The sequence below is a fragment of the Roseibium sp. FZY0029 genome, assembly GCF_036350355.1.
Taxonomy (GTDB): domain Bacteria; phylum Pseudomonadota; class Alphaproteobacteria; order Rhizobiales; family Stappiaceae; genus Roseibium.
The window spans coordinates 284845-399460 of sequence record NZ_JAZDVZ010000001.1; the positions used below are offsets into that span (position 1 = coordinate 284845).

The 114616-nt window shown below is 60.3% G+C and carries 101 protein-coding genes, 1 tRNA gene and 1 riboswitch (2 of these 103 running past the window's edge); of the genes, 57 read left to right on the forward strand and 45 right to left on the reverse strand.

The features are described 5' to 3' along the window. Together V1T76_RS01325 and V1T76_RS01330 are read right to left on the reverse strand one after the other, a co-directional pair. A protein-coding gene (locus V1T76_RS01325) for a cisplatin damage response ATP-dependent DNA ligase (protein WP_330558819.1) crosses the window boundary here: on the reverse strand, positions 1-228 show its beginning. 1428 nt of this gene lie to the left of the window's left edge; the window shows 228 of its 1656 coding nt (coding positions 1-228); its start codon is at positions 226-228; the stop codon falls past the left edge of the window. 139 nt (positions 229-367) lie between these two features. After that, positions 368-2686, reverse strand: coding sequence for a methyl-accepting chemotaxis protein (locus V1T76_RS01330; RefSeq protein WP_330558820.1), 2319 nt, complete (start codon positions 2684-2686; stop codon positions 368-370). Between the two features lie 305 nt (positions 2687-2991). On the opposite strand from V1T76_RS01330, the gene V1T76_RS01335 reads away from it, so the two are divergent. Further along, entirely contained in the window at positions 2992-5085 is a 2094-nt protein-coding gene (locus tag V1T76_RS01335) for a DEAD/DEAH box helicase (protein ID WP_330558821.1), read from the forward strand. 47 nt (positions 5086-5132) lie between these two features. On the opposite strand, the gene V1T76_RS01340 is transcribed toward V1T76_RS01335, so the two are convergent. From V1T76_RS01340 to V1T76_RS01355, 4 genes are all read right to left on the reverse strand, one after another. Next, entirely contained in the window at positions 5133-6521 is a 1389-nt protein-coding gene (locus V1T76_RS01340) for a right-handed parallel beta-helix repeat-containing protein (RefSeq protein WP_330558822.1), read from the reverse strand. A 4-nt stretch (positions 6522-6525) separates the two neighbouring features. Then, positions 6526-6969 carry a DUF4440 domain-containing protein gene (locus V1T76_RS01345; protein WP_330558823.1) on the reverse strand — a complete coding sequence of 148 codons (444 nt, stop codon included), beginning with the start codon at positions 6967-6969 and terminating at the stop codon, positions 6526-6528. Positions 6970-7021: 52 nt separating this feature from the next. After that, positions 7022-8044 carry a ligase-associated DNA damage response exonuclease gene (locus V1T76_RS01350; RefSeq protein WP_330558824.1) on the reverse strand — a complete coding sequence of 341 codons (1023 nt, stop codon included), beginning with the start codon at positions 8042-8044 and terminating at the stop codon, positions 7022-7024. Positions 8045-8119: 75 nt separating this feature from the next. Then, positions 8120-9043, reverse strand: coding sequence for a DUF4189 domain-containing protein (locus V1T76_RS01355; RefSeq protein WP_330558825.1), 924 nt, complete (start codon positions 9041-9043; stop codon positions 8120-8122). A 118-nt stretch (positions 9044-9161) separates the two neighbouring features. Here V1T76_RS01355 and V1T76_RS01360 point away from each other — a divergent pair, with 118 nt between their 5' ends. Next, positions 9162-11666 (forward strand): ligase-associated DNA damage response DEXH box helicase, encoded by a 2505-nt coding sequence (locus tag V1T76_RS01360; RefSeq protein ID WP_330558826.1) that lies wholly within the window; start codon positions 9162-9164, stop codon positions 11664-11666. Then, complete coding sequence (pdeM, locus tag V1T76_RS01365; RefSeq protein ID WP_330558827.1) at positions 11663-12400, forward strand: ligase-associated DNA damage response endonuclease PdeM; 738 nt, start codon at positions 11663-11665, stop codon at positions 12398-12400. The genes V1T76_RS01360 and pdeM overlap by 4 nt, the downstream gene beginning before the upstream one ends. A gap of 47 nt (positions 12401-12447) precedes the next feature. Here pdeM and V1T76_RS01370 read toward each other — a convergent pair whose 3' ends face one another. The 4 genes from V1T76_RS01370 to V1T76_RS01385 form a co-directional block, all read right to left on the reverse strand. Further along, positions 12448-13554, reverse strand: a complete 1107-nt coding sequence (locus V1T76_RS01370; RefSeq protein ID WP_330558828.1) for an AI-2E family transporter — start codon at positions 13552-13554, stop codon at positions 12448-12450. A gap of 177 nt (positions 13555-13731) precedes the next feature. Then, a complete protein-coding gene (locus V1T76_RS01375; protein ID WP_330558830.1) occupies positions 13732-14514 on the reverse strand; it encodes a TIGR02186 family protein in 783 nt (260 codons plus the stop codon). After that, positions 14511-15440 carry a sulfite exporter TauE/SafE family protein gene (locus V1T76_RS01380; protein ID WP_330558831.1) on the reverse strand — a complete coding sequence of 310 codons (930 nt, stop codon included), beginning with the start codon at positions 15438-15440 and terminating at the stop codon, positions 14511-14513. Before V1T76_RS01380 ends, V1T76_RS01375 begins: the two co-directional genes overlap by 4 nt. A 430-nt stretch (positions 15441-15870) precedes the next feature. Continuing rightward, positions 15871-19962: a peptidoglycan-binding protein gene (locus tag V1T76_RS01385; protein WP_330558833.1), complete on the reverse strand. Its 4092-nt coding sequence runs from the start codon at positions 19960-19962 to the stop codon at positions 15871-15873. A 422-nt stretch (positions 19963-20384) separates the two neighbouring features. Between V1T76_RS01385 and V1T76_RS01390 the strand changes: the two genes are divergently transcribed. The 9 genes from V1T76_RS01390 to V1T76_RS01430 all read left to right on the forward strand — a co-directional run bounded on the left by V1T76_RS01390 (position 20385) and on the right by V1T76_RS01430 (position 30911). Next, complete coding sequence (locus V1T76_RS01390; protein WP_040439631.1) at positions 20385-20846, forward strand: MerR family transcriptional regulator; 462 nt, start codon at positions 20385-20387, stop codon at positions 20844-20846. A 332-nt stretch (positions 20847-21178) separates the two neighbouring features. Next, positions 21179-22975: an acyl-CoA dehydrogenase C-terminal domain-containing protein gene (locus V1T76_RS01395; protein ID WP_330558834.1), complete on the forward strand. Its 1797-nt coding sequence runs from the start codon at positions 21179-21181 to the stop codon at positions 22973-22975. 105 nt (positions 22976-23080) lie between these two features. Then, on the forward strand, positions 23081-23719 hold the full coding sequence (locus V1T76_RS01400) for a glutathione S-transferase family protein (RefSeq protein WP_330558835.1): 639 nt from the start codon (positions 23081-23083) through the stop codon (positions 23717-23719). Between the two features lie 27 nt (positions 23720-23746). Further along, positions 23747-24955 (forward strand): acetyl-CoA C-acetyltransferase, encoded by a 1209-nt coding sequence (locus V1T76_RS01405; protein WP_330558836.1) that lies wholly within the window; start codon positions 23747-23749, stop codon positions 24953-24955. Positions 24956-24957: 2 nt separating this feature from the next. Continuing rightward, a complete protein-coding gene (locus V1T76_RS01410) occupies positions 24958-25341 on the forward strand; it encodes a cupin domain-containing protein (protein ID WP_330558837.1) in 384 nt (127 codons plus the stop codon). A gap of 18 nt (positions 25342-25359) precedes the next feature. Continuing rightward, on the forward strand, positions 25360-27570 hold the full coding sequence (locus V1T76_RS01415; RefSeq protein ID WP_330558838.1) for a 3-hydroxyacyl-CoA dehydrogenase NAD-binding domain-containing protein: 2211 nt from the start codon (positions 25360-25362) through the stop codon (positions 27568-27570). A gap of 148 nt (positions 27571-27718) precedes the next feature. After that, positions 27719-28840 carry an AraC family transcriptional regulator gene (locus V1T76_RS01420; RefSeq protein ID WP_330558839.1) on the forward strand — a complete coding sequence of 374 codons (1122 nt, stop codon included), beginning with the start codon at positions 27719-27721 and terminating at the stop codon, positions 28838-28840. Between the two features lie 557 nt (positions 28841-29397). After that, the gene (locus V1T76_RS01425) at positions 29398-29673 is read left to right on the forward strand and encodes a DUF6460 domain-containing protein (protein ID WP_330558840.1); all 276 of its coding nucleotides are present in this window, start codon (positions 29398-29400) and stop codon (positions 29671-29673) included. A gap of 122 nt (positions 29674-29795) precedes the next feature. Beyond that, positions 29796-30911 (forward strand): hypothetical protein, encoded by a 1116-nt coding sequence (locus tag V1T76_RS01430; protein ID WP_330558841.1) that lies wholly within the window; start codon positions 29796-29798, stop codon positions 30909-30911. Between the two features lie 25 nt (positions 30912-30936). On the opposite strand, the gene V1T76_RS01435 is transcribed toward V1T76_RS01430, so the two are convergent. Next, positions 30937-31866, reverse strand: a complete 930-nt coding sequence (locus V1T76_RS01435) for a histone deacetylase family protein (RefSeq protein ID WP_330558842.1) — start codon at positions 31864-31866, stop codon at positions 30937-30939. Positions 31867-32064: 198 nt separating this feature from the next. Here V1T76_RS01435 and V1T76_RS01440 point away from each other — a divergent pair, with 198 nt between their 5' ends. Further along, positions 32065-33417: an MATE family efflux transporter gene (locus V1T76_RS01440; protein ID WP_330558843.1), complete on the forward strand. Its 1353-nt coding sequence runs from the start codon at positions 32065-32067 to the stop codon at positions 33415-33417. 12 nt (positions 33418-33429) lie between these two features. Here V1T76_RS01440 and V1T76_RS01445 read toward each other — a convergent pair whose 3' ends face one another. Together V1T76_RS01445 and V1T76_RS01450 are read right to left on the reverse strand one after the other, a co-directional pair. Beyond that, the gene (locus tag V1T76_RS01445) at positions 33430-34524 is read right to left on the reverse strand and encodes a quinone-dependent dihydroorotate dehydrogenase (protein WP_330558844.1); all 1095 of its coding nucleotides are present in this window, start codon (positions 34522-34524) and stop codon (positions 33430-33432) included. After that, positions 34521-34865, reverse strand: coding sequence for a DUF952 domain-containing protein (locus V1T76_RS01450; RefSeq protein WP_330558845.1), 345 nt, complete (start codon positions 34863-34865; stop codon positions 34521-34523). Before V1T76_RS01450 ends, V1T76_RS01445 begins: the two co-directional genes overlap by 4 nt. Positions 34866-35016: 151 nt before the next feature. On the opposite strand from V1T76_RS01450, the gene V1T76_RS01455 reads away from it, so the two are divergent. The 3 genes from V1T76_RS01455 to V1T76_RS01465 all read left to right on the forward strand — a co-directional run bounded on the left by V1T76_RS01455 (position 35017) and on the right by V1T76_RS01465 (position 37609). Continuing rightward, positions 35017-35700, forward strand: coding sequence for a S24 family peptidase (locus V1T76_RS01455; RefSeq protein ID WP_330558846.1), 684 nt, complete (start codon positions 35017-35019; stop codon positions 35698-35700). A gap of 38 nt (positions 35701-35738) precedes the next feature. After that, a complete protein-coding gene (locus V1T76_RS01460; RefSeq protein WP_330558847.1) occupies positions 35739-36632 on the forward strand; it encodes a thermonuclease family protein in 894 nt (297 codons plus the stop codon). A 173-nt stretch (positions 36633-36805) separates the two neighbouring features. Next, positions 36806-37609, forward strand: coding sequence for a pyrroline-5-carboxylate reductase family protein (locus V1T76_RS01465; RefSeq protein ID WP_330558848.1), 804 nt, complete (start codon positions 36806-36808; stop codon positions 37607-37609). A gap of 79 nt (positions 37610-37688) precedes the next feature. Here V1T76_RS01465 and V1T76_RS01470 read toward each other — a convergent pair whose 3' ends face one another. Further along, the gene (locus V1T76_RS01470; protein ID WP_330558849.1) at positions 37689-39347 is read right to left on the reverse strand and encodes a lysine--tRNA ligase; all 1659 of its coding nucleotides are present in this window, start codon (positions 39345-39347) and stop codon (positions 37689-37691) included. A 320-nt stretch (positions 39348-39667) separates the two neighbouring features. Here V1T76_RS01470 and V1T76_RS01475 point away from each other — a divergent pair, with 320 nt between their 5' ends. The 3 genes from V1T76_RS01475 to V1T76_RS01485 all read left to right on the forward strand — a co-directional run bounded on the left by V1T76_RS01475 (position 39668) and on the right by V1T76_RS01485 (position 41714). Further along, positions 39668-40081 (forward strand): tellurite resistance TerB family protein, encoded by a 414-nt coding sequence (locus V1T76_RS01475; protein ID WP_330559401.1) that lies wholly within the window; start codon positions 39668-39670, stop codon positions 40079-40081. Positions 40082-40108: 27 nt separating this feature from the next. Beyond that, positions 40109-41200: an alpha/beta hydrolase family protein gene (locus tag V1T76_RS01480; protein ID WP_330559402.1), complete on the forward strand. Its 1092-nt coding sequence runs from the start codon at positions 40109-40111 to the stop codon at positions 41198-41200. 109 nt (positions 41201-41309) lie between these two features. Beyond that, entirely contained in the window at positions 41310-41714 is a 405-nt protein-coding gene (locus V1T76_RS01485; protein ID WP_330558850.1) for a hypothetical protein, read from the forward strand. Between the two features lie 12 nt (positions 41715-41726). Here V1T76_RS01485 and apaG read toward each other — a convergent pair whose 3' ends face one another. Continuing rightward, positions 41727-42128, reverse strand: a complete 402-nt coding sequence (gene apaG, locus V1T76_RS01490) for a Co2+/Mg2+ efflux protein ApaG (protein WP_330558851.1) — start codon at positions 42126-42128, stop codon at positions 41727-41729. 210 nt (positions 42129-42338) lie between these two features. Here apaG and V1T76_RS01495 point away from each other — a divergent pair, with 210 nt between their 5' ends. Continuing rightward, a complete protein-coding gene (locus V1T76_RS01495) occupies positions 42339-42956 on the forward strand; it encodes a CDP-alcohol phosphatidyltransferase family protein (RefSeq protein WP_330558852.1) in 618 nt (205 codons plus the stop codon). On the opposite strand, the gene V1T76_RS01500 is transcribed toward V1T76_RS01495, so the two are convergent. Next, positions 42953-44161: an O-succinylhomoserine sulfhydrylase gene (locus tag V1T76_RS01500; protein WP_442970065.1), complete on the reverse strand. Its 1209-nt coding sequence runs from the start codon at positions 44159-44161 to the stop codon at positions 42953-42955. The genes V1T76_RS01495 and V1T76_RS01500 overlap by 4 nt on opposite strands. Before the next feature lie 36 nt (positions 44162-44197). Next, positions 44198-44277, reverse strand: a riboswitch (SAM riboswitch). Positions 44278-44415: 138 nt separating this feature from the next. On the opposite strand from V1T76_RS01500, the gene V1T76_RS01505 reads away from it, so the two are divergent. After that, complete coding sequence (locus V1T76_RS01505; protein ID WP_006933591.1) at positions 44416-45552, forward strand: 2'-deoxycytidine 5'-triphosphate deaminase; 1137 nt, start codon at positions 44416-44418, stop codon at positions 45550-45552. A 6-nt stretch (positions 45553-45558) separates the two neighbouring features. Continuing rightward, positions 45559-46107, forward strand: coding sequence for an IMPACT family protein (locus V1T76_RS01510; RefSeq protein ID WP_330558854.1), 549 nt, complete (start codon positions 45559-45561; stop codon positions 46105-46107). A gap of 93 nt (positions 46108-46200) precedes the next feature. On the opposite strand, the gene V1T76_RS01515 is transcribed toward V1T76_RS01510, so the two are convergent. Next, positions 46201-47001, reverse strand: a complete 801-nt coding sequence (locus tag V1T76_RS01515; RefSeq protein WP_330558855.1) for an ion transporter — start codon at positions 46999-47001, stop codon at positions 46201-46203. A 169-nt stretch (positions 47002-47170) separates the two neighbouring features. Between V1T76_RS01515 and V1T76_RS01520 the strand changes: the two genes are divergently transcribed. After that, positions 47171-47244: transfer RNA gene (locus V1T76_RS01520), tRNA-Gly, on the forward strand. 47 nt (positions 47245-47291) lie between these two features. Here V1T76_RS01520 and V1T76_RS29035 read toward each other — a convergent pair. Next, positions 47292-47498, reverse strand: coding sequence for a DUF1127 domain-containing protein (locus V1T76_RS29035; protein ID WP_442970066.1), 207 nt, complete (start codon positions 47496-47498; stop codon positions 47292-47294). Positions 47499-47648: 150 nt separating this feature from the next. Here V1T76_RS29035 and V1T76_RS01525 point away from each other — a divergent pair, with 150 nt between their 5' ends. Further along, entirely contained in the window at positions 47649-48098 is a 450-nt protein-coding gene (locus V1T76_RS01525) for an Lrp/AsnC family transcriptional regulator (RefSeq protein WP_330558856.1), read from the forward strand. A 117-nt stretch (positions 48099-48215) separates the two neighbouring features. Next, a complete protein-coding gene (locus V1T76_RS01530; RefSeq protein ID WP_330558857.1) occupies positions 48216-49082 on the forward strand; it encodes a transporter substrate-binding domain-containing protein in 867 nt (288 codons plus the stop codon). A gap of 31 nt (positions 49083-49113) precedes the next feature. Here the strand turns inward: V1T76_RS01530 and V1T76_RS01535 are convergent, their stop codons facing one another. Continuing rightward, a complete protein-coding gene (locus V1T76_RS01535; protein WP_330558858.1) occupies positions 49114-49959 on the reverse strand; it encodes a sterol desaturase family protein in 846 nt (281 codons plus the stop codon). A gap of 115 nt (positions 49960-50074) precedes the next feature. Between V1T76_RS01535 and V1T76_RS01540 the strand changes: the two genes are divergently transcribed. After that, positions 50075-50722 carry an alpha/beta family hydrolase gene (locus V1T76_RS01540; protein WP_330558859.1) on the forward strand — a complete coding sequence of 216 codons (648 nt, stop codon included), beginning with the start codon at positions 50075-50077 and terminating at the stop codon, positions 50720-50722. A 401-nt stretch (positions 50723-51123) separates the two neighbouring features. Here the strand turns inward: V1T76_RS01540 and V1T76_RS01545 are convergent, their stop codons facing one another. From V1T76_RS01545 to V1T76_RS01555, 3 genes are read right to left on the reverse strand one after another with little or no spacing between them, the layout of a single operon-like run. Continuing rightward, positions 51124-52110: an Hsp33 family molecular chaperone gene (locus V1T76_RS01545; protein ID WP_330558860.1), complete on the reverse strand. Its 987-nt coding sequence runs from the start codon at positions 52108-52110 to the stop codon at positions 51124-51126. Between the two features lie 10 nt (positions 52111-52120). Further along, complete coding sequence (gene argF / locus V1T76_RS01550; protein ID WP_330558861.1) at positions 52121-53050, reverse strand: ornithine carbamoyltransferase; 930 nt, start codon at positions 53048-53050, stop codon at positions 52121-52123. After that, positions 53050-54246 (reverse strand): aspartate aminotransferase family protein, encoded by a 1197-nt coding sequence (locus V1T76_RS01555; RefSeq protein ID WP_330558862.1) that lies wholly within the window; start codon positions 54244-54246, stop codon positions 53050-53052. Before V1T76_RS01555 ends, argF begins: the two co-directional genes overlap by 1 nt. Before the next feature lie 440 nt (positions 54247-54686). On the opposite strand from V1T76_RS01555, the gene V1T76_RS01560 reads away from it, so the two are divergent. After that, entirely contained in the window at positions 54687-55223 is a 537-nt protein-coding gene (locus V1T76_RS01560) for a GcrA family cell cycle regulator (RefSeq protein ID WP_330558863.1), read from the forward strand. A gap of 239 nt (positions 55224-55462) precedes the next feature. Here the strand turns inward: V1T76_RS01560 and phoB are convergent, their stop codons facing one another. The 9 genes from phoB to V1T76_RS01605 form a co-directional block, all read right to left on the reverse strand. Beyond that, the gene (gene phoB / locus V1T76_RS01565; RefSeq protein ID WP_330558864.1) at positions 55463-56164 is read right to left on the reverse strand and encodes a phosphate regulon transcriptional regulator PhoB; all 702 of its coding nucleotides are present in this window, start codon (positions 56162-56164) and stop codon (positions 55463-55465) included. A 79-nt stretch (positions 56165-56243) separates the two neighbouring features. Next, positions 56244-56939 (reverse strand): phosphate signaling complex protein PhoU, encoded by a 696-nt coding sequence (gene phoU, locus V1T76_RS01570; protein WP_330558865.1) that lies wholly within the window; start codon positions 56937-56939, stop codon positions 56244-56246. Positions 56940-56970: 31 nt separating this feature from the next. After that, entirely contained in the window at positions 56971-57768 is a 798-nt protein-coding gene (pstB, locus tag V1T76_RS01575; RefSeq protein WP_006933578.1) for a phosphate ABC transporter ATP-binding protein PstB, read from the reverse strand. An 11-nt stretch (positions 57769-57779) separates the two neighbouring features. Next, on the reverse strand, positions 57780-59132 hold the full coding sequence (gene pstA / locus V1T76_RS01580) for a phosphate ABC transporter permease PstA (protein WP_330558866.1): 1353 nt from the start codon (positions 59130-59132) through the stop codon (positions 57780-57782). Then, positions 59132-60601, reverse strand: a complete 1470-nt coding sequence (gene pstC, locus V1T76_RS01585; RefSeq protein WP_330558867.1) for a phosphate ABC transporter permease subunit PstC — start codon at positions 60599-60601, stop codon at positions 59132-59134. Before pstC ends, pstA begins: the two co-directional genes overlap by 1 nt. A 65-nt stretch (positions 60602-60666) precedes the next feature. After that, complete coding sequence (locus V1T76_RS01590) at positions 60667-61707, reverse strand: substrate-binding domain-containing protein (protein ID WP_330558868.1); 1041 nt, start codon at positions 61705-61707, stop codon at positions 60667-60669. Positions 61708-62058: 351 nt separating this feature from the next. Then, a complete protein-coding gene (locus V1T76_RS01595; RefSeq protein ID WP_442970067.1) occupies positions 62059-63069 on the reverse strand; it encodes a substrate-binding domain-containing protein in 1011 nt (336 codons plus the stop codon). A gap of 156 nt (positions 63070-63225) precedes the next feature. After that, positions 63226-64581, reverse strand: coding sequence for an ATP-binding protein (locus tag V1T76_RS01600; RefSeq protein WP_330558869.1), 1356 nt, complete (start codon positions 64579-64581; stop codon positions 63226-63228). Between the two features lie 244 nt (positions 64582-64825). After that, positions 64826-65311, reverse strand: a complete 486-nt coding sequence (locus V1T76_RS01605; protein ID WP_330558870.1) for an SRPBCC family protein — start codon at positions 65309-65311, stop codon at positions 64826-64828. Positions 65312-65483: 172 nt separating this feature from the next. Between V1T76_RS01605 and V1T76_RS01610 the strand changes: the two genes are divergently transcribed. Then, on the forward strand, positions 65484-66386 hold the full coding sequence (locus V1T76_RS01610) for an MBL fold metallo-hydrolase (RefSeq protein WP_330558871.1): 903 nt from the start codon (positions 65484-65486) through the stop codon (positions 66384-66386). A gap of 12 nt (positions 66387-66398) precedes the next feature. Here V1T76_RS01610 and V1T76_RS01615 read toward each other — a convergent pair whose 3' ends face one another. Next, positions 66399-67397 (reverse strand): DUF1499 domain-containing protein, encoded by a 999-nt coding sequence (locus V1T76_RS01615; protein ID WP_330558872.1) that lies wholly within the window; start codon positions 67395-67397, stop codon positions 66399-66401. A gap of 189 nt (positions 67398-67586) precedes the next feature. On the opposite strand from V1T76_RS01615, the gene V1T76_RS01620 reads away from it, so the two are divergent. The 3 genes from V1T76_RS01620 (at position 67587) to V1T76_RS01630 (ending at position 69710) form a co-directional block, all read left to right on the forward strand. Then, positions 67587-68024, forward strand: a complete 438-nt coding sequence (locus tag V1T76_RS01620; RefSeq protein ID WP_330558873.1) for a hypothetical protein — start codon at positions 67587-67589, stop codon at positions 68022-68024. Positions 68025-68065: 41 nt separating this feature from the next. Beyond that, a complete protein-coding gene (locus V1T76_RS01625; RefSeq protein WP_330558874.1) occupies positions 68066-68455 on the forward strand; it encodes a hypothetical protein in 390 nt (129 codons plus the stop codon). 280 nt (positions 68456-68735) lie between these two features. Further along, on the forward strand, positions 68736-69710 hold the full coding sequence (locus V1T76_RS01630) for a magnesium transporter CorA family protein (protein WP_330558875.1): 975 nt from the start codon (positions 68736-68738) through the stop codon (positions 69708-69710). Positions 69711-69760: 50 nt separating this feature from the next. Here the strand turns inward: V1T76_RS01630 and pdxH are convergent, their stop codons facing one another. After that, entirely contained in the window at positions 69761-70396 is a 636-nt protein-coding gene (pdxH, locus tag V1T76_RS01635) for a pyridoxamine 5'-phosphate oxidase (RefSeq protein WP_330558876.1), read from the reverse strand. A gap of 134 nt (positions 70397-70530) precedes the next feature. Here pdxH and V1T76_RS01640 point away from each other — a divergent pair, with 134 nt between their 5' ends. From V1T76_RS01640 to V1T76_RS01660, 5 genes are all read left to right on the forward strand, one after another. Then, complete coding sequence (locus V1T76_RS01640) at positions 70531-70944, forward strand: RT0821/Lpp0805 family surface protein (RefSeq protein WP_330558877.1); 414 nt, start codon at positions 70531-70533, stop codon at positions 70942-70944. A 196-nt stretch (positions 70945-71140) separates the two neighbouring features. After that, positions 71141-72118, forward strand: coding sequence for a J domain-containing protein (locus tag V1T76_RS01645; RefSeq protein ID WP_330558878.1), 978 nt, complete (start codon positions 71141-71143; stop codon positions 72116-72118). A 171-nt stretch (positions 72119-72289) separates the two neighbouring features. Further along, positions 72290-72820, forward strand: coding sequence for a MarR family winged helix-turn-helix transcriptional regulator (locus tag V1T76_RS01650; protein ID WP_330558879.1), 531 nt, complete (start codon positions 72290-72292; stop codon positions 72818-72820). Continuing rightward, entirely contained in the window at positions 72817-73137 is a 321-nt protein-coding gene (locus tag V1T76_RS01655) for an antibiotic biosynthesis monooxygenase family protein (RefSeq protein ID WP_330558880.1), read from the forward strand. The genes V1T76_RS01650 and V1T76_RS01655 overlap by 4 nt, the downstream gene beginning before the upstream one ends. Continuing rightward, positions 73118-73846 carry a GNAT family N-acetyltransferase gene (locus V1T76_RS01660; RefSeq protein ID WP_330558881.1) on the forward strand — a complete coding sequence of 243 codons (729 nt, stop codon included), beginning with the start codon at positions 73118-73120 and terminating at the stop codon, positions 73844-73846. The genes V1T76_RS01655 and V1T76_RS01660 overlap by 20 nt, the downstream gene beginning before the upstream one ends. Here the strand turns inward: V1T76_RS01660 and V1T76_RS01665 are convergent. The 3 genes from V1T76_RS01665 to V1T76_RS01675 all read right to left on the reverse strand — a co-directional run bounded on the left by V1T76_RS01665 (position 73828) and on the right by V1T76_RS01675 (position 77088). Beyond that, positions 73828-74373 (reverse strand): ClbS/DfsB family four-helix bundle protein, encoded by a 546-nt coding sequence (locus V1T76_RS01665; protein WP_330558882.1) that lies wholly within the window; start codon positions 74371-74373, stop codon positions 73828-73830. The two genes, V1T76_RS01660 and V1T76_RS01665, sit on opposite strands and share 19 nt — an antisense overlap. Before the next feature lie 65 nt (positions 74374-74438). Continuing rightward, complete coding sequence (locus V1T76_RS01670) at positions 74439-75761, reverse strand: NAD(P)/FAD-dependent oxidoreductase (protein WP_330558883.1); 1323 nt, start codon at positions 75759-75761, stop codon at positions 74439-74441. A gap of 1 nt (position 75762) precedes the next feature. Further along, positions 75763-77088: an NAD(P)/FAD-dependent oxidoreductase gene (locus tag V1T76_RS01675; RefSeq protein WP_330558884.1), complete on the reverse strand. Its 1326-nt coding sequence runs from the start codon at positions 77086-77088 to the stop codon at positions 75763-75765. 176 nt (positions 77089-77264) lie between these two features. Between V1T76_RS01675 and V1T76_RS01680 the strand changes: the two genes are divergently transcribed. Beyond that, positions 77265-77519, forward strand: a complete 255-nt coding sequence (locus V1T76_RS01680) for a hypothetical protein (protein WP_330558885.1) — start codon at positions 77265-77267, stop codon at positions 77517-77519. Then, entirely contained in the window at positions 77509-79878 is a 2370-nt protein-coding gene (locus V1T76_RS01685) for a fatty acid cis/trans isomerase (RefSeq protein ID WP_330558886.1), read from the forward strand. Before V1T76_RS01680 ends, V1T76_RS01685 begins: the two co-directional genes overlap by 11 nt. A gap of 328 nt (positions 79879-80206) precedes the next feature. Here the strand turns inward: V1T76_RS01685 and V1T76_RS01690 are convergent, their stop codons facing one another. After that, positions 80207-81100, reverse strand: coding sequence for a LysR substrate-binding domain-containing protein (locus V1T76_RS01690; protein WP_330558887.1), 894 nt, complete (start codon positions 81098-81100; stop codon positions 80207-80209). A gap of 180 nt (positions 81101-81280) precedes the next feature. On the opposite strand from V1T76_RS01690, the gene V1T76_RS01695 reads away from it, so the two are divergent. From V1T76_RS01695 to V1T76_RS01705, 3 genes are read left to right on the forward strand one after another with little or no spacing between them, the layout of a single operon-like run. After that, on the forward strand, positions 81281-82897 hold the full coding sequence (locus V1T76_RS01695; protein WP_330558888.1) for a GMC family oxidoreductase: 1617 nt from the start codon (positions 81281-81283) through the stop codon (positions 82895-82897). Beyond that, entirely contained in the window at positions 82894-84381 is a 1488-nt protein-coding gene (locus V1T76_RS01700; RefSeq protein ID WP_330558889.1) for an aldehyde dehydrogenase family protein, read from the forward strand. Before V1T76_RS01695 ends, V1T76_RS01700 begins: the two co-directional genes overlap by 4 nt. Positions 84382-84391: 10 nt before the next feature. After that, positions 84392-85603, forward strand: a complete 1212-nt coding sequence (locus V1T76_RS01705) for a mandelate racemase/muconate lactonizing enzyme family protein (protein WP_330558890.1) — start codon at positions 84392-84394, stop codon at positions 85601-85603. Between the two features lie 62 nt (positions 85604-85665). On the opposite strand, the gene V1T76_RS01710 is transcribed toward V1T76_RS01705, so the two are convergent. After that, entirely contained in the window at positions 85666-87828 is a 2163-nt protein-coding gene (locus V1T76_RS01710; RefSeq protein ID WP_330558891.1) for a malate synthase G, read from the reverse strand. 192 nt (positions 87829-88020) lie between these two features. Between V1T76_RS01710 and V1T76_RS01715 the strand changes: the two genes are divergently transcribed. The 3 genes from V1T76_RS01715 to V1T76_RS01725 all read left to right on the forward strand — a co-directional run bounded on the left by V1T76_RS01715 (position 88021) and on the right by V1T76_RS01725 (position 93716). After that, complete coding sequence (locus V1T76_RS01715) at positions 88021-88968, forward strand: DMT family transporter (RefSeq protein WP_330558892.1); 948 nt, start codon at positions 88021-88023, stop codon at positions 88966-88968. A gap of 108 nt (positions 88969-89076) precedes the next feature. Then, the gene (locus V1T76_RS01720) at positions 89077-90615 is read left to right on the forward strand and encodes a hypothetical protein (RefSeq protein WP_330558893.1); all 1539 of its coding nucleotides are present in this window, start codon (positions 89077-89079) and stop codon (positions 90613-90615) included. A gap of 110 nt (positions 90616-90725) precedes the next feature. Beyond that, a complete protein-coding gene (locus tag V1T76_RS01725; RefSeq protein WP_330558894.1) occupies positions 90726-93716 on the forward strand; it encodes a cation:proton antiporter in 2991 nt (996 codons plus the stop codon). Between the two features lie 60 nt (positions 93717-93776). On the opposite strand, the gene V1T76_RS01730 is transcribed toward V1T76_RS01725, so the two are convergent. After that, complete coding sequence (locus V1T76_RS01730) at positions 93777-94583, reverse strand: mechanosensitive ion channel family protein (RefSeq protein WP_330558895.1); 807 nt, start codon at positions 94581-94583, stop codon at positions 93777-93779. Positions 94584-94701: 118 nt separating this feature from the next. Beyond that, positions 94702-95868 (reverse strand): amidohydrolase family protein, encoded by a 1167-nt coding sequence (locus V1T76_RS01735; RefSeq protein ID WP_330558896.1) that lies wholly within the window; start codon positions 95866-95868, stop codon positions 94702-94704. 116 nt (positions 95869-95984) lie between these two features. On the opposite strand from V1T76_RS01735, the gene V1T76_RS01740 reads away from it, so the two are divergent. Continuing rightward, on the forward strand, positions 95985-96752 hold the full coding sequence (locus tag V1T76_RS01740) for a DeoR/GlpR family DNA-binding transcription regulator (protein WP_330558897.1): 768 nt from the start codon (positions 95985-95987) through the stop codon (positions 96750-96752). Here the strand turns inward: V1T76_RS01740 and V1T76_RS01745 are convergent. Continuing rightward, positions 96720-98267, reverse strand: a complete 1548-nt coding sequence (locus tag V1T76_RS01745) for an ankyrin repeat domain-containing protein (RefSeq protein WP_330558898.1) — start codon at positions 98265-98267, stop codon at positions 96720-96722. The genes V1T76_RS01740 and V1T76_RS01745 overlap by 33 nt on opposite strands. Before the next feature lie 170 nt (positions 98268-98437). After that, the gene (locus V1T76_RS01750) at positions 98438-98848 is read right to left on the reverse strand and encodes a winged helix-turn-helix transcriptional regulator (RefSeq protein WP_330558899.1); all 411 of its coding nucleotides are present in this window, start codon (positions 98846-98848) and stop codon (positions 98438-98440) included. Between the two features lie 135 nt (positions 98849-98983). Here V1T76_RS01750 and V1T76_RS01755 point away from each other — a divergent pair, with 135 nt between their 5' ends. After that, entirely contained in the window at positions 98984-99550 is a 567-nt protein-coding gene (locus V1T76_RS01755) for an NADPH-dependent FMN reductase (RefSeq protein ID WP_330558900.1), read from the forward strand. 67 nt (positions 99551-99617) lie between these two features. Here V1T76_RS01755 and V1T76_RS01760 read toward each other — a convergent pair whose 3' ends face one another. From V1T76_RS01760 to V1T76_RS01770, 3 genes are all read right to left on the reverse strand, one after another. Further along, positions 99618-100481 carry an SDR family oxidoreductase gene (locus tag V1T76_RS01760; protein WP_330558901.1) on the reverse strand — a complete coding sequence of 288 codons (864 nt, stop codon included), beginning with the start codon at positions 100479-100481 and terminating at the stop codon, positions 99618-99620. Between the two features lie 74 nt (positions 100482-100555). Further along, complete coding sequence (locus V1T76_RS01765) at positions 100556-101299, reverse strand: crotonase/enoyl-CoA hydratase family protein (RefSeq protein ID WP_330558902.1); 744 nt, start codon at positions 101297-101299, stop codon at positions 100556-100558. 20 nt (positions 101300-101319) lie between these two features. Continuing rightward, positions 101320-103101: an acyl-CoA dehydrogenase gene (locus V1T76_RS01770; protein WP_330558903.1), complete on the reverse strand. Its 1782-nt coding sequence runs from the start codon at positions 103099-103101 to the stop codon at positions 101320-101322. Positions 103102-103416: 315 nt separating this feature from the next. Here V1T76_RS01770 and V1T76_RS01775 point away from each other — a divergent pair, with 315 nt between their 5' ends. The 11 genes from V1T76_RS01775 to V1T76_RS01825 all read left to right on the forward strand — a co-directional run. Then, entirely contained in the window at positions 103417-104412 is a 996-nt protein-coding gene (locus V1T76_RS01775; RefSeq protein ID WP_330558904.1) for an L-threonylcarbamoyladenylate synthase, read from the forward strand. 777 nt (positions 104413-105189) lie between these two features. After that, positions 105190-106119 (forward strand): histone deacetylase family protein, encoded by a 930-nt coding sequence (locus tag V1T76_RS01780; protein WP_330558905.1) that lies wholly within the window; start codon positions 105190-105192, stop codon positions 106117-106119. Between the two features lie 115 nt (positions 106120-106234). After that, complete coding sequence (locus tag V1T76_RS01785; protein WP_006933521.1) at positions 106235-106483, forward strand: exodeoxyribonuclease VII small subunit; 249 nt, start codon at positions 106235-106237, stop codon at positions 106481-106483. Positions 106484-106829: 346 nt separating this feature from the next. Beyond that, positions 106830-108791, forward strand: coding sequence for a 1-deoxy-D-xylulose-5-phosphate synthase (gene dxs, locus V1T76_RS01790; protein ID WP_330558906.1), 1962 nt, complete (start codon positions 106830-106832; stop codon positions 108789-108791). Between the two features lie 224 nt (positions 108792-109015). After that, positions 109016-110407 carry an MFS transporter gene (locus V1T76_RS01795; protein WP_330558907.1) on the forward strand — a complete coding sequence of 464 codons (1392 nt, stop codon included), beginning with the start codon at positions 109016-109018 and terminating at the stop codon, positions 110405-110407. Positions 110408-110555: 148 nt separating this feature from the next. After that, positions 110556-110894, forward strand: coding sequence for a hypothetical protein (locus V1T76_RS01800; protein ID WP_330558908.1), 339 nt, complete (start codon positions 110556-110558; stop codon positions 110892-110894). Between the two features lie 37 nt (positions 110895-110931). Beyond that, complete coding sequence (locus tag V1T76_RS01805; RefSeq protein WP_330558909.1) at positions 110932-111450, forward strand: copper chaperone PCu(A)C; 519 nt, start codon at positions 110932-110934, stop codon at positions 111448-111450. 121 nt (positions 111451-111571) lie between these two features. Then, positions 111572-112198, forward strand: coding sequence for an SCO family protein (locus V1T76_RS01810; RefSeq protein WP_330558910.1), 627 nt, complete (start codon positions 111572-111574; stop codon positions 112196-112198). 169 nt (positions 112199-112367) lie between these two features. Further along, a complete protein-coding gene (locus tag V1T76_RS01815) occupies positions 112368-113108 on the forward strand; it encodes a TlyA family RNA methyltransferase (protein WP_330558911.1) in 741 nt (246 codons plus the stop codon). Between the two features lie 130 nt (positions 113109-113238). Next, entirely contained in the window at positions 113239-114471 is a 1233-nt protein-coding gene (locus V1T76_RS01820) for a class I SAM-dependent RNA methyltransferase (protein WP_330558912.1), read from the forward strand. Positions 114472-114485: 14 nt separating this feature from the next. Then, positions 114486-114616 carry the beginning of a class I SAM-dependent methyltransferase gene (locus V1T76_RS01825; RefSeq protein WP_330558913.1) on the forward strand. Its footprint extends 979 nt past the window's final position, so only the first 131 of its 1110 coding nucleotides appear in the window; it begins with the start codon at positions 114486-114488; its stop codon lies off the right edge, out of view.

A 114616-nucleotide genomic window follows, 5' to 3' on the forward strand; every position in this document is an offset into this window, starting at 1 on the left:
GAAATCATAGGAAAGCGCAAACAGCTCCGGGTCTGTCCGCTCGCTGATCAAGGCCCTCAGCAGGGCCGGTTTGGCGTTCTTGAAACGCAATCCACCTGTGAGGGCGGCCAGTGCGTAGCCCCGGTCCGGGTCCGTCACGCCCTGGAAATACCGGATCAAGAGCGCTTCCTTGGCGAGGCGCCTGGGTTCCAGGGAGAGCCGATCGAGCAAATGGGAAAAGGCCTGCATGAGCGCTATACGAACCGCGAAAGGGTCCGGACTGCAAGCCCTGACGGATTTTCTTTCGAAGGTCTGACCGGGGCCCTTACTGCGTCCGGTCAGACCGACAGGTTTGAAAAGGTTGATGTTCGAGGCGGCTGAAAGCCAATCAGGCTGCAGCAGCGACGCTGCCGGTTTCCGCACGATGTTGGAGCCCGACCGTTTCGTCCTTCACCCATTTGATTTCCATCGCGAACTTCTGGCCGGAAAAGTCCTCATAGGTCACCAGCTGACCGACACGAGCGCCCTCAAAATACGTCACGCCGATGCCGCCTTCGGAACTGTTCATCAGGCGTGTCTCGAACACCTTGCCACCCTCTGTCACAAGCATGACCTGTTGACCCATTTCCTGCTTGCGGGTCGCACGGCGCCGCTCCTCGACGTCACGTGTCATTTCTTCGAGGAAGCCTTCAATGCCATGTGCCATCTCAGTCGCGACCTGCTTGACCTCGCCCGCGATGGTGTCGACCCTTTCCGCTTCACCCGCAGTCGTCTGAATGGCTTCATCGACCGTCTCGGCACTGCGCACGGCATTGCTGGTTTCGCTGGCTGCCAAGGTGATGCTTTGCGAGATTTCCTGGGTTGCGACGCTTTGTTCTCCGACCGCCACGGTGATGGCGCCAGTGACCTCGTGGATCAATTCGATAGACCCCGAAATCCGGCGGATAGAGTCGACAGCGTCATCGGTAAGACCCTGGACTGCGGAAATCTGGCTCGAGATCTCTTCCGTCGCCTTCGCTGTCTGGGTCGACAGTTCCTTGACCTCCGCAGCAACAACGGCAAAGCCCCTGCCCGCTTCACCTGCCCGGGCAGCTTCAATCGTTGCATTCAGGGCAAGTAGATTGGTTTGTTCGGCAATCGCCCGGATCATTTCAACAACCGTGCCGATTTTTTCGACTGCTTCGGCGAGGCTCGAAACGCTGGAATCGGTGCGCTGTGCCACGGTTGTCGCATCATCGATAACACCGCTTGCCCGCTCCGCCTGGCTCATGATTTCCTGGATCGCTGCCGACATTTCCTCTGCTGCTGCCGCCACTGTCTGAACGTTGTTCGATGAGGAGGTCGACGCGTTTTTCGCTTCGGTAGCGGCTGTCGAGGCTTCCTGTGAAATGCCACGGACGCGGGCAGCAATATCCGCCATGGCCGCCGTGCGGCCATCGACGTTGCCCGTAACGGTTTCCATCAGGCTCCGGAACTTTTCGATCAGGGCCTCGACATTGTTCTGGCGCATGCGTTCCCGGTCGCGCTCCTTCACGGCTTCATGTTCGAGGGCCTGCCGAACCCTTGCATTTTCCTGGAAGATGCCCCCTGCCCTGGCAAGGTCGCCGATCACGTCCTTCCGCTCGGAGAACGGCATCTCGAAATCAAGGTCACCCTTCGAAATCCGAACGAGTTCGGCGGTCAGCCGCGAGAGTATCCCGTTCACCCTTCCGATCTGCCAGACACAAAGCCCGACGGTGATCAACACCACGGAAACCTTCGCAATGATGGCATTGCGCAGTTGCGAGGCGGCTTCGTCGGAGAGCTCGGCCGCACGGGCCTGTGCTGCGCCCAGCATGCCCAGCGAAGCTACCCGAATGAGGTTCAACCGGTCAGTTGCCTTGGCAAACCAGACCGACCCTTCAATGCCCTGTCCGTCTTTGATTTCCGGCAGCGCGCGCAGCACATTGCGCCATTCGATGACCTGTTCGACGGACGGACCGGAGACCACGAGGTCATAAGCGGACAATTGTTCCGGTGTTGCGACCTGCTTGAAGTTGTTCAAGAACGCCTGTTCAACGGACAGCCTGTCAAAGTAGGCCAGAAACCGTTCTGTGGAGACCTCGCCGCTTTGCGCGACGATGGTGAACAATTGCCCGCCGATGGCGCGCTCAAGCCCACCGGCCTCGCCTGCTTCGGTCAGTTGGATGAATGGGTTCATCTGCTGGGTATAGATGCTGTCATCAGTCGCCTGAGCGGACGCCTGCAAGAGTGTAATCAGCTCCCTCACCTTGCCGGAATAAAAGGCCAGAACCTTCGGGGTTTCGATAGACTTTTTGTCGACGCTCGCGCGAAGCGTGGCTATTGCGTCCATTCCAGCAGCCGCTTCTCGTGCTGCGGTCAGCACTCGCGTGTTGTCGACGTGAAACCCGTCCGCAGCCTTGACCAACCGCTGAACTGCCTCATCCGTCGCGGTCCGCTGTTTCTGAAGCAGAGCTTGCGGCTCAGCAGCATATCCCGAGGCAATCATCACTGCTGTGCGACCGCGCTCCTTCTGCAATTCATGCAGGACCGCTTCCGATTTTCTGGCCATCTCCGCGATAGGCAGAATTTCAGAGGCATGGCGGCTTTCCCGATAAGCCTCTTCTATGGTCATTGCCCCAAGTATGACGAAAGCAAGCAATGGAACGATCGCCAGCAGCGCGATCTGGGCTCGAATTGATTTCAAAATGTCTTCCCCCAACCAGCAGGTGAACAAATTAACGCAAGGGCAAGTTAACAATTTGAATAACCTGAAGATGAAATTTTGATCACTCACCAACCTATGGTATAATTGCCAGTATCCTCCCGGGTAATCGGCGAAAAAACTCGATGTTTTTGGCAGGGTCATGCCTGACGTCCTGAAATGCGGGATGGACGGACGCGGAAAATGGCTGTATAAGCCGCGGCCATCCATGGGCCCATGACTGGATGGCCCTATCCGGTAGACTGCTGACTGGCATGCAGAAGATCCGGAGCAGTTGAAAGATTTCTATGACCGATTTGACTTCTCTCGCCCCGGCGCTGAAGGCCGCGCTGGCGAAACGTGGCTATGAAAACCTCACCTCCGTTCAGGAAAGCGTTCTAAGCGACGCCCCGCCGGAAGCCGACCTTCTGGTGTCTGCGCAGACCGGGTCCGGCAAGACCGTTGCCTTCGGCCTTGCGCTTGCCCCTACCCTGCTGGACGGCAAGGACACCCTCGGCCAGGCAGGCGCGCCAATTGCGCTGGCCATTGCCCCGACCCGCGAACTTGCTCTTCAGGTGAAGGAAGAACTGACCTGGCTCTACAATGAAGCCGGTGCCGTGACGGCCTCCTGTGTCGGCGGCATGGACCCCCGCATGGAGCGGCGGACACTGGAGCGCGGCGTGCACATCGTCGTCGGTACGCCGGGTCGTCTGCGCGATCATATCGAACGCGGCGCTCTGGACCTCTCCGAGATCAAGGCCGTGGTTCTCGATGAAGCCGATGAAATGCTCGACATGGGCTTCCGCGAAGACCTGGAGTTCATCCTGGACGCCGCGCCTCAGGACCGGCGCACGCTGATGTTCTCCGCCACGGTTCCCAAGCCGATCGCGGAACTGGCCAAGCGCTTCCAGAAAGACGCCGTGCGTCTGTCGACCATCAATGCCCGCGAACAGCACGGCGATATTGACTATGTCGCGCATCCGGTGGCCCCGAACGAGCGCGAAAACGCCATCATCAACGTGCTGCGTCAGCACGAGGCTGAAAAGGCAATCGTATTCTGCTCGACCCGTGAAGCGGTCAGCCGCCTGACCTCGCGTCTTGCGAACCGGGGTTTCTCCATCGTTTCCCTTTCAGGCGAACTCAGCCAGGAACAACGGTCCAGCGCATTGGCTGCCATGAAAGACGGTCGTGCCCGGGTCTGTGTGGCAACCGACGTTGCCGCACGCGGTATCGACCTGCCGAACCTCGACCTGGTCATCCACGCCGACCTGCCGACCGGCAAGGCGGCGCTGTTACACCGTTCCGGTCGTACGGGCCGAGCCGGCCGCAAGGGCACCTGTGTGCTGATGGTCCCCTTCCCGCGCCGCCGCCAGGCGGAACGCGTGTTGCAATTCGCCGGTATCACGGCAACCTGGAAGGGCGCTCCGACCGCGGACGACATTCGTGCGAAGGACAAGGAGCGGCTTCTTGCCGATCCGGCCCTGAAGGTGGAGCTTGAAGAAGAAGAACTGGCGATTGCGAACGAGTTGCTTGCGCTTCACAGCCCGGAACAGCTCGCCGCTGCCTTCGTCAAGTTGCGCCAGTCGCGTCTGCCCGCCCCGGAAGAGGTCTCGGATATCGATGAGACCTCACTCAGAGGCCGCGATGCCGGCTCGCGCGGTGGCCGCACTGCGGAAATCACCGGCAAGTTCGAAGACGGCATCTGGTTCTCGCTGTCGCTCGGCCACCGCCAGCGCGCCGAACCGCGGTGGATTCTTCCGATGATCTGCCGAGCCGGCCATGTCACCAAGAAGGAAGTCGGCGCGATCAAGATCTTCCAGAACGAGCTCTATTTCGAGATCGCCGGCAGCCATGGCCAGCGCTTTGCCGACGTGGTCAAGCGGGAGGGCACGGGCGAAGAAAATGCCACCATCAAACTGCTCGACGCGCGGGGCGGCAAGATCCCGGCTCCGCCGAAGGATGATGGTTTCCGCCGTGACCGCTCTGACCGCTCCGGTCCGCCGAAGCGCCGTCCGCGTGGCGGAGATGCGCCGGACTATGAAAATCTCGGTGCTGAAGACAGCCTGAAGTCGGGCCGTCCGAAGCGCGAAGGCCGAGGCAAATTCGACGGGCCGCGCGGTAAGTTTGATGGACCGCGTGGGAAACCCCGCCGCCGGTCTGGCGACGACGATTTCGTTCCGCATCACCCCGCCTACGAGCCACTGAACACCAAGGATCTGGCCCGCGACCTCGATGGCGATCAGGCTCCCAAACGCAAGAGCCGTTCCGCGGATGCGCCTGAAGGTGAACGGCGCAAGCCGCGCACCCGGCCAGCCGCCAACGCCACAGGGGCCAAGAAGAAAGCCGGGAAGAAAAACAAGCCCTCGCGCGCGGAGCGCAAGGCTTCGAAAACCAAGCCCTGACAAAAAGCCGGTGACCAACGTCACCGGCTTTTTTCTTTTGGACTGGTCTAGCTCTGCCCCGTTTTGCAGACGTCCGGCTTCGGCCCTGCTGACGCCTTGTCTGGCTGATCGATAAGGGTATCCGTGTTCTCCCCCTCCGCGAGAAAGCTGTTCTGCAGGAAGCTTCGCCCCGAGGGAGAGACGTTTTCGTTGCCTTCGATCACGGTTCGCTCGATTGGCTGGTTCAGCATCCGCGCCCGGAACGGGCTGCCGAGATAAAGATATTCGAAGTCCCCCAGGAACAGGTTGTCCCTCACCGTGTTGCCGTCGTCTTCGATCCGGATGCCGGTGACGAGGTTCTCGAAGCAATTGCCTTCGTAGGTATTGTCTTCCGCGAAATCCTCAAAAAGGTGCAATTCCATCGGAAACGGCCATCTGGGAGCAAGGGCGTTCTTGTCAACCAAACCGGCGATCAACTCCGGATTGAAGCGATAGCCCAGGAAATTGTCAGACTTGCCCCACGGGCGCTCACTCATCATCAGGTTCAGGGAAACCGGATTGTCGTAGGGGCTCTTGTCGCCGCAATCCCACATCACCAGATCCCGTGCCTGGCGCGAGGCGACCCAGATGCCGATGTCCATGTTCCGGAAGACATTGCCCCTGATGACGTTACCGTCCGATCCTTGCAGGCGCGGGCGGCTTTCCGGGTTGGTCGTGTGGAATTCCCAGCAGTTCTTGTAATGAAAGATGCCGCCGAAGGCGTTGCTGTCGAAGATGTTGTTTTCGATCAGATTGTAAGCGGACCCGTCCACGGACAGGCCTTCGCGGCGGGTCGGGCCGATGCGCCGGATACCCTTGTTGGTGAAGAGTCCGTTGTTGCGGATCAGATTGCCCGAAACGACGTTCTTCTGCGACCCATGTTCCAGATAGATGCCGACATGGTGACCATCGGCAACAATGGAATTTCGGATCGTCGCGCCGACGACATAATGATCGACAAAGACACCGGTCATATAGGACTGGGTGATTGTCAGATGCTCGAGCACGACCCCTTGCGACGATGTTGCCCGCGCTTCGTCCCGTGCCGGGGCATCATCCGTCGGCGTCTGACCTTCGATCAGGATGCCGCCGGTATCGTCCAGGCGGCAATCGCGGATGGTGACGTTCTTCAGACCGGGCCGGATGGTGATGCCGCGCCGGTGCATTCCCGTGATGGTGCCTCCCCGGCAATCCAGAATGACATTGCCGGTGGAGATCACGATCGGGTCCGTATAGCGGCAATCGGTCTCCAGCAGCACCTTTCCGGGTGCCATGTCCGGCAGCACGCAGTCTCTCAGGCTTTCCGGCGCCGGCGTCAACGCACCAAAGGTTTCCGGTGTCTCTGCCACAGCCTGCACCGACAGGGCAAAAAGCAGGCACAGGACCGGCAGGACAAGGCATCCTGACTTCCCGCTCATCGTTTTATTCATTGATGATGCAGGCAATAACCCAATCCGCTCCGTCCTGGATGAGCTGATAATGGCAGGTAAATTCGAAAACGGCCTCGCCGTCAGCCGTTTCCTGGCTCCAGTCGAGCGTCACCAGAGCGGCCGAGCCGCTGACGTGGCTGGAAACGACGTGGAAATCCGAATGGGACACGCCTTCCTTTTCCAATGCCTGCAGGAGCGCCTCGATATTTTCGATCAGCTCTTCGTCGTCGTTGAAGACATGGCCTTTCTCGTGCTGCCAGATGACGGTCGGCAGCGCGAAACAATCGCAGATCCTGTCGATATCGTAGTCGTTGAAACCGGCCTGATAGTCGTCAAAAAGCTGGGCGATCGCTTCTTCCGCGTCGCCATTGGCACTGGCACCGGCCCCGTTTGTCTGGCCGTTGCCGGCACCTGCAAATCCACCGTCGTCCGCCATGAATGCCTCTCCCCCCAAAAGCAAAATTTGCCGCAATTCCGTGCGGGCCTGATCAGCCTTGTGCGGCCCGCGCAACGTCGGCTTCCTCGCCGTCGTCATAGCCTATCATATTGAGCGGGCGGGCGTTTCGTCCATTCAATTCGCACCAGTGGACAAGTGCCTCTTCCGCGCCGTGGGTTACCCAGATCTGCTCGGCTCCCGTTTCCAGGATGGTGCGACAGAGGTCGTCCCAGTCGGCATGGTCGGACAGGATCAGCGGCAGTTCGGCCCCTCTTTGACGCGCGCGCGCCCTGACGCGCATCCAGCCCGAGGCCATAGCTGCAACCGGATCGCCGAACCGGCGGGACCATCTGTCCGAAAGCTGCCCGGGCGGGCACAGGACGATTTCCCCGGCAAGTTCCTTGCCGCGCTTGCCGACGGGGTCCACTTCGCCGAGATCGATCCCCTGACTCTGGTAGTAAGCCGTCAGCTTTTCCAGTGCGCCATGCATGTAGATGGTCTTTTCGTAACCGGCGGCCCGCAGTTCGGCGATCACGCGCTGCGCCTTGCCGAGCGCATAGGCCCCGACCAGATGGGTCTGCTCCGGAAACAGCTCCAGCGAGGAAAGCAGCTTGGCAATTTCCTGTTGCGCCGGCGGGTGCCGAAACACCGGCAGGCCAAAAGTCGCCTCGGTCACGAATGTATCGCAGGGCACCACTTCGAAAGGCACACAGGTCGGATCCGCCTGGCGTTTGTAGTCACCGGAGACGACAGTCCGCTGCCCGGCAGATGCCAACAACACCTGGGCAGAGCCAAGCACATGTCCTGCCGGATGCAGCGAGATCTCGACACCACGTAGCTTCAGCGTCTCGCCATAATCGATTGCCTGTGCCGACCCGCAGAAATTCTCGCCATAGCGGATTGCCATGATGTCGAGTGTCTGGCGGGTCGCCAGCACCGCCCCATGGCCCGACCGGGCGTGATCGGCGTGGCCATGCGTGATCACAGCCTTTTCGACGGGGCGGACCGGATCGATATGGACACCTGCTTCAGCGCAGAACAGGCCTTCAGGCGTGAGGGTCAGGAGATCGGACATCAGACGCTAGATAGGGCCGGTTTCGCGTTTATGCCACCGCCATGCGGCCAGAAGGCCGCATGGTGTTGTCCCGGATCACTGGCAGTAGCTGTATTCGATACGGCAGCCGGATGCGCCGCTGTTCGAGCACCAGCCCATGGCGAAATTCATCGCGGCCTGTTCGCTGTCGCCTGCCCCGATACCGTTGCTTGAAGGCGAAACGGCCAGCGCATGGCACCTTGCCTGCGTCGTATCTGCAATCCGGCACTGGTTATTGCCACAATATTGCATGGCGAACTGCTCCGCACCCGCCCGGGTCGGGGCAGCACCATGACCAAAGGCTCCACCGGGGGCCAGCGCGAAGGCCATCCAGCCGCCGCCTTGCTGCTGAGCCACGTTCACAGCCGGTTGTGAAGACGCCTGCGCACCGCAGGCCTGATAAACACCGGCAATCTGCGAGCCGTTGGAGCACATGATCCCGCCCCACTGGTAACCGCGCAAACCGCTGTCAGCCACCACTTCGAACCAGTCATAACCATCCATTCGCACGCCCGCGTTTTTCAGGATCGTGACCCAGGTTCCTTCCGAAAGGCTGCCGGTCTGCCGGAAGTTCAAACCGGGCCCGTCGCGAAGCTTGCCCCCCAGAGATTGTCCCTGGAGATTCAATTGCGTTTCGTTCCCGCCAACAGCGCCGTTCGCTTGAGTCTTGTTGCTGGAAGCCGGTGTCGCTATTTCGCAGCGATGCGACACGTCGCCGAGCCAGAGTTCGGGGACGGGCTTGTCCCGGTCAAAGGAAATCTCCTTGCCATCGTTGAAGTAACCGCCCCTCCCGTCCGGTACCAGGATGGTCTTGCCGTCAATGTCCTCAAGAATTGCGCGCCCCTCTTCCGGGATCGTTTCAATGAAGGCGAACTGATTTCCGAGATTGCAACGGTAATTGAGGCTTTCCGAAGCCTTTGCACCCGCGGTTGCAGACAGAACTGCAGCCGATAAAAGTCGTATAAATACCAGTGTTTTCAAAACAACCTCCCCCAAAGGTATATTTCCGCACAATTGACCATGGGGAAGCTGAACGCAAGCCGAACAATCTAGGAACATCCCCCTCGCCTTTCACCAAACCCTGGCCTAAAACCAAGCCATGGACGTGCAGTTGCTACCGAACAGATTCCAAAGCTGGTTCGCCTCGCGGGGATGGGCTCCGAGGCCGCATCAGCTGCAACTGATCGATCATCTTCAACAAGGCCATTCCACGCTGCTGATCGCGCCAACCGGTGCCGGCAAGACCCTGGCAGGCTTCCTGCCCAGCCTGGTGGAACTGGAAGCACGGGGAAAGCGCAAACCCGGTTCTGCAGGCAATGGCATCCACACGCTTTACATCTCGCCGCTGAAGGCGCTTGCGGTCGATATTGCCCGCAATCTGGAGGCTCCGGTTTCGGAAATGGATCTTGCCGTCCGGCTGGAGACCCGGACCGGCGACACGCCGTCTCACAAGCGGCAGCGGCAAAAGCTCAATCCGCCGGACATTTTGCTGACAACGCCGGAGCAGATTGCCCTGCTGCTGTCCGACCCGGCCTCGGCCCGCATGTTCGCCTCGCTTCGAACCGTCATTCTGGACGAGTTGCATGCGCTGGTGACGTCCAAACGCGGCGACCTCCTGGCGCTTGGTCTCGCCCGTCTGCGGCGGCTGGCACCGAACCTCAGAACGATCGGGCTTTCGGCAACCGTCGCCGAACCAGATGACCTGCGCGCCTATCTGGTCGATCAACCGGACCCGGATGGAAGGGCGCTGTCTCACATCGTGGAGGTCGCCGGTGGCGCCAAGCCCGACATCTCGATTCTGGAGAGCGAAGAACGCGTGCCGTGGTCCGGCCACTCGTCACGTTATGCCATTGCCGACATCTATGAGCTGATCAAGGCTCACAATGTGTCTTTGCTGTTCGTCAACACGCGTAGTCAGGCGGAAATGGTGTTTCAGGAACTCTGGCGCATCAACGACGATACGCTGCCGATTGCGCTACACCATGGCTCGCTTGATGTCGGCCAGCGGCGGAAAGTCGAAACGGCCATGGCCTCCGGCGCTCTGAAGGCAGTGGTGGCAACCTCTTCGCTGGACATGGGCATCGACTGGGGCGACATCGATCTGGTTATCAACATCGGCGCGCCAAAGGGTGCCAGCCGCCTTGCCCAGCGGATCGGCCGCGCCAATCACCGCATGGATGAGCCGTCAAAGGCGATCCTCATCCCCTCCAACAGGTTCGAAGTGCTCGAATGCCAGGCGGCTCTTGCCGCATCGATGCGTGGCGACCAGGACACGCCGCCGCTGCGCCAGGGCGCGCTGGACGTGCTTGCCCAGCATCTGCTCGGCCTTGCCTGTGCAGACCCGCTGGATGCAGTGGATGTCTTCAATGAGATACGGTCCTCGGAAACCTACAGGCACCTCGACTGGGAGACCTTCGAGCGAGTGCTCGATTTCGTCGCCACCGGCGGCTACGCACTGAAGAGCTACGACCAATATGCCAAGCTGCGGAAGGGCCAGGACGGGCTTTGGCGCATCTCCCACCCGAAAATCGCGCAGCAATACCGGCTGAACGTCGGCACCATTGTCGAAGCCCCGATGCTGAAGGTGCGGCTGGTGCGCTCCAAGGCTTCCGGACGAAGGGCGCCCGTTGGCCGGGGTGGCCGGGTGCTGGGCGAGATGGAAGAGTACTTCCTGGAGCAGATGGCCCCGGGCGACACGTTTCTTTTCGGCGGCGAGGTGGTGCGTTTCGAGGGCATCCGCGAAAACGAGGCCTATGTCTCGCGCACCACATCGGACAATCCGATGATTCCGTCCTACATGGGCGGCAAGTTTCCGCTCTCCACCTATCTCGCTGAAGGCGTCCGCACGATGCTGGCGACACCCGAGACCTGGAAGGCGCTGCCGGAACAGGTGCGCGACTGGCTGACCATCCAGCAGGAAAAATCCGTGCTGCCGGCGAAAGACGGCCTTTTGGTAGAAACGTTTCCGCGCGCAAACAAGCACTACATGGTCTGCTATCCGTTTGAAGGGCGCCTGGCGCACCAGACCCTGGGCATGCTGGTGACCAAGCGGCTGGAGCGGCTTGGCGCAAACCCGCTCGGCTTCGTCGCCAACGATTATGCGCTTGCCGTCTGGGGACTCGGCGACCTGTCTTTGCTGTTTTCCTCCGGCCGGATCCCGCTCGACAGATTGTTCGAGGAAGACATACTCGGGGACGATCTCGATGCATGGCTCGCCGAATCCAGCCTCATGAAACGTACGTTTCGTAATTGTGCTGTCATTGCCGGTCTGATCGAGCGCCGCCATCCGGGGCTGGAGAAATCGGGCCGGCAGGTAACCGTTTCCTCGGACCTGATCTATGACGTGCTACGTGCCCATGAACCAGACCACATACTCCTCAAGGCAACCTGGAACGATGCCGCGGAAGGACTTTTGGATATCTCGCGTTTGGGGGAACTTCTTGCCCGTATACGTGGACGAATCACGCATACTGAACTCCCGCATGTGTCTCCCCTTGCCGTGCCAATTCTTCTCGAAATAGGGAAAGAACCGGTCTACGGGGAAGCCATGGACACGCTGCTGGCCGAGGCAGCCGAAGAACTCGTACTGGAGGCCATGGAATGAGTGCCCTGACATCCCATCTGCGCAAATATGCAGCTGCGCCGGTATGTCATGACATTCAGATCAATGGCCAGTTGGTCGGTCTGCATGACAGCGGCATTCTGTGGTGGCCGGATGAATCCACCCTGGTGGTGGCAGATCTCCATCTCGAAAAAGGTTCCAGCTACGCCCGGCGCGGCGTGATGCTGCCGCCCTATGACACCGGGGCAACGCTGGAGAAGCTTGCCGGCGTGATCGATGCCTTCGATCCGGCTTGCGTCGTTTGCCTTGGCGACAGTTTTCACGATCCCGATGGGTCCGACCGCTTGCCAGCGCCTTACCGTGCCATGCTGACGACCTTGCAGCTGGGCCGTGAATGGATCTGGGTCACCGGAAACCACGATCCGATCGCACCGGTCCGCCTTTGCGGTGTCACGGTTGATGAGATCACCATCGGACCGCTGACCTTCCGTCATGAGCCGATTGAAAAGGTCGGGTCTTCTTCGACCGCAGGCGAAATCTGCGGCCATCTGCATCCGGCTGCCCGCGTGCGCCGTTTTGGCCGTTCGATCCGCCGGGCCTGCTTCGTCACCGACGGCACCCGTCTTGTCCTGCCCGCCTTCGGCGCGCTGACAGGTGGCCTCAATGTCACTGATGAAGCCTATGGCATGCTGTTCCGGCGGCGCCAGTTTTCGGTCTTCATGCTTGGCAACGACCGTCTGTTCCCCTTTACCGCCAGCCGGCTGGTCGGGGACTGACAGGTCTCGGTTTCTGATCCCGAAAGTGTCTCTCGTCAGGCTGTCTCTTAAGCCGGCCTCTTCTCGCCTGCCTTCACCCAAGCAATGACCAGTTCATAGAAGACCGCCAGGATGACGGGCCCGAGAAACAGGCCGATCAAGCCATAGGCTATGGTGCCGCCGAGCACACCGATCAGGATCACCAGCATCGGCACGTTGAGGCCCCGGGACATCAGGATCGGCCGCAAGACGTTGTCGATGAGCATGACAGGCACCATCAGCACGGTGAACAGAAGCGCCGGCATCAGGTCCCAGGAACTCCACGCCCAGATGATTGTCGGGATGATCACCAGTGCCGGGCCAATCTGGACGATACACAGGATCAGGGCCACAAAGGTGAGGACGCCGGCAAGAGGCACGGAAAAGGCGATCAGCACGATGCCTGTGAGCAGCCCCTGAACGACGGCGACACCGATGACGCCACGCGAGACATTGCGGATGGTGGCTCCGGCCAGATCGACGAATTCAGACCCACGCGGAGCAATGATGCGGTCGGCGAACAGCTTGGCGCCCTTGGCAAGAGCGGGAGCCGGCACAAACAGGCAGCCTGACAGAATGATGGACACAACGAAGAACAGAACGCTGCCGCTGAGAGACGCCAGAACGCCGAGAATGCGACTGCCGGCAGGCACCAAGGTCGGTCCGACCTTGGCATACACCTGTTCCAGCCCCTGGCCGGCAAGTTGCCAGATTTCGGAAAGCTTTGCGCCGACCACCGGAAAAGCGGCCAGCTTCTCCGGCAACGGCGGCAGCTTGAGCACCCCACTGGCAACGCCGTGGTACCACCCTTGCAGCGTATCGACGAGACTGACCACCAGCACCGCGACGGGCCCAATGACAATCGCCAGGCAGAAGAGGGTGATCAGCACAGCTGCCAGAACCTTGCGTCCGCCAAGCCTGGCTGTCAGCCAGCCAAAGACGGGATACAGCGCAACCGTCAGCACCACGGCCCAGACCAGAAACAGAAAGAATGGTGCAACGAGCTGAAGCGAGAAATAGGCGAATAACCCGAGAACACCGAGGCGGATGGCAATGTCGATGACCCTGGCATCAAGCGTCGGGTCCTGTTTCACGACTGTTTTCACCCGCGGTGTGGATGAGGGTTCTTCTGTCATATCCGCCTGCCCCAACAGTCTGAAAAATCGGTGGACTTGAGAATAGCCGCGGCAGCGGAGAGCGCCAGTGGAAAGTGCGCTTGCAAGCGGTTTTACGTTGCGCACCAAAGGTGTTGCGCAAGTGCAGGGCAATCCGAACCGAGAGCGTTGGATAGCTGCGGGAAGCCCCAAGGCGGACTAATCCTTGCGGAAGATCACACCGGCGAGCCAGCCGGTAAAAATGGCCAGAGAGACTGCGAGAAGGCCATAAAGCAACGGATAGGACTGGGCCATTTCGAAGGTGACCTGTTCAAAACCGCTTTTCGCGACGGCCAGTGTCTGCTCTGTCTGGGCCACCACATTGCCATGCAGGAACAGGAAACTTTTCACCTTGTAGTCGCCAACCGGAATATTGGCCGGCAGCGGAATATTGGTGCGGAACATCGTGTCGGTCAGAAAGGTGATCGAGGTTTCCTGCTCCGAATAGAGGCCCATCTGCTTGCGCAGACGAACGAAGGCGCGGCGAAAATCGTCCCGATCGGACAGCGCCACGTTGGAAACGCCGGACACCGCCAGATTGATGTGGTTGAGGCCGATGCCGAGATCATCAAGCACCGTGCGGTTTGCCATTCTGCCGATGTTGATCGTGCTCGCGACGGCATAATAGGACGGCACGTTTTGAAACCGCTCGGCCTCGCGGTTGACCCACACGCCCAGAAAGCGGCCCTTGCGGCGCGTGGTTATATCCTGGGGCGGACCTTCCACGACGATGGCAAGTTCGTAACCGCTCGGGTCGTTCGGCTGGCGCTCGATGTTGCTGGCCTGCCCGAAAATGACGATTTCCGTACCGGTGAAATTGGACTGGATCGAGATCAGGTCCGACGACAGGGACGTCACCAGTTCCTGAGCGGGCCGGTTCTGCGCGTTTGCGCCTGTCGCCAGACACAGGACGATCGACAGAAGCAGGATCAGCCGGCTCATGCCCCTGCTCCCTTCCGGATCGCGATGGAATAGAAATCGTCCGGCGTCAGCAGAAGGTCGACCGCAAAACGCAGGCCGACAGCCAGCACAAGCAGAGCCAGCAGCAGGCGGAGCTGGTCGCCGCGCAGGTTCTGGCCCATGCGGGCGCCGAACTGGGCTCCGATAACACCACCGATCATCAGCGTCATGGCCAGAACGATATCGACTGTCTTGGTACCCATGGAATGGAACACGGTTGCGGCCGCCATGGTGAACAGGATCTGGAACAGGGAGGTTCCAATGACGATGTTGGTCGGAACGCGCAGCAGATAGATCAGCGCAGGGACCATCATGAAGCCGCCGCCGATGCCCAGGATCGTGCCGAGAAAGCCGATGATCGCGCCAAGCCCGACAACCGGAATGACGCTGACATAGAGCTTGGAGCGGCGGAAGCGCACCTTCAGCGGCAGACCGTGGATCCAGTTATGCTGCCCGGGTTTGCGCGCCTTGGGCGCTACACCGGATTTGCGCCGCCGGATGGCACGGATGGATTCGAACAGCATCAAGCCGCCGATGGCGCCCAGGAACGTCACATAGGACAGCGAAATCACGACATCGAGCTGACCGACAGACTGCAACACCTGGAACAGGATGACGCCGATCAGCGAGCCCAGCACACCACCGCAGAGCAGGATCGTGCCGAGTTTCAGGTCGATGGCCTTTCGTCGCCAGTAGGTGACGACAGCCGACGACGAGGAGGCAACCACCTGGGTGGTGACGGTTGCGACGGCAACAGCCGGTGGGATGCCGGAGAAGATCAGCAGCGGCGTCAGCAGAAACCCGCCGCCGATACCGAACAGTCCCGACAGGAACCCCACGGCACCGCCCATGCCGAATATCACGAAGATATTCACCGGAATCTCGGCTATGGGCAGGTATAATTGCACGGGATCAACCGGAAAATTGCAGAAATGACTGCATATTGATTACGATGAAATGGTTAAAGACCTGTACTGTCCGGCCTGTCAACCGGCCTGCAGGCCGGTTCCGTTCCATTCGCCGATTTTAGACCAATGACCGGCGGAATTCGACCAATGCGTTGCGAATTTGTCCCGGCATCAGGCCCGTTTTCAAGACCGCATCCGATACCGCTTCTCCCGTCAAAAATCTGATGGCATTTTTGCCATGGGTTTATCCAATGCAAAGCTGACAGCGGCATCCGTTGTTGCCGGCACGTTCTTTCTTCCGGCACCAGGAGAGATCAAGAGCGCTGCCACACAGCCAGGACGCCCAGCCGGGCAGCAAGCCTGACTGGGCGTCATTCCGAGTTCGGATTTCCAGATCTTTCGCCGGTCAAGGTCGATCAGTGCTTCCGGGTCAGATCGCCTGGCTCTTCAATTCGTCCAGCAGACGACTGTCAACTTCTCCGGTTTCCGGCATTCCGAGACTGCGCTGGAAGGCGCGGATCGCGCTACGGGTGCGCGGCCCCATCTGACCGTCCGGCGTGCCGGTGTCGAAACCGAGATAGTTCAGCTTGTCCTGGGCTTCCTTGACCATGGCCGTGTTGTCGGGAGCCTGGATCGACACCTTTTCCGCCGGCAATGCAGCGGCATCCACCCAAGCCGGTTCCATCGTCACCTTGTTGGCAGCCGCATCGGGCGTCTTCAGCTTGAAGCTCTCGACGGCAAGCCGGGCGTTGGCGAGCATTTCCTGGTCCATCATGTTGGCGACGTCGTCACGGCGCTTGGCCGCTTCCGGATCGCCCTGATCAGCTGCGATGGCAAACCACTTGTAGCTGGCAACCAGGTCCTTATCGACACCGATGCCGCCGGCATAGAGGATGCCCAGATTGAACAGGCTGTCCTTGACGCCGAAGTTGGCGGCTTGCTCGAACCACTTTGCAGCGGCGGCATAGTCGGGCTGTTCGCCGCCCCCTTCCGCATAAAGAACGGCAAGGTTGTGCATGGCTTTCGCATTGCCTGCCTCGGCGGCCTTGGCGTACCAGGCTTTTGCCTTCGGCAGGTCCTTGTCGACGCCGCGACCCTTCTCGTAAAGGCTGGCGAGCCGGTACTGTGCGGGCGCAAGGCCCTTGTCGGCCGCTTTCTGATACCAGACCGCCGCCGTGGCCAGATCTGCCGGGACGCCGTTCCCCTCGGTGAATTTCACACCCACCAGGAACTCCGCGGCCGCATTGCCACTGGCTGCAGCACTGCGCAGCGCCATCGGACCAACGCCTTCCGGCGGCAGGTTGGCGAGGAGGTTTGCCGGCGCACCAGCGTCGCTTGCAGGCTGGAACCCTGACACTGTGCTTTCACCGGCAGCGCCAAAGGTGCTCGCAACGCCAGCAGGCGGGGCGAAGGCCAGTTCGGTTTCCGGGGCAAGCGGTCCGGTGGCAGACGCTGTCTGGACGGTGCCGCTCTCCGTGACCGGAGCTGAGGGAGACGGTTCGGGCTGCGCGGCGGCCACAGCCGGTGCCTGCTCCGTCATTGCATCGCCTGTGTCGTCCGGCAGAGGCTGACCTGCCCCGGATGCCACACCTTCAGAACCTGCGGGTTTTGGACCCGAAGCTTCGGCGCCGCGGCTTTCTGCAAGAGCAACTTCAGCTGCCTTGTCAGCGACCGGCTGGGCATCTGCCTGTGCCGGGGCCGCATCCGCCATGTCCTGCGCGGGCACGGCTTCAACGGTTTCGGGCGTATTGGCGGCAAGCTGGTCGCCCTCTTCCGGGACACCGGTTGCCATGCGGAACACCTGCAGCGTGCCGAGCAGCAGCACGACGGCAGCAGCGGTGTAGAGAATGGCGCGGCGGCGTCCATTGGAGGCCTGGGGCGTTTCCGGCGCCGGGCGGTCACCCGGGAGAACGGTCGCATCCTGAGAATCGAACGCCTGATCGGCAACTTCCTCGGCCTTCAGTTCCAGGTCTTCGACAGGCTCAACCTTGTCTGCCTTGGCGGCGGACTTGTCGCGCTTGAGGACGTTGCGCAGCCAACCGACGCGTGCCTTGCCGCGTTCCTCGTCGGCCACTTCCGGTTCTTCGACCGTCTGTTGGCGCTTTTCGAGTTGAGCGGCTTCGGCAGATGCAGCCTGTGCGGCCCGCCGGGCGGCGGCAATGAAGTCGGCTTTGCGGTCCCGGGTCCGGTCGTCGGAACGCGGTGCTTCAACCGGACGCTGCTCGCCTTCCGACTTCTTGCTCCTTGACCTCTTGGAAAAGAGCGGAGCAGGCTCGTCGACATTGATCGGTGAGAAGCTGGAAGCCGGCCCGTCGCCGATATGTTCGGCACGTTCCAGATTGTCCAGGCGTTCGGTCAGCGATCCAAGAACGGATTTGACGCCGTCAAAGGTGTTGCGTGTCCGCTCGTCGTTTCCTTCGGCGGCATCCAGCAATCGCTTCAGATCGGACTGAAGCTCCGTAATGGCCTGATCATACTGGCCGCTACGAGCTGTCGGAGCGTTTTCGATGGCTTCCAGGGCAGCTTCGCGGGCAATCCCGACGACGTCCGCCCGGGTTTTCTCCAGGCCCTTCTCGATCCGCTCCAGGAACGGCGAGAACTGCTCCATGCTGAAGGCGCGCGAAGACGTGCTTTCGATCTGTTCAGCGAGCGCGGCAACCTTCGCGCCAAGCTGTTCGAAGCGGCCGTCATCGGTCACTTCGGCGCCCTTCGACACAACCTGCGCCAGATCGGCGATCCGCTGTTCCAGTGCCTCGGTGGAGGCCGGGGCGGACACGCTGGCGCGCATGGACCCGATTTCCGCCCGAAGCTTGTCGAGATCGGATGTCGTAACGGTGTCTTTCGGTTGTTCCAGACGCTCGGTCAGATCGTTCAGGCGTTCCTGAAGCTGGACAAGGAACTTGGTGTCCGGCGCATTGCCGCCTGCCCGCATGGCTGCCGCATCCAGAACAGGAACGGGCCGAGCTGATTTCTTTTCGATTGCGTCTATCTTGCTGGAAATCGTTTCCAGGCGGTGTTCAAGAGCCGCGAAAGCTCCCGCATCGCCCGAAGGCAGCGGCCCGGCCTGTTCCATCCGCTCCAGGCGGTCAACGATCTCATCGAGACGACGGTCGACCTGGCCCAGATGCTGACTGTCGACCGGAGCGGCGCGGTCATCGGCCATCATGCCGACGATGTCCTCAAGACGCCCCTGCAGCCTGGAAATGGTTTCCGGTTCCGGCATGCGCTGTTCCATGGCGGACAGACGGCTGTCCAGACCACGCTGTTCACGCGCCAGCACTTCCAGATCGTCCAGCCGGCTGGAGACGAACTTCATCCGGTCGTCGATGCCCTCGACAAGACCCTTGATGTCGATCTGTTCGACGAAGCCGCGCACTTCCCGCAATTCAGCGCGGAGAGGTTCGATCTCGTCATGGCCCTTGCGCTGCAAGAGCTCTTCCATACGTTCGGCAATGCTGACGACCCGGTCTTCCAGCACCATCATGTGCTCGGACCGGGGCAGCGCGGCAAAGGCGTCCTCGATTTCGTTGAGGCGGGCGGTCACGCCCCTCAGAACACGCGGGTCCACCGAAGCACGTGACAATTCGTCGAGGCGTTGCAGAATGTGGGCATAGCCATGCTCAAGGGTCTGCAGAGCCCCTTCCACGTTGGTGCGGCCAACCATGTCCTTCAGATCCGCAACTTCCTTGCGGATATCGCGGGCAAGCTGATCGTTCTTCTTGTCGGCCCGCAGACGCTCGACCATGTCGGACAAGCGGCGCAATTCCGCGTTCTGCCGGCTCACGGTTTCGTTGGTGCCGCGCGACAGGCCGCCAAGCGCCTCGCGCAGGGAACCGAGTTCGTCACGAACCTGATTGAAAGCCTGTTCCTGCGGCGCTCTCAGCGCATCGATGCGGCGGCCAAGGTCCTTGTAAATATGCATGGATGCGTCGTTTCTGCCGCGCCCGTCCCGGTCCCGGTGGCGGGACGGCTGCCGCGCGTAGTGCGTTCCGTAAGCATCGTCTTCTTCATAGGAGGGGTCTTCGGCAGGCAAATTGTCGATGGCGTAGCTGCCGGGGCGCGGACGCGAACTTGGCGCTGAGCGAAGCGGCTCGTCCACGAAATCGGAACGATAGTCCTGCCCGTAATCGTGTCTCGGGTCAGGTCTTGCCAGCCCTTGTACCTGTTCGTCCAGACGATCGAGAGCCCCCATGACGTCATCGATGCCCGGCTCCCTGTGCTGCGCTCTGCGGCGCGGCGCAGGCTGACGCGGCTCGGGCCGGCGGGTTTCAGGCCTGTTTGTTGGCCGACGTGGTTCCGCCTGGTCCGCCAACAGGCGGTCCAACTCGTCTGCCACGGCATCGAGGTCCTCGTCGCGTTCTTCGGAGGGATAACGGTCCTGACCGCCGAGCGCCGTTGCAGTACGCGTCAACCTTTCGATACGGCTGCGCGCCGGCTCGCGGCGCGGTGCATCGTAAAAGTCATCGCCTTCATACGCATCACGGCCGCGGCGTCCTGCCTCGTTTTTCTTCCAAGCCGGCATCTCTTGACCCTGGGCTGACGGTCATTCAGACCGCTGATGGAGCAGGCTGCACCAAACTTCCGTCGAGGACGGGACAGGCGCAGCGTTTTGAAAGACTTTGTCGTTTTAGGGTAAACAGGCCGTTAATTGGCGTTGCTAAATGCGAAAACAGTCCGTTTTCGAATGAATAACCGCATTTCTGGGGAACAGGGTCGAGCGAATCGCCGAACGCTACGTTAACGAAATTTCCCCCCGGGCCCTTCCGTGACTGGACGTTAACGCAAACGTAAGCTAAATAGTACGCAAGAAACCGGCTGAGCCACTGTGCACACAAACGCGTCACCTGCCAACGCACCGCAGACCATGTCTTCGGAGCGGGTTTCGAAAACTGCATAACATCAACGATGAGCCGGGCAACGGCTGGAAAACGAGAACAAACTGCTATGAGCGAAGCTCTTTCGATCCTCAATGAAGATGATCTTGTGGACGTTGTGTCCGCGACCGACGACAGCACCAAGAAAACCCAGTTCACGATCGGTGATCTGGCAAAGGAATTCGACTGCACCCTGCGTACGCTACGCTTTTACGAAGACAAGGGGTTGCTCAACCCGAAGCGTGACGGCCTGAACCGGGTGTATAACCGCCGCGACCGCGCCCGCCTGAAGCTGGTGCTCATGGGCAAGCGCGTCGGCTTTTCGCTGTCCGAAATCCGCGACATGCTCGACCTTTACGACCTGCGCGACGGCCAGGTGACCCAGTTGCGCGTTGCGCTGTCCAAGTTCAACGAACAGATCGCCGTTCTTGAAGAACAGCGCAAGGACATCGAACAGGCCATTGAGGAACTGTCGCGCACTGTCGAGATCGTGTCCGGCATGCTGAAGCACAAGGAAGCGGAAGAGGCATAAGCCCCTTCCTTTCCGACCTGATAGAATTGAAACCGCTGGAGCCACCTCCGGCGGTTTTTGTTTGCAAAGCTGCCCTTGCGCAATTTTTACGAGAACCGACAGCCTTTTCCCAAATCGACAGAATTCTTCAAAAATACGCTCTCTCAACACGAATTCGTGTGCCGAACTCCCGGAAATCATTCCCATCAGCATGTTTTAGGCGTATTTTTTTTGTCACCCCTTCCGTCGGGACACCACTTGCCGGAAAAAAACAAGACGCGTATATAGAGCCCAAGGTGACGTTTACGGAAACGTAAGGTCAATACATAAACGGCAAATCTGGGAGGATTTCCATGCCGAGCTATACCGCTCCCGTCGATGACACGCTTTTCCTGTTGAAGGACGTGTTCGGCTACGACCGATACTCCAACCTTCCGGGCTTTGCCGATGCACCTCTCGACCTGGTGGAAGCGATCCTGCGCGAGGGCGGCAAGTTTGCAGAAGAAGTTCTTCAGCCTCTGAACCAGATCGGCGACAGTGAAGGCTGCACCCGAAATGACGATGGCAGCGTCACGACGCCAACAGGCTTTCTCAAAGCCTACAAGGCCTTTTGCGAAAACGGCTGGGGCACACTGTCGGCCGATCCGAACTATGGCGGCCAGGGCTTGCCGCATACGCTGACAACCATTTTCAACGAGTTCGCCTCGTCGGCCAACATGGCCTTTTCCATGTATCCAGGGCTGACAGCAGGTGCCGTTGCGGCCCTCACGATCCACGGCACGGACGAGCAGAAGCAGACATATCTTCCCAACATGATCGCCGGGACGTGGACCGGCACCATGAACCTGACTGAGCCGCATTGCGGAACGGATCTCGGCCTCATCCGCACCAAGGCGGTGCCGCAGGCCGACGGGTCCTACAAGATCACCGGCACCAAGATCTTCATCTCCGCCGGTCAGCACGACATGGCGGAAAACATCATCCATCTGGTGCTGGCCCGCATCGAAGGTGCACCGGAAGGCACCAAAGGCATTTCGCTGTTCGTCGTGCCGCGCAATGCGATCGGCGATGACGGCTCGGTGGGTGACAACAACGGCGTTTCCTGCGGCTCCATCGAGCACAAGATGGGCATTCACGGCAACGCGACCTGCGTGATGAACTATGACGATGCCACGGGCTGGCTGGTCGGTGAGGAGAACAAGGGCCTGCGCGCCATGTTCACCATGATGAACGAAGCCCGTCTCGGGGTCGCCGTTCAGGGTCTTTCCCAGTCGGAAGTCGCCTACCAGAATGCGGTCACCTATGCCAAGGACCGCATCCAGGGACGCGCTCTCACCGGCCCGAAAAATCCGGACAAGCCTGCCGATCCGATCATCGTGCATCCGGACGTGCGCCGCACCCTGATGCAAATCCGGTCCTTCAACGAAGCCGCCCGTGCGCTGATCATCTGGACTGCGCTGCACGGCGATGTCTCGCACCGCTCGGACGACGAAAAGTCCAAGCAGTTTTCCGACGACATGATGGGCCTGATGACGCCCGTGCTGAAGGGCGTTCTGACAGACACAGGCTTTGCGAACGCGGTCAATGCACAGCAGCTTTACGGCGGCCATGGATACATCAGCGAATGGGGCATGGAGCAATTCGTACGCGATGCCCGTATTGCCATGATCTATGAGGGTGCCAACGGCATTCAGGCGCTGGATCTCGTCGGCCGCAAGCTGCCGGCGAACGGCGGGCGCGCGGTCATGAGCTTCTTCAACGAGGTCAATACCTTCCTGAAGGAGAACAAGGACAATGAAGCCCTTGCCGCCTTCACCGGCCCCTTGAAGAAGGGCATGGACGATCTTCAGGCCGCGACCATGTGGTTCATGAACAACGCCATGAAGAACCCGGACAATGCCGGCGCCGGTTCGGTCGACTACATGCACCTCTTCGGTCTCGTCGCCATGGGCTACATGTGGGCAAAGATCGCCAAGACGATCCAGGAAAAGACCGCGGAAGGTGCAGGCGACAAGGCTGACTGGCTGGAAACCAAGCTGACCTTTGGCCGTTTCTTCATGGAGCGCACCCTGCCGGAAACAGCCGCTCACCTCGCCCGGATCTCGTCCGGCTCCGAAACCATGATGTCGGTTGCCGCGGACGCCTTTTGAGGGCGTCCGGGGACCGGCTGGCTGATGGCGGAAATTTGAGCCCGCAAATCGAAACCGGCCGCTATAGTCGCGTTCCAATTTGATTTGCGAGGGGATTTTCAAGTTATGGCTGAATACGTTCTTCACTGCATGGCCCAGTCGGGGCACTCCTACAAGGTGGCCCTGATGCTGGAACTGTGCGGTGCCGACTGGAAGCCGGAATGGGTCGACTTCTTCAACGGCGCCACCCGTACGGAAGAGTTCCGCGATACGCTGAACGAGATGGGTGAAGTGCCTGTGCTTGTGCATGGGGACGCCATCCTGACCCAGTCCGCCGTGATCATGGACGACCTGTCCGAGAAATTTGGCGCCTTTGGCTGGGAAAACGACGAGGAACGGCGGGAAATCCTGCGCTGGACGATCTTCGACAATCAGAAGGTTTCCGGCATGCTCGGCCCGCTGCGGTTTCTGCGTACGCTGATGAAGACCGGCGAAACCGACGTCGTCAAATGGCTGGATGGCCGTTCGAAAGCCGCGCTTGCGATCCTGGACAAGCATTTTGCGAAGAACGATTTCGCCATCGGCAAGAAGCCGACCAGCGCCGACTTCTCGCTGTGCAGCTATCTCTTTTACGAAGGTGAGCTCGGGATCGATCTCGAGGCTTATCCGAATGTCACAAAATGGCTGGGGCGGATCAAGGCTCTGCCCGGCTGGAAACATCCTTACGACCTCATGCCCGGTCATCCCTTGCCGGAAAAGACCTGAGGCCAATCCGCTCCAGAGGAGGATCTGATGCCCGAAGCCTATATTTACGACCACGTGCGCACCCCGCGCGGACGCGGCAAGAGGGACGGTTCGCTGCACGAAGTGCCCACCGTCCGTCTGGCTGCCACCGCGCTGGAAGCGATCCGCGACCGCAACGGTCTCGACACGACCCGGGTGGACGATGTTGTCCTGGGCTGTGTCGACCCGGTCGGGGAAGCCGGTGGCGACATTGCCCGTGCGGCGGTGTTTGCAGCCGGTTACGACAAATCGGTTCCGGGCATGCAGATCAACCGCTTCTGTGCATCCGGTCTCGATGCGGTCAACATGGCTTCGGCCCAGGTGATGGCAGGCCAGCACAAGCTGGTGATTGCCGGCGGTGTGGAAAGCATGAGCCGCGTCGGCCTTGGCGCCTCGGGTGGCTCCTGGCCGATCGAGCCGCAGGTCGCCATTCCCTCTTATTTCATGCCCCAGGGCGTGTCGGCGGATCTGATTGCCACCAAATACGGTTTTTCCCGCGATGACTGCGACGCCTACGCGGTGGAAAGCCAGAAGCGTGCCGCCAAGTCCTGGGACGAAGGCCGGTTCTCCAAGTCGGTCGTGCCGGTGAAGGACGTCAACGGCATCACCATTCTGGACCGGGACGAGCACATGCGGCCGGACACCGACATGCAGTCGCTCGCCTCGCTCAATCCCTCCTTCGAGATGATGGGCAACATGGGCGGTTTCGATGCGGTCGGCATTCAGGCCCATCCGGAAATCGAAAAGGTCAAGCACGTCCACCACGCCGGCAACTCTTCCGGCATTGTCGACGGCGCTGCCGCTGTGCTGATCGGCTCCAGCACTGCGGGCCGCTCCTGCGGCCTGAAACCGCGCGCCCGCATCAAGGCCTTCGCCAACATCGGCTCCGAACCGGCCCTGATGCTGACCGGCCCGGTGGATGTCACCGAAAAACTGCTGAAAAACGCCAAGATGGACATCAAGGACATCGATCTCATCGAGATCAACGAAGCCTTCGCCTCCGTCGTTCTGCGGTACCAGCAGGCCTTCGATCTCGATCCGGCTATCGTTAACGTCAATGGCGGCGCAATTGCCATGGGCCATCCGCTTGGCGCTACCGGTGCCATGATCCTCGGCACCGTGCTCGATGAACTGGAACGCCGCGATCTCAACACCGCCCTCGTCACGCTGTGCATCGGCGCAGGGATGGGCACGGCGACCATCATCGAGAGGGTCTGACCATGATCAGCAACATCGACAGGGAGTTCGCCCAGATCACCGACTATTGGTCTCCGCGCGTGGTAGCCGATGTCAACAATCAGAGCGTCAAGCTTGCGAAGCTGAAAGGCGAGTTCGTCTGGCATGACCACCAGGACGAGGACGAACTGTTCTTCATCGTCAAGGGCAGCCTCACCATCCGCTACCGCGACCGGGACGACGCCGTCCTGAAGGCGGGCGACATGCATGTCGTGCCCAAGGGCGTCGAGCACAATCCGCTCGCTGAGGACGAATGCTGGGTGATGCTGTTCGAACCCGCAGAGACCAAACACACCGGCGACGTTGTCGTCGACGGCACGAAGACGGCTGCGCAACAGCGCGCCCATCTGCAGTCGGCCGGCGCCTGACCCGAGGAGGACCATCACATGAGCTACAAGAATTTCACCGTTGAAACCGATGAGGACGGTTTCGCCCTGATCACCTGGGACATGCCGGAAAAATCGATGAACGTCATCGATCTGTCGGTCATGGACGAGCTGGATGCGATTGTCGACCAGGTGGCCGGGGACGAGGCCATCAAGGGTGCCGTGATCACCTCCGGCAAATCCGCTTTTTCCGGTGGGGCTGACCTGACCATGCTGGAAGGCCTGCTGAAGGACTTCCACGTCAAGCGCGGCAATGACGCTGAAGCGGCTGCCAAGGCGCTCTTCGACGGTTCGCGCAAGCTGTCTCAGGTCTACCGCAAGCTGGAAACCTGCGGCAAACCCTTCGTGGCGGCCGTCGCCGGCACCTGCATGGGCGGCGGCACGGAGCTGGCGCTGGCTTGCCATGGCCGGGTTGTCGATGAAGGCCTGAAAATGGGTCTGCCTGAAGTCAAGGTCGGCCTCTTCCCGGGTGCCGGTGGCACCCAGCGCGTGATGCGCATGACCGACGGCCAGCAGGGTATGCAATTCCTGCTGCAGGGCCGTACCTTGCGTGCCCCGCAGGCCAAGCAGATGAAACTGGTGGATGAGGTCGCGCCGACCAAGAAACTGATCGCCGCTGCCAAGAAGATGCTGAAGGCAGGCCTGGACCCGGTCAAGGACTGGGACAAGAAGGGCTACAAGCTGCCGAACGGCAATGTCTATTCTCCGGCAGGCTTCCAGTTCTGGCCGGCCGCCAACGCGATCTATCGCCGCGAGACCCATGACAATTATCCCGGTGCCCGCTACCTGCTGCGCTCGGTTGTCGAAGGCCTTCAGTTGCCGATGGACCTCGCGCTCCGGGTGGAAAGCCGCTACTTCGCCAAGGTGTTGCAGACGCCTGAAGCTGCCAACATGATCCGCTCGCTGTTCGTCTCCATGCAGGAGCTGAACAAGCTGGCCCGCCGTCCCGCCGATCAGCGACCGAACAAGATCCGCAAGATCGGTATTCTGGGCGCTGGCTTCATGGGCGCAGGCATTGCCTATGTCACGGCGCAGGCTGGCATCGACGTCGTACTGATCGACCGCGACCAGGAGGCCGCCGACAAGGGCAAGGCCCATTCCGACGAGCTGATCACCAAGGCGATCAAGCGTGGCCGGGCGACCGAGGAGCAGAAGGAAAAGCTGCTGTCGAAGATCACCGCCACCGTCGACTATGAAGCCCTCGCCGACTGCGATCTGGTGATCGAAGCGGTGTTCGAGGACCGCGACATCAAGAAGGCGGTGACGGAGAAGGCGGAAGCGGTGATGAAGTCCCGCGCCATTTACGCTTCCAACACCTCGACGCTGCCGATCACCTCGCTGGCCCAGGCATCCAAGCGGCCGAAGAACTTCATCGGCATTCACTTCTTCTCGCCCGTCGACAAGATGATGCTGGTGGAAGTGATCCTCGGGAAGCGCACCTCCGACCGTGCGCTCGCCATGGCGCTCGACTATATCAAGGCCATCAAGAAGACCCCGATCGTCGTCAACGACAGCCGTGGCTTCTACACCTCACGCGTTGTCATGACCTACATCCGTGAAGGCCTGATGATGCTTGCGGATGGTGTTCCGGCGGCCATGATCGAAAATGCCGGCAAGATGGGCGGTATGCCCGTTGGCCCGCTATCGCTTGGCGATGAAGTGGCGCTGGATCTTGCGTGGAAGATCGTGTCCGCAACCCGCAAGGACCTCGGCGTCAAATACGTCGAGGGCCCGCTCGACAACATCCTTGAGGAGATGGTCGTCAAGCAGGAGCGCTTCGGCCGCAAGAACGGCAAGGGCTTCTACGACTACAAGGGCAAGGACAAGAGCCTGTGGCCCGGCATTCCGGAAGTCACCGGCCAGCCGAAGCCTGCCGAGAGCTTCAACATCGAAGAGCTCAAGCAACGGCTTCTGGTGATGCAGGCGCTCGAGACCGCCCGCATCTTTGAAGAAAAGTGCCTGACGGATGTGCGTGAAGCCGATGTCGGCTCGATCCTTGGCTTCGGCTTTGCCCCCTATACCGGCGGCACGCTGAGCTACATCGACATGATGGGCACGCCCGCTTTTGTTGAGCTGTGCAAGAAGTTCACCCGCAAATGGGGCCCGCGCTTCAAGCCCAATAAGCTGCTGAAGGACATGGCCAAGGAAAACGAGACCTTCTACGGCAAGTTTCCGCCGAAAGCGGACGCCAAGGTCAAGGACGCCGCCTGATCACAAGCCGGTGCCGCTCTCCGATGGGAGCGGCACCGGACTGTCGCCCGCCCAACAATTGTTAGCATTTTACGACAAAACTTGATCCGGCGTGACTTGTCATGCACAGTTCCCCCTCGAATAAGGCATTGGCTTTCTGGAGAAACGTATGCCACTTGAGGGCGAATGGGCGCGCTCCGATGTCTTCCGCGTTCTGCGTGACATCTGTTCGGATGCCAAACTTGACTGGCCGCAGATGGCCAGGCTCTATGAGTTCGACCTCGCAAGCCTGGACGATCCTCAGGGAACCGTCCCAATAGCTGCCTGGCATGCCGTGTTTGAACATGTCGCCGTTGTTCTGGACGACGACGCTGTCTTATTCGACATCTTCAACACCATCGATATTGGCTGTTTTTCCATCTTCGACTACCTGTTCGCCTGCGCCCCTTCGCTTCGGGACGCTTGTCAGGCCTGGGCAAGGTTCAGCCCGATCAGAACCAATGCCTATCGCTTGAAGTATGATGAGGACGAGACCGGAGGCTACGTCGAGTGGCCCATTCTCGAGGGACGAGGGGAATGGCGGCAGAACGTGTTTGCTCGCGTGGGCTGGGCGACACAGCAGATTGAACATGCGCTCGACATGCAGGTGCCTCCAATCCTCATCGAGCTTGCGACACCGCCGCCCAGATGCACTTCCAATTTTCAGAAAAAGTATCTGGGCCGGATCAAATTCGGGGCGACACGGAACCGAATTTCGTTTCCGAAGTCTCTGCTCTCCCGCCCTCTGCGGCGCCACGACGCCCATTTGTACGAGATCATTCTGAAATCGGCGACCTCGGAACTGGAGCGCTTCGGCGAGCTTGAATCACCGCTTTCGCGCATTGCGAACGAAGTTGCGGCCAGCCTGTCGACCGGCGCCTGCACTTTGCCGCTCATCTCCTCCAAACTGGGCATGTCCCAGCGGGCGGTCCAGCGGCTTCTTGAAAGAGAAGGCACGAGCTTCCGCCAACTTAGCGAGGAAGTTCGGCGCTCCGCTGCCGAACGCTATCTGCTCGGGACGGATATGCCGATGAAAGAGATCGCGTATCTGCTCGGTTTTTCGGAATTGAGCACCTTTTCCCGTGCGGTGAAGACCTGGTTCGGGGTGTCCCCCAAAAAGGTGCGGGATGCACCGCGCTCCAGACCGCATGCAACGGACAGAACCGCATCGGCACGCAAACAGACGGTCAAGCGGTCGAAGACGGCGGCAACACTCCCCTCTGCCCTACGGCAGTCCGCCGCCGCAAAGTAAAATCCCCGCGGTCACGGCCACGGCCGTTACGCTGACACTTCGTTATTTTCCAAGAATTGCGGCACGGCGGCTTCGGGCTTGTCGCCACCGTGCCAGAGATCATTCGTACTGCCGGCGGTCTCACGGGTGTTTCTCCCTGAAACCACCTACCGCAACCGGCTGTTCATCCAGTTGGATGAAGAACAGGTGGGGTCGATGGCGGCTGGCCCATCCAGCGATGTGTGTGCCTTATCTGCCGGTTCGGGATAGTTCCCGCGCCGGCGGCTTTCTTTCACCGCAGGTAGAGGACGGCAGACCGCAGCGGATGTGGGTAGCCGCAAACGATCTAGATGCACATTCCTGAAAGTATTCATACGCCAAGCCTGCATCCATGTCTTTGGCATGATGCGTACAGAATTATACGATTTACGACATCAAGTTTAATTAATAAAAAATCTTACTATCTGCCATCTTCAGAACGTCCGGTCTCGCAGTGTTTGGGTGGCCTCATTGTAATCGGCAACGAATGTTCCTAACTTCTGGCCAGGATTGATACCAACATCATGCAGGAGACCCATATGTCCGACACCGGCCTGAGCCGTTTTCTGGGAGGCTCGCCAGCCCAGGTGCTTTTGCGGCTTGTGTTCCTGTCCTTCGTTGTCGGCATCATCCTCTCCGCGCTGAACCTCGACCCGCTCGACCTGATCACCATGTCAATCGAGTTTGTCGAACGCCTGTGGAACATGGGTTTCAACGCTCTCGGACGGCTGGGCAAATATCTGGTCATTGGTGCAATGGTGGTCGTGCCCATCTGGCTGGTCACCCGCCTTCTGGCCATGGGGCGCAACCGCTAGGAACTGGGATGGGCAACGTTCCGACCTGGGCCCCGCGCGCAACTTCCACGGGAAATTAACGCTTTCTTAAGCAAAATTAATGGAAACTGGCGCGGCCTTCCCAAGCCTGAAAGGGCCTTTCCATGTCCGCCGTTGCCACATCCAGATTTGCCGCCTCCTTTCAATCCTATTCGCGTATGGGCACTCAGGCGGGCAATCGGGCAGCTTCGCTGGGCGCAGCGCAGAAGCTCACCACCTTTCTCACGGCGACCGGCTCGGCGGAGGACGAGGACAAGGCAAAATCCCTGTTCGAGACGTACAAGGACTCCGTCGAACTCAACAACAGTCTTTCCCGGTCGGTGGAATCCAACAAGGATGCGTTGCTCAGCCAGAAGATCAACAAGGCCAAGGAGCGGATCGAGCGGCTCAAGGAAATGCTTCGGTTCGCAACGCCAGAGCAGGCCAAGCGGCTGCTCAAGGAGCTGAAACAGGTCGCCAAGGAGTTCAAATCCGCTTCCCAGGACCTGAAATCGGCAGGACAGAGCCTGAGCGGTGGGGCAACCGGCGCGGGCGCTCTTGCAGGTGCGTCAAGCCTCACCGGCGCAACCGGCTCGCCAGCGGTGACAGCGGACGCAAGCGCTCTGGGTACCGGAGCCCTGGGAGCTGGAGGTCAGGTGCCGGTCACGGACGCGGTCGCGACGGCAAGCATTTCCGAAGCAAGTGTTCCAACTTCCGCGCCTGAAGCAGGCCCAGCCTCGCCGTCCGGCGCAGACCAGGCCGAAGCCTCGGGCCAGGCAGATCAAAGCCAGGCAAGCCAGGGTCAAACGGATCAAGGTCAGAACGGTGAGGAACAGGATCGGTCCTCCCCGGAGGAGCAAAAGTCCGAGAGCTGGAAGGAAGACCTCGCGGCCGCCATCCTCACCTATACGGAACGACAACAGGAAACGGACAGGGCTCATACCGCAAGCCGCCGGTCAGGGCTTCAGCGAGACAAGGAAGCCCTTGCCAAGATGGCCGATGACATCAAGGCGCTGGCCGAACAGATCGAGCGCCTGCTCAAGCGGGATGACCGCGACTCCAAAAAGGACCTCAAGGATGTCCGCGAGAACCTGAAGGACGGCATCAAGGCACTGAGAGACACAGAGATCGCGGCAGAGCCGGAAGTACCTTCAACCATTGCCGCCGGCAGCACGGACGCTGTCTCCGCAGCAAACGTTGCGGCAAATGTTTCCGTGCAGATGTCGGATATCGTGGTTTGATCCGTTTTCCCCAGGTGTGGACGTCTCAGCCCGCCGCAGACAGCGCCCCCTCCATCAAAACCGCCCTTGCTGTCCGGTGCAGCGTGACATGGCGGTCGGCCAGTTCGTCGATGTCTGTTGAATAGCCTCCGCCCAGAACGCCGGCCAGAGGCACGCCTGCCTGTCGCACCGTTTCAATGACATAACGGTCGCGCCGGCAAAGCCCTTCGCGTGACAGCGCCAGCCTGCCGAGGCGGTCGCCCGAATAGGGGTCGACACCGGCATTGAAAAAGACGATGTCCCACGGACCCTGGCGCAGCAGGTCCGGCAGCACCTCCTCCAGAACAGCAAGATAGACTTCGTCTCCCGTGCCATCGGCAAGGCCTATGTCGAGATGCGAAAGGACCTTGCGGACCGGGTAGTTCTTCTCCGAATGGAGCGAGAACGTGAAGACATCCGGGTCTCCTTGAAAGATGTCCGCGGTACCGTCGCCCTGATGGACATCGAGGTCGATCACCAGCGCCCTTCGAATGGCCCCGTCCGCTTGCAGCACCTTGATGGCAACGGCGACGTCGTTGAAGACGCAGAACCCGGCGCCATGCGCCCGCCGGGCATGATGGCTGCCACCAGCGGTGTTGCAGGCAATGCCGTGTTCCAGTGCCAGATATCCCGTGAGCACGGTTCCACCGGTGGCGCAGCGGGCACGAAGGGCGATGTCTTCGCGCATCGGAAACCCGATTTCCCGCGCTATCTTCTCCGGCACACGGGCATTGAAGACCTGGTCGACATAGGCGGGATCATGTGCCAGTGCGACCCACTCGAAAGGAGCTGGACGGGGCCTGAAAAAGCCGCTGTCGCCCAAGAGGCCTTTTTCACGTATCAGCTCGGCGACGGCGCGGAACTTGTCCATCGGAAACCGGTGATTGGCGGGAAGATCGGCGCAATAGGCCGGATGGTGTACGATCGGCAGGGTCATCTGTGCGCAATATAAGGCGCTTGTGGCGTCACGGGCACCCCTTTGCGCAGAGCCAATGACGTTTGTGACGCCACCTTCAGGAGCAGCCCCCTTCCCTGCCCCGTGTCAAGGCGGCGACGTATACCCGGTATGTGCGGAAAAGAATTGACGTGCAGGGACATGGCGGACATGAAGGTCTTCCCTTTGAAGCGAGCCATCATGTCCCACCCTCTAGCTACCGGCGAGCGGCCAAGCCTGGCCTTTGCGGTTACGCACCGCTCCGTTCTGGCAATCGCCATTCCGATGACGCTCGCCTATCTGTCGACACCTCTGCTCGGCATTGTCGACATGGCCGTGATCGGGCGCCTCGGAGACCCGGCCCTTCTTGGCGGTATCGCCATCGGCGGCATCATCTTCGACCTGGTGTTCACGACGTTCAATTTCCTGCGGTCCGGGACAACAGGGCTGACGGCACAGGCCTATGGGGCCCAGAACGAGGAAGAAGTCAGGGCGACACTGCTGCGCGCCTTTCTGATCGCAGCTTTCGGCGGCCTTCTCGTCATCCTGTTACAGAGCCCCTTGCGGGAAACCGGCCTCTGGTTCCTGGGAGGCAGCGCCGATGTGCAGGCCGCCACGAGCCGCTATTTCGATATCCGCGTCTACAGCGCCCCGTTTCTGCTTGCCAACTATGCCATTCTCGGCTGGTTCATCGGCCTTGGGCGTGCTGGAACCGGGCTTGTTCTCCAGCTTGTCCTCAACGGGCTCAACATCGGGCTCAGTGTCTGGTTCGTCATCGGGTTCGGCTGGAGCGTGGAAGGCGTTGCCCTGGCAACGGTCCTGAGTGAAATCGCGGCAACATGCCTGGGTGTCGGGCTGATCGTCTTCACCTCCGGCAAGGCGCCATGGCCGGCTCCCAAGGTCATTTTCGACCGCCGCTTGCTGGTGCGCATGATGGCCGTCAACCGCGACATCATGATCCGCTCCTTCACCCTTCTGTTCGCCTTCGCGTTTTTCACCGCGCGTTCGGCAGACCAGGGCGACACCGTTCTTGCGGCCAACGCGCTGCTCGAAAAATTCATCATGCTGACGGCGTTCTTTCTGGATGGCCTTGCCACCGCGGCGGAACAGCTTGCCGGCAGGGCCGTCGGCGCGAGATACCGGCCCGCCTTCGACCGCACCTTGAAACTGACGGCCCTGTGGAGCTTTGCGCTGGCCGCGATCCTGTCAACGCTGTTCTGGTTGTTCGGCCAACATGTGATCGATTTCATGACGACAGCCGAAGATGTCCGCCAGGTGGCTGCAGCCTATTTGGGCTGGGCCATTGCGATGCCCCTGTTCGGGGTGCTGGCTTTCCAGATGGATGGCGTCTTTATTGGAGCCACCTGGTCGTCAACCATGCGGAACATGATGCTGCTGTCGCTGGTCGTCTATCTGGCAGCCTATTACCTGCTGTTTCCGGTCCTCGGCAATCACGGCCTCTGGCTGGCGTTCCTGCTGTTTTTCGGCACGCGCGGACTGACGTTGCTGGCGGCCTGCCCGAAGCGGGCGGCGGAAACCTTCGGAGCCGCCTGACGGCGGCTCTTACTAAGCCGTTTCCGAGGCCCAGGCGTCCACATTGGCATCGCGAGCCTCGCGCAGCGATGCGATCCCGTGCTGATCCAGTTTCGCAGACAGGCCGCTCAGGATCTCGTCGATCAGCCCCGCACCCTTGAACACGAGAGACGAATAGAGCTGCAGCAGATCGGCACCCGCGGTGATTTTCGTCCAGGCAGTTTCCGCGCTGTCGATACCGCCAACACCGATGATCGGCAGGTCGGGTCCGGCCAGTTTGCGGGCGCGCGCCAGCATGATGGTCGACCTACGGAACAGGGGCTTGCCGGACAGGCCGCCGGTCTCCTGCGACGGTCCCTTGCCGCTGAGGCCTTCGCGCCCGATGGTCGTGTTGGAGACGATCAGACCGTCGACAGTCTTGGCGAGCACTTCCTCGACAATGTCCCGCAGGTCTTCATCTGCCACGTCCGGCGCGATCTTCAAAAGGACTGGAACCTTGCGTCCGAGCTTTTGCGTGGACGCATCCCGCGCACGGATCACGGCGGTCAACAGATCGGCAAGCGCAGACCGCGCCTGCAGGTCGCGCAGCCCCGGTGTGTTCGGCGAGGAGATGTTGACCGTAAAATAGGACGCCAGGTCGGCGAAAGCGCTGATCCCGGCGACGTAATCGGCGATCCGGTCGGTCGCATCCTTGTTGGCCCCGACGTTGATGCCGACAATGCCAGCATGTTTTCGCCGGGCTTCGAGGCGCTGGCGCAGGGCCGCATGGCCTTCGTTGTTGAAACCGTAGCGGTTGATCACCCCTTCATCGTCTGGCAGACGAAACACGCGCGGGCGTGGGTTTCCGGGCTGTGGCCTCGGCGTCACCGATCCGGCTTCGGTATATCCGAAGCCGAGCTTCAGCAGGGCATCCGGCACTTCACCGTTCTTGTCGAAACCGGCTGCCATGCCCAGCGGATTGGGGAAGGTCAGATCCCAGAGCCTTACCGCAAGACGCGGATCGTCAGTCCTCCGGCGCGCAGGCATTAGTCCGGACTTCAAGGCCAGAATGGTCGCACGGTGCGCAGTTTCAGCGTCCAGGCACTGAAGGCCTTTCAGCGCGGCGTTTTCCATAAAGGGCGGTATCATCGCGCCAGCTCCGGAAAGTCATGCGACCCGTCCGCCGAAAGCGGCAAATCCTTTACCCAGAGTGCAGTCGTCGGGTCCAGCGGAGCGTAGAGATGTGGGAACAGGGCGCCCCCGCGCGAGGTCTCCCACTTCAGATCGTCGCCGAAACTGTCCGCATCGAAGGCGGCGATCAACAGCTCCCGCTGGCCCGCGAAGTGCTTTGCAGCGGTTTCCCGAACCTGATCTTCAGCGGAAAAATGAATGAAGCCGTCCTGAAGATCCACCGATGCGCCTTTGAAAACGCCGAGGCCGATAGCTTCCTGCCACAGGGATTTTGGAACGATCTTGAATATCAGTGTCATCTGTCTGCCTTGCCTTGTGCCAGCGACGGCATGGCAGGCAAAGGCCCGGCGCATGCTCAGCCGGTCGGGACACTACTCATCCGGGCCGCCCCGAACAAGCCGCACGCGCAGGCTTGCCTGTTTCTTTTGAAATTTGGCCGGGAAAACCCATATGCGTGAAAGGTATTTATTCCTGTCGCGCAATACGGAGAAACCGGTAACCGTGCTCTCACACGAAAAAGTCTGGGCTGCCATCGACGCCCTCGCCTCCCAGAACGGACTCTCCCCGTCCGGCCTGGCACGGCGGGCCGGTCTGGACCCGACCGCGTTCAATCCGTCGAAACGCGTTGCGGGCGACGGACGCCCGCGGTGGCCCTCTACCGAGTCGCTTGCCAAGGTGCTGGCGGCGACCGGCGAAGCCCTGAACACCTTTGCCGCACGCGTGGAGACCGTGGACGGGCCCAGTGACAGCCTGCCTGCCCTGGTGCCCCTTGCCGCACTGGAAGCTGCCTCAGACCGCGCTGCCTTCGACGGCGCGGGCCGCCCCTCGGGCGCGAGCTGGCAACGTTTCAGCTTTCCGCTGCCCGGAGCCTCCTTTGCGCTGCAGGTGAGCAACGAAGACTTCCAGCCTCTTTACAGAAACGGCGATATCTTAGTCGTTGCCCCCGATGCCCCGCTTCGAAACGGGGACCGGCTGGCACTCAAGCTCGCCAGCGGCCGTCTGTCAATTTATACGTTGCAGGAGGCAGGCAGCGAAGAACTGGCTGTCCGCACAATCGGGGACAATTCTCACTCCATGCGTTTTCGGCACTCGGCAATCGAGTGGACTGCCCGTATTATCTGGGCGAGCCAATAACCTGCGAGCCACCATTGATGAAGCTTCGGCCTCTCATAATGCCTGCAATCGTGCTGACCACCGCAGGTGGTCTGCTCGCATGGCTGTTGCTGAGCGACCCGCCTTCCGCGCAGAAGGAACAGGTAGCGGCAAGCCGTGTGGCTCCTTCCACCGCCGAAGCGCAAGAACCGGTACAGACGGACGAGACCACCTCGCAAGCTGCCCCGACGCAAAGCGAGCCGGTTGTCGTCGTCGCAGCCGCACCGCGGCCGGATGATATTCGCAACGTTTCGCCGGAAGGTGTTTCAGCGCCGAAAGTCAACGGCGATCTGAAACGTATCGAGCCTTCCAAACGCTATCTGGAACTGAAGGACCCGCCGGCCGAACCCATCCCGGACGGACCACTGGAGTTGATGCGCGTGCAGGTTCTGGATGGCGGGCGTATCAAGTCGGACAGATTGACGGTGACGCTTGCCCATATCGTTCCGCTGAAATCGGACGAAACCTGCGTTTCACGCCTGGGCGGCACCTGGCCCTGCGGTGCAAGGGCACGCACCTTCCTGCGAGGCCTGGTGCGGCAGTTGAAGGTGGTCTGCGACAAGATCGAGGACACCGGCCCGCAACAGATCCTGGCCACCTGCAGCCGCGGTTCCATGGACCTCAGCAGACGGCTTGTCCGCTACGGCTGGGCGGATCCGGCCCCGGATGCTCCTGAAGACCTGTTTGAACTTGCCGAAAAGGCCAAGGAACGAAAGGTCGGCAAGTGGCAGTCGGAATGGCTGAACGAGTTGCCGACGACCGAGCTGGAAACCGAAATACCGTCCGCATTGCCGGGGCTGGAGGAACTTGCACCGGAAACCGTCGAATGGAGCCTGAGGACAGAACCGGATCAGCCGGATGATGGTCAACTGACCATCGAGGACTACCCCCAGGCTGACCCGACCGTACGTTGACGGTGAACGGGCTTAGACTTCCTGGAAGCAAAGCGGCGGACAGGCGATAACGCCAGTGGTTCGAGGCCAAGGCCACAGGCAAAGACCTTTTGCGGGCGCCGGCAAGCCCGTTTCGTGTTTAACCGGATTGGTATTAGGCTTTCAGGTTCGGAGAAACCGGATCTGGAGTTATCATGACCGGAGACATCAAGGTCGGAATTATCGGTGGAACAGGCCAGCTCGGCAGTGCCATCGCAGGGGCGTGGCTGGACAGTGGCTGCGTCAAACCTGATCATCTCTGGATATCCAATCGCTCCGGAACCTCTGCAGGCTTCGAAAGCTGGCCGGAGATCACCTTCACCCCATCCAATCAGCTTCTGGCCGATGCCTGTGATGTCATCCTTCTGTCCGTCCCGCCGGCGCTTGTCGATACGGTTCGTATTTCAGCCACCGACAAACTGATCCTCTCAGTTATGGCGGGCGTTTCGCGCGACCGGCTCAAGGCCATCACAGGCTCGGACAGGGTCGTTCGCGCCATGTCGAGCCCGGCGGCTGGCAAGCGGCTGGCCTACTCACCCTGGTGTGCGGCTTCTTCGCTCACACCAGCGGACCGGAAGCGCGTCCAGACACTGCTATCGGCCTGCGGTCCAAGTGATGAAGTCGCTGACGAACAGCAGATCGAGGTGTTCACCGCCATAACCGGGCCAGTTCCCGGCTTTGCCGCCTTTTTCGCCGACTGTCTCGTTGAGTATGCCCGCGCCAACGGGGTGGAGAGGCACATTGCCGAACGCGCTGCCAAACAGCTGATCCTTTCGGCGGGACAGATCATGGCGGGAGACCCAAGATCTCCGGCAGAAAATGTTCAGGAAATGGTCGACTACGCTGGAACGACCGCCGCCGGTCTTCTCAAGCTGAAGGAACTGGGCGTTGCCGATTTGATCGGTGAAGGACTGGAGGCCAGTACCGCGCGTGTCAGAACCATAGCCGGTCCGGACTGATCCGCGCAGCGCCCGCCGGAAGGTAGACCGTAAAGACGAAAAGCGGTGCATCTGCACCGCTTTTGCTCTTGTCTTTCGATCAGGCCGTCAACTCGCCTGCCAGCGCCTTGCGGATCATCTCACGCGTTTCAGCAATGCCGTAGAGAGCGACGAAGGATCCGAAGCGAGGGCCTTTTTCCTGCCCGAGCAGAAGCTGGTAGAGCGCGGAGAACCAGGCGACGGATACACCGGGACCGCCATCCGGGCCCTTCTTGGACGGGTCCTGATAGCGCTCGATCGACCGGGCAACGTCCAGAACCGCGTCCTGGATGGCTGCGCCATCCGCATCGGCCGGCAGGGCTGCCAGGGTTTCATCCAGCTTTTCCAGAGCAGTGCGCTCGACATCGTCCGGAACCTTGAACGACTTGGTCGGTTTGACGAAATCGTCGAAGTAGCGGATCGCATAGCCGACCAGCGCATCCAGCTCCGGATGGGTCGATGCAGTGACGCCCGGAGCGTAGCGGGAGATGAACGCCCACAGCACGTCCTTGTTTTCCGCGTTGGAGGCGGACACGAGGTTGAGCAGCATTGCGAAGGGCACCGGCATGTCGATCTTCGGGATATTGCCCGAATGGATGTGCCAGGCCGGGTTCTGCAGCTTCTGCTCCACCGGCATCTGCTCATATTTCTGGACGAAGGTGTAATATTCGTCCACCGCCTTCGGGATGACGTCGAAATAGAGCTTCTTGGCCGTCTTCGGCTTCTGGAAATTGTAGAGCGCGAGGCTTTCCGGCGCGGCATAGGTCAGCCATTCGTCGATGGTCAGACCGTTGCCCTTGGACTTGGAGATCTTTTCGCCTTTCTCGTCCAGGAACAACTCGTAGACGAAGTGTTCCGGAGCCGTGCCGCCCAGGATGTTGCAGATCTTGTCGTAGATCGGCGCATTGGTCATGTGATCCTTGCCGAACATCTCGAAATCGACGTCAAGCGCGGCCCAGCGCATGCCGAAGTCGGGCTTCCACTGCAGCTTCACCTTGCCTCCGGTGACCGGCAGAGTGATGTCCTCGCCAGTCTCGTCGGCAAAGGTGATGGTGCCATCCTTCGGGTTGACGTCCTTCATCGGCACATAGAGCACCCGGCCCGATGTGGGCGAGATCGGCAGGAACGGCGAATAGGTCGCCTGGCGTTCCGCACCGAGCGTCGGCAACATCACGTCCATGATCTTCTGGTACTTCTCGGTTGCCCGGATCAGCACGTCATCGAACTTGCCGGCCTTGTAGTATTCGGTCGCGCTGGCAAACTCATAGTCGAAGCCGAACGTGTCCAGGAACCGGCGCAGCATGGCGTTGTTATGGGCTGCAAAGCTGTCAAAGTCGCCGCCGAACGGGTTCGGCACCGCAGTCAGCGGCATCTGCAGGTAAGGTTCGAGCGCTGCGCGATCCGGTACGTTTTCCGGGATCTTGCGCATGCCGTCCATATCGTCGGAGAAGCAAAGCAGCCGGGTTGGGATCTTGTCTTCGGTCAGCAGGCGGAAGGCGGTTCGCACCATGGTGGTCCGCAGAACTTCGCCAAAGGTGCCAATATGCGGCAACCCGGACGGGCCATAGCCCGTCTCGAACAGAACCGGCTTGTCCGATCCCTTTTTCTCGATCCGTTTGACCAGTTTTCGCGCTTCTTCGAACGGCCACGCTTTCGATTTCGTGGCCGCCTCGACAAACTCTTGCGAAAGGTCAAGCGGAGGCAGGGATTGTTCGGTCATTTTTCAAGTCGTTCTGTTCATGAGAATGGATGGAATGCAGCCGGCCGGATTTTGGTGTTTTCGGCCGGTTGCTGCGGCGCGACACTAGATCAACACGCTTCCATGTGCAATCGCATGAACACAGCTAAGTTGACCGGAACCGGGGCCTTTTGGCACTCTTTCCGCCCTCGGCGAATTCACGGGTCCAAAAGCTGGCAGCAGCTCTCACCTGATTGTCTCGCAGCGGTGACTTGAAGCTTGTCTCCCAACCCGCTACATCGGGCGCACGATCAAGAAGAAAATGTCCGACTTTTGGCGCCACGGGAGAATGACCAGTGTCCATGAATGAGCCGATCAGCGTACAGGAAGCCCTCATTTACGTGATGGTTATCGTCTCGGCGTCTGACAACCAGATGACCGACAACGAACTGGCCACCATCGGCGACATGATAAAGATGCTGCCCGTCTTCAATGGCTATGACGGCAACCGGATCATCCCGGCCGCCCAGCGCTGCGGCGATATCCTGCAGGAAGACAATGGCCTGCAACTGGTGCTGGAACTGGTTGGCGACGTGATTCCGACAAAGCTTTACGACACGGCCTATGCTCTTGCGGTTGAAGTGGCTGCTGCCGATCTCCACGTCGAGAAGGAAGAATTGCGCATTCTCCAGCTTCTGCGCGACCGCTTCAAACTCGACAAGCTGACCGTTGCCGCCATCGAACGTGGCGCGATTGCCCGCCACCGGACCATCTGATCCTCAGGGAGCAGCTATTTGAAATCAATGAAGGCCCTCGCCTGGGCCGGTGCGGTGCTGCTTGCCGTCCTGGCTGGTGTTTTCCTGATTTTCCAGGGCCTTCAGGATTTCGAGCTTTCTGAATACGAAAGCCGTTCGATTGTCTTTCCCTTCGAGGGATATTCCGTCGCCGGCACCCTTCATCTGCCGCGAGCCAAATCCCCGAAGCCGGAAACGCCAGCCCTTGTGCTGCTCGTTCATGGCGACGGACCAGCCGACCGCTATTCGGGTGGCGGCTACTTGCCGCTTATCAGCAGCTTGCTGGACAATGGCATGGCCGTCTTTTCCTGGGACAAGCCGGGCGTTGGTGCGAGCGAAGGCAACTGGCTCTCCTTCTCAATGGAAGACAGGGCGCGACTTGCAGCAACAGCCCTTGCCGCGGCAAGAGAGCAGCCGGAGTTGGCAGCGTCTGCCGCCGGATTTCTTGGGTTCTCACAAGCTGGATGGGTTCTGCCAATCCTGGCGGAAGACCCTGCTCAGGGCGATTTCTTCGTGATTGTTGGTGGTGCGGTCAACTGGTTGCACCAATCGGGTTATTATACCCGTCGCAGGCTGGAGCTTGCCGGTGCCGACAGCACGACACTCGACAAGGCTCTTGCGCAGGACACAGAGGACGGACAAAGCTTTCTCGACGGGACGTTTTCCTATCAGGACTATCTCGACAGCGGTATGGACACTACTCCGATGCCGGAAGACCGCTTCGAATTCGCACTCCGGAATGCAGCAGCCGACTCGACCGCAGCCCTTGCCCGCATTTCCGCCCCAGTCCTGACCGTGCACGGCGAAGAAGATCTGAACGTGGATCCCGATTTCAATTCCGGCGTCTATCGAAAGATCCTGAAGGATCGCAACCCGGCCAACCGTTTCGTGATCTTTCCAGGAGCAACGCATGCGCTGTTGAGGGCAGATGCGTTCAACTATCAGCTTGAAGGGCAAATGCCAGAGTGGTCAAAGGCCCTGTTCACGGTTCTGGGACGCCGTGCCTACGCACCTGGTGCGCTGGACACCATAACCGCCTGGATCAACGCGCAGGCGGCGTCGGCATATGCCCGGCCAACTTCGTCTGATCGTTCAAATTGAAGTCTTTTTGTTTCCGGTCCTTCAATCCGCCGCACCTTATCACCGATGCGGGGACAGCACGCTTGTGGGCTGCCGGGGCCTAAAGGTCCTTCAGTGCGGAGACGGGGACATGAGCAATCAGGCAATCGGAGAGCGGACGAGCGTGCGCTATCCGCTGAGGCGGCGGCGCCAGAGGCTTCGCTCGCAACGGCCCGCACCCTATGCTGTCCGCTACGTGCAGGTGCGCACCGCGCCGAAGCAGGCCAATTGGGGCACGCGGATGATGATCGCCTTCGCGGGTTTTGTCTGCGGTCTGGCAGCGGACGCGCTGGTGACGTTCGCCGAAGACCACTTTCATCTGGCCAAGAACCGCGACCCGGACCTTTTTGCCTGGGTGCTCGGCACCGGCTTTGCCGGACACATCATCTACCTTGTATTCGGAATTCTTGCTGTCGCGCTGCTGACGGCCTTCAACCGCCGCAAGTGGATCTTGTGGCTGCTGCTTGGCTTCGCCGGTGGCCTTGCCAGCATCTGACCGGCAAAGGCCTTAATTGAGGCTATGGATCGCGTCCGGCAGGTCCAGCGAGAACGCCGGAATGACAACATCGAACATGGAGCCGTCCGGGCGTTCCATCGAATAGGATCCGGCCATGATGCCGCTGTCGGTCGAAAGCGGGCAGTGAGACGAATACTCGTAGGTCTCTCCTGGCTCTATCACCGGCTGTTCGCCGACGACCCCCTCACCGCTAACTTCTTCCTGACGTCCCAGAGCGTCGGTGATCTGCCAGTACCGAGTCTTCAGTTGCACCGGTTCGCTGCCACCGTTGTGGATCTCCACCATATACGCCCAGATATACTCGCTCTCTTCCGGACGTGATTCATCGTCCAGATAAAACGGCTCGACGGAGACTTCGATCCCTTGGGTGATGGCGGTGTAACTGCCAGACACGACTTTTCCTTAATTCCAGACCTGCGAACCTTGAAATAGACCGGTTCGAAGTGAGTTCCACGGGAGGCACCCGCTCATTCAGGACGCGCTTATAGGGCGAATGACGCAAGCGTGAAAGAGGGTTGTGACATCTGAGGCTGGAATTGCTTGAGATTTGAGGCTGGATTTTGCAAGAACACGATCTGTCTGTCCAAACACAGTGACCTTTTGATGTTCGATGCCCGTCTGCGCCCGTTGATCGACCCGCCACTGAACCGGCTGGGCCAGTCCCTTGCCGGCACGGGTCTGAAGGCCAATAGCGTGACCCTTGCAGGTTTCGCCATAGGCATGGCGGCAGCCGTTGCCATCGCCACAGGCCATACGCTGATCGGTTTTTTCCTGATCGCGCTAAACCGCTTTGCCGACGGCCTCGATGGTGCCCTGGCCAGGGCGACCACCAAAACGGACCTTGGCGGCTATCTCGACATCACGCTCGATTTCTTCTTCTACAGCGCCATCCCCCTGGCCTTCGCCATACAGGACCCAGCCAGCAATGCACTGGCGGCTGCGGCTCTGCTCGCCAGCTTCTACGCGAACGGCTCAGCCTTTCTGGCCTTTGCCATCATGGCCGAGAAAAACAAGCTGACCACCAACGCCCAGGGGGCGAAATCGCTCTATTACGTCGGAGGCCTTGCCGAGGGGGCGGAAACCATCGCGCTGTTTCTGCTGATGGCACTGATGCCCGGCTGGTTTCCGCTGCTGGCCTCTGTATTTGCCGCGATATGCTTTGTGTCGGCAGCCGCCCGGGTGCTCATTGGCGTCCGGGCGCTGCGGCAGACAGGCCGTTAGATCGCCTGGAGCGCCTTTTCGATGTCTTCCAGCAGATCCTGAGGATCTTCCAGACCGATTGATAGCCGCAGGATACCGTCGGTGATACCGAGTTCCGCGCGGGCTTCCTCGCCGATCGACTGGTGTGTGGTCGTTGCCGGATGGGTGATCAGGCTCTTGGCGTCGCCCAGGTTGTTGGAGATCTTGATGATATCCAGCGCATTGGTGAAGCGGAACGCCGCTTCCTTGCCACCTTCGATTTCCAGCGCCAGCATCGTGGACCCACCGCGCATCTGGCGTTTGGCGACATCGGCCTGCGGATGATCGTCCCGGCCCGGGTAAATCAACCGCGTCACCTTGGACTGACCTGCCAGGTAGTCGGCAATCCTGCCCGCCGTTTCCGTCTGGCGCGCAACGCGCAGCGGCAGCGTTTCGAGGCCTTTCAGCAGCACCCAGGCACTGAAGGGGCTCATGTGCGGACCGGTGTGCTTGATGAAGGGCATGACTTCGTCGTTGATCCACTCTTCGTCCGACAGGATCACCCCGCCAAGGCAGCGGCCCTGACCGTCGATATGCTTGGTGGCCGAATAGACGACTACGTCGGCACCGAGTTGAAGTGGCGACTGGTAGAGCGGTGTTGCAAAGACGTTGTCAACGATCAGCCGGGCTCCGGCTTCCTTCGCGATCTGCGCCACGGCCTCGATGTCGATCACTTCCAGCGTCGGGTTGGTCGGGCTTTCCAGGAACAGTGCCTTGGTGTTCGGGCGAACCGCTGCCTTCCACTGCTCGATGTCGGTTCCGTCGACCAGCGTGCTTTCTACGCCAAATCGCGGCAGCAGGGTTTCACAGATATAACGGCAGGAGCCGAACAGCGCCTTGGCGGCGATCACATGATCGCCGGCCTTGACGGAGGCCATCAGCGCCAGATTGACAGCCGCCATGCCGCTGGCTGTTGCCCGGGCGGCCTCGGCCCCTTCCAGCGCCTTGATGCGGTCCTCGAACATCGTAACGGTGGGGTTGGCATAGCGGGAGTAGACATAACCCGGATCCTCGCCATTGAACCTGGCCTCGGCAGCTTCAGCACCGCTGTAGGTGAAGCCCTGGGTCAGGTAGATGGTCTCAGAGGTCTCACCAAACGGTGACCGCATGGTGCCGCCATGAACCAGAGTGGTTGCAGGGCGCCAGTTCTTGTTTCCGGTCTTGGTGGTCTCAGTCATGTCTTTCATTCGCTCCAAACGCAAAAAACCCCAGCCTCAAGACCGGGGTTCTCACCTCCGGCCTTTTTAGCAACTTGTTTAACGTGGCTGCAAGCCGGCCGGCCCAAATCACCACGAAGTGCGCTTGTCCTACGGGAAAAGCGGACACAGGTCAATTGTCTTGCGTCCTTTGCGCTCAAAAGCCCGCTTCTGCCAGAATGCCTGTTGGCGCGGGCGGCCCGATCCTTTAATGACCATAGACCAGCAAAACGCGGAATATCTTCATGAACGTCACAGCGGGTCAGGCCTTGAACGGAAGCGCAATTCTCACAGCAAACGGCATTCTGCCGGAACGGGTAATCCAGGCCATGTTCGCCGCCGGAGAGATTTCAGCGGACGCCCCGCCTGTCACCGGGCAGATCCAGCCTGCCAGCCTCGACCTGCGCTTGGGTCAGCAGGCCTACCGGGTGCGCGCTAGCTTCCTGCCGGGGCCGGAAATTCAGGTGGCCGCGCGCCTTGAGCAGATGAAACTGCACACCGTTGACCTGAGCGAAGGCGCGGTTCTCGAAACCGGCTGCGTCTACATCGTGCCGCTGCAGGAAAGCCTCGCGCTGGCACCCGATATTTCCGCGACCGCCAACCCGAAAAGCTCTACCGGGCGCCTCGACGTCTTCACCCGGGTCATCACCGACAACGGGTTGGCCTTCGACACCATTCCCGCCGGTTACACCGGTCCGCTTTATGCGGAAATCTCGCCGCTGACCTTCCCGATCCTCGTGCGCTCAGGCTCCCGCCTCAGCCAGATCCGCTTCCGGCGCGGCCAGTCGCTCATTCCCGATGCTGATCTGGAAGAAGTCCATAAGGCCCACACCTTGATGAGCGGCGGCAACGAGCGCATCGGCAATGGGGTGCAGCTCTCCATCGATCTGGAAGGCACCGGCCCGAACAGCCTGATCGGATATCGCGCCAAGCATCACTCCGGACTGATTGATGTGGATGTCGTGGGAGCGCAGGATGTGCTGGATTTCTGGGAGCCGATTTATCGCCGCCAGCGGGCGGAACTGATCCTCGATCCGGACGCCTTCTATATTCTGGTGAGCCAGGAAGCGGTGCATGTGCCGCCGGATTATGCCGCCGAAATGGTGCCGTTCGATCCGCTCGTCGGCGAATTCCGCGTCCATTATGCAGGCTTCTTCGACCCGGGTTTTGGCCATGCGGGAGCTGGCGGTGTCGGCTCGCGCGCGGTTCTGGAAGTCCGCTCGCACGATGTGCCCTTCATTGTGGAACATGGCCAGACCATCGGCCGCCTGGTCTATGAACATATGGCAGAGCGCCCGGCGACGCTTTACGGTGAAGGTATCGGCTCCAACTACCAGGGCCAGGCGCTCAAGCTGTCGAAACACTTCAAGGCAACCGCCTGATCGCCGATGGCCCTGAAAACCGTCACGCGTGAGTTCGAAGGCTTTCTGGAAGACCGGAAGTCCCGCTTCCTGGCGCATCTCGTTCCGGTAGAGCAGTTCGAGCAGCGGCTGGAAGAACTGCGCAAGGAACACAAGAAGGCCAACCATATCGTCACGGCGCACCGGCGACTGCTGGAAGACGACCGGATTGAGGAAAGCGGCAAGGACGACGGCGAGCCGGCAGGCACCTCCGGCATGCCGACGCTTCGCGTGCTGCAAGCGGCAGACCTGATCAATGTCGCCGTTCTGATCGTGCGCTATTTCGGTGGCACGAAGCTGGGCGGCGGCGGCCTTGCGCGGGCCTATTCCGGCGCTGCCCAGGATGCGATCAACAATGCTCACCTTGTACCGTTTCAGAAGATCCTCTCAAAAACAGTCCGCGCCGATTTTGCGACCGGATCGGAACTGGAACGGCGGATCGAGAGCCTCGGCCTGACGGTGATGACCCGTGACTATACCGAAGACGGTGTGACGCTGACAGTCGAGGGGCCGGAAGAGGTTCTGGCGGAGCTTTAAAAAACGACTGCGTCCCGCCGCTCTTTCGAAGCCACGAGACCACTCCCCCAGTCGTCATTGCCGGGCTTGCCTCGGCTTCAGGCCAACGCGCGCCTACGTGCGCGACTTGTCGACCTCAGCCTGCAGCTGCCGGACCTCGTTGCGGAGCGCCCTCACCTCTTCCAGAATGAGGCCAGTGTCGACATGGATGGCCTGCCGGTTGGCGTCGGCTTCGGCCTCGTGCTCCTCCTGCATTGCGGAGACGATGATACCGATGAAAAGGTTCAGCACCGTGAAGGCCGTGCACAGGATGAAGGGCACGAAGAACAGCCAGGAATATGGGTAGACGTCCATGACCGGACGCACGATGCCCATGGACCAGCTTTCCAGCGTCATGACCTGGAACAGCGTGTAGAGCGATGCGCCGAGCGTGCCAAACCATTCGGGAAACGCTTCCCCGTAAAGTTTGGTGGCCATGACGGCGAAGACATAGAAGACCAGCGCCATCAGCACCACGATCGAGCCCATACCCGGCAGAGCGGCCACCAGTCCGCCGATAACCCGGCGCAGGGACGGTACGACGGAAATGAGGCGCAAGGCTCTGAGGATACGCAGCGACCGCAGCACGGAGAGGTTGCCCGTTGCCGGCATTAGCGAGATCGCGACGATACTGAAATCGAACAGGCTCCAGGGATCCTTGAAGAATTTCAAGCCATGGGCATAGAGGCGCAACATCAGCTCGATGACGAAAATGCCCAGGATGACCTGATCGACGAGCCTCAGCAACCCGCCGACCTCCGCCATGACGGCAGGGCTCGTCTCCAGACCCAGCGTAACCGCATTCAGAACGATGACGCCGATGATACAGGCTTCCCAGTTGCGTGAGGTGACCAGCGCCCTGACCTGATTTCGCATTGATGTGCCCCGATTTGATGGCTTTTCGTGCGTGCCGCAATGCACGGGCCGGAACATGGCGATTTCAGTGCCGCAGCGCAAGATCGCAGCTCTTTGGAAAAGCATCTCTCCCGCAAAGAAGCCTGCTTGACAGGTGGGGCAAGTCGGCGCAGAAAGCTCATCAGGTTCGGCGGGTGTAGCTCAATGGTAGAGCAGAAGCTTCCCAAGCTTAAGACGGGGGTTCGATTCCCCTCACCCGCTCCAAACCTCTTCATCCTATCTCCCTAATTTTTAGCAGCTCCCTACCTCTGTCAGCGCAGAGTTTTCCGTATCTGTGCGTGTTTTCGGATATCCGAGCGGCTGAGTCCGACGTCCTCCAGCAAATAGTCAGGCAAATCTGCCAGATGAGCCATATCGCGTCGATGACGCAGGCGTTTCAGCAAGAAATGAAAGACGGCGGCTCCCAGACCTGTCCTGCGGACGTGCGTCAGGTGCAGTGTTACATGGCGATCGGACATCTTTTTTGCGCCTTTCCAACGAGACAGGAACAAGTTTAGAAAAAGCCGCCGCGAGCGGTGCGCAAACTTCTCGCTTAAAAGCGACTAGTTCGCAAAAATTAACACTCTTCGATAATGTGTCGCACGACGATGCCTGAGAGGACCTTTTTCATGGATCTGGACGATTTCGATCATCAGCTTTTGCGCCTGCTCAGCCTCGATGCCCGCCAGACCGGCAAGGAGCTGTCGGAGAAAATCGGCCTGTCTTCCGCTGCCTGCCTGCGCAGGATTCAGCGCCTTCGGGAAGTGGGGGCGATTGAGCGGGAGGTGGCCGTTCTGTCGCCAGAGGCAACTGGCGCTTCCGTTACCTTGCTCGTGATGCTGGCGCTGTCGCGCGGACAGCCCGAGCGCATGGCGAAGTTGCTGCAGAAGTTGAGGAAGCTACGGGAAGTGAAGAAGATCTATCACGTCACCGGCCCGGCCGATCTGGTCCTGACGGTGCAATGCGCTTCGATGGAAGCCTATGCGACCTTCACCGAAGCCCATTTCTATGAAGACGAAATCAAGGGCTTCGACACAATCGTCGTCCTGCGGTCCTATGATCCGGAACTGCAGACCTGATGCTAGTCCGCGCACACCAAAGAGCGGGCTGACAAGCGCTGCCGGTTCGCGATATCCTGTCGTTGCGATTCCCGGCACGTATGCCGACCATGACTTGATATGGAACGAGACGTCCGCGTGCCACGTTCACGACCCCTTCTCCGCACTATTGGCCGTCTTGCTGCCGGGCTGTTGGCGCTCGGCGCCGTGACGCTCGGTCCCCTGTCGGCCTCCGCCCAGGAGCCATCTGTCCGCGTTCCCAATTTCTGGGATCCCAAAGCCGTCCATGACCGGCCGAATTCCATTCCGGACAAGATCCAGTTTCTGGCAACCGATGGATATCCGCCCTTCGTCTTCCGCGACCAGCATGGCCGGCTCACCGGTTTCAACGTCGATCTCGCCCGGGCACTGTGCCAGGAACTGGGCAGTTCCTGCGCCCTGCGCATCAAGGATTTCGAGGTTCTTCTGCCTGCACTGGACGAGGAAGAAGGCGATGCAATCATCTCCGGCCTGTCACGCAGCCTTCCCGCCACACGCCGTCTCAACTTCACCGAGGATTACCTGAAGCTGCCGGCACGGTTCGTGGTTCGGGCGTATAACGCGGCCGATTTCAATGAACAGGCACTCTCCGGCAAGAGGATTGCTGTCGAGGCCGGGTCCCGTTACGAGGCCTTTGCCAAGCGCTTCTTTCCCGAGGCAGAGATTGTCAGCCTGGAAACCGCGGAGGCGACCCGGGAGGCCGTCAAGGGAGGGTCAGCCGACGCGCTGTTCGGCGATGGCCTGAACCTGTCCTTCTGGCTGCCGAGCGAAGCTGCGGATGGCTGCTGTGCCTTTGCCGGAGGCCCGTGGCTGGAGCCTGGCTACTTTGATGAAGGCATGGCCATTGCCACGCGCCAGGATGACCCGGAACGGGCGGCCGCCCTCACCTACGCCTTGCGGCAGCTTCATCAGAAGGGCATCTACCGCGAGCTTTACCTGCGCTATTTCCCGATGAGCTTTTTCTGATCTCTTCCAGCCATGACCGTCAGGAATGCTATCAGCTCCTGGCTGACGGTTTGCCGTCGTCCGCCTTTCTGGAGCGGTCCGGATTTTTCAGGAACGGGATCCACAGGCTGAAGGGGAAGGAGTGTGCTCGTGGTGTGAGCGCGGCACCGAGCCCGATTTCCATGGTTTCATGCCCCTGTTCGGGATCTTCCACGTAGGTTCCGAACAGACGGTCCCACACTGAAAGATAGAACCCGTAATTGGAATCTGTCTCGTGCGGCAGCACCGAATGATGAATGCGATGCATATCCGGAGTGACGATCAGAAAACGCAAGGGGCGGTCCAACCAAAGCGGCAAGCGGACATTGGCATGGCTGAACACCGCAGACCCGTTGAGGACGATCTCGAAGATCAGCACTGCCTCGACCGGACCACCGAGCGCGATGATGACCAATCCTTTCCAGAGGAAAGACAGCAGAATTTCAATCGGGTGGAACCTGAGCGCTGTCGTCGCATCGACTTCGCTATCAGCATGATGCGTCCGGTGGATGCGCCAGAACAGGGGAACCTTGTGGGACACCAGGTGCTGGAACCACACCGCCAGATCGAGCACGACGAAGGTTATCAGACCGGCCAGAAGACCTGACCATCCGAGAAGCGCAAAAAGGCCCCAGCCCTTTTCCTGCGCCAGCAGCGCCAGGCCGACCCCACCAATGGGAAAGATCAGCCGCACCAGCAGCGCGTCGAGCAGGACAATGCCCCAGTTGGTCGGCCAGCGCTTCAGACGGCTGCTTTTCAGGCGGCGCCGCGGCAAGCCAGCCTCCAGCAGCGCCATTATCAGGAAGATGCCGCCGAAACAGGCCATGCGAAGCTGGTTGATGTCGATCTGGTCAAACATGGGGTCTTTTGAAACGTCCTGACTAATGCAGCTTGCCACAGTCCCGATGGCACGATAGGGCGGTACAACAATACTCCTGATATCATTTCTTGCCGCTGCGACAGATCACATCATCATGACCGACTTTCTCTGGACCCGCCCCGAAACGCCCGCTGTGGCAACCCTGCTGCTGGCCCATGGGGCCGGAGCGGCCATGGACTCTGCCTTCATGAACAAGCTGTCGGCGGCTCTCGCCCGCGAGGGCATTGCAGCGGCGCGCTTCGAATTTGCCTATATGGCCGGGCGCCGGACCGGAGGCCCGAAAAAGCCGCCACCACGGGCCGACAAGCTGATTGCCGAGTTCCAGACGGCCCTGCAGTCTGTCCTTGGCCAGAGCGACGGCCCGCTGCTTATTGGCGGCAAATCGATGGGCGGCAGGGTTGCCGCGATGCTGGCAGGCGGCGGCTCGCTGCCCGGGCGCGTCAAGGGCGTCGCCTGTTTCGGCTACCCCTTCCACCCTACCGGCAAGGCCGAGGCCGAGTGGCGGCTCCTGCCGCTGCAGGACGCCAAGCGGCCGGTTCTGGTGCTGCAGGGCGACCGGGATCCTTTCGGCTCCAAGGCGGAACTCGACGAAGTCACCCTGCCCGCTCATGTCAGCCTGTCCTATCTCGAAGATGGCAACCACGACTTCGGCCCGCGCGGCAAGTCACCGGCAACACTCGACGGCAACATCACGCTGGCCGCAGAGGCCGTCAGGGCATTTGTGGACGGGTTCGCGAGCTAAGGCCTGCCCGGACCCGGTCCGCCCACCCGAACAAGCACAGGGCAGGTCTATGGCCTACTTGCCTGAATGCTAGCCGAAGCCAGTGCGATGCTTTCGCCCCCTCCAGGAATAAGTGGGTTCCGGGTTTCCTGCGGTCGCTCGGGATAACTGCGGTGTCGATCTGAGACCTCTATCAACATACGAGCAGTGACCTTTCGAACGAGCAGCCCATCCTTTGAGACAGCGCTGAAACGCTTCTTCAGGATGAGGTCGGCACGCCCGCCACCTCTCAATCTACCGACAAACTTTGAGGGTCGGTTCAATCCCTCAAATTCATCATGCAAGAATGAGGGGCATTGGCCGCGGAAAAAAGCCCGGACCGTTTTCGATCCGGGCTTTCTGCAATGTGCCTTCAGTCCGGCTTACTGGCCGGGCTTGCCGTCGAATTCGTAGCGGGTGCTGCAGAATTCGCAGGTGACGATGATCTTGCCGTCGACCGTCATATGGTCGACGTCGTCCTCACTGAACCCGGCCAGAACATTCTCGATCTTCTCGCGCGAGCAGCTGCACTTGTCGGCCAGCGGCTGCGGTTCGAAGAGCCGGACGCCGCGTTCGTGGAACAGGCGGAAAAGCAGCATTTCCACGCTGACTTCCGGGTCGGTCAACTCGACGTCCTTGACCGTTTCGACCAGGACCTTGGCTTCCACCCAGGCATCGTCCTCGTCGATCTCGTGCGGATGCGTGCCTTCAGGCGCGTCGCCCGGATCGATGTCGGCCTGACGCATGCGTTCCGGCGCCTCGGGCAGGAACTGGATCAGGATACCGCCCGCAGTCCAGGTTTTTGCAGGGCCTTCGCCTTCCTGGCGGGTGAACAGTTCACCGACCCCAAGACGCACTTCGGTCGGGATCTGCTCAGACCGTTCGAAGTAGCGCCGTGCCACTTCCTCCAGAGACACGCCATCCAGCTCCACCAGCCCCTGGTAGCGCTGCATGTGCGGGCCCTGATCGATGGTCATCGCAAGATGTCCGTGGCCAAGCAGTGCCTCCTGCGTCGCCTTGCCGTCGGTCATCAGGGCTTCGACTTCTCCGGCATCGAAAGTTGCGCAGGCGCGGATCGCGTCGGGAGTCTTGAAGTCGACCACCAGCATGGACACCGGCCCCTTCGTCTGCGTCTGCAGCGTGAAGCGGCCGTCGAATTTCAGCGATGTGCCCAGCAGGCTGGTCAGAACGATCGCTTCCGCAAGCAGACGCGAGACCGGCTCCGGATAAGCGTGACGGTCGAGAATTTTTTCCAGGACGGGACCAAGCGCGACCGCACGGCCGCGCACATCGAGCCCTTCCACGGCAAAGGGCCGGACAGCGTCCAGCCCCGCAGGCGTGATGCCCAGTTCATCAAGATTAAGTGCCACTTGGCTTGCCTTATGCTGCGCCGAAGCACCAGGCCAGAATGCCCTTTTGGGCATGGAGCCGGTTTTCGGCTTCGTCAAACACAACGGAGTTGGGACCGTCCATGACGTCCGAGGTGACTTCCTCACCCCGGTGAGCCGGCAGGCAATGCATGAACAGGGCGTCCTGGTTTGCCTCAGCCATCAGGCGCTTGTTGACCTGATAGGCGCTGAGGAGATTGTGACGCGATTCCGCGTCGTCATCGCCCATGGACACCCAGCAGTCGGTCACGACACAGTCGGTCCCCTTGACTGCCTCATATGGGTCCGTCGTCACCTGAATGGAACCACCCTTGGCACGGGCAGCTTCAATCAGGTCCATCGGCGGCGCCAGTTCGCCCGGCGTCGCGATGCGCAATTCGAAATCGAAACGCGGCGCGGCATGAATCCACGAGGCCAGCACGTTGTTGCTGTCACCGGTCCAGGCAACGCTCTTGCCCTTGATCGAACCGCGATGCTCTTCGAAGGTCAACAGATCCGCCATGATCTGGCAAGGATGCGAGAGCTTGGTCAGCCCGTTTATCACCGGCACCGTTGCGTTCTCGGCGAGTTCGCGCAGTTCGTTGTGATCAAGGATGCGGATCATGATCGCGTCTACGAAACGCGACAGAACCCGCGCTGTATCGGCGATTGTCTCGCCGCGGCCGAGCTGCATTTCCGCACCGGTCAGCATCAAGGTCTCGCCGCCAAGCTCACGCATGCCAACATCGAAGGAAATGCGCGTACGGGTCGACGGCTGTTCGAAGATCATGGCCAGTATCTTGCCGGCCAGCGGCCCCTGGCCGCGATGCACGCCGTTCCGGCTCGACTTGATCTTCCGACTGGCGTCCAGGATGGCGCGCAGTTCGTCGCCTTCGAAATCCGTCAGATCCAGAAAGTTCCGGTAGGTTCCGTTTGCGGTCATCAGGCCGCTCCTTCCGTCAATTTCGCTTCCACAGCGACAGCAGCCTGTTCCAGGCGCTCGACTGCAATGGAAATTTCCTCTTCGCTCATGGTCAGCGGCGGCATGATGCGCACCACGTTATCGCCGGCTGGCACTGCCAGGAGACCCGCTTCACGGGCCGCAAGCACATAATCGGCCACCGGCACCACGCATTTCAGGCCGAGCATCAGACCATTGCCGCGCACTTCCGCCAGAACGTCCGGATGGCTGTCCACCAGCCCGGCCAGCTTCTGCTTGAAGCTGAGGCCTTTCTGACGAACGCCTTCCAGGAACCCGTCTTCCAGCACCACGTCGAGCACCGCATTGCCGACCGCCATGGCCAGCGGGTTGCCGCCAAAGGTGGTGCCGTGGGTTCCAGGCGAAAGGGCTGCTGCGGCTTCCGCGGTTGCAAGGCATGCGCCCATCGGGAAACCACCGCCGATGCCTTTGGCGATCGCCATCAGGTCCGGCTCCACGCCCGCCCACTGGTGCGCGAACAACTTACCGGTCCGTCCGACACCGGTCTGGATCTCGTCGAAGATCAGCAGAATGCCGTTGTCGTCACAGATCTTGCGCAGCGCGCGCAGGAAGTCGGCCGGAATTTCGCGGATCCCGCCCTCACCCTGAACGGGCTCGATGGCAATCGCCGCGGTTTGCGGACCGATGGCATCTTTCAGCGCATCCAGATCGCCGGCCGGCACCTGATCGAAACCGGGAGCCTTCGGGCCGAAGCCTTCAAGGTATTTTGCCTGACCGCCCGCCGCGATGGTCGCGATGGTCCGGCCGTGGAAAGCGCCTTCGAAGGTCACGATGTGGAACCGTTCAGGATTGCCGTTGTCATAATGATACCGGCGCGCGCATTTGATGGCAGCTTCCATCGCCTCGGCGCCGGAATTCACGAACAGCACCTTCTCGGCGAAGGTGGCCGCGCACAAACGCTGCGCAAGCCGCTCGCCGTCGGGCATCTGATGCAAGTTGGAGGTGTGCCACAGTTTTGCGGCCTGATCCTGCAACGCCTTGACCAGATGCGGATGGGCATGACCGAGTGCGTTGACCGCGATGCCGGAACCGCAATCGAGGAATCGTCGGCCATCGGTGGTTACCAGCCAGACACCTTCCCCATGATCGAAAGACAGGTTCGATCTTGCGTAATTTCCGAATAGTGCAGTCGCGGACATAACCTCGTTTGTCTCCTTTAAACGCCCCCGCTGTCCCTGCGTCGCCCCGACGCCGGGCCGCCATCTGGAAAAGATCGCGAAGGGCCAAAACGCAACGTGCCGCCCCGATGAGGCGGCACGTAGCGGTTTCCTTATACACTGCCGGTACCGTGCACTGTCAATGGAAATGGCGCACTGGACATTTCCCCCGCCCTGGAAGACGGATTTCATAAAATTCTCAATGACCTCGCCATAATTGGGGAAAAGTCGTTTCATCCCCAACTGGTTTGGGTCCGGTGGTTGCCTGACAAATTAACGTTATTGTAACCTCTGAACAATCAGACACGAGATCTCGTGAGGCAAATCACCAAAAGGCACTAGATATGCCATTATTAAGCGTGCTTACGCATGCTTAACACGGGGTTAATGGCCGCGGGTCGGTCAAACTAAAGGGTGCGGCGATGAGTTGGACAAACGAACGGGTTGAGCTTCTCAAAAAGCTTTGGGGCGACGGCTTGAGCGCGAGCCAGATTGCGGGAGAACTGGGTGGCGTTACCCGGAATGCCGTTATCGGCAAGGTGCACCGCCTTGGTTTGTCCGGCCGTGCCAAGTCCACGTCTTCAAGCGCAAAGCCGCGCCGGCCGCGGACGGCAGCTCCGGCAACGGGCGCCGCGCCAAAGAAGCCGACCAGCTCACATCCGCAGTCCATCGGTGCAACGGCGCTGAAGGCGGACATGTCACCGGCGCCGGTGGTTGAAGCCAAGCCGCGCGTGGAGCCGATTGCCGAACTGGTGCCGATCTCCCAGCGCGCGACCATCCTGACGCTGACCGAGCGGACCTGCAAGTGGCCGATCGGCGATCCGGCGACCGACGACTTCTACTTCTGCGGCCGCCATTCCGATGCCGGCGTTCCCTACTGCGCCCATCACTGCAAGATCGCGTATCAGCCGGTCGCTGACCGCCGCCGCGACCGCAAGACGATGGCTCAGGCAGGCTGATAGCCTGTAAGCAAAACGATTTCTCGAAAAGCCCGCCGTTTTGGCGGGCTTTTTACTTGGACTTTCGCTCCGCTGATTTGCCTTTCCCATCCACTCGCATCAGACCATTGCCCGAGCAAGGCCTTCGCGGGACCAGGCTGCGACGCCGCGGAAAGCTCTTGTGAGGGAAAGACAAAGCCTCTGAGACGAAAAAGCCCGCTCAAGAGCGGGCTTCTCATCGTATGATCCGAGCTCTGACCTCAGGCGGTTGCGGCGGTGAACTGGTCGTTGAAGGCATACCCGGCACCGCGAACGGTGCGGATCGGGTCCTTCGCCTTGCCCTTGTTCAGGGCCTTGCGCAAGCGGCCGACGTGAACGTCGACAGTGCGTTCGTCCACATAGACATCATGCCCCCAGACACCATCCAGCAATTGCTCGCGGGAAAAGACACGGCCGGGCGAAGTCATCAGAAATTCCAGCAGGCGGAATTCGGTCGGTCCCAGGTGAATTTCCTTGGCGTTGCGGCGGACGCGGTGGGTTTCGCGATCCAGCTCGATATCACCGGACCGCAGCATGGTGGACACCACTTCCGGGCTTGCCCGCCGCAGGATGGCGCGCACGCGGGCCATCAGCTCCGGGACCGAGAAAGGTTTGACCACATAGTCGTCGGCACCGGTCGACAGGCCGCGGATGCGCTCTGCTTCCTCGCCGCGTGCCGTCAGCATGATGACCGGCAGACGTTCGGTGTCCTCGCGCGCTCTCAGGCGGCGGCACAGTTCAATTCCGGAAAGGCCCGGCAGCATCCAGTCGAGCAACAACAGATCCGGCAGGCTTTCGCGCAGGCGGATTTCCGCCTCATCGCCCCGGACACAGGACTCGACCGAGTACCCTTCTGCTTCCAAATTGTATCTCAAAAGAAGGCTGAGCGGTTCTTCGTCTTCAACGATGAGCACCTTCGGCATACATCTCGCTCCAATTACAGCAACCGGCGCCAAGGCGCCGGCCGTTCAGATCTTTTGCAAATGCGACAAACGCCGGCGCTCAGACCGCGCCGGTTTCGTCGACCTTTGCCCGGTCTTCCGGCAGACGTTCACCAGTGACCATGTAGTAGACGTTCTCGGCGATGTTGGTCGCGTGGTCGCCAATGCGCTCGATGTTCTTGGCGCAGAACAGGAGATGGACGCACTGGGTGATGACGCGCGGATCTTCCATCATGTAGGTCAGGAGTTCGCGGAAGATGGACGTGTAGATCGCATCGACCTCGGCATCGGCTTCCTGAACCCGGCGCGCGGCTTCCGCATCCTTGCGGGCGTAGGCATCCAGCACCTGCTTGAGCTGGGACAGTGCCAGTTCGGTCATGTGTTCGACACCAATCGCGAGCTTCTTGTTCTGCAGGTCGCTGTCGATGGCGATCACTCTCTTGGCCACGTTCTTGGCAAGATCGCCGACACGTTCCAGGTCGTTGGCAATGCGGGTGGCAGCGGTGATTTCGCGCAGGTCCTGCCCCATCGGCTGGCGGCGCACGATCAGTTCGATCAGCTTCACTTCAAGTTCGTTGTAAAGCGTGTCCAGACGGATATCGCCCTTGATCGTCGCCTTGGCAAGCTCCAGATCCTGCGACACCAGCGCAGAAACCGCATCGGCAAACGCCGTCTCGGCAATGCCGCCCATTTCGGCAACCTTGCCGGCCATGGCCGTCAATTCGTCATCGTAAGCCGTGACTGTATGTTCAGACATCCTGTGTCCCCTTCAGAAACCTAAAAAATGCTTAGCCGAAGCGGCCCGTAATGTAGTCCTGCGTACGCTTGTCCTTCGGATTGGTAAAGATGTCCTCCGTCAGACCTTCCTCCACCAGAACACCAAGGTGGAAGAACGCGGTACGCTGAGACACACGGGCAGCCTGCTGCATCGAGTGGGTCACGATCACGATGGTGAAGTTTTCGCGCAGTTCGTCGATCAACTCTTCCACCTTCGCGGTTGCGATGGGGTCAAGCGCCGAGCACGGTTCGTCCATCAGGATCACTTCCGGGCTCACGGCAATTGCACGCGCGATGCAAAGACGCTGCTGCTGTCCGCCCGACATGCCGGTGCCCGGCTCGTCCAGACGGTTTTTGACTTCTTCCCAAAGGCCGGCCTTCTGCAGGCTGGACGCTACGATTTCATCCAGCTCGGCCTTGCTGCGGGACAGGCCGTGGATCCGCGGACCGTAGGCGATGTTGTCGTAGATCGACTTCGGAAACGGGTTCGGCTTCTGGAACACCATGCCGACCTTTGCGCGCAGCTGCACCGGATCGACCTTGGGATCATAGATATTCTCGCCATCGATCTTGATCGAACCTTCGACACGGCAGATGTCGATGGTGTCGTTCATGCGATTGAGCGTGCGCAGGAAGGTCGACTTGCCACATCCGGACGGGCCGATGAAGGCCGTTACGGAGCGCGGCTGGATTTCGATGTCCACGTCCTTGATGGCGTGTGTATCGCCATAATAGACCTGCACCTTGTTCGCGGAAATTTTGCTTTCGGTCATGGTTTTCGCCTGTTCAAAATTCGGCATCTCGTTCATCGGAGCTATCCTTACCAGCGGCGCTCAAACCTGCGGCGCAGGATGATAGCGATAATGTTCATGGTCATGAGGAACACCAGCAGCACGATGATCCCGCCCCATGCGCGCTCATAGAATGCCGGATCGGCGCGTTTCGCCCATTCGTAGATCTGGGCCGGCATGGCCGAGTTCGGAGAGAAGAAACCGGCGGCCACACCATCGGGGAAGTTGGAGGCGATGAAGCCGACCATCCCGATCAGCAGCAGCGGAGCTGTTTCCCCAAGGGCCTGCGCCAGACCGATGATCGTTCCGGTCAGAATGCCCGGCATGGCCAGCGGCAGCACGTGGTGGAAGATCGACTGCATCTTGGAGGCACCGATCCCGAGGGCCGCATCGCGAATGCTCGGCGGAACCGCCTTCAGCGAGGCGCGGGTTGAGATGATGATCGTCGGCAGTGTCATCAGCGTCAGCACCAGGCCACCGACCAGCGGTGCAGACTGCGGCAGGTGCATGAACTGGATGAACACCGCCAGGCCAAGGATACCGAACACGATGGACGGCACTGCAGCCAGGTTGGAGATATTCACCTCGATCAGATCGGTGAACTTGTTCTGCGGTGCGAACTCTTCCAGATAGATGGAAGCGGCGACACCGATCGGCAGCGACAGGAACAGCACCACCAGCATCATGAACAGCGAGCCAATCATGGAGGCCCCGATGCCGGCCTGTTCCGGGCGGCTGTCGGACGCATCGGTTCCGGTGATGAAGGACCAGTTGAAGCGCTTTTCCAGAAGGCCGGCAGACTTCATCTGATCGACCAGATCCAGATGCGCCGCATCCAGGTTCTTGTCTTCCGCAAGGTCTTCCCGCTTGACGCGGCCCTTCAGGTAACCGTCGACGCGGGACGAGGCGATCAGTTCGAAGGTGACGGTCGTCCCGATCTTGTCCGGATTGGCCAGTGCATAATCACGAACCGTGGCGGCAGCACCTGACGAGAACAGCTTCTGCAGGTCCTTGGCCGACATGTCGGTTGCGATGTTGGCACCAGCGAGTTCCTTGGCAAAGGCGTCGTCGATGATGGCCCGGTATTTGGATGTCTTGACCACCGACTTTTCCGCATCGTCGATCTGCTGCTGGTTGAGCGGAACATCCACCTTGACGAAGGTCTGGCTGAAGGCGCCGAGACCGTTGGAGAGGATTGCCCACAACAGCGCGACGAGGAAGAACAGGCCAATGCCGATGGCAATGATGCCATAGAGCTTGAAGCGGGCTTCAGCGGCGTTGCGCTTTTTCGTCAGCGGATCGAGTTCGAGGATCGACGTGATCTTGTTCGGGGTCGGAGCACTGGTCTTGCCCGACGGAGGCGTAAGGGTCGTGTCGGTCATTAGTCGTACTGCTCCCGATATTTGCGCACGATGTAGAGCGCGACGATGTTGAGCCCCAGGGTCACGACGAACAGGGTCATGCCGAGTGCAAAGGCGACCAGGGCTTCCGGGGAGGCAAAGTCGGCGTCGCCGGTGAGCTGGCTGACGATCTTCGCGGTCACGGTGGTCATCGCTTCGAGCGGGTTCATGCTGAGCCGGGCGGCAGCGCCCGCACCCAGAACAACGATCATGGTTTCACCGATGGCGCGCGAGGCCGCCAGCAGAATGGCGCCGACGATGCCCGGAAGAGCCGCCGGCAGAATGACCTGCTTCACGGTTTCCGAATGGGTGGCGCCAAGGCCGAGCGATCCGTCACGCATGGCCTGGGGCACGGCGTTGATGATGTCGTCGGAAAGCGAGCTGACGAAGGGGATCAGCATGATGCCCATGACGGCGCCCGCGGTGAACACCGAGGAGGCACCGGACATCCAGCTGACGCCGAGCGCGCCGCCGGAACCGAAGACGTTCATCAGAAGCGGGCCGACCGTAAGCAGTGCGAAGAGACCGTAAACGATGGTCGGGATGCCGGCCAGGATCTCAAGCAAAGGCTTGGCGACGGCGCGCACGTGCGGCGTCGCATATTCGGACAGGTAAATTGCGGCGAACAGACCGATCGGCACCGCAACGGCGAGCGCGATCAGGGAAATATACATGGTCGCCCAGATCAGCGGCACGATGCCCAGCTCCGATCCGCCGCCGAAGCTCGGCGCCCAGGTCAGGCCGAAGAAGAAGTCCGCGGCCGGATAGAGCCGGAAGAACTCGACCGTGTTGAAGATCAGTGACAGCACGATGCCGACAGTCGTCAGGATGGCGATGGAGGCCGCAGCGATCAGGATGTAACGGACAACCGTTTCCACCACGTTGCGGGCACGGAAATCCTTGTTGGTGCGCATCACACCGACAGCAAAGCCGATCACACCGGCAGCCAGAACGGCGATTGTGCGCAGCAGCAGACCGGTGCCGGAAATGCTGCGGTAGGTCTGTGCCGCTCGCAGAGTTTCGGCGGTTACCTCGGACCCGAGCGCAACGCCGATCTCGCCGAGACGGCTGCGCACGTCGGTCAGCTCGGTACGGATGGAAGACGCCATATCGGCTGACATGGCACCTTGAGAAACGGCAAGGTCGAGACCTTCAGCAACACGCACGACGTCGCTCATGATGAGATCGAGCGAGCTTGCGGCAATGGTCTCTTCGGAAATCTTTGAAGATACCTGACTGTCCAGAACGATCGGCTGGATGATCAGCCATGCCACGAGCAGCAGGAGAGCGGGAACCAGTATCGAAACGACAACGTTCCAGCCGTAGTAGCCAGGTAGGGAATGGAGCTCTCGCGAATCCCCTCCAGCAGAACTTAACGCTTTTCCGCGGCCGACTATGTATCCGGCGACAGCCAGAACCAGCAGCGCAATAAGAATATAGGGAAGTGACATAGGGCGACCCAACCGGCAAAGAAGAAAGAAAGGGCGGCCGAAGCCGCCCTTTCGGAAAGATGTGCTTAGTTGCCCATCGTTTCTTCGGCTTCGACGGAAGCCTGCGTAGCGGCAAGCTCCGGATCGGAAACCAGGCCATACTGGGCCAGCGGGCCGTCGGGGCCAGCGATTTCGTCAGAAACGAAGAACTGAGCGTATTCTTTCAGGCCCGGGATCACGCCGATGTGTGCCTTCTTGATGTAGAAGAACAGCGGACGGGAAACCGGATACTCACCAGCTGCGATGGTTTCGGTGGACGGAGCAACGCCGGCCATGGTTGCCACTTTAAGCTTGTCGGTGTTGTTTTCGTAGAAAGCCAGACCGAAAACGCCAACGCCATTCGGGTTGGAGTCGATGCGGGCCAGGGTTTCGGTGTAGTCGCCGTCGATGTCGACAGACTTGCCGTCGGTGCGGACCGCGATGCAAGCGTCTTCAGCGTCGTCTTCGGACATGCCGCTGTCGATCATGGCCTTCAGAGCGCCGGATTCTTCACAGCCGACAGCCAGAACTTTTTCTTCGAACACTTCACGGGTGCCGTGCTTGGTGCCCGGAATGAAAGCAGCGATTTCTGCGTCCGGCAGGGCGGCGTCAACTTCGGACCACTTGGTGTACGGGTTGTCGACGATCTGACCGTCCTTCAGGACTTTCGGAGCCAGAGCGTTGAACCACTGAACCTGGGTGAATTCGTTGAAAGCCGGGCCGTCTTTCTGGGAAGCGAAGACGATGCCATCGTAGCCGATGCGGACTTCGATGATGTCTTTCACGCCAGCTTCGGCACACGCCTTGATTTCTTTCTCGCGGATTTTGCGGGAAGCGTTTGCGATGTCGATGGTGTTTTCACCAACACCGGTGCAGAACTTCTTCAGACCTGCAGAGGAGCCGCCGGACTCGACAACCGGGGTCGGGAAGTCGGTGTTTTCGCCAAATGCTTCAGCAACGATGGAAGCATAAGGAAGAACCGTGGAAGAACCAGCAATCTGCACCTGGTCGCGGGCCTGAGCCGAACCAACGAATGCAGTGGAAGCAACGGCAAGAGCAGTTGCGCTAACGAGGGTCGTAAATTTCACTTGACCACTCCCTTTGAATGTCAAGGTTTCTAGATGATCACCGCGCTTAGATCTGCACGAGCGATGCGGGGAACCTAGGCTCCACGGATGAGAGTTCTATGACAGTTCTTTTTCACTTTTGTGACAATTTAAGTTATTGATTTCGTTCGACAAAATCCGCTCCTTGACGGTTTTATGTCGCAAACGGTCACAAAAACAGGCCTCAGAGCGCACGGTGTGCATCTCTCACCTGTCTCGGCAAAGTTGGCAATGACGCTTTTTAGTCAGCCCGACTTCTCTGGCTCGATCAGGCATGCTCCGTGGCATCTGCCGCTACGGCCAGTGAAGGTTATGCGGCCTGGTTCGGTCTGCTCAGAGATGCAGAGCCGGAAGCGCCTGTGCCTCGGCAGCCTGCTGCCTGCGTTTTTCCGCGGACAGGGGAATCAGTCCCTTGCCCGCCAGGTAACCGTCATCGCCCCAGGCTTCCTCGCTGGTGAAGGCGGATACATAGGCCTCCATGCCGGGAATAAGGCCTACATGTTCCTTCTTGATGTAGAAGAACAGCGGGCGGGACACCGGGTATTCACCAGATGCAATTTTTTCGAAAGTCGGCTCGACCCCGTTGACGCCGACGCTCTGGATCTTGTCGCGGTTCTGCATCAGGAAGGAATAGCCGAAGATGCCGACCGTCACGGGATTGGCTTCCAGCGCACCGACGATCAGATCGTCATTTTCGCCAGCCTCTACAAAGCTGCCGTCCCGGCGCATTCGGGTGCAGCCCTCTTTCTCAAGATCCTCGAGCGTCTTGCAGCCCTCTTCCATGACGAGTTCCTCGAACGCATCACGTGTTCCGGACGTCGGCGGCGGCCCCAGCACCTCGATCTTTTCCTGCGGCAACGTGGCATCGATATCTGACCAGGAGAGATTGGGATTGTCGACGAGTTGGCCGTTCTCCGAAAGCGTCTCTGGAAGCTTCTCCGCCAGGGCTTCGAAGATCTGCTCGACCGTGAGGGTGAATTTTGGTCCCTTGCGTGAGTTGGCCAGGACGATGCCGTCATACCCGATTTGCACTTCGACGGGCGTGACACCGTTGGCGTGGCAGGTTTCCAGCTCGGAGGCCTTCATGCGCCTGGAGGCGTTGGTGATGTCCGGCGTGTGCTCACCGACGCCGCTGCAGAACAGCGCAAACCCCGCACCGGACCCTGTAGATTCGACAATCGGGAACTTCATACCGCTGTTGCCCACCGCTTCCGCGACAGCGGTTGAAAAGGGAAACACCGTCGACGAGCCGACGATGAGTAGTCGATCGCGCGCTTCTGCGCTCAGGGACGCCAGGCAGAAAAGGCCACACAAGGCAGCGCGAGCTGAAAAACATATCGGCACGTCAAAACTCCAGGGCGAATAATGCGGGCGCGATCCGGAACGCCATTTTTCCTCCGGGCGGATCGCCTGGCCGGTCACAAAACACTGTTCTGATCTTACTGAGGCAATCCTCTAGCAGCTTCCCGTCTCAGGAATACGACAGTCGACTGTGCGCCTTCAGGCAGAGATCTTCTCGGGCAGATCTTCCGCGTTCTCCGTGGCAGGCAAACTGACCTTGAACGTCGCCCCCTGGCCCGGTTCGCTTTCCACTTCCAACCGGCCGCGGTGGCGCGTCAGGATGTGCTTTACGATGGCAAGCCCGAGGCCAGTGCCTTTCATCGCCCGGCTCGATTCCACGTCGACCCGGTAGAACCGCTCCGTCAGGCGCGGCAGATGTTCGCGCGGAATGCCCTCGCCGTAATCGCGCACCGACAGTTGCCAGGACAGGGCATCGTGAGGCGCGGTCGGCTTCGAAAGGCCAACGTCAACAAATTTGCCGTCGTGTCCGTATTTCAACGCGTTCTCGATCAGGTTTTCCGTCACCTGGATAAGCTCGTCCCGGTCGCCCTTGATCCGCACCGGGGTATCGGGAAGCTTTAAACGGATCTCGACCCCCATGTCGGTGGCAAGCGGCGACAGTGCGTCGGCGGTGTGCCGCACGATCTCCGACAGATCGACCTCGTTTGCGGGGCGCACATGGGCTTTCAATTCAATCCGGGAAAGAGACAGGATGTCGTCGATCAGCCGACGCATTCGCCCGGCCTGATCCAGCATGATCGACAGGAACCTGTCCCGCGCCTCCGGATCGTTGCGGGCGGGACCTTGCAGGGTTTCGATAAAGCCTGTCAGTGAGGCCAGTGGCGTGCGCAGTTCATGGCTGGCATTGGCGACAAAATCCGTGCGCATGCGTTCCAGCCGGCGGTTCTCGGTCAGATCCTGGATCACCACCAGAATAAAGTCCGGCAGTTTCGGGACCTTTTCCTGCACACCGCTGCCGGGCATGTAGATCGGCGAGATATGAGCCTCGTACCAGGTTTCGGTCGGCACTTTCTCGATCCAGCTTATCTTCTCTGCTTCACCGGTGGCGCAGACACGGTCGAACGCTTCCAGCAGTGACGGCGCCCGCAGCGAAAAGGACAGAGGATCACCGGGTTTCACGCCTTCATAAATCGACAGCGCAGGCTTGTTGACATAGCGGGTGATGCCCCGCCCGTCGGCAACGAAACAGGGGGTTGGCAGCGCATCAACGGTGACCTTCATGCCCGTACCCGGCCACATCCTGCGGATTTCACGCTGAGCATTCAGCTTGACCCTGCGGCTCGATGACTTGCGGGGAACGAAGCAGGCGACGACAACCATTGCCGCCATGACCAGCAGTCCCGTCGTCAAAGGCACTTCATGCAAGACGACGGCACCAGTGGTGGCGGCAAGCGCGAACAGCAGAATCCAGCGGGCTTCGCCGAGTCTGGTCAGGGGCGATGCAGCCTGCCGATCTTCAGCGGGCTCTTCGATTGGCGAAGGCGGTTGGGTCATGGAATGTCGAGCGGATTCGTTTCAGCGGTTGGTCTCCCGAGTGCAGACACTATTTCGACGTCTCAGTAAATTCGCAAGGCCGGAATAGGGAGATCGGGGCAGCATGGATGATTTCACCTAACATGGAAAACATGTCATCCAAGCGACAAAAAGCGACTTTCCTGAAAGCGCACTCACTGACGCTGGAAGGCGGTGTCCGGTTTCAGTTTGCAGCGCCCGGAACCGTCACCGCGCAGCCCGCCATTCAACGGCTTTTCGGCAAGGGATGCCTGGCAACCGCCTTCAGATTTTCCAGAATCCGGGGCCAGCCATCAGCCTGGCGCATGTGTTCCAGATATTCCGCTCCGGCTTCGCCATGCCTTAAAAACTCGCTATGGACGATTTCCAGACGCGTGCTGTCTCCAGCTTCACGGAAGTTGACCATGACACGGCTTGCTGTTGCAGGATCCGCGACTTCCTCGCCATCGCGGCTGACCTGCCAGGCAAGGCGGATGTAGAGTGGAGGCTCCAGAGACAGGACGGTGCCCCAGATCCTGTGCTGTCCGCCGGCGTCGATCTCATAGCAGCTCCCGCCGGCATAGGGATCGATCCCCGCCTGCACCTCCCCATCTCCCGCGTCCTTGAATGGAGTAGTCCACCACAGGTCGAGCCGGTCGACAAACAGTGAAAACGCCTCAGTTCGTGGGAGATTCAAGATGCCTTCGACCCGGCACTCGGTGTCATGTGTCATTTTTTTCCGTCAAATTCGTTCTTTCCAACCCCAAACGCACTGTTTCACATTTAGGCCCGGCTTGGCAAAGTAGCGCTTCCCTAGCCGATTCAAACGTCAGATACATGACGTGCAGATCCACCCGGATAGCGCAAGGCCGCTTGCCTGCGCGCAACAACGAACCGGAGATAACATGAAGCACGATCGCGCGTTTGATCCGCAGTATGGAACCGCCGTCGAACTGTTGCCGGGCGTGCGTCGGCTGACGGTAAACAATCCGGGCCCTTTCACCTTTCACGGCACCAACAGTTATCTTCTGGGGACCAGTCGGTTGATCTGCGTCGATCCGGGACCTGCTCTGGAAGGACAGGTCGAAACCATCCTGAAGGCTGCGCAAGGCGCGTCCATCGAAGCGATCCTGGTGACGCACACGCATGTGGATCATTCACCAGGGGCACGGCTGTTGAAAGAAAGGACGGGGGCAGAGATCATCGGATGCGGCCCCCACCGGCCAGCGCGTGCGCTTCTGGAAAACGAGGTCAATCCGCTCGATGCCAGCGGAGACAAGGACTATGCACCCGACAGGATGCTTGAAGACGGCGAGATATTCGAGGCCGCCGGCATATCGCTGGAAACCGTTGCCACCCCCGGCCATACGTCCAATCATCTGTGCTTTGCCCTCACCGGCGAACCGGTTCTGCTGTCAGCGGATCATGTCATGGGCTGGTCGACATCGGTGGTCGCACCGCCTGATGGCAGCATGCGGGACTACATGGCCTCCGTCGACAAACTGCTGGCCCGCGCGGAAGATATCTATCTGCCGGGGCATGGTGGCATGGTCCGCAACGCGATTGAGTACGTCCGCGACCTGAAGCGCCACCGGCTCGACCGGGAAGCTTCCATCCAGCGGGAACTGGCGAAAGGTGAAAGATCGATCCCGGAAATCGTTTCGGTGCTTTATGCCGCCGTCGATCCGGCGCTGCATCCCGCGGCAGGTCTGTCTGTCTTCGCGCATCTGGAAGATCTTGCGGACCGTGGCCGTGTGGAGGCCAACCCTGAGCTGTCGCTGACCGCCCGCTATCGTCTCACCGGTTGAGGCTGCGGGCGATCAGCCTTCAAGATCGATCGCATCGAGACCTTCGGCAACCGGCGCGTCCTCATCCTCGAAATATGGTTTGAAGCTCGGCAGCGGAATTGTTTCGCGCAGGTCCTCCACCGGTTCGGCCGGCAGGTCCTCTTCCAGCTCTGTCTCGTCCACGGACAATCTCGCCAGATCGCCATAGGTCTCCAGCAACACCCGGTCGATTTCGCCGAAGACCAGACGAATACGATCCGCATTGTCGGTCAGGTCTTTCAGCGGCGTACGTGAGCGCGAGCGGACATCGAGCAGCGCGCCAACGGTATCCGGGCGAATGCGCAAGACGATGTCGTGTTTCAATCCCAGTATCCGCGAGGTGCCTTCTGCCTGCAGATAGGTCGGCGCATCCAGGAGATCAGGCGGCAATTCATCAACGACCTGCCAGTTCAGCGCTTCAAGCGCCTTGGCGCTGGCCGCGTGAAGCTGCGCCGTGGAAATACGGTATCTGCGGGGAACGATGTCCGGATAGAGGCGATCTTCCATCGACGTGCCGGCCACGCTCCTATCCGGCCCGGCGCCGGTATAGGCCGCCACACTCGGCCAGACGTCTTCCACCAGCACCGTGTTCAGCCAGTCGAGAAACGGCTGATCGTCGGAAATCACCGTCGTTTCCAGGCTGGGCGGATCGGTCCGATTTGTCGCAAGGTCGCTCGCGCCAGCGTGCATCACCAGCATGCCGACGACAAGCACGGGCGTTGCCAGTGCAAGCATGCCCAGAAACAGTCCGGTGAGCGCTGCCGGAACGCCAGGTCCGCCATAGGTCCAGATCCGATGAAAGCCAAACAGCGCGAGCAGGATGGCGCTGAGCGCAATCGTTGCCGCTGCGATGAGCGACAGGACGAAGACGTCCGCTTCGATGAGGCCGAACCGCTTTGCCAGAAAGGCAATTGCCGCAAGCGCCAGCGCCACGGAGCCAGCCGTTCGGCTTGCCGGTGCTGAAGCTGTTTTGTAAACGGCGTAGCGCTTCATGAGATCCCATCTCGCCTGGGCTGCCGCATCTGCGCGGCATGCTGTCCACCTGATTGTTTCTTCGTTTACAGCCAAATTGTCAAAAATGAACTTCACTTCGGCGGCGAACACATCATACATTCCTTCCGGGCAAACGATAAACGTGCAAGCAAGACACGCCGGAATGACAGTTTCAAATCGGGGTAAGGCATGACCGGATTGCGGTCCCGCCATACGGCGAATGAACCGGAGCACCGCGCTTCCGGTGACGGAAAACAAAAAACGTTTTCACCTTTTGGCCTTTTCCGGCCGGGCTCTGCCAATATCTGCCTGTGTCACCTGCTTGTTCTGACGCTGCTGCTGTCGCCCATCGCCCTGTCATTTGCCTTCCTCTATGCCGAACAGGGTGGCCGCTGGCAGCAGGCGCATTACCATTATCTGCGAACGACGATTGCGCTTCTGGTCATCGGCCTGAGCGCTGGCGGTCTGATGATCCTGCTTGGAGCGTCAATTTCCTCGGCCCTGATGCTCGCCGGACTGGGCCTTTGCGCTGCCACAGTGCTGCTCAGTTTTGCCCGATCACTGCATGGTTTCTACAGCGCCTTGCGCGGTTCTCCGCTGCGCAATCACAGAAGCTATTTCATATGAACCAACAGTCATATACTTCCCAAGTCGGCAACCTCGCCTGATTGGTAAAGAAATCATTACCGATATACTTCAAATCCACACCGGTTTCGTTACATCTTGTTATCGTTTTTGACTGGCTGATTTCCGCCAATGAGCGCATGCTTTTTGTCATCCGATGCAAAAATCGGCTGAAAGGCGTGTTTTGCGCCTTCCGTTTGCCGCAATTGGATACGACATGCACACCGCCCGCGAGCCATGAATATTTCAACCCAGAGAGCGGGCACTGGAAGAGACAACGGACGAGACAAATGTCTGAGCAACCTGCACGCCCTGCCCCGAAGCAAAACGCTGACGCGAAACTGGTCAACCTCTACAAACCCGTCGGCATCGCAGCCCTCAATGCGGCTGCCCTTTGCAAGAATTCCGGCACGGTGGCAAAGAAGAAAAACTGAGCAGCCGCTGCTGACGCGTCCTGCGCCCAAACCGTCTGCTGGCTTCCAGGTAGCCAGCTGGCCGTGGTGTTGAAAGACGCTTGATTACCGTCGGCATGACCGGTCAAGGATAGTGTTCGGGCATGCGATCGACGCCGATTGAATGTCCGCCTTCCGGAAGCGGAGATGAACCGCGGGTGCCGCAAAGTCACTTCTTTCAGATGGTTGCCGTCTTCCGATCTGTTGGGCAAACTGCCGCCGAACCGGGCACGATTTGTGCCCTCCGGCGGAGATTTCTTGCATGATCATTGCCTATTGCCCGACGGTCAAAGGGTTGGAGCGAATCGAGCTTTCCTCTGGTGCGCCCTTGCCGTCCACATCCGTTTGGATCGACCTGATCGCCCCGACACAGGAAGAGCAAAAGGCAGCCGAAAAGCTGATGGGCGCGGAAATCCCGACGCGGGACGAGATCGCCTCCATCGAAACATCCGAAAGGTTGTATCTGGAACCGGGCGCCGTGGTGATGACCGCACAGCTTCCCATCGCCACCCAGATGATCGACCCCGCCCTTTCGTCAGTCACCTTCGTCGTCAATGCCAAGCGGCTGGTAACGGTGCGTTATGGCGAACCGAAATCCATCGCCCTTCTGTCGCGCAAGGTTCAGGCCGATTCGGGGATCGCCCACAAGGGACCGGCCGTTCTGTTCACGATGCTCGACATTATCGTTGACCGGTGTGCCGACGAAATGGAAAGCGCCTCGGCCCGCTATGACAAACTGGCGGTGCAGGTGTTCGGCGACGGCCTCAACATGCGCAAGACCGCCAGTTATCAGATCGCCATCAAGCAACTGGGGCAGATCGGCTTGCACGTTTCCAAGATGCACGACGTTTGCACAAGCCTGTCGCGGATGATGCTTTACCTCAGCACGCACGCCAAGCGGTTGAACCTGAACGAGGAGCAGGAAGCCGACTGCAAGATGTTCGGCAGGGACATCCATTCCATCAAGGAACATGGCGACGCACTGGATGCCAAGCTGTCCTTCCTGTTGGACGCGACAGTCGGTCTCGTCACGCTGGAACAGAACCAGATCTCCAAGATCTTTACCGTCGTCAGCGTGATCTTCCTGCCGCCGACGCTCATCGCGTCGATCTACGGCATGAACTTTGCCAACATGCCCGAGCTGAACTGGCAACTCGGGTTTCTTTTCTCGCTGGGCCTGATGGTGTCGTCGGTAGCCCTGACGTTCCTGTTCTTCCGCTGGAAACGCCTGCTTTGATCCGACCAACCGTCTGACTGCTTGTTAGCAAGGCCTCACGGACAATCACATCAAGGATAGAGGCGCGCCTTGCTCCAAGACTGATCTGCGGAGGTGCGGGTGAATTGCACCCGGTCATGCAGCCGGAACGGCCTGTCGTGCCAGAATTCGATGGAAAGCGGCACCAGACGCATGCCGGACCAATGGTCGGGCCGCGGAATGTCGCCGATGCCGAATTTGGCGGTGTATTTCGCGACTTCCTTTTCCAGCGCGAAACGGCTTTCCAACGGTCGGGACTGCCTGGACGCCCAGGCACCGATGCGGCTGCCGCGCGGCCGGGAGCGGTAATATTCGTCCGCTTCCTCGTTCGAGACTTGCTCGACCAGGCCGCGGATGCGCACCTGGCGGCGCAGTGACTTCCAGTGAAAGCACATGGCGGCCTTGCCGGCGGAGAGCAGTTCCCGCCCCTTGGCGCTTTCGAAGTTCGTGTAAAAAACGAAGCCGCGTTCGTCGAAGTCCTTCAGGAGAACCATACGCACATTGGGCAAGCCGTCTTCATCGACCGTCGACAGCGCCAAGGCATTGGGGTCGTTGGGCTCTGATGCTCTGGCGTCCTCAAGCCATTCTGCAAAAAGCTCAAATGGTTTCACTACCTCTGTAAAGTCACCTTTTGTTAACTCTTCAGGGGGATCTTTAAGGTCTGTCATCGGTAACCTGTCGAAGGAAACGACAGCCTTTAGAGCGGCATCAAAAGCCGGACCGGGGGGCTGCCTGAAAAATGTATCGTATGCGTTCATATACTGCCGGGCACATAAAGATCCAACCCTTAGCCGCACTTTGCGTGGCCCTTGCAACCGCACTTGGCGGCTGCAGCCAGTTCTCCATGCCCATGGGCAGCAACAATATCGATTCCCCCACTCTTCTGACCGGTTCCATTCCGTCTGCATCGGATGTCGCCTATGCGGACATCAACGAGGACGACCGGTCAGTCATCGCGCAAAACCTTGACACCATTGGCCCGGACCTTGCCGCCGGAAAGCCGACGGACGCCCTTTCGCTGACATGGCTCAATTCGATCAGCGGCAACTCAGGCACCCTGTCGAGCATCAACGCGTCCAACTTCAGCGAGACCGGCTGTCTCGGCTTCAAGACCACCGCGAATACAATCGTCGGCATCAAGCTCTACAGCGGCACAGCCTGCCGTGACGTGACGCAAAAGTTCGCAGTCACCAGTCTGAACGTCGCCGAAGCTTGAACCCGGGCGAAAACCAGCTAAAACCGGAAGGTCCTCAAGTCGCAGGCAGGGTCTGGAATTTTTTCCTATCCATCCCGATATAAAGGACAAGTCCGGTCAAGCATGACCTGCTTCACCTGCACGCTTCGTTCGGTTTGTCGAACAAGGCAGTGCGCGGGTCGGCCTGCCGGAAAATCTTAGGAACCTGGTGAGACGAATGCGTGATCCCTACAGTGTTCTCGGGGTGGCAAAATCTGCCAGCGAGAGCGAAATCAAGAAGGCCTTTCGGAAGCTGGCCAAGAAATACCATCCGGATCAGAACAAGGATGATCCGACGGCGGCGCAGCGTTTTTCCGAAGCAAATCAGGCTTACGAAATTGTCGGCGACAAGGAAAAGCGCGCCAAGTTCGACCGTGGCGAAATCGACGCGGAAGGCAAGCAGCGCTATCAGGCGCATGGTTTCGACGGCTTTTCCGGATATGAAGACTTCGGCGGTGGCGCGCGCACCCACAAGACGTCCGGAGCCGCCGGCGGCAGTTTCGACGACATTCTGAACGACATCTTCGGCAGCTTCGGCGGTGGTCGTGCGCGTGCCGGCGCGGGAGCCGGACCCGGCGGCGGTTTCGGTGCCGGAGCCCGTGCCAAGGCACCACCAAAGACGAAGGGTGCCAATGCGGAACTCGTCGCGCGTGCCTCGCTGGAAGACATCGTCAACTCCGGCAAGACCCAGGTCACGCTTCCAAGTGGCAAGACGGTGAATGTCACCCTGCCCAAAGGCGTGGTCGAAGGCGAAAAGATCCGGCTCAAGGGTCAGGGGCATCCGGGCGAAAACGGCGGCCCCGCCGGCGACGCTCTGGTCGAGATCCGCTTCAAGCCGCACAAGCTTTTCGAAGTGAAAGGATCCGACCTTCACCTTGATCTGCCGCTGACGCTTTATGAAGCCGTTCTGGGTGCGAAAGTGCGCACGCCGACCCTGTCCGGAGCCGTCAACCTGACCATTCCGGCCAATGCCTCCAGCGGCAAGACCATGCGGCTGAAGGGCAAGGGATTGCCGACGAAAACCGGTGGCCACGGCGACCTGCTGGTCAAGCTGCAGATCGTGATGCCGCCGCACAGCGATGACGAGCTGGACACGCTGATGCGGGCCTGGAAGGAAATCACTCCGTATCGCGCTCGCGGTCCGGAATTCGACTAAGCCGTATCCACTTCATCGCGTTGAAACTTTTTTTCGCCCCGTCTGTACCCACAGGCGGGGCGACGTTTTTTTGTGCCCCGATCCGATCCCCTATCTCCACATTTGTCAAAAGCCGGGCCTTGCGTATTTACATAACAAGTTATATATCATGTTATGTAAATGAAGGTCCCCATGAGCGAAGACGTCGTCCGCGCGCTCGGTTATGCCACGCTGGGCAGCCGGCTGAAGCGGATTGGAGAAATTCTGCAGGCACAAACGCAGACCGTTGCCGCCGAGCTTGCCGGCACCGATCTGCCAACGCCGCATAACCCGGTTCTTGCCGCACTTGATCGGCAGGGCCCGCTGAGCATCGGCGATCTGGCCAGGGCCCTTGGCCAGAGCCAGCCGGGCGTTACCCGATTGATCAACAAGATGAAGTCGGATGGCCTTGTCGAGGCTTCCGCCTCCAAGCAAGACCGGCGCGTGACGACAATCGGGCTGACCGCCAAGGGGAAAGCCCTGGTCGCCCATCTGAAAGAGACGCTCTGGCCCGCAATCACCCTGGCCGTTGCCGATGCCTGCAACGATCTGGAAGGCCCTCTGCTCGATCAGCTTGCCGGTCTGGAGGACGCTCTGACTGCCCGGCCGCTTTCCAGCCGCTGCAAGGACACCCCGTTGCAGGCCTGGGACAGCCTGCAAACGCCCCCGGAGGATACAGCATGATCAAGCGCATCTGGCACGGCTGGACAGACCCCGGCATGGCCGCCAGCTACGCCCATATTCTGGAAACGCAGGTGCTTCCGGGCATCGAGGCGAAAGCCATTCCCGGCTATCTCGGGATCGAGGTGCTGCGGCGGGATCTGGAAACCGAGGTGGAATTCATCACCATCATGAGTTTCCGCTCGATTGACGACATCATCGCGTTTCAGGGGCCGAATTACGAACGTTGTTATGTTCCCGATGCCGCCCAAAAAGTCCTGAAGCGGTGGGATCTGATTTCACAACACTATGAGCTCGAAGATGCACGCAGTTATGAATGAACCGAGCCGTGACAGCCTTCTGAAGCGGGTTGTCTGGTCAGCTCTGACCTCCCGGCATGCGCAATTCAGCCAGGGAGGCGACCTTGCCCGCCGTTTCGATCCGGCCATCTCCCCCTTTGCGGCAGCGGCGAACAACTCGCCCGAAGCTCTGGCTGCCCTGGCGGAGCTGATCCAACCAGGTGACGACCGGGCGTTTATACTGCAGGCGGACGACATCGCCCTGCCCCATGATCTTGAGGCGGAGATTACCGCGCTGGGAGTGCTCATGGTGGAAGTTTCCCCGTCAGCAGGCCCATCCCCCTCAACGCCCATCATGCAGCTTGGTGAAGCAGATGTGCCGGACATGGTCGAGCTTGCAACGCTGACAAAACCGGGCCCTTTCACCGCACGAACGCCGGAGCTGGGAACCTTCTTCGGGATCAGACAGGACGGTCGTCTGGCTGCCATGGCTGGCAGCAGGATCAACCTCGACGGCTATACGGAAGTCAGCGGGATCTGCACTCATCCCGATTTCCGAGGCAGAGGCCTGGCGTCCGAACTCTCTCTTCATGTGGCAGACATCATCAGGAGCCGCGGCGACATTCCGTTCCTTCACGCCTACGCGGACAATCATGGAGCAATTGGTCTCTACCGCAAGTTGGGTTTCGAGATATGGCGGGAGGTCAACGTAGCCGTTGTCAGACGCAAATCTCAGGTCGACCCGAACTGATCCCTCACATCGGAAATGCGCCGTTCTCTTTCCTCCTGAAACTGAGCGAGACGTTGGCGCAGATATTTTGAAGCTGACCGGTAATGGCTGGGGCCTGCAGCTTCCGCCCAGCGGCCGGTCGTCCACTTGTTGTTGGAACCTTTCATCGGACCGCCGTAGAGCTCTTCCTCGTCCAGGCTTTCGATCAGCGCAAGCAGTTCGGCGTGATTGCCCTCAAGAAGCGAGCGCACTGATTGCCACGACAGGCCGGATTGTCTCTGCCTCAGATCGGCATTGTATCTGGGCGTCTCGTTCCACTTGTAACCTTTTGCCGGAAACCAGACGGCCCGGCCCGCCAACCCCTCCCGGTACCAGCCGAGGAACAGGTCGATCCAGTGGGCCCTGTGGCCAACGATATCCTTCGGCGAAATACCGTCGGCGTCCTTTTCAAGGCGCAGCATCGCGGGCAGGTCGTCAAGAAGCTGTTGCAGCTTCGAAAACTCTCGCTCGCTTGCGGCCAGCAGCTCTGTCTTGGATGTTGCCGGCATGCCGCTCTCCCATGACCGCCTCATGCGGGATCAGATTGCCTGACGATCCACTCCCGGTGCGCAGATCACCTGTCCTGCCAGCCGTACCACCAGTAGGCGCCCTGAAGATAGAGCTTGCGCAGGGACGGCAGCGGAAACCTGGCGAAGGGACGTCGCAAGGGGACCGGCAGGTCACCCGGCTGGAGCTTGCCCAGCATCAGTCCGGCGACCTTCTCTCCCGAGATGGAGGCCATGGCGATACCGCTGCCGTGCCACCCCATGGCGGCATAGATGCCGTCAAGGCCGGGCACTTCACCGACGAAAGGGGTGAGATTGCGCGCCAGGCATACGTGCCCATACCAGGAATGTTCCGCTTCGACGTCGGCCCAGGCCGGAAACATCTCGTCGAAATCCGCTCTGGCACGCTTGTACATGGCCGCAAGGGACTGTGCGTTTTCGAATATCCCGCCGCGCGTGCCGAACAGGAACCGCCGGTCCGGCAAGAGGCGGAAATAATGCAACAGGTTGCGGGTGTCCGCGGCCATGGTGTCGGTAGTCCAGCCCTGCGCTGCCAGTTCCTCCTCGCTCAACGGACGGGTGACCAGGATGGACGACATCACCGGCAGCGTGCGCCCGTGCAGCCACTTGGGGGCGTCTTCACGCGCGTAGCCATTGCCAGCCAGGAGAACCTTTTTGGTCCGGATGAAACCGTGCTGGGTTTCCAGATGCCAGCGGTCACTGTCCCGGGTGATACCGGTCACCGGTGATTTTGCGAAGATCTTGCCGCCGACGCGGCGCACCTGCTCCGCCAGCGCCTGAACGTAGGCCATGGGATTGAGCGCGAAACCATAAGGCATGTGCATGCCCCCGTGGAATGTCGGCCCGCCATACCCTTCCGCATCCAGGTCCGCCTTGGAAAGAACCCGCGCCTTGATGCCGAAGTTCTCCTTCAGGAAAGCGGCTTCGGCCTGAAACCCGGCGAAATCCTTCGGCCGGTGGGCGAGATAAATCTCGCCCTTGGAATGACGATCGGCGTCAACACCCCAGCCCTCCAGCCGCTGGGCAACAAGATTGACGCCGGCAACCTGATAGGCAACGAAGCGGCGCGCTTCTTCCAGACCGAATTTCTTGATCAGGCGGTGCTCGTCGAGCTTGGTTCCGCCCAGGCAGCAAAACCCGCCATTGCGGCCCGACGCACCGTAGCCGACGTGTTCGGCCTCCAGAACACAGACCGAAACACCAGCCTGCGCGAGCCGCAGCGCAGCGCTCAGCCCGGCAAAGCCTGCGCCGATGATCGCCACATCGAACACCGCGTTGCCGATAAGCTGCCGGTCCAGTTTGACCTGCGGAACGCTGGCTTCCCAGTAACTGCCGATGGTTCGGCGCGTTTCCGTGCGATTCAGCGGCATCTCAAAATCCGAGCCTGTCTCGCAGTGAGAACCAGGTCATGGCCAGCACCAGAAGTGGGAAGCGCAGCCGGTCACCACCGGGGAAAGACGGTATGTCGAGTTTTTCAAAGACATCGAAACGTCCGGCGGTTCCCGTCACGGCTTCCGCCAGAACCTGGCCGCCAAGAGTTGCCATGGCAACGCCGTGGCCTGAATAGCCGCCGGCCGTCAGCATGTTGGGGGCCAGGCGCGCAAAATAGGGCATGCGCTTGGGCGTGATCGCCAGCGTGCCGCCCCAGCCGTAGTCGATGGCCACATCGCCAAGCTGCGGGAAGATCTCCAGCATCGGCTCACGCACGAAGGCCTTGATGTCTTCCGGGAAGCGATAGCCGTAATTCTCGCCGCCGCCGAACAACAGACGGCGATCCGCAGACAGGCGGAAGTAGTTGATCACGAACTTGCTGTCAGCCACAGCGACATTGTTGCGAATGATCTTCTGCGCTTCGTCTTCCGAAAACGGTTCGGTCGCCACGATGAAATTGTTGATCGGCATGACGTGCGCGGCGGTCTGGCGGTCGAGACGGCCAAGATAGCCATTGCAGGCCAGAATGAGGTGATCCGCGCGAACGTCGCCCAGCCCGGTCCTCACCGTGATCCGCTCCGTGCCCTGACCGTCGATGCCGGTAACCTTGGTTTCCTCGAAAATCCTGGCTCCTGCGGCTTCGGCCGCCTGGCCGAGACCAAGCGCGAAATTGAGCGGATGAAGGTGACCTGCCCCGGTATCCAGAGATCCACCGTAATAACGCGGACTGCCAACCTGCTCGCCGATTTCATCAGGTCCGACGAAGCGGATGTCCTCATAACCGTAGACGAGCCTGAGATGCTCGACATAGTCGCGGCTTTCCTCAACAAAACTCTTTCGGTGATCGGCATGCAGTATCCCCGGCGTGTAATCGCAGGCGATCTGGTGTTTCACGATCAGGTCCTTGACCAGCGCCTTGGAATCTTCTGCAAGATCCCACAGCAATCTGGCGTGAGACTTGCCATGGCGCTGTTCCAGGACCGTCTGGTCCATGCGTTGACCGGACCCGACCTGGCCGCCATTGCGGCCCGACGCACCCCATCCGATCCGGTTGGCTTCCAGCAGGATGACATCAACGCCGCGTTCGGCCAGATGCAAGGCGGCAGACAACCCTGTGTAACCGCCGCCGATGACGCAGGCCGTGCAGGTTTGAGAGCCATCCAGCACCGGGTGAGCCGTTTGCCTGTTGGCAGTCGCGGCGTAATAGGAAGGAGGGTGTTGACCTGGCGTGTCATTAGCTGTCAGGAGATCAAGCGAAGTCAGCATGTCGGAAGCCAGGCCCTCTTATCAACATGAATTGCAGTGGCGGGGAGTACAACGCCACATTCCCTTGTTCAGCAGTGGGATTCAAGGTGTAATCAGTCGATAGCAGGCAGGTTTTACCTGATTTTGCAAGCTCTTGAGGATCCCGTAACGTCAGGAAGATCGGTCAGAAGGGTCAGATGACGCAAAAGGAAGGCAAAACTGTGTTTGGTCCCGTAGAACATCCCTGGTTCGATCCACTGTGGCGCAGAATTGTGCTGGTCGCCTTTTGCGCCGGCTGGACCGGCGTGGAATATGTCTACGGCACGACCACCTGGGTCTATATCATGTCGGCCATCACCGCCTACGCGGGATGGGCCTACCTGTTCCACTACAAGGGACCTGACGATCCGAGCCGGGTGACCCGTCAGCGGATGGAAGACGATGAGGGTTGATGCGTCGGACAGGGACGCTGCCAGACAGGGGGAAGGGCTGTTCTTCCGTTTCCTGAAACGCGCTTTGCCCGTACTGATGATGTGCTGGACGGGTGCAGCTACTGCACAGGAAGCCGGGTCAGCCGTCGACGTTCTCAACAAGCGCTGCGTCGTCTGCCATGGCTGCTATGATGCCCCTTGTCAGCTCAAGCTGTCGTCCGCCTCGGGCTGGTTGCGAGGCGCGAGCAAGCAGAAAGTCTATGATTCCTCCCGGCTGGAGGATGCACCGATGACGCGCCTGGGCATCGACGCGAAGTCGGTGCCTGCCTGGCGTGCCAAGGGGTTCTTCAACGTTGCCGGCACACAGGAGGGACCATCCGTTCTGGAACAGTTGCTTCTGGCCGGACGCAAGACTTCGTTCAAACTCGGGGCCCCGCTTCCCGACGGCATCGACATTTCCACGCTGCGGGCCAATACCTGCGCTATGCCCGGCAAGGTGAAGGATTATCTCAAGGAACATCCGCAGGGTGGCATGCCCTTTGCCATGGCACCGCTTGCCGACAGCGAATACGAGACCTTGCTGACCTGGGCTCGGGAGGGAGCGCCTGCCCCGGAGACCGACAAGCGCCTGCCGAAGAGCGTCGATCGGACGGTGCATGCCGTTGAGACTTTCTTCAATCGCAGCGACAAACGATCGAAACTTGTCGCACGATACGTCTACGAGCACCTGTTCCTGGCCCATCTGCATCTGGAAGGCGACGACAAGGACCGGTTCTTCCGGGTGATCCGTTCCAGAACCCCGGCCGGTTCGCCCGCCGATGAAATCGCCACACGCCGCCCCTTCGACGATCCGGGAGGGCCCTTTCATTACAGGCTCATCCCGATTGACGGCACCATCCTGCACAAGGAGCACATGGTCTATGAAATCGGGCCCAAACGGCTCGACCGCTATGCAGACCTGTTTCTGAAAAGCAACTGGGAGATCGAGAGCCTGCCGTCCTATTCAACGGCCGCGGGCGGCAACCCTCTGTCGACGTTCCGCGCTATCCCTGCCCGCAGCCGTTACCAGTTCCTCCTGGACGATGCGCTGTATTTCGTCCGGTCCTTCATCCGCGGCCCCGTCTGCTACGGACAGGTTGCCGTCAACGTGATCGAGGACCGCTTCTGGGTGTCTTTCCTGAATCCGGATGCAGACCTCTCCATTACGGACCCCACATTCCTCGAAACAGCCATCCCAATCCTGGAACTGCCGGTTGCCCAGACCAATGGTAAATTGTCCAAGCGACTGGAAGGGTTCCTGTCGCTGGGTCCGGTCAAATATCAGGAGTTTCGCAAAGGACAGTATGAGCAGAAGTTCAAGGTGGAAGGCGGCCCGGACTATAGCGATATCTGGGATGGCGACGGTACCGAGGCCGATGCCCGCTTGACGGTCTACCGCAACTTCTCCTCCGCGTCGGTGGTAACCGGTTTCGTTGGCGCAATTCCAGAAACAGCCTGGGTTATCGACTTCCCGCTGTTCGAGCGGATCTACTACAATCTGGTTGCCGGGTTCGATGTCTTCGGCAATGTGGAACACCAGTTGACGACGCGGCTCTACATGGACAGCCTGCGCCGGGAGGGGGAGCGGACTTTCCTGTCGTTCATGCCGCCCCAGGTTCGCAAGCCGCTGCACGACAGCTGGTATCAGGGGCCGCTCGTCAATCTTGTCGATCTCTGGAAGGAAAGTGCGCTCGACAGCAAGTCGCCAACGGGCATTCACTTCACCACCAGCCACGCCAAGGCGGAGTTCCTGACCTCCTTGCTGCGTAAACCTGCGGGCCTGTGGGCCGAGCATGATCCCATCAACCGATGCAGCGGAAGCACCTGCGCGGCCGACGACACCCCGGCCGGTCAACTGCGCCCGCTTGTCCAGAAGCCTGCGCCATATGCAAAGTTCCTGGCAGATATCTCGGTGCTTCTCGTGGAGACGGATCGCGACACACAGGTGTTCACCCTTGTGCACGACATGGCCCACAGCAATGTTGCCTTCATCTTCAACGAGGACCTGCGCCGTGAACCGGAGAACGATGGCGTGACGGTCGTTCCCGGCCAGTTCAGCAGCTATCCGAATTTCATGTTCAAAGTGAAAGAGGCCCACCTGCCCGCCTTCGTGGAGACGGTTCGCAAAATCCGCTCTCAGGACGACTATCTCAAACTCGTGGAGCGGTATGGCATCCGCAGAACGGCCCCCACGTTCTGGACCGAGTTCGACCGTATCCAGACCGCCCTGAAAGACCAGGATGAACTTCAGGCGGGCTTGCTTGATCTCAACCGTTACCGGGACCCGAAACCCCTCGATCCGATCGATCGACTGTTCGAGTTCACCTTCTCGCTGGACTAGTCTTGCGACAGGAGCGGGCGGGCTTGCAAATTTCCCCGCTGCCCGAAGGTCTGAGGCCACAATGTCAAAGGACGCATTTGTCGTGGATCCCGTCTGCACATTTCACCCTTCTTAGTTGTCATCCCCGCGAAAGCGGGGATCCAGTAACCCCATGAATTCGTTATAAAATAAATTCCTACCTCACGGAGTACTGGTTTCCCGCTTTCGCGGGAATGACAAATGCGGTGAAGCAGTCGCCCCGGACACCACTTTCGGGCCAGAGGTCCAGGATAAGCCGGAGTTTGTTGCGATCAAGCAGATAAACTGCTCATATCCTTGAACAACTCCCTCACCTCGCCTCACCGCCAAGTTCCCAAAACATCCAGTCGCAGAAGATCTGGGCGTCGGGACCAAGTGCCTGGCGGGGTCCGTCGGTGACGAGATAGTAGCTGTGCCGGCTCTTGATCTTCTTGTCTGAGGACCGGATCAACCGGCCGCTGTCCAGATAAGGCTGGGCGAGCGTTTCCAGGACCAGGGCATGGCCATGGCCGAGAGCGGCCAGTTCCAGGGCCGACAGGGTCTGGTCGACCTGCAGGCCATTGCGCTTGGGCACTGCATGGCCATGGCTCCGGAAGAAGCTCTCCCAGGTATCGATGACGCCCATGATGTCGAGACGGGTTGCCCCTGCCAGCGCTTCGATATCGCGTTTGTCCGGGTCGAGCGCCAAGTCCGGATGGCAGACCGGGATGATCGGGTCGTTCACCAGAAACGACACCACACCGTCAGTCCAGCTGCCGTCGCCGAAGCGGATATCGATGTCGAACAGTTCCGGACTGAGCGTCTCTGCCCAGGAGGCCGAGATCATCTGAAGGTCGACGCCCGGGTGCGCCTCCTGAAACGCGCGCAGCCGCGGGATCATCCAGAGTTGACCGAAGCTGTTGAGACAGCGAAAACGGACCGGTTGTCTGTCGCGTTCACCAAACACCGAAACCGTGGCAATGGACAGGTCGGAAAAGGCCTTCTCGACCGTCGGCAGGTAGGTCTGCCCGAGCCGGGTCAAAACGAGTTCGCGGTGGACGCGGTCGAAGAGCGGATAGCCGAGGAGCTGCTCCAGTTGGCGCACCTGATAGCTGACAGCGGCAGGGGTGATGAGAAGCTCCTCCGCTGCCCGGGTGAAGTTCCCCAGCCGGGCAGCCGCCTCGAATGCGCGCAGCCACGTGAGCGGTGGCAGGCTATAGGCCATTTCGCCGTCCTTTCTTCTCCCGGTGGAACATCTGCCTCCACCTGCCGAAACGAATTCGCACCTGTGTAGACAGACTGCTCCTTCAAATATTTTCGAGGCTATACCAAATATTTTTTCGCTTCAGGATTTTTCGATCCTCACCGACACTTTGTCCAAACAGCAGTCAACCGGCAGCAGAACATGAACAAGGTCGATTACATCATCGTTGGGGCCGGCTCGGCCGGATGTATCCTGGCGGAGCGCCTGAGCGCCGATCCGCAAACCCGTGTCCTTCTTCTGGAAGCCGGCGGGTCCGATGCCTCGCCCTGGGTGACGCTGCCGCTTGGCTACGGCAAGCTGAATTCCGACCCGAAACGCACCTGGCAGTTCATGACCGACCCGGATGAGGGCCTGGGTGGCCGCAGTGTCTACTGGCCGCGCGGCCGGTTGCTGGGGGGATCTGGCTCGATCAACGCGATGGTCTATTGCCGCGGCCTGCCCGGCGATTTCGAAGACTGGGAGGCCTCCGGTGCAAGAGGCTGGGGGTGGGCGAACGTCAAGTCGACTTTCGAACGCCTTGAAACGCGGGTCACCTGCGACGGCGTCAAACAAGGCAATGGCCCAATCCATATCCAGAACGTGTCCGATCAGGTCCACAGGGTGAACCGGCATTTCTTCGCCGCGATCCGTGAGGTCGGGCTGCCGTGGAGCGACGATTTCAATGGCGATGCTCCGGAAGGTGGCGGCATTTACCAGATCAACACCCGGGACGGCCGCCGGTGTTCCTCTGCCCGCGCCTATCTTCGTCCGGCGCTTGCCCGCAAGAATCTGAGCGTTCGTACGCAGGCCCAGGTGGCCCGCATTCTGTTTGACGGAAACAGGGCGACAGGCGTGGAACTCCTGAGTGGGGAAACCCTGTTTGCCGGCCGGGAAGTCATCCTAGCGGCTGGCGCCATCGGCTCGCCGCAACTGCTTCAGGTTTCCGGCATCGGTCCGGGAAAGCTGCTGAGTGAACTTGGCATTCCCGTCATCCACGCCAATGATAATGTCGGCGGCCATCTTCAGGATCATCTGGCTGCGAATTTCACATTTCGTGCCAAGGAACCGACGCTCAACGCGATCCTGCGCCCCCTGCTCGGCCAGGCTCTTTCCGCCATGCGCTATGCGGCAACGCGCAAGGGACCTCTGGCGCTTTCCGTCAACCAGTGCGGCGGCTTTGTGCGCTCGCGGCCGGATCTCAGCCGGCCGGACCAGCAGCTATATTTCAATCCGATCAGCTATCGCTTGCGGCCCTACAAGGACAAGACCCGGCTGACCATCGATCCGTTCAACGGCTTCATCATCTGCGCCCAGCCGGCCCGTCCGACCAGCCGGGGCCGCATCGACATCAAAAGCGCCGATGCCAGTGCCGCGCCCTCGATCCGGCCCAATTCGCTCGCAACAGAGGAAGACCGTCAGACCGTGATCGATGGCGGAAAGCTCTGCCAGAGACTGATGGCAAGCCACGCCTTGAGCGCGCTTGTCGAGCAACCGGTCGCCCCCATCCTTGGCGACCTTGACAGCGACGGACTTCTGTCGGACTTCCGAAGCCGGGCGAGCACCGTCTTCCATCCGGTGTCGACATGCCGCATGGGGGAGAACCGCGAGACCACCGTCGTCAACAGCCGCCTGCAGGTGCATGGGGTTGAAGGCCTGCGCGTTGCCGACGCGTCCGCCTTTCCGAACATCACCTCGGGCAACACCAACGCCCCGACCATGATGCTGGCCCTCAAGGGGGCAGATCTCATCCTGGAAGACCAGAAGCGAGCCCTCTCATGACCGTTCAGGACATTGCCCAAGACTATCTGACCACAGGCAAGCTCGACGCCTTGCCCGACGGGCATTTCATTGCCGGCAAACGCACTCCTGCCTCGAACCGCAAGATGGAAAGCTTCGACCCGGGCCGGGCGGAAGCCTTTGCCGAATTTTCACTCGGGTCCGACAACGATATGGACCAGGCCATTGGGGTCGCCGAGAAAGCGGCCGCACGCTGGCGTCAGGTGACGCCCGCCGAGCGCTGCCGTATCCTCAACGCTGTAGCCCGGGTATTCCGCGAAAATGCCGATCGCCTGGCCGTGATCGAGGTGATCGACAGCGGCAAGACGCTGGCAGAGGCCCAGGGCGACGTTCAGTCCTCCGCGCGCCTCTTCGAATATTATGCAGGTGCCGCCGACAAGCTTGACGGACGGTCGGTCAACCTCGGCCCTGCCTACACCGCCTTCACCGTGCGCGAACCGGTCGGAGTTACGGGGCATATCATTCCCTGGAACTATCCCACCTCGACCTTCGCGCGCGGTGTTGCCCCTGCCCTCGCGGCGGGCTGTTCCGTTGTCGCCAAGCCGGCTGAGACGACGCCCTTCACCGCGCTGATCATGGCCGAACTTCTCTGTGAGGCCGGTGTGCCGGAAGGACTGGTGAATGTGGTCACCGGGCTTGGCAGCGATGTTGGTGCGCAGATGGCCCGCGATCCCCGCATCAAGCAGCTGACCTTCACCGGTTCCGTCACCACCGGCATCAATGTGGCTCAGATGGCCGCGCCGAATGTGACCCGGCTGACACTGGAGCTCGGCGGCAAGTCACCGCTGATCGCTTTTGCCGACGCTGATCCGGAACAGGTCGCCGATGGAGCCTATTGGGCTATCTTTTCGAACTCCGGCCAGATCTGTTCGGCCGGATCTAGGCTGATCCTGCACAAGTCGATCCGCGACGAAGTGCTTTCCATCCTTGCCGAACGTGCGGCCAGGATCAGAACCGGTCATGGCCTCACGGCTCCGGACATGGGCGCCATCAATTCAGAACTTCATCTGGCCCGTATCAAGGCTCATGTAGACGCCGCGAAAGCGCGCGGTGCCAATATTCTCACCGGCGGCGACGTCACCACCGACACGGACACCGGCAAGGGCTGGTTCTTCCAGCCGACGGTGATCGCAGACCTCACGCCGGAAGATCCCGCGGTGAGGGAAGAAATCTTCGGCCCGGTTCTGTCGGTTCAGATGTTCGAGAGCGAAGAAGAAGCCATCGCGCTGGCCAACGGTACCGACTTCGGACTGGTCGCGAGTGTCTATACGAGAGATATTGGCCGGGCGATGCGCGTTTCGGGGGCCATGGATTGCGGACAGGTGTCGGTCAACGACTACTGGGCCGGCGGTCTTGAACTGCCTTTCGGCGGCAACAAGAAGTCAGGCTATGGCCGCGAAAAAGGCTGGGAAGGCCTCGACGCCTATACCAAGGTAAAGTCCATAACGATCAGCAACGCGAGCTAAGCGGACCAACATGAAACTCGACCAAATCGAGACCTTCGTCGTCGAAAACGCCCCGCCGCGCCATGGCGGGCGCTACTTCATCTTCGTCAAGCTGGTGACCGCATGCGGGATCGTCGGCTATGGCGAGATCTACAACGCGACCTTCGGCCCGCATCTGGTTGCCGAAATGGCAAAGGACGTGTTTCAGCGCCAGTTCGAAGGCGAAGACCCGCACCACATCGAGAAGCTTTGGCACAAGACCTATAGCGCCGGTTACACGCAGCGTCCGGATGTCACCGTGATGGGTGTTTTGTCGGGTCTGGAAATGGCCTGCTGGGACATCATAGGCAGGGCAGCCGGCAAGCCGACGTATCAGCTTCTTGGCGGCAAGGTGCATGAGCGCCTGCGCTCCTACACCTACCTCTATCCTTCCGACGGCGATGTCTATCCGGATCCGTCGAAGCCCAATGTCTACAACGACCCGGACATGGCGGCGGAAGCGGCAGTCAAGGCCGTCGATCAGGGCTTTACGGCGGTAAAGTTCGATCCGGCCGGTGCCTATACGATCTACGATGGTCACCAGCCGAGCCTTGATGATCTTGAGCGGTCACAAGCTTTCTGCCGGCAGATCCGCAATGCCGTCGGCACCAGGGCCGACCTTCTTTTCGGCACGCATGGCCAGTTTACCGTGTCGGGAGCAAAGCGCCTTGCCCGCCGGATCGAAGCCTATGATCCACTCTGGTTCGAAGAGCCGATCCCGCCGGAAAAGCCTGAGGACATGGCAGAGGTTGCGCGGTTTACCTCCATCCCAGTCGCGACCGGTGAGCGGCTCTGCACCAAATATGAATTTGCCCGGGTGCTGGAACTTGGTGCGGCTAGCATCCTTCAGATGAACCTCGGACGCGTCGGCGGTCTGCTGGAAGCCAAGAAGATTGCAGCGATGGCGGAATGCCGTTCTGCTCAGATAGCACCGCATCTTTACTGCGGTCCGCTGGTGGCGCTCGCCAACATCCAGCTTGCAACCTGCAGCCCGAATTTCCTGGTGCTGGAATCGATCCGCACCTTCGACGGTTTCTATGCCGAGCTGCTGAAGACGCCGATCCGCTGGGAAGACGGCTATGTCATCCCCTCGGACGAGCCGGGCCTTGGTCACGACCTCAACGAGGACGTCGCCCGGGCGCATCCTTACACCGGCAACGAGCTGCATCTGGGGTTCCAGGAAAGCCCGGCCTTGCCGCTCTAAAAAGCAGTTCGGCCGCAGAGAGAGCACCCTGCGGCCGAAACATCAGTTTTCTTTTCTCAAGCTCAGGCCGCTGTCTTGGCCTTGAACTCGATCCGACGGCGATGCAGGACCGGCTCGGTGTAGCCATTTGGCTGGCTGGTGCCTTCGAACACCAGTTCACAAGCCGCCTGGAAAGCGACCGAACCGTCGAAGTCTGCGGCCATCGGCCGGTACAGCGGGTCGCCCTCATTCTGACCATCGACCACTGCGGCCATACGCTTCATGGTTTCCAGAACCTGCTCCCGGCCGACAACACCATGGTGCAGCCAGTTGGCGATATGCTGCGAGGAAATGCGCAGGGTTGCGCGGTCTTCCATCAGGCCGACATCGTTGATGTCCGGAACCTTGGAGCAGCCGACACCCTGTTCCACCCAGCGCACGACGTATCCCAGAATGCCCTGGGCATTGTTGTCGAGCTCGGCCTGAATGTCTTCAGGTGCCCAGTTGGGGCGCTCGGCAACGGGGATGGAAAGAATGTCTTCCAGCTTGGCGGCGTCACGACTCTTCAGCTCCTTCTGGCGCTCTGTTACCGCCACCTTGTGGTAGTGCAGCGCATGAAGCGTCGCAGCCGTCGGGGACGGAACCCAGGCAGTGTTCGCCCCGGACATCGGATGACCGATCTTCTGCTCCAGCATGGCGTTCATCAGGTCGGGCATGGCCCACATGCCCTTGCCGATCTGGGCATGCCCCGGCAGCCCGCAGGCAAGACCGACATCAACGTTGTTGTTCTCGTAGGCACTGATCCAGGTTGAAGCCTTCATGTCGCCCTTGCGGATCATCGGGCCGGCTTCCATGGAGGTGTGCATTTCATCGCCGGTCCGGTCGAGGAAGCCGGTGTTGATGAAGAACACCCTGTCCTTTGCCTGGCGGATACACTCTTTCAGGTTCACCGTGGTGCGGCGTTCCTCGTCCATGATGCCCATCTTGAGCGTGTTGCGCGCAAGGCCGAGAGCATCTTCCACCCGATTGAAGATCTCGCAGGCAAAGGCCACTTCTTCCGGACCGTGCATCTTCGGCTTGACGATATAGACCGAGCCGGCGCGGCTGTTTAGTTCACGGCCGTTCGGACCGATGTCGTGCAGCGCGATCAGCGAGGTGATCATGCCGTCGAGAAGACCTTCCGGCACCTCGTTGCCGTCCTTGTCGAGCACGGCATCGTTGGTCATCAGGTGGCCGACGTTGCGTATCAGCAGCAGCGAGCGGCCGTGCAGCGACAGCGCGGTTCCGTCAGGTGCCGTGTAATTGCGGTCGCCGTTCATCCGGCGGGTGACGGTCTCTCCACCCTTCTGGAAGGTTTCTTCCAGGTCGCCCTTCATCAGGCCAAGCCAGTTGGTGTAGATGACGACCTTGTCTTCTGCGTCCACCGCAGCGACGGAATCCTCGCAATCCATGATCGTCGACATGGCCGATTCCAGAATGACGTCGGCGATGTGGGCATCATCGGTCTTGCCGATCGGATGTTGCGCATCGATGTTGATTTCCAGATGCAGGCCGTTTCTGACCAGCAACACCTTGTAGGGAGCTGTATTGTCTCCGGAATACCCGGCAAACTGAGAGGCATCGGCAAGGCTCGTGCTTCCGGTCTTGGTGGAAATGACCAGCGCTTCGTCTTCCACGGCGAACCCGGTTACATCGGACCAGCTTCCGTCTGCCAGCGGGGCGGCTTCATCGAGAACCTTGCGCGCATAGGCAATCACCTCTGCGCCGCGCGCCGGATCAAATCCCTTTCCGGCCGGCAAAGAGCCCATTGCATCTGTGCCGTAGAGCGCATCATAGAGAGAGCCCCAACGTGCATTGGCGGCGTTGAGGGCGTAGCGGGCGTTCATCACCGGAACGACAAGCTGCGGACCGGCAACGGTGCCGATTTCCGGATCGATGTTGGCGGTCCCGACGGAAAAGTCCGGTCCTTCCGGCACCAGGTACCCGATCTCCGTCAGGAAAGTCTTGTAACCGTCCATGTCCGGAGTGCCCGGGTTGGCCTTGTGCCAGATGTCGATCTTCTGCTGCAGGCTGTCACGCTTGGCCAGAAGCTCCCGGTTCTTGGGTGCCAGATCGTGAATCAGGCTCGACAGGCTTTTCCAGAAATGTTCCTGCTCGACACCGGTATCCGGAAGAGCTTTTTCATTGATGAAGTCATAAAGAACCCTGGCAACTTGCAATCCATGGGCATCGACGCGGCCTGTCATCTGTCAGCTCCCTAAACGAACTTGAAAATCTGATATTAGCCCGTGTTTTGGGGTCTAAGCACGCAATCGTCAATTGGCGGACCTATTGGATGACTTTTTCCATTTTGGAAAAGATCCAGATCATTATCTCCAACAGTATAAGACGGTATACAAAAAGATTGCTCTTTGCCTCCGCGCGCCAATCCGTTACCGATGGACCTTCATTCCATCTTCCACGCAACGGTTTCCATGTTCTCGCTGGTTAAACGTGTAGGCGACCTGTCCTACGGCAATGCCCTGTTGATGCTGACCCTGACTTCACTGTTCTGGGGCGGCAACACCGTTGCCGGCCGCCTTGCGGTGGGCGAAGTGTCCCCCATGGTGGTGGTGTTCCTGCGCTGGGTAATCGTTGCCGGCATCCTGGTGCCGCTGCAATGGCGGCACATATGTGCGGAATGGCCTCTCATGCGGCCCTATTCCTTCCGCATGGTGCTGATGGCCGTTTTCGGGTTCATCGGGTTCAACACCCTGTTCTACATCGCCGCAACGAAAACCACGGCCGTCAACCTGGGCATTATCCAGGGGTCGGTCCCGATCCTTGTTCTGATCGGTTCCCTGATTGCCTTCGGCACCAGGATCCGGGCCCTGCAGGTGCTCGGCATTCTGATGACGCTTGTCGGGGTGACGCTGATTGCCGCCCAGGGCAGCCTGGACGTGCTGCTGGCGCTTGCCGTCAATCCGGGCGATGGCGTGATGCTGATCGCCTGTGTGCTCTATTCCGGATATACGCTTGCGCTGCGCGACCGGCCTCGGGTTTCGCCACTTGCGTTCTTTGCGGTTCTCTCCGGCATTGCGGCACTCACATCCCTGCCCGGGCTTGGATATGACATTGCCGCCGGCACCGTTCAGTGGCCGTCGTTCCAGGGGTGGCTGGTGGTCCTCTATATCGCGCTCTTTCCGTCCTGCATCGCGCAGATCTTCTTCATGCGCGGTGTCGAACTGATCGGACCGGCCCGCGCGGGGATCTTCATCAACCTCGTGCCGATCTTCGCGGCCATTCTGGCGGTGTCCATCCTCGGAGAACCATTCAAATGGTACCACGGCTCCGCTCTGGCGCTGGTGATCGGCGGCATCTGGCTTTCAGAGCGCAAGGCAGGCTAGGCGAAACAGCATTACGCTGAACTTTTTGGGCCTGTGCCAACGCCCCACTCCGAGACAGCCAGTTCGCGTTTTTGGAATAACATTTTCTATCTGACCGGGATTTCAGTCGTGTTCCGCAGTTTCAAAGATACGCTCCGCACAGTTGTCCTGGCGGCAGCCACCTTGTGTCTTGCCTCAACCGCCGAAGCCGGATTGTTGTCGCGGCTTGCGCGGGAAGCCGGTGATGCCGCGGGTTCCGCAGGCAAACACATCAACACGCCCAAGCACCTTCTCGATGAGGGCGCTTCAATTGCAAAACGGCTTCCCAAGATCTCGGGCGCCGCGTCCATTGCCTTGGTTCCAGCCCCGGGAAACGCCTGGCAGCTTGTTACGCCCGAAGGCAAAAGCCTTCATCTGTCCTCCCTCACTGATCTGCCAGACGCCCTGGATGATGCCGCAAGGCAATCACACCGGCCGTTGGCGGGCGATCTTCCGGGCAAGACAAAGGCCCCCGACGCGCTGCAGCTCGCGGTCCGGGAAGCCGACTTCTTCCAGCTTCGAGACCAGCTGGACAGCCTGCCGCCGAAGGCCCGGCCCGTGATGGTGTTGCCCAACGGCAAAACATACGACCTCAAGCCTGTCCGCCATCCCGGCGGCACGAGGCTGGCGGTCGCGCTTTCGCCGGACGTCCTGATCGATCCGGCAACGGCAAGAGCACTCGACGGAAATATCAGGTTCCTGTCGCGGCCGGTCAAACAGGCGGATCTCAAGATGGCCCGGTTCGACAGTGCCGCGGCGGCGAACGCGGCAGTTCCGGGCGACATGGTAGCCAATCTCAATGCCGACATTCTGGCGTCCAGCCTGGCGAAATATAAAAACAGGACACTCGTCGTGAGTGGCCGCATCACTCCGAACCCGCAAACCGGGCGGACGCAATTGAGCGTGCGCGACGGCAAGTCCGTTCGGGAAATCGACCTCGACGCCTTCCAGGCGGCAGCCGAAAGCCAGCGCGTGAACCTGATGCTTGTCGAGAGTGCCACGCTGGTTCAACCAGGCAAAAGCTGGTTTTCAAAGACCGCGCTTGAAAAACGCTTTGAAGCCGCACAATCTTCAATGACCCAGGCCGACCTTCTGAAGGCTCTGTCGCCACCCAAAAGCACGACTGTGATCAGTGCCGCCGACGAGAGAAACTTCCGGCTGGTAACCGCAACACGTTTCGATGCGGCAGCGAAACCCGCGACCGCCATGGCGGACGTACCGTCGTCGGCCGGAGACGACTACACGCTTGCCGGCTGGCTTCTGGATGCAGGCTTGCGGACAGGCGTCCGGACCATTCACAGCAACAACGAAGACCCCGTTCACACGGACGAAGTCGAAAGCCGCTGGATACCCTGGGTCTCCAACTTCAACCTGTTCGGCTACGCGGTGCTGTCCGCCGTCACGTTGTTTCTCAGCTGGTATCTCTGGCGCTGGTGGAACCGGCTCTGGCACTTCGTTCTCAAGAACAGCGCGGCTGCCGAAGCGCCCTCCCGTTTGCTCAAGGCCATCAAGATCGTTCTCTTCGTGCCGTTTGCACTTGTCATGGCGGTTCCGGCAATGATCTGGCTCTTCGTTGCCGACTGGGTGAGGTTCCTGACGTGGCCCTTCCGCAAAGTATTTGGCCGCTAGGCTTTGGACCCAAGGTCTTTTTCCCTCAATCCTGTGACTATTGCCGGGGGCCGCAAGAATAATTGAAACGCTAATTTGAAATTGCCGCAATCGCGGTGCACCATGAGGGCATGGAAACTCCATTAATTACAGGCGCTTTCGCGCTGCTCCTGATCACGATTTCCCTGCTCCAGCCCCTTGCCCGCCGGCTTGGGCTGGCGCCTAGCGTCTTGCTGGCAACTGTCGGCACGATGATCGGCATTCTGGCGACCTATCTGCGTTATACGGCCGAAACGAATGCCTTTAATGCGATTGCGGACGTCTTCATAAATCCCCCGCTGGATTCGGAGATGATCCTCTATATTTTCCTGCCAATCCTGCTGTTTCAAACCGCGCTCACGCTGGAAGTCCGACGGATCATCGAGGATATTGCCCCGATCCTGCTGATGGCAGTCGTCGCCGTTTTTGTTGCAACGGCCTTTATCGGGTTTGCGCTCTATCCGCTGGCGACACTGTTTTCGCTCACGGATATCACGCTGATCGCCTGCCTTCTGCTTGGCTCCATCGTTGCGACCACGGACCCGGTGGCCGTCGTCGCCATCTTCCGGGACATCGGCGCGCCCGCGCGCCTCGGGCGCATCGTGGAAGGCGAAAGCCTGCTGAACGACGCTGCGGCCATCGTGATCTTCGTCATCCTGCTGCACATGCTGACGGGTCACGAGACGATGACCATCGGAGAAACCGCGATTGCCTTCAGCCGGTCCTTTGCCGGCGGCATCATTGTCGGTGCGCTGCTTGGCCGGATCGCGGTTTCGCTGCTGCCGGTCATGCGCGACATTCCGCTGGCACAGGTGACGCTGAGCCTGGCTCTGCCCTATGGCACCTATGTGCTCAGCGATCAGTTTGCCGATGTTTCCGCGGTCGTTGCGGTGGTTTGCGCCGGAACGGTGTTCAACCTTTACGGCCCGGCGCGCATCCAGCCGGCAAGCTGGCAGTTTCTCCATGCGGTCTGGGAGCAGATCTCCTTCTGGGCTGCTTCGCTCATCTTCCTCTTGTCCGCCATCCTGATCCCGCGTTTCGTTGAGGGCTTTACACCCATCGATATCCTGTTGCTGTTTGTGGTCATCGTCGCGGCGCTGGCGGCGCGTGCCGTCGTCATCTTCGGACTGCTGCCGGTGCTCAGCGTGTTCCGAATGGGACAGGCGGTCAACAACCGCTACAAGACGGTGATCCTGTGGGGCGGCATGCGCGGCGCCGTCACGCTGACACTGGCGCTCAGCGTATCCGAGCACGCGATGCTGTCGGATGAAGTGTCGGTCTTCGTCACAAAGCTGGCAACGGGCTTCGTGCTGTTTACACTGCTCGTCTATGGCACCAGTCTGAAGCCATTGATCAGGCTGCTCGGCCTCGACAAGCTGAACGCCCGCGACGAGGCCTTGCGCACGCAGTATCTCGCCCTGGCGCTGTCAGACGTGCGGCAGGAGGTGGAAACCGCCGCCCGCAACTATCACATTGCACCGCGCGTCACGGACGAGGTTCTGAAGGATTACGAAACCCGTGCGGCGGCAGCAGCGGCGGAAACCAACAAGCTGGAAGAACTCAAGGACTGGGACCGTGTCCGCATCGGCCTGATCGCGCTCGCCGACCGGGAACAGCAGCTTGTGCTGGAGCACTTCCACGACAAGACCATATCCGGCCGATCCGTTTCGCGCTTCCTCGCCATGACGGGGCGAACCGGAGACCTGACGCGATCCGATGGCCGGTCCGGTTATAACCAGGCCGCGCGGCAGCCGCTCAAATTCGGCCTCGGGTTCCGACTGGCGCAGGCTCTGCAGCGGCGGCTCCGCATCGCCCGGCCACTGGCCATCCGCCTTGCCGACCGGTTCGAATTCCTGCTCGTCTACAGGATCCTCGCCGACGAACTTGTGGACTTCAACAACCGGCGCATACGGCCCCTGCTCGGTGACCGCGTTGCCGACATTCTTCAGGACACGCTGGCAAACCGGCAGGACGAAACCCTTGCCGCCATCGATGCGCTGCGCCTGCAGTATCCGGACTACGCCGATGCCCTCGAAGGGCAGTTCCTGCGCAAGGCCGGTGTGCGGCTGGAAGAAACGGCCTATGACGAAGCCAAGGAGCAGATGCTGATCGGCACCGAGCTGCATCGCGAACTCCTGCGCGAGGCCGAGCGGACCCGGAAGGCCTGCCACACACGGCCGAAGCTCGATCTTGGCCTGAAGACCCGCGAACTCGTCAGCGCGCATCCGCTCTTCGCCGACCTTACCCGCAAACAGCAAAAGGCCATCCGGCGAATGATGCGCCCGCAATTCGCGACGCCGGGCGAGAAACTGATCCGCAAGGGCGACCGCGGTGATGCCGCCTATTTCATTGCATCAGGCGCCGTTGAAGTGCGCGCGCCCAGTCACAACATCCGCCTTGGCCGTGGTGACGTGTTCGGCGAAATTGCCCTGATGACCGGCGGCCGCCGCAGTGCTGACGTGGTCGCGCTCGGCTATTGCCAGTTGCTGAGCCTCAGAGCGCAGGATTTCAAGGCGCTTCTGGGTGAAAACGAGGATCTGCGTAATCACGTCGCCATGCTGACCAAACGGCGTCAGTTGATGAACATGGACGAAGGCGAAGCGGAAATGGAAGATCCTGTCTTCCCCATTTTCTCGGAGATCAGAACCAGCACAAAGTCCGACGAAGCCCCTGCCCCGGAGAAAATCCAGACAGAGCAGGACGCAAACGAAACGGAAGCCGAAGTCTTTACCTTCGACGGGGATGACGCGCAAAACGATCCGTCTCTCAGGGAAAAGCTGGACGCTTCTGAGACCGTCACCGTAACTGCGGAAGAGACACCCCTGCCGGAAAGTGATCAACCCGGCAAAGCCGACGCCAACGAAGGCATGGCTGAGGTGGAGAACAAGAGCGCGAGCGACACCGGGTCTGCTAATGCGGAAACGGATAAGAGCGACGCAGGAGGGCAGCAGCCAGCTTCGGCACCTTCTGGCGCAGCCTCGTCGCCGCATGAAGCCAAGACGGAACAGACTGAAGAAGAGCCCGCCAAGAGCAAGCCGAAGGAAACTCAAAAGCCGAACGCCAAGACCCACGAAACGGCATAGACCCGCTTATGACGGGACCTTGCCGCAGGGGCCAAACCCCTGCGGCGATGACGGGAAGTGTTACCCGGCTTTCTGGATTTCCACCGAATGCGGATAGGGAATGGAGATGCCGCCGGCATCGAAGGCTTCCTTCACCGATTTCAGCATGTGAAATTTCAGCTCCCAATAGTCGCTGGCGTTGCACCAGAGCCTGACACCGAGATCAACCGAACTGTCACCGAGGTTGGTCAAACGGACCCAGGGTTCGGGATCCTTGTGCACCCGCTCGTCCGCATTGGCGACATCAAGGATGATCTGCACCGCCTTGTCGATGTCGTCGTCATAGTCGATGCCGAAGGTCAGATCGAGACGACGTGTGGAATGGGCCGAGAAATTGGTCACCACCGTGCCCCAGGCCTTCCCGTTCGGCATGATGATCTGGACATTGTCCGGCGTCACGAGCTCGGTGACGAAGATGTTGAGATCCTTCACCGTGCCGGACGTCCCGCCGATATCGACATACTGGCCTATCTTGTAGGGACGGAAGATGATCAGCATGACACCGGCTGCGATGTCGCTCAGCGTGCCCTGCAACGCCAGACCAACGGCCAGCGTGCCGGCGCCGAGAACCGCGACCAGACTGGTTGCCTGAATGCCGAAAAGCTGCAGAACCGCGATAACGGTGACGAGCAGAACCAGCCAGCGGACGATCGATGCCGCGAAGCTGCCGATGGTATCGTCAATCCGCGGGTGGGCCACAATGCGTTTCTTGACGATGCTCGACAGGAAGCCCGCCAGAAACCAGCCGATCACCAAAACGATGACGGCTTTCACCGCGTTGATGATCAGTGGCGTATAGACACTCACCTGGTCGATTGCACTTTCCATAGGTTCCCTCCGGCCTTCTGCAGTCACTTGATTATGTGGAAGTACTACCAGCAGATTTTGGGACTGGCCAGCAACGCCCCCGGAGATTGCCGCTCGTTTCCGGTTCAGCCGGCGATAATCAATTTTCCAGTGGCTGCCCCTCGACATAAACCCGGCGGATCTGAAGATCTTCGGACAGCAGCAGGATGTCGGCACGTTTCCCGCATTCCAGACTACCCACGTCAGTGGAGATGCCGGTCCGTTCCGCCGGGGTCAGGCTAGCCATACGGATCACTTCATAAAGAGGTGCCCGCGTTGCCCGCGCCATTGTCCGGACCATGTGGTCCATACCATGCATTGAGCTGGCCAAGTCACCGTCGCGACCGCGCACGGTCGTTCCGTCACTGATCACAAGTGTTCCGGATGCAGCCGGTCCAAAACGATATTCTCCAGCGGGACAGTCCAGCGCACGGTTTGCGTCAGTCACCAGGCAAAGCCGCTTTGGGCCGATCATTCCTTGGGCGAAGGCAAGCAGATCGTCCGACAGGTGGTAACCATCGGCAATCACCTCGGTACTCATCTCTTTGTTTGCCAGAACGAACTGTTCCATGCCGGCTCGCATCGGTGTGCCGAAGCGTTTCCTCAGCGAGGCGACAGAGCTCATCGCGCACCAGAAATGGTCGACGTGTCGCACCCCGTCGAGAAAAGCGGTTTCCATTTCCTGCCAGCTGGCGTTGGAATGACCGCAGGTCAGGAAACATCCCGAGGACGCGGCGAAACGGTAGAAGAGGTCTGCTCCGGGAAGCTCTGCCGCACAGGTGGCAATCCGGACGATTTCCCTGGCCAGGAAATGTTCATATTCGTCCCGTACCGGATCGCGCCGTCCTTCAGGCGCATGTACTCCGACCTTGTCCCGGGCAAAATAAGGCCCGTAAAAATGAACTCCGGCAATCCGTGCCCCTTTGGGCGGGCTCCAGCTGGCCTGCACCTGCTCGCAGGCGGTGACCATGGCTTCCAGCTCTGCCCGACTGCCGGTGGTGGTTGTCGGGAACAGCGTGGTGGTCCCGTGCCGAGCGTGAGACCGATTGACAGCGATGACGGCCTCGGGAGTACCGTCCATGTAGTCGGCACCTGCGCCGCCATGAACATGAATATCGACGTATCCCGGTGCGACGAAATCGGCCTCGATCACAGGTCCGTCCTGGATGGGGTTGTCCGGCCCGACATGCTCGATCCGGCCCTTGCGGCAGACCGCATACCCCTGTTCCAGGATACTGTCCGGAAGAACGATATTCCCCTTGAACACGATTTAACCGTCCATGACGCCAAGATCTCCCTTCTATTGCTGAATTTTGCCAGCAACTTGCATTGCACGATTCTGCGCATTCATGCATAAACAGGCAATATTTCCTGGAGATGTCAATGCAAACGGATGCCAGTCCCGACGAGCGCAGAAAATTCATACTGGAGACACTCGGCCGCAAAGGCCGGCTGACAACTGGAGACCTGGCTACGGCCTTCGGGATATCGGAGGATTCTGCCCGGCGCGATTTCAGAGAACTGGCAGCCGAAGGTCTCATCCAGCGCGTCCATGGTGCCGCGTTACCGGTTTCACCGGCGGAGCAACCGTTCGCAAACCGCTACAAGATATCCGCGTCCCCCAAAGCACGACTGGCGAAAGAAGCTGCGTCGATGATCAGCTCAGGCCACGTGGTTCTGTTCGATGGCGGTACGACCAATCTTGCCATAGCCAACAAGATCCCGAAGTCGCTTCCGTTCACTGCCATCACCAACAGCCCGCAGACAGCGACGGCCCTGGTAGATCACCCGCATGCCGAAATTGTCCTGCTGGGCGGCGTGTTTGACAAAAGAAGCCAGATGACCGTCGGGGCAAGTGTTCTGGACGCTATCGAACATATCAATGCAGACATCTGCTTCTTCGGCATTCATGGCATTGACCCAACAGCAGGTCTGACAACAGCGCATTATGACGAGGCGGCTCTAAAGCGGGCGATGATCGCAGCCTCGTCGGAAACAATAGCGGTGGCAACTGCCGACAAGATCGGCACCGCCGCCGCTTATCGGATCGGACCGGCCGGGCTTCTCAACACGCTGATTGCCGAAAAAGAGCTCGATCCTAAAATCCTGAGGACGCTGTCAGAGAGCGGCGTCACTGTCCGGCTCGCCTGATGCCATCTGCCAGTCTTCCAGAAACTGCGCCATCTCCTCGTTGCCACATCCTGTAATGGCGCGCTGATCGAGCAAGCTGCCGGCTTCAAGCAGCAGTCGCGCGCAGACGATGTGATCCGCTTCTTTACGCTTGGGGGAAAATTCCGAACCGTGAATGACGGTGTCGAGGGCATCGCCGCCAAAGAGGTTCTTGCGGGTGAGGTCCGGCCCAAGCGAGAGGAAATAGGCGAGTTCGTCCGCAAGGCCGTTCCAGCCTGCCAAATGTAGCGGCGGCAACCCCATTTCGTCGGGCTCATCCGGGTCCAGACCGGCGACAATCAGCGCCTTCATGTGGTCCAGCTTGCCGGGAAGGATGGCAAGCCGCGTCAGCAGGCTTTTGTCTTCCTTGCCCAAGCGCGCAACGTCCAACCTTCCCGGGTCCGACATCCCTTTCGCGCAGGCCGACAGCACCTGTTCGTTCGAGGTCAGCGCTTGCGCATGCCCACGCTTAGCCAGGAAGGCCGCGACGGGCAGGTTGCCGTAAATCAGTGCCATGGCATAGGCGGTGTGCCCCTCCCATTCCGTGTCCGGATCGGCGCCGTGAGCAAGCAACAGCTCGGCAATCTTTTCGGAACACCCTCGCCGGGCAGCCTGATGAAGCGCTGGAATGGAGTTCATCGGCTGGCCGCTCGGGTGATCCGCCACGGTGACATTCGGATCGGCTCCGGCTTCCAGAAGCAGCCGGACCTTCGTCACGTCGCCGAAATCGAGCGCACGCGGCAAGGCGTTGGTCCCGTCAGGCCTTGCCCCGTGTTTCAACAGTAGGTCAAGCGCACGGGAATCTCCAAGCTCGGTGGCGTGGTAGAGGCTTTCGTTGTCGTTGGGATCGGCCCCACGCTCCAGCATCCAGCGGCCCAGCTCGAAATTATCCGCATGGCACAAGGCGCCGTAGAGTGCGGACAACAGATGCGTGTCCCCTGGCTGCTCCGGATAACCGTCATTCACATCCGCCCCGTTGCCCACAAGTAGTTCGGCAATGGCAAGCATCTGCGGGGCGAGTTCCGGCCGCCGGTGAATGTTCTTCGAAAACGCCAGATGCAGGATCGGTGCGCGCACGCCGACTTGACGTATGGCAGCTCCGGCGTCGGTTTCCAGGGCGGAGCGGACGGCCTCCAGATCATACAGGGCGATCTGAAGTCCGAGATTGTCGTCCTCTAGCGTTGGGTCATCGGCAAGCAGTTTTTCCGTAACCCAATGCTGGCCGAAATAAAGCGCCTGTGTCAGCCGCTGCGCGCGTTCAGCCCGGCTCATGGATGCCGTTTCCAGGGCGAATTTCAGCTTCGGCCAGCTTTCGTGACCTGCCTCGCGAGCAATCACGTGCAGAAAATCCGCATGGCGCGGCGGCCTTGCCATGTCCACATGTGCGGCAAGCCGTGCGACGGCCTCTGCCTCGCCGCTGTAAAACGCCTTTTTCAGACGGCGAGCGGATTTGCGGAAATGATCGAGGGAATGGGAAGACGCAAGTCCTGCGGACATGGCTTTTCTCCTGAGTTGAAAGCCCGGGCGATCCGCTGGTGTCGGGCGCAGGTGAAAAACCGGCAAATATCCTTAGTCGTCAGGGTGCTTTCGCTTTCCGCGGATCCGCTTGCCGCCCTCATCGGCGACATCAGACTGCATGAGGGAAAAGCAGATTTCAACCCCGAGGCTCAATCGGAACCATGCTCGCGTTCATACCGTTCACGGGCGCTGGAAACAGCCGCTTCATTCTCGATCGCCCAGCTTGTCAGCGCCTTCAGCGGCACCAGAAGCGTCCGGCCGAGCGGAGTCAGGGAATAGTCGACCCGCGGTGGAATGGTGGGCGTCACAACGCGATTGACCAGCCCGTCCTTCTCAAGCTCCCGCAAGGTCGCGGTCAGGGATTTCTGGGTCACGCCGCCAATGGAGCGTTTGAGATCGGTAAACCGCTGCGGCTCGGCTTCAAGATGGGCGACCACGAGGCTGCACCATTTGCTGCAGACCGTCTGCAACAGCCTGCGCACCGGAGCGCAGCGCGGGTCGTCGTGATGCGGCAATTGCTCACGCGGAAGGTCTTCGACGGATTTTGCCAGGGGTTTCATCAAGGATACCTCGGTTTCCAAAAAGTGCCGTCTTGCGGCTCGCTGCGTCATACCTCATTTCATACCAGTATCCAACGTATACCGAGGTATCGCCTGGATACTCCTCCCAAGATTTTGTTTCTCAAGGAATTCAACATGTCGCTGAAATTGAAGGTCATCTCCGGGTCCACGCGCCCCGGACGGGTCGGGCCCACCATTGCAAAATGGGCGGCCAGCGCCGCTGAGGCGCATGGCGGCTTCGAGGTGGAATACATCGACCTCGCCGACATCAACCTGCCGCTTCTGGACGAGCCGGCACATCCGGCCGCCCAGCAATACACCCATGAGCACACCAAGCGCTGGAGCAGCATCGTTGCCGATGCCGACGCGTTCTTGTTCCTGACCCCGGAATATGATTCCTTCGCACCGGCTTCGCTCGTGAACGCGATTCAGGTGCTGTACCGCGAATGGAATTACAAGCCGGCCGGCATCATCAGCTACGGCGGCATTTCCGGTGGCCTGCGGGCGTCCCAGACGCTGCGCGATCTGCTCGCCAACGTCAGCGTGGTGGCTCTGCCGCAGGTGGTTCCGGTTCCCTTCTTCCCGGAATTCATCAGCGACGAAGGGGTCTTTACGCCGAACGAAAAGATGACCGAAGGCACCACGCTGATGCTGAGTGAGCTCACCAAGTGGGCAAACGCGCTGAAACCCATGCGTGCTTAATACAAAAGGCCGCCGGATACCTAGCCGGCGGCCCTCAATCGTTTCGTCCGTTGTGACGCTCCCGGCCTTAGGTCTTCACCGGGCCCATATCGCAAGGGGGTTCGCTGTCGTCGGGCACGAAAAAGTCCGGGGCCAATGCCAGACTTGGGTCCACCCGGTATTTGTCGAAATCGGTCATGCCGCGGCTGGCCAGAAAGGTGTCATCGATGACGAACTGTCCGGTGAACTCTTTCGACGGCGTGGTGAAGATCTCATAAGCCGCATCGGCCAGAATGTCCGGCGTCCGGCTCTGCTGCATCATCTTGTCGCCACCGATGATGTTCTTGATCGCCGCTGTTGCGATGGTCGTGCGCGGCCACAGGGCATTGACCGCAATTCCTTTTGAGCGAAGCTCGCCAGCCAGACCCAACACCACCAGGCTCATGCCGTATTTGGCAATCGAGTAGGGTGTGAAGGGTGCAAACCATTTTTCCTGCATGTCCAGCGGCGGAGACAGCATCAGGATATGCGGATTTTCGGACTGTTTCAGATGCTCAATGGCATGTTTGGAACAGGCCAGCGTGCCACGTGTGTTGATCTGGTGCATCAGGTCGAACCGCTTCATGTCGGTCTGTTGCAGCGGCGTCAACTGGATAGCGCTGGCGTTGTTCACGAGAATGTCGAGACCGCCGAAATGTGCCGCCGTCTTGTCGATGGCCTCCTTGACCGCTTCGTCGTCACGCACATCCAGCAGCACCGGCAGAGCCTTGCCGCCGGCTGCCTCGATCTCCTCGGCAGCGGTAAAGATCGTGCCTTCCAGTTTCGGATGGGGCTCCGCCGTCTTGGCGGCGACGGCGATGTTGGCTCCGTCGCGCGCGGCCCGCAGCGCAATCGCCTTGCCGATCCCGCGTGACGCACCGGTGATGAAAAGTGTCTTGCCCTTCAGGGACATGGTGGTTCCTCCATCTGTCGCCTTCCGGCGACGACCTTGCGGTCTAGAAATTTCTCGTTCCGACCAGGCGTGGGTCAGGCCTTCTTTTTCGTCATGAAGGCCTGGAACGCAGCTATGGTTTCCGGGGCGCCCAGCCGGCTGGCAAAGATCCTGATTTCCTCTTCAACGCGTTCGGAAAGCCGAGCTGTGTCCCCGCGCAGAAGTTTTCTGGAAAGCGCCATTGCCTCCGGCGGCTTCGCAGCGATTTCCTTTGCGCAGGCCAGGGCTGCCGCGTCGACATCCCCTTCCACCACTTCGTTCACAAGCCCGGCCTGCTCGGCTTTTTCAGCCGAAAAGGCGTTGCCAAGGCACAGCAGTTCAAAGGCCCGGGCCGGCCCCATGATCAGCGGTCCGAGCAGGCTTGATCCGGCTTCCGGAACAAGCCCCAGATCAACGAAGGGCGAGCGGATGAGGGCGCGCGGGCTGGCAAAAACCATGTCGCAATGCATCAACAAGGTGGTGCCGACACCGATGGCGATGCCATCGATGGAAGCGACCAGAGGCTTCTCGTTGCGAACCAGAGCCCTCAGGAAGCGAACGACCGGCGTCTCACCAAGCCTGGTCTTGTCGGCATATTGCAGAAAGTCGCCAATATCGTTGCCGGCGGTAAAAACCTCCGGCAGACCGCAGATCAGATGACAGCGGATATCCGTGTCCGTGTTGCCGGCCTCCAGAGCTTCTGCGAGATCGGTGTACATCTGCCCGGTCAGAGCGTTCTTCTTTTCCGGCCGGTCCAGACGCAAGGTCTGGACGCCGTCTTCAAGGGACTTGCGGATCATCATCTACTCCGTCAGGCGGTTCAGGACGCCATGGCTTCAGCGTCGAACGCCTGAATGGCTTCGGCAGACAGAAGAATATCCGACTTCAAACCGGCGGTTTCCCCCATCGTGGTTTCGCAGAAGCTGCGGGCGAGCAGCGTGCGTTCGGACAGCCGCTGTGCCGGTTCGCCTGAAGAGGCAAGCGCGCCCCTGGCAAGCAACACGCCCCCCAGGGTCAGCCCAGCGAGCCGCAGATATGGCGTTGCACCAGCCAGCGCATCGCCGATCCGACCCTCCGCCTGGGCGCTCAGCATGAAGCCGGTTGCCTCTTCAAGGTCCCGGATGCTGGCCGAGAGCCGGTCCGCCGTTGCCCCGAACTCGGGCCGGTTGGAGGCCGCAACCTCGTCGGCCACCGTCTGCAGTTCCGCGATGAAGCCCTTGATGTGCTCGCCACCGGACAGCGGCAGCTTGCGCATGACCAGATCGATGGACTGGATGCCGTTGGTGCCTTCATAAATCGGGGCGATCCGGGCATCGCGCAGATGCTGCGCCGCGCCCGTTTCCTCGATGAAGCCCATGCCGCCATGGATCTGTATGCCGAGCGAGGCGACCTCGACGCCAAAATCCGTCGGCAGGGCCTTGGCAATGGGCGTCAGCAGGCTGGCGCGTTCGCTCCAGAAGGTCTTGCCGGCCTCGTCCTCGGCCACCTTCGACATGTCGATGGCGTGGGCGCAGGCGTAGCAGATGGCGCGGGCGACCTGTGTGCGGGTCTTCATGCCCAGAAGCATGCGTTTGATGTCCGGATGGCGGGCAATCGGGCTCATGCCCTCGCCGGTGTCGCCGGGCGCACGGCCCTGCTTGCGCTCCAGCGCATAGGCGAGCGCATGCTGATAGGCGCGCTCGGCCACACCCAGCCCCTGAATGCCGACTGCCAGACGGGCGTTGTTCATCATCGTGAACATGCAGGCCAGGCCGCGATTTTCCTCACCGACCAGCCAACCGATGGCACCACCTTCGTCGCCATAGACCATGGTGCAGGTGGGCGAGCCGTGAATGCCCATCTTGTGCTCCACACCGGCCACCTTCACGTCGTTGCGCTCGCCCAGAGAGCCGTCGTCGTTGACCAGGAACTTCGGCACCAGAAACAGCGATATGCCCTTGGTGCCGGCAGGGGCATCCGGAAGGCGTGCCAGCACCATGTGAATGATGTTGTCGGTGAGATCGTGGTCACCATAGGTGATGAAGATCTTCTGGCCGAAGATGCGGTAGGTGCCATCATCCCGGCGCTCGGCCTTTGCCTTCAGCGCGTTCAGGTCCGAACCGGCTTGCGGCTCGGTCAGGTTCATGGTGCCCATCCATTCGCCGGAGACCAGTTTCTCCAGGTATTTTGCCTTGAGTTCGTCCGAGGCGTGTTTTTCCATCGCCTCGATGGCACCGATGGTCAGGGTTGGGCCAATCGCGAAGGCCATTGACCCGGAGTTCCACATTTCCAGTGCAGCCGCGGACATCATCACCGGCAGGCCCTGGCCTCCGGACGCCGGATCGGCTGTCAGGCTGTTCCAGCCACCCTCGATCCAGGCATGATAGGCCTCGCGCCATCCCGGAGGCGTGGACACCTTGCCATCGGAGAGCGGGGTGCCGTGCTTGTCGGCAACGGCATTGAGAGGCGCGATTTCCTCGGCGGCGAACCGGCCAGCCTCAGTCAGGATGGCATCGACAAGATCGTCACCGAGTTCGGCGTGACGGGCACTCTTTTGCAGGTCGGACAGACCGCAGACGTGTTTCAGAGTGAAGGCAATCTCATCGACGGGTGCGCGATACATTCAAGTCCTCCCAAAACCAGTTGGCTTTTGATTCATTCCGCCGGATGACGGTTTTCGCTGTTCCGAGCTTGACGGCGGCAAGGCTACTCCGCAAAAGGCAATATCGACAGCGGTTTGAAAGGACAATAGACCCGTTGACGTTAACGTCAACCCGTATCGCAGCGGCAGGTCATCGTCTTTTTGGTCAATTGCGGAAGCGAGATGTCCGGTCGGTCTGGTTCCCGCCAGACAGGCCTGCAACACCGTCACCGGAACGAAAAATCTTCGCGTATCCAGGTTGCCCGCAAACGCCTGATACGTCAGCGAGTGAGGCACATGCGGACTTGGACGCTCGACATCGCGGAAGCCGACTGGCAGGCAGCGCCTGAAGCAGATGCCGTATGCGCGGCCCTGATGGCGGGTGAGCTGGTGGCGGTGCCGACCGAAACCGTCTACGGCCTTGCCGCCGATGCCACAAACGGCACAGCCTGCGCAAAGATATTCGGAGCCAAGGGGCGGCCGCAGTTCAACCCGCTCATCTCACACGTCCAGACACTGGACGTTGCTCTGGAGCATGGCGTTTTCGACGAACGTGCGCTGGCCCTTGCCGAGGCCTTCTGGCCCGGCCCCCTGACGCTGGTCGTACCCAAGCGCGCAGCGTCCCCGATTTCCGATCTGGCAACCGCCGGCCTGCAGACCGTCGCCCTTCGGGTTCCGGTTGGTCCGGTGATGCGCTTCCTGGCTGAAAAGACCGGCAGGCCAATTGCCGCGCCAAGCGCAAACCGGTCAGGCAAGATCAGCCCGACGCGGGCGGAAGATGTCGTTGCAGATCTCGGCCCTTCGCTCAGCTTCGTCATCGACGCGGGTGCTTGTGCCGTCGGTATCGAATCCACCATCGTCGGCCTGGTTGACGGAACGCCGCGCCTGCTGCGGCCGGGCGGTCTTGCTCGTGAGGATATCGAACGTGTGCTCGGACAGCCTCTTGAAGGTGCCAGCCCGGACATGCGGCCAGATGCCCCGGCAGCACCGGGAATGCTGACCTCACATTATGCGCCCGATGCGGCCATGCTGCTGAACGCAAGCGAGGTGAGTGCCGGCGACGGGCTGCTCTCTTTCGGCTCCAATCGTCTGCCTGGGGCAGAACTTGCAAAGGCAGAATTCAACCTGAGCCCGACAGGCGACCTTGCAGAAGCCGCCGCCAATCTGTTTCGCGCCATGCGAATTCTCGATGCCCAGGGTGTCAGCATTATCAAGGTGCAGTTTATCCCCAGCTTTGGACTAGGCGAAGCGATCAACGACAGGCTGCGCCGCGCAGCCGCCCCGCGCGACTGACCCCAGCCAGCCCCTTGCCTTCGATTGAGCCGGCTAAATTCAAGAGCTGAGCTTTTGACGCATTCTTCAGCACCAAAACAAAAGGCCTTAAAAAACAGCAACTCGGAAGCAGGTGCTAAATTTCAAGCTGAATCCGGATCACCTTAAGTTAATAGAAAAGATCAACAAGTTTCCACCTTCGCGGGAAAGCAAACCTTGCTGCCAAATCTCGCCTTTGGTTAAGCAATTCATACAATATCCGGTGATATAAGAACCTCTACTGCAAACTTATCAACACCATGCCCCAAATGGATTACGGTAAAAAGCTCGCGTTCCCTTACTGGAATCGCGTAGTTTAAGAATCAGAATTGAGATGCAGCGGACCTCCCCTCGGGCATTGCGGTGCTCGCACCTCGGTAAGGGCCGGCACGTTAGCCGGCCCGTTTTTTTGCCCTTTCCTTGACCCGACCCAAACCTGACCGGCCGTACGGCCAGCAACCGAAGCGATTGGCCAAACGATTGGTATGGCGACTGCTAGTCTGCTTCATGGTTTGCACGCAGGGGTCGAGCAGGCTTTGGACTTTTCCAGGATCATCATTCGACACGTGGACACGGCAGGGTTGATGCGTCCCTCGCCGAACGTCCGACATTTCAGCTCAGCTAGCCCGCTCCCGGTTTTCCGCCGCTCACCTGATTTGCCGCAGCAGTTAGTCCAATGCGGGAATTGACAGTCTGTTCTGCAACCGCTCTGATGCAGAGGCTACAAAAGATAACAATCGACCTTCCGGAAACGTCCCTTTGTCTACGCTGCTTCTGCATCATTCGTCCTATCTCGATCACCTGACACCCGTGGGGCATCCGGAGCGACCGGACCGGATCCGGGCGATCGACAGGATATTGGAACACGAAAAATTCCAGTCCGTTGAGCGCGATCTCGCGCCCATGGGCACTGTTGAAGATATCGCCCGCGCGCACCCGATGAGCTACGTCGACCAGATCCACCGGCTGGCTCCGGCAGAAGGCACGGCTCGGGTCGATGCCGACACCACCATGTCGCCAGGCACCTGGGAAGCCGCGCTGCGCGGTGTTGGCGGCGCTTGCCGTGCTGTCGACGAGGTCCTGACGAAGAGGGTCAACAACGCCTTTTCCGCTTCCCGCCCTCCCGGCCACCATGCGGAAAAAGACCGTGCCATGGGCTTCTGCTTCTTCAACAACGCGGCGGTTGCCGCGCGTTATGCGCAGGCGAAGTTCGGTCTGGAACGGGTGGCCATTGTCGATTTCGACGTTCACCACGGCAACGGCACCCAGGACATCTTCTGGGACGATCCGACGGTGATGTATTGCTCCACGCACCAGATGCCGCTTTACCCGGGCTCGGGAGCTGCGTCGGAGACCGGAGAAGCCAACACAATCGTGAATGCACCACTGGCTCCGGGCGAAGACGGAACCGGCTTCAAGGAAGCCTTCGAGGTGCTGCTCCTGCCGCGTCTCAATCATTTCGCACCGGAACTGGTGATCATTTCCGCAGGGTTCGACGCGCACATGCGCGACCCGCTGGGCGGGCTCAACCTTGTCGAAGCGGACTTTGCCTGGGCGACACGGGCACTGATGGACGTCGCGGACGCCCACAGCGATGGCCATCTGATCTCGGTTCTTGAAGGCGGATATGATCTTGAAGGTCTGGCACGATCGGTCGCTGCACACGTCATGACCCTCATGACCGGTTAGGGCGAAAAGCACGGGGATGACCGGGAGAAGGCCGAAATCAAACCTTGACCTTCGGCCCGCAGACCGCAAGTTTCCCTCAAGACCAGACGCCATTCAGACAAACGGGATCCTACCGATGACCGATGCCGCCAACGACATTGCCGGCCTTTCCTTCGAAGAAGCGCTGAAGCAGCTCGAAACCATTGTGCGGGAACTCGAGCAGGGCAACGTGCCGCTGGAGCGGAGCATCGACATGTATGAACGCGGCGACGCGCTGCGCAAACATTGCGACACGCTGCTGAAATCCGCGGAAGCCAAGGTCGAGAAGATCCAGCTTGGCCAGAACGGTGAAGCCAGCGGCACCGAAGCGCTCGATCCGCAATAAGCCGGCCACGTGAACCAACGGGCCTCCTACCGCTTTCGAACCGTTTGACCGCGTGCTTGATCGTGACGCCGTTCTTTGGAAGCCAATTCAAGAGACGAAAGCGGCGTCTTATGCCTCCATCAAATATCCGTGCGCCGGGTGAGGTCTTGACCTGCGACGATGTCAATCCGACACTTTGCACCACTCGATATCGTAATTGCGCGCATTTTCGCCAAAACCTGCACGTTTTCTGCCAAACTGCCCTTTAAGTCGTTTCTATTAAATGTGAGCGTTTCCATCACAGGAATCAGGGAGCCAATTTGGCACATACCCCCTGCCCGATTTGCGCCCTATATCCGGTTGGTGTATGCCTGCCCGCCATGTTTCAAATCGTGGAGCTATCTCCAGAGTGACTTCCAAGCCCGATACCCCTCTTCTTGACCAGGTAAAGTCCCCGGCCGATCTGCGCCAGCTTGATGAAAGCGATCTCAAGCAACTTGCCGACGAGTTGCGCGCGGAAACAATCGATGCCGTATCGATTACAGGCGGTCACCTGGGCGCAGGGCTTGGAGTCGTCGAGCTGACGGTCGCATTGCACTATGTCTTCAATACGCCCGACGACAAGCTCATCTGGGACGTTGGCCACCAGTGCTATCCGCACAAGATCCTGACGGAGCGCCGCGACCGAATCCGGACCCTTCGCCAGGGCGATGGCCTGTCGGGCTTCACAAAACGCGCCGAGAGCGCCTTTGACCCGTTTGGTGCGGCGCATTCCTCAACCTCGATTTCGGCAGGTCTCGGCATGGCCGCCGGCCGCGATCTCAAGGGCGGCAACAACAACGTCATCGCCGTGATCGGTGATGGCGCCATGTCAGCCGGCATGGCTTATGAGGCGATGAACAACGCCGGCCACCTCGGGTCGCGTCTCATCGTCATCCTGAACGACAACGACATGTCCATCGCACCGCCGGTGGGTGCCATGTCCGCCTATCTGGCCAAGCTCGTTTCCGGCCCGACCTACCAGACCTTTCGCGATGCCGCCAAGAACCTGGTCAAGAACCTGCCCAAGCCGGTTTTCGAGAAGGCAGCCCGCGCCGAGGAATACGCCCGCGGTTTCTGGACAGGGGGAACGCTGTTCGAGGAACTCGGGTTCTACTACGTCGGCCCGGTGGACGGTCACAACCTCGAACACCTCCTGCCGGTCCTGAAGAACGTCCGCGACACGCACCACGGCCCGATCCTGATCCATGCGGTCACGCAGAAGGGCAAGGGGTACGCGCCCGCGGAAGGCGCGAAGGACAAATATCACGGCGTTGCCAAGTTCGATGTCGTTACCGGCAAGCAGGCCAAGCCGAAGGCAAACGCGCCCAGCTATACCAACGTTTTTGCAACGTCGCTGATCAAGGAAGCGGAAACGGACGACCGGGTGGTCGCCATTACCGCAGCGATGCCGGACGGAACCGGCCTTGATCTGTTCGGCGAAGCCTATCCGAAACGTACCTTCGACGTCGGCATCGCCGAACAGCATGCGGTAACCTTTGCCGCAGGCCTTGCGACCGAAGGCTTCAAGCCGTTTTGCGCGATCTACTCCACCTTCCTGCAGCGGGCCTATGACCAGGTCGTCCACGACGTGGCTATCCAGGGCCTTCCGGTGCGCTTTCCGATAGACCGTGCAGGTCTCGTTGGCGCAGATGGTCCGACCCACGCAGGTGCCTTCGACACCGCGTTCCTGACCTGCCTTCCCGGGTTTGTCGTCATGGCCGCGTCTGACGAAGTGGAACTGCGCCACATGGTGGCAACTGCCGTTGCCTATGACGAAGGCCCGATCTCGTTCCGTTACCCGCGCGGCGAAGGCGTCGGTCTCGACATGCCGGAACGCGGCAGCGTGCTTGAAATCGGCAAGGGCGTCATCCGCAGGGAAGGCACGAAAGTCGCCCTCCTGAACTTTGGCGGCCGCATGAGCGAATGCCTCAAGGCTGCGGACGAGCTGGATGCTGCCGGTCTTTCAACGACTGTCGCCGACGCCCGTTTCGCCAAACCTCTCGACATGGACATGATCCGCCGCCTCGCCCGCGAGCATGAGGTTCTCGTCATGATCGAGGAAGGGTCGGCCGGCGGCTTCGGAAGCCACGTCCTGACCCGGCTTGCGGAGGAAGGCCTCCTGGACAACGGGTTGAAAGTTCGTGCTCTCGCTTTGCCGGATGCCTATCTCGACCACGACAAGCCGGATGCGATGTATGCCCGGGCCGGTCTCAACAGCGACGGCATTTTGAAGACTGTCTTCACCGCACTCGGCACGGCCTCAGTCAGCGCGCCGCAACGCGCCTGACCGGGCATCAGCCCTCCGGGTGCGGCTGATCACCTGCGACGGAGAACAAAGTCGACTGGGGAGCGGGTTTCGATCCTGATTGACACAGGCTTCCATACCTGAAAAGGCTGGACGAAAGAAACGGACGCGTCGGATCAAACCGGCGCTTTTGTTTTATTTCTAGAGCACGATACTGCCGCAACGCTCGTGACCGGGCTGCGGCGATCCATCGTCAGGATGCAGCCATGGCTCAGACCCTTCTTTCCGTCTCCGCTCTCTTGTTGTCGGTCGCCCTGCTCATATTCGGGCACGGCCTGCAGACAACACTGCTGCCCCTGGCCGCCGAACGGTTTTACTTCACCGACTTCGAAATCGGTCTGGTGTCCTCGGCCTATTTCTTCGGCATGGTGATCGGCTGCCTCGGCGCCCCTCTCGTGATCATGCGTGCCGGGCACATCCGGGCCTTTGCCGCGCTTGTGTCGCTGATGTCGGCAGCAGCCATCCTGCATCCGGTGCTTATCGATCCCTATGCCTGGATGATCATCCGCATGATCTCCGGCTTCAGCCTTGCCGGCTTCTACATGATCGTCGAAAGCTGGCTGAACGAAAGCGCCTCGAACGAGAACCGCGGCACGGTGATGTCGTTTTACATCGTCATCCTGTTCGGTGCCCTGATGCTGGGGCAGATCTCCATCGCGTCGATGAACATTGCCGATTTCATCCCCTTCGCGATTGCCTCGGTGATGGTTTCCCTGGCCGTGATGCCCGTTTCGCTGACCACATCGACCCAGCCTGCACCGATCACGCTGGTACGTTTCCAGCCGGTGAAACTCTATAAGAACTCCCCTGCCGCCTTCATCGGCGTGCTTTTCATCGGCAGTTCGCAAGGGGCACTGCTTACGCTCTCGTCTCTCTATGGGTCGCAGATTGGTCTTTCCACCAAGGAAGCGGCCTTTTACGCGGCGGCCATTGTCGGCGGCGGGCTCATCGCGCAGTGGCCAGTGGGCCGGCTCTCCGACCGCATCGACCGTCGTCTCGTCATCGCCGGTCTAGGCATCGCAACGGCAGCCGTTTCAACGGCAATCGTCTTCTTTTCACCGCAGGATTTCATGATCGCGATGTTGAGTGCGGTGGCCATTGGCATGGTCGTGCAGCCGCTGTATGCAATCGCGGTTGCCCACGCTTTCGACCATGCGGCATCGGAAGATTTCGTCGCAACTTCCTCCGGCATGCTGCTGTCGTTTGGTATCGGCTCGATCATCGGACCGCTGGCCGCTTCCATGATCATGAGCCACACCGGCCCGTCCGGTCTCTACATCATGATCATCGCGGCGAATATTCTGATGGTGATCTTCATCCTTGCCCGTGTCCTGACCCGCGAAGCACCGACCGGCGAAGAAAAGACAGACTTCGAATACGCATCCACCGCACAGGTCGGTTCGGTTATCTCGGCCGAGCCCCTGGATGCGGCTGCGGAAGAATACGTCATCGCGCCCGAGGATTTCCCGGCTTACGAAGACGACATCTACAATTTCGAAGCCTCCACCGAGGCCGACACGACCGCCGAGGATGCTGTCACTTCCGACGAACCTGCCGCAACCGACGACGCAGCTGGCAAAACACCGCCGACGGCCTGATGCCTTTCCGCAGCACGTGGCTCGGCCTTCGGTCCTCGCGCCTGCGCGGTTTCGCCTCTCGACACGGCGGTACAACCGGCTTATAGCCGCTGGTATGAAAGCGCGCGTCACAAAGTTGCAACAGCTGCGGCAGGAGCGCCACCCTCTGGTGGCGCTTGTGGGCCTTGCCTTTGCGATGCGGCTTGTGCTTCTGGTCCTTGCCAGTGCGTTGTCGCCGGACGCGGCGGTTGCTGCGGGTCTCACCAGCCTTTGCCAGCCCTCCGGGCAGGAACAGAGCCTGCCGGGGCCGCACAATCCGCTGACCTGTCAATGCGGCCCGGTCTGTGCCCATGGCTGCGCAATCGCGCCCTGCCTTGCGAGCGCTGTCCCGCATTTGAACGAACCGCTCGCAAGCACCGGAAAACCGGATTTGCCGGCAAGGCAAGCGGCGGCCCTGGCTCTGGCTCAGCGGTCCAGTCCCATCAGGGCGCCTCCTTCCTCGGCCTGAAAAACGTCAAACGTGTCAGACCTAAAGGAATAGCATTATGAAAATCTGGAAAACCGTTGCGGCTGCCGCCGCCCTTTCGCTTGTGTCCCTGTCCGCTCTCGCACATGACTACAAGGTTGGCGAGCTGACGCTCAATCATCCCTGGACCCGCGCAACCCCGCCAAAAGCCAAGGCTGGTGGTGGCTTTGTCGAAATCATCAACAACGGCACCGACGCAGACCGCCTCGTCGGGGCAAGTTCCGATGTTGCCGCCAAAGTGGAAATTCACGAGATGGCGGTGACCGACGGCGTGATGAAAATGCGCAAGATGGAAAACGGCGTCGAGATTCCGGCCGGTGAAACGGTTGCGCTTCAGCCGGGTGGCTACCACGTCATGTTCATGGGTCTCAACCAACCTTTCGAAGAAGGCACCAGCATTCCGGTTGTCCTGACCTTTGAAAAAGCCGGCGATGTTGCCGTCGAAATGGCTGTCTCCAAGATGGGCGCCAAGACCCCCGATGGCGGTGCGGAGCATGGCGCCATGGACCACAGCAAGATGGATCACGGCAAGAACTGAGCCCCGTCTGTGGGCGTTGCTTCGGTCTCGATAAAACGCCCACACCCATTTTCAAAGTGTCAGAGCCCCTCCCTGCCTCGCAACATGTGCCGGGGGCTCTGATCAGGATAGGACAAAACCGATGTCTGGTTTGAAACTCTTCCGGTACGTGGCCTGGGCGGCTGTTGCCGTGCTTGCGATCGTTTCCGGAGTGCTGGTCTATCAGCAGACGGCTGGCAACAAGAACACCGGCGGCCTGATCGAACCGCTTGCGGCAATCGGCGGCCCGTTCGAGCTTATCAACGGCAGCGGCGAAACGGTGACCGACAAGACCTTTTCGACGAAGCCGACCGTTATGTTCTTCGGCTTCACCTTCTGCCCGGATGTCTGCCCGACGACACTTTCCGAGCTTCAGGGCTGGATGGCGGAACTCGGACCGGATGCCGACAAGCTCAACTATGCGTTCGTGACTGTGGATCCGGAGCGCGACACACCCGAAGTCATGCGCGACTACGTGTGGGCGTTCGACAAACGCATCGTCCCGCTGACCGGCACGCGAGAGCAGATCGATCCCATGCTGAAGGCATACCGGGTCTATTCCAAGAAGGTGCCTCTTGACGATGGCGACTATACGATGGACCATTCCGCTGCCATCTATCTCATGAGTGCGGACAACAAGTTCGTCGGCACGATTGCTTATGGTGAGGCGGAGGAAAACGCCCTGAAGAAGCTGCGCAGGCTCATCGACAACGCGCCGGCCTCTTCCTGAGGCAACATCTGGAGCAAGCCGGACACGATGCGGATGCCACTGTTCATGGGACTGACCGCCGGCGCAACGGGGCTCGTCGCGCTTTCGGCGTTTCTGTGGCTCTATGCCGGTGAGCGGGTTTATGCCGACCGCCTGATCTCGGCAATCGCCGGCTGCTTCTGAATTTCACATGTCCAAACAACGCCTCGACCAGCATCTCGTCGATACGGGTGTCTTCCCCTCCCGCGCACGGGCTCGCGACGCGATCCTGCGCGGGACGGTCAGCGTCGATGGTCTTCCCTGCACCAAACCGGCGCAAAAAACCTCGGCTGATGCCCGCATCACCGTTGAAGATCCGGCCTCCGGGTATGTCAGCCGGGCCGCCCTTAAGCTGATAGAAGGCCTCGACCGGTTTGGCGTCGATCCGGCAGGCAGGATCTGCCTCGACATTGGCGCTTCCACCGGCGGGTTTACCCAGGTCCTGCTGGAACGCGGCGCCGACAAGGTTCACGCCATCGACGTCGGCCACGGCCAATTGCATGAGAGCCTGACAACGCATCCGAAGGTAGCCGCGCGCGACGGTCTCAATGCCCGGGACCTGAGCCTTGAGGATCTTGGCGGAGATGCCCCGGCCCTGCTCGTCTCCGATGTCAGCTTCATCTCGCTCAAGCTTGCCCTGCCGCCTGCCCTTGCCCTCGCGGCGCCTGGCGCGGAAGGCGTCTTCCTGGTGAAGCCTCAATTCGAAGCGGGGAAGGACAATATCGGCAAGGGCGGCCTGGTCGATCCGGAGATTGCCGAAGACACCGCGAAATCCCTGCAAGTGTGGCTGGGCACCATGGCGGGCTGGCAGGCGGGTGACCTCGTTCCCTCCCCGGTCAAAGGCGGCGATGGCAATGCGGAGTGGCTGCTTTACGGAAAGAAAGCGGGTTGAGGGCCACGGCTCTCCCCTGTCCCTTGTCTGCATCCTGAGAAAGCGCGAAGCGCTGTCAAAAGAATGGTGCTGAGAGCCCGCTTCATGATCAAGGCTTGCTCAATCCCCATCTTGGCGCTATCGCTCGCCCATGAGCGAGAGAGAGATTGAAATCACCACGCTCGGCCACCGCGGTGACGGTGTTGCCGAGACGGAGACCGGGCCAGTCTATGTGGCAGAAGCCCTGCCGGGCGAAACCGTCCGGGCCAATGTGGTGGACGGACGCGCGCAAAATCCGGTGATCGTCACAAAGTCCCCGGACCGGATCGAACCGGTATGCCGCCATTACCACGCCTGCGGCGGCTGCTCGGTTCAGCATCTTGCAGAAGATCCGTATCTGGCCTGGAAGCGCGGGCTTGTCGAAAAGGCCCTGCGTGATCGCGGCATCGAGACCGACGTCTCCAGCACGATTGCGGCAACCGCGGGCGGACGCCGCCGGGCCGTGCTGACGGCCACCCGCGCTGGGCGCCACACCTTGCTCGGCTATCATGAAAAGGCCAGCCACCGGCTGGTCGATATCGCCGAATGCCCAGTGCTTGACCCTGTCATCGTTGAAGCGCTGCCCGGCCTCAAGTCGCTGGCTGCGGAAGTGCTGCCGAAAAAAGGCGAGCTTCGCCTGACCGTGCTGGTGACCACCACCGGTCTGGATGTCGCGCTCGACAAGGCCGACAAAGGATATGAACGCAAGATCCCGGCCCTGTCGCAAAAGGTCGTCGATCAGAATCTCTCCAGGCTTTCCGTCAACGGCGAAGTCATTCTGGAGCTGCGCCCGCCCCTGCTCGACATGGGTGGCATCGGCATTGTCGCCGCGCCCGGAGGCTTTGCCCAGGCGACGCTGGCGGCGGAACACGCTCTGTCCAAGCTGGTTCTGGACGGTGTCGGCAAGGCCAAGACCATTGCCGATCTCTTTTCCGGTGTCGGCACATTCGCACTCAGGCTTGGCCGGCAAGCCAATGTGCATGCCGTGGAAGGCGATGCTGCGGCACTGGCCGCCTTCGACAAGGCCCTGCGCAAACCGCAAGGGCTGAAGAAAATCACCTTCGAACGGCGTGACCTGTCGCGCAGGCCACTGGTGAAGGACGAACTGGAACCTTTCGACGCCGTTGTGTTCGATCCGCCGCGCGCTGGCGCCCAGGCCCAGGCGGAACAGCTGGCCCTTTCCAAGGTCAAGACGATTGTTGCCGTCTCCTGCAATCCGGCGACGCTTGCCCGGGATCTGCGGATCCTGCTCGACGGCGGATATGTGCTGCAAAGCGTCACACCCGTGGACCAGTTCCACTATTCGCCCCATATTGAGGCAGTGGCGGTGTTGACCAGGCCTTGATCAGGGAGTGAGCCATGAGTGCGGCGGATGAGGAATTCGGATCTGTCAGAGGATCCCGCAACCTACCGCCGCTGCTGAGCCTTGCCCGGCGAACCCGCTATGCGCTTTACCAGGGCAGCCGGGTCGCGCTTTACACCCTTCATTC

Excerpts from the sequence above, each read along its gene's own strand:
- V1T76_RS01335 (WP_330558821.1), top strand. The coding sequence starts at position 2,992 with ATGACCGATTTGACTTCTCTCGCCCCGGCGCTGAAGGCCGCGCTGGCG.
- V1T76_RS01340 (WP_330558822.1), bottom strand. The coding sequence starts at position 6,521 with ATGAGCGGGAAGTCAGGATGCCTTGTCCTGCCGGTCCTGTGCCTGCTT.
- V1T76_RS01345 (WP_330558823.1), bottom strand. The coding sequence starts at position 6,969 with ATGGCGGACGACGGTGGATTTGCAGGTGCCGGCAACGGCCAGACAAAC.
- V1T76_RS01350 (WP_330558824.1), bottom strand. The coding sequence starts at position 8,044 with ATGTCCGATCTCCTGACCCTCACGCCTGAAGGCCTGTTCTGCGCTGAA.
- V1T76_RS01360 (WP_330558826.1), top strand. The coding sequence starts at position 9,162 with ATGGACGTGCAGTTGCTACCGAACAGATTCCAAAGCTGGTTCGCCTCG.
- pdeM (WP_330558827.1), top strand. The coding sequence starts at position 11,663 with ATGAGTGCCCTGACATCCCATCTGCGCAAATATGCAGCTGCGCCGGTA.
- V1T76_RS01370 (WP_330558828.1), bottom strand. The coding sequence starts at position 13,554 with ATGACAGAAGAACCCTCATCCACACCGCGGGTGAAAACAGTCGTGAAA.
- V1T76_RS01375 (WP_330558830.1), bottom strand. The coding sequence starts at position 14,514 with ATGAGCCGGCTGATCCTGCTTCTGTCGATCGTCCTGTGTCTGGCGACA.
- V1T76_RS01385 (WP_330558833.1), bottom strand. The coding sequence starts at position 19,962 with ATGCCGGCTTGGAAGAAAAACGAGGCAGGACGCCGCGGCCGTGATGCG.
- V1T76_RS01390 (WP_040439631.1), top strand. The coding sequence starts at position 20,385 with ATGAGCGAAGCTCTTTCGATCCTCAATGAAGATGATCTTGTGGACGTT.
- V1T76_RS01395 (WP_330558834.1), top strand. The coding sequence starts at position 21,179 with ATGCCGAGCTATACCGCTCCCGTCGATGACACGCTTTTCCTGTTGAAG.
- V1T76_RS01400 (WP_330558835.1), top strand. The coding sequence starts at position 23,081 with ATGGCTGAATACGTTCTTCACTGCATGGCCCAGTCGGGGCACTCCTAC.
- V1T76_RS01405 (WP_330558836.1), top strand. The coding sequence starts at position 23,747 with ATGCCCGAAGCCTATATTTACGACCACGTGCGCACCCCGCGCGGACGC.
- V1T76_RS01410 (WP_330558837.1), top strand. The coding sequence starts at position 24,958 with ATGATCAGCAACATCGACAGGGAGTTCGCCCAGATCACCGACTATTGG.
- V1T76_RS01415 (WP_330558838.1), top strand. The coding sequence starts at position 25,360 with ATGAGCTACAAGAATTTCACCGTTGAAACCGATGAGGACGGTTTCGCC.
- V1T76_RS01420 (WP_330558839.1), top strand. The coding sequence starts at position 27,719 with ATGCCACTTGAGGGCGAATGGGCGCGCTCCGATGTCTTCCGCGTTCTG.
- V1T76_RS01425 (WP_330558840.1), top strand. The coding sequence starts at position 29,398 with ATGTCCGACACCGGCCTGAGCCGTTTTCTGGGAGGCTCGCCAGCCCAG.
- V1T76_RS01430 (WP_330558841.1), top strand. The coding sequence starts at position 29,796 with ATGTCCGCCGTTGCCACATCCAGATTTGCCGCCTCCTTTCAATCCTAT.
- V1T76_RS01435 (WP_330558842.1), bottom strand. The coding sequence starts at position 31,866 with ATGACCCTGCCGATCGTACACCATCCGGCCTATTGCGCCGATCTTCCC.
- V1T76_RS01440 (WP_330558843.1), top strand. The coding sequence starts at position 32,065 with ATGTCCCACCCTCTAGCTACCGGCGAGCGGCCAAGCCTGGCCTTTGCG.
- V1T76_RS01445 (WP_330558844.1), bottom strand. The coding sequence starts at position 34,524 with ATGATACCGCCCTTTATGGAAAACGCCGCGCTGAAAGGCCTTCAGTGC.
- V1T76_RS01450 (WP_330558845.1), bottom strand. The coding sequence starts at position 34,865 with ATGACACTGATATTCAAGATCGTTCCAAAATCCCTGTGGCAGGAAGCT.
- V1T76_RS01455 (WP_330558846.1), top strand. The coding sequence starts at position 35,017 with ATGCGTGAAAGGTATTTATTCCTGTCGCGCAATACGGAGAAACCGGTA.
- V1T76_RS01460 (WP_330558847.1), top strand. The coding sequence starts at position 35,739 with ATGCCTGCAATCGTGCTGACCACCGCAGGTGGTCTGCTCGCATGGCTG.
- V1T76_RS01465 (WP_330558848.1), top strand. The coding sequence starts at position 36,806 with ATGACCGGAGACATCAAGGTCGGAATTATCGGTGGAACAGGCCAGCTC.
- V1T76_RS01470 (WP_330558849.1), bottom strand. The coding sequence starts at position 39,347 with ATGACCGAACAATCCCTGCCTCCGCTTGACCTTTCGCAAGAGTTTGTC.
- V1T76_RS01475 (WP_330559401.1), top strand. The coding sequence starts at position 39,668 with ATGAATGAGCCGATCAGCGTACAGGAAGCCCTCATTTACGTGATGGTT.
- V1T76_RS01480 (WP_330559402.1), top strand. The coding sequence starts at position 40,109 with ATGAAGGCCCTCGCCTGGGCCGGTGCGGTGCTGCTTGCCGTCCTGGCT.
- V1T76_RS01485 (WP_330558850.1), top strand. The coding sequence starts at position 41,310 with ATGAGCAATCAGGCAATCGGAGAGCGGACGAGCGTGCGCTATCCGCTG.
- V1T76_RS01495 (WP_330558852.1), top strand. The coding sequence starts at position 42,339 with ATGTTCGATGCCCGTCTGCGCCCGTTGATCGACCCGCCACTGAACCGG.
- V1T76_RS01500 (WP_442970065.1), bottom strand. The coding sequence starts at position 44,161 with ATGAAAGACATGACTGAGACCACCAAGACCGGAAACAAGAACTGGCGC.
- V1T76_RS01505 (WP_006933591.1), top strand. The coding sequence starts at position 44,416 with ATGAACGTCACAGCGGGTCAGGCCTTGAACGGAAGCGCAATTCTCACA.
- V1T76_RS01510 (WP_330558854.1), top strand. The coding sequence starts at position 45,559 with ATGGCCCTGAAAACCGTCACGCGTGAGTTCGAAGGCTTTCTGGAAGAC.
- V1T76_RS01515 (WP_330558855.1), bottom strand. The coding sequence starts at position 47,001 with ATGCGAAATCAGGTCAGGGCGCTGGTCACCTCACGCAACTGGGAAGCC.
- V1T76_RS29035 (WP_442970066.1), bottom strand. The coding sequence starts at position 47,498 with ATGTCCGATCGCCATGTAACACTGCACCTGACGCACGTCCGCAGGACA.
- V1T76_RS01525 (WP_330558856.1), top strand. The coding sequence starts at position 47,649 with ATGGATCTGGACGATTTCGATCATCAGCTTTTGCGCCTGCTCAGCCTC.
- V1T76_RS01535 (WP_330558858.1), bottom strand. The coding sequence starts at position 49,959 with ATGTTTGACCAGATCGACATCAACCAGCTTCGCATGGCCTGTTTCGGC.
- V1T76_RS01540 (WP_330558859.1), top strand. The coding sequence starts at position 50,075 with ATGACCGACTTTCTCTGGACCCGCCCCGAAACGCCCGCTGTGGCAACC.
- argF (WP_330558861.1), bottom strand. The coding sequence starts at position 53,050 with ATGACCGCAAACGGAACCTACCGGAACTTTCTGGATCTGACGGATTTC.
- V1T76_RS01555 (WP_330558862.1), bottom strand. The coding sequence starts at position 54,246 with ATGTCCGCGACTGCACTATTCGGAAATTACGCAAGATCGAACCTGTCT.
- V1T76_RS01560 (WP_330558863.1), top strand. The coding sequence starts at position 54,687 with ATGAGTTGGACAAACGAACGGGTTGAGCTTCTCAAAAAGCTTTGGGGC.
- phoB (WP_330558864.1), bottom strand. The coding sequence starts at position 56,164 with ATGCCGAAGGTGCTCATCGTTGAAGACGAAGAACCGCTCAGCCTTCTT.
- phoU (WP_330558865.1), bottom strand. The coding sequence starts at position 56,939 with ATGTCTGAACATACAGTCACGGCTTACGATGACGAATTGACGGCCATG.
- pstB (WP_006933578.1), bottom strand. The coding sequence starts at position 57,768 with ATGAACGAGATGCCGAATTTTGAACAGGCGAAAACCATGACCGAAAGC.
- pstA (WP_330558866.1), bottom strand. The coding sequence starts at position 59,132 with ATGACCGACACGACCCTTACGCCTCCGTCGGGCAAGACCAGTGCTCCG.
- pstC (WP_330558867.1), bottom strand. The coding sequence starts at position 60,601 with ATGTCACTTCCCTATATTCTTATTGCGCTGCTGGTTCTGGCTGTCGCC.
- V1T76_RS01600 (WP_330558869.1), bottom strand. The coding sequence starts at position 64,581 with ATGACCCAACCGCCTTCGCCAATCGAAGAGCCCGCTGAAGATCGGCAG.
- V1T76_RS01605 (WP_330558870.1), bottom strand. The coding sequence starts at position 65,311 with ATGACACATGACACCGAGTGCCGGGTCGAAGGCATCTTGAATCTCCCA.
- V1T76_RS01610 (WP_330558871.1), top strand. The coding sequence starts at position 65,484 with ATGAAGCACGATCGCGCGTTTGATCCGCAGTATGGAACCGCCGTCGAA.
- V1T76_RS01615 (WP_330558872.1), bottom strand. The coding sequence starts at position 67,397 with ATGAAGCGCTACGCCGTTTACAAAACAGCTTCAGCACCGGCAAGCCGA.
- V1T76_RS01620 (WP_330558873.1), top strand. The coding sequence starts at position 67,587 with ATGACCGGATTGCGGTCCCGCCATACGGCGAATGAACCGGAGCACCGC.
- V1T76_RS01630 (WP_330558875.1), top strand. The coding sequence starts at position 68,736 with ATGATCATTGCCTATTGCCCGACGGTCAAAGGGTTGGAGCGAATCGAG.
- pdxH (WP_330558876.1), bottom strand. The coding sequence starts at position 70,396 with ATGACAGACCTTAAAGATCCCCCTGAAGAGTTAACAAAAGGTGACTTT.
- V1T76_RS01645 (WP_330558878.1), top strand. The coding sequence starts at position 71,141 with ATGCGTGATCCCTACAGTGTTCTCGGGGTGGCAAAATCTGCCAGCGAG.
- V1T76_RS01650 (WP_330558879.1), top strand. The coding sequence starts at position 72,290 with ATGAGCGAAGACGTCGTCCGCGCGCTCGGTTATGCCACGCTGGGCAGC.
- V1T76_RS01655 (WP_330558880.1), top strand. The coding sequence starts at position 72,817 with ATGATCAAGCGCATCTGGCACGGCTGGACAGACCCCGGCATGGCCGCC.
- V1T76_RS01660 (WP_330558881.1), top strand. The coding sequence starts at position 73,118 with ATGCACGCAGTTATGAATGAACCGAGCCGTGACAGCCTTCTGAAGCGG.
- V1T76_RS01665 (WP_330558882.1), bottom strand. The coding sequence starts at position 74,373 with ATGCCGGCAACATCCAAGACAGAGCTGCTGGCCGCAAGCGAGCGAGAG.
- V1T76_RS01670 (WP_330558883.1), bottom strand. The coding sequence starts at position 75,761 with ATGCCGCTGAATCGCACGGAAACGCGCCGAACCATCGGCAGTTACTGG.
- V1T76_RS01675 (WP_330558884.1), bottom strand. The coding sequence starts at position 77,088 with ATGCTGACTTCGCTTGATCTCCTGACAGCTAATGACACGCCAGGTCAA.
- V1T76_RS01680 (WP_330558885.1), top strand. The coding sequence starts at position 77,265 with ATGACGCAAAAGGAAGGCAAAACTGTGTTTGGTCCCGTAGAACATCCC.
- V1T76_RS01685 (WP_330558886.1), top strand. The coding sequence starts at position 77,509 with ATGAGGGTTGATGCGTCGGACAGGGACGCTGCCAGACAGGGGGAAGGG.
- V1T76_RS01690 (WP_330558887.1), bottom strand. The coding sequence starts at position 81,100 with ATGGCCTATAGCCTGCCACCGCTCACGTGGCTGCGCGCATTCGAGGCG.
- V1T76_RS01695 (WP_330558888.1), top strand. The coding sequence starts at position 81,281 with ATGAACAAGGTCGATTACATCATCGTTGGGGCCGGCTCGGCCGGATGT.
- V1T76_RS01700 (WP_330558889.1), top strand. The coding sequence starts at position 82,894 with ATGACCGTTCAGGACATTGCCCAAGACTATCTGACCACAGGCAAGCTC.
- V1T76_RS01705 (WP_330558890.1), top strand. The coding sequence starts at position 84,392 with ATGAAACTCGACCAAATCGAGACCTTCGTCGTCGAAAACGCCCCGCCG.
- V1T76_RS01710 (WP_330558891.1), bottom strand. The coding sequence starts at position 87,828 with ATGACAGGCCGCGTCGATGCCCATGGATTGCAAGTTGCCAGGGTTCTT.
- V1T76_RS01715 (WP_330558892.1), top strand. The coding sequence starts at position 88,021 with ATGGACCTTCATTCCATCTTCCACGCAACGGTTTCCATGTTCTCGCTG.
- V1T76_RS01725 (WP_330558894.1), top strand. The coding sequence starts at position 90,726 with ATGGAAACTCCATTAATTACAGGCGCTTTCGCGCTGCTCCTGATCACG.
- V1T76_RS01730 (WP_330558895.1), bottom strand. The coding sequence starts at position 94,583 with ATGGAAAGTGCAATCGACCAGGTGAGTGTCTATACGCCACTGATCATC.
- V1T76_RS01740 (WP_330558897.1), top strand. The coding sequence starts at position 95,985 with ATGCAAACGGATGCCAGTCCCGACGAGCGCAGAAAATTCATACTGGAG.
- V1T76_RS01745 (WP_330558898.1), bottom strand. The coding sequence starts at position 98,267 with ATGTCCGCAGGACTTGCGTCTTCCCATTCCCTCGATCATTTCCGCAAA.
- V1T76_RS01750 (WP_330558899.1), bottom strand. The coding sequence starts at position 98,848 with ATGAAACCCCTGGCAAAATCCGTCGAAGACCTTCCGCGTGAGCAATTG.
- V1T76_RS01755 (WP_330558900.1), top strand. The coding sequence starts at position 98,984 with ATGTCGCTGAAATTGAAGGTCATCTCCGGGTCCACGCGCCCCGGACGG.
- V1T76_RS01760 (WP_330558901.1), bottom strand. The coding sequence starts at position 100,481 with ATGTCCCTGAAGGGCAAGACACTTTTCATCACCGGTGCGTCACGCGGG.
- V1T76_RS01765 (WP_330558902.1), bottom strand. The coding sequence starts at position 101,299 with ATGATCCGCAAGTCCCTTGAAGACGGCGTCCAGACCTTGCGTCTGGAC.
- V1T76_RS01770 (WP_330558903.1), bottom strand. The coding sequence starts at position 103,101 with ATGTATCGCGCACCCGTCGATGAGATTGCCTTCACTCTGAAACACGTC.
- V1T76_RS01775 (WP_330558904.1), top strand. The coding sequence starts at position 103,417 with ATGCGGACTTGGACGCTCGACATCGCGGAAGCCGACTGGCAGGCAGCG.
- V1T76_RS01785 (WP_006933521.1), top strand. The coding sequence starts at position 106,235 with ATGACCGATGCCGCCAACGACATTGCCGGCCTTTCCTTCGAAGAAGCG.
- dxs (WP_330558906.1), top strand. The coding sequence starts at position 106,830 with ATGCCTGCCCGCCATGTTTCAAATCGTGGAGCTATCTCCAGAGTGACT.
- V1T76_RS01795 (WP_330558907.1), top strand. The coding sequence starts at position 109,016 with ATGGCTCAGACCCTTCTTTCCGTCTCCGCTCTCTTGTTGTCGGTCGCC.
- V1T76_RS01805 (WP_330558909.1), top strand. The coding sequence starts at position 110,932 with ATGAAAATCTGGAAAACCGTTGCGGCTGCCGCCGCCCTTTCGCTTGTG.
- V1T76_RS01810 (WP_330558910.1), top strand. The coding sequence starts at position 111,572 with ATGTCTGGTTTGAAACTCTTCCGGTACGTGGCCTGGGCGGCTGTTGCC.
- V1T76_RS01815 (WP_330558911.1), top strand. The coding sequence starts at position 112,368 with ATGTCCAAACAACGCCTCGACCAGCATCTCGTCGATACGGGTGTCTTC.
- V1T76_RS01820 (WP_330558912.1), top strand. The coding sequence starts at position 113,239 with ATGAGCGAGAGAGAGATTGAAATCACCACGCTCGGCCACCGCGGTGAC.